Source organism: Paenibacillus allorhizosphaerae (assembly GCF_042659105.1).
GTDB lineage: Bacteria > Bacillota > Bacilli > Paenibacillales > NBRC-103111 > Paenibacillus_G > Paenibacillus_G allorhizosphaerae.
Map to the genome: position 1 here is coordinate 403,701 of NZ_JBHSRV010000004.1, position 115,343 is coordinate 519,043.

The 115,343-nt window shown below is 54.1% G+C and carries 103 protein-coding genes, 3 riboswitches and 1 other annotated feature (2 of these 107 cut by a window edge); of the genes, 25 read left to right on the top strand and 78 right to left on the bottom strand.

The window, feature by feature from the left end:
- The 18 genes from ACFQI7_RS18190 to ACFQI7_RS18275 all read right to left on the bottom strand — a co-directional run.
- Positions 1-439, bottom strand: partial view of an RluA family pseudouridine synthase gene (locus ACFQI7_RS18190; RefSeq protein WP_218098247.1) — the 5' end (the start) only. It extends 536 nt beyond the left edge of the window; only the first 439 of its 975 coding nucleotides appear in the window; it begins with the start codon at positions 437-439; the stop codon falls past the left edge of the window.
- Positions 436-1,005, bottom strand: coding sequence for a cob(I)yrinic acid a,c-diamide adenosyltransferase (locus ACFQI7_RS18195; protein ID WP_218098248.1), 570 nt, complete (start codon positions 1,003-1,005; stop codon positions 436-438). Before ACFQI7_RS18195 ends, ACFQI7_RS18190 begins: the two co-directional genes overlap by 4 nt.
- A 115-nt stretch (positions 1,006-1,120) precedes the next feature.
- A complete protein-coding gene (locus tag ACFQI7_RS18200) occupies positions 1,121-3,784 on the bottom strand; it encodes a cobyric acid synthase (protein ID WP_218098249.1) in 2,664 nt (887 codons plus the stop codon).
- A gap of 24 nt (positions 3,785-3,808) precedes the next feature.
- Complete coding sequence (gene cobS / locus ACFQI7_RS18205; protein WP_218098250.1) at positions 3,809-4,627, bottom strand: adenosylcobinamide-GDP ribazoletransferase; 819 nt, start codon at positions 4,625-4,627, stop codon at positions 3,809-3,811.
- Entirely contained in the window at positions 4,606-5,589 is a 984-nt protein-coding gene (gene cbiB, locus ACFQI7_RS18210) for an adenosylcobinamide-phosphate synthase CbiB (RefSeq protein ID WP_218098251.1), read from the bottom strand. The genes cobS and cbiB overlap by 22 nt, the downstream gene beginning before the upstream one ends.
- Positions 5,590-5,616: 27 nt before the next feature.
- Entirely contained in the window at positions 5,617-6,162 is a 546-nt protein-coding gene (gene cobU, locus ACFQI7_RS18215) for a bifunctional adenosylcobinamide kinase/adenosylcobinamide-phosphate guanylyltransferase (RefSeq protein ID WP_218098252.1), read from the bottom strand.
- Positions 6,163-6,273: 111 nt separating this feature from the next.
- The gene (gene cobT / locus ACFQI7_RS18220; protein WP_218098370.1) at positions 6,274-7,353 is read right to left on the bottom strand and encodes a nicotinate-nucleotide--dimethylbenzimidazole phosphoribosyltransferase; all 1,080 of its coding nucleotides are present in this window, start codon (positions 7,351-7,353) and stop codon (positions 6,274-6,276) included.
- Positions 7,353-8,141: an ABC transporter ATP-binding protein gene (locus ACFQI7_RS18225; protein ID WP_218098253.1), complete on the bottom strand. Its 789-nt coding sequence runs from the start codon at positions 8,139-8,141 to the stop codon at positions 7,353-7,355. Before ACFQI7_RS18225 ends, cobT begins: the two co-directional genes overlap by 1 nt.
- Before the next feature lie 44 nt (positions 8,142-8,185).
- Positions 8,186-9,229, bottom strand: coding sequence for a FecCD family ABC transporter permease (locus ACFQI7_RS18230; protein ID WP_218098254.1), 1,044 nt, complete (start codon positions 9,227-9,229; stop codon positions 8,186-8,188).
- A gap of 1 nt (position 9,230) precedes the next feature.
- Positions 9,231-10,250 (bottom strand): ABC transporter substrate-binding protein, encoded by a 1,020-nt coding sequence (locus ACFQI7_RS18235; RefSeq protein WP_230414793.1) that lies wholly within the window; start codon positions 10,248-10,250, stop codon positions 9,231-9,233.
- Positions 10,251-10,472: 222 nt separating this feature from the next.
- Positions 10,473-10,678, bottom strand: a riboswitch (cobalamin riboswitch).
- 44 nt (positions 10,679-10,722) lie between these two features.
- Entirely contained in the window at positions 10,723-11,244 is a 522-nt protein-coding gene (locus tag ACFQI7_RS18240) for a type 2 periplasmic-binding domain-containing protein (RefSeq protein WP_218098255.1), read from the bottom strand.
- 113 nt (positions 11,245-11,357) lie between these two features.
- Positions 11,358-11,627 carry an aspartyl-phosphate phosphatase Spo0E family protein gene (locus ACFQI7_RS18245; RefSeq protein WP_218098256.1) on the bottom strand — a complete coding sequence of 90 codons (270 nt, stop codon included), beginning with the start codon at positions 11,625-11,627 and terminating at the stop codon, positions 11,358-11,360.
- A 140-nt stretch (positions 11,628-11,767) separates the two neighbouring features.
- Positions 11,768-12,967 (bottom strand): aminotransferase class I/II-fold pyridoxal phosphate-dependent enzyme, encoded by a 1,200-nt coding sequence (locus ACFQI7_RS18250; protein WP_218098257.1) that lies wholly within the window; start codon positions 12,965-12,967, stop codon positions 11,768-11,770.
- Positions 12,968-12,983: 16 nt separating this feature from the next.
- Positions 12,984-13,475 carry an Lrp/AsnC family transcriptional regulator gene (locus ACFQI7_RS18255; protein ID WP_218098258.1) on the bottom strand — a complete coding sequence of 164 codons (492 nt, stop codon included), beginning with the start codon at positions 13,473-13,475 and terminating at the stop codon, positions 12,984-12,986.
- 153 nt (positions 13,476-13,628) lie between these two features.
- Positions 13,629-13,907 carry a hypothetical protein gene (locus ACFQI7_RS18260; RefSeq protein WP_218098259.1) on the bottom strand — a complete coding sequence of 93 codons (279 nt, stop codon included), beginning with the start codon at positions 13,905-13,907 and terminating at the stop codon, positions 13,629-13,631.
- Between the two features lie 166 nt (positions 13,908-14,073).
- Positions 14,074-15,000 (bottom strand): cysteine synthase A, encoded by a 927-nt coding sequence (cysK, locus tag ACFQI7_RS18265; RefSeq protein WP_218098260.1) that lies wholly within the window; start codon positions 14,998-15,000, stop codon positions 14,074-14,076.
- 57 nt (positions 15,001-15,057) lie between these two features.
- Positions 15,058-16,122 (bottom strand): flavin-containing monooxygenase, encoded by a 1,065-nt coding sequence (locus ACFQI7_RS18270; RefSeq protein ID WP_218098261.1) that lies wholly within the window; start codon positions 16,120-16,122, stop codon positions 15,058-15,060.
- A 19-nt stretch (positions 16,123-16,141) separates the two neighbouring features.
- On the bottom strand, positions 16,142-16,990 hold the full coding sequence (locus tag ACFQI7_RS18275) for a cation diffusion facilitator family transporter (protein WP_230414795.1): 849 nt from the start codon (positions 16,988-16,990) through the stop codon (positions 16,142-16,144).
- 39 nt (positions 16,991-17,029) lie between these two features.
- Here ACFQI7_RS18275 and ACFQI7_RS18280 point away from each other — a divergent pair, with 39 nt between their 5' ends.
- A complete protein-coding gene (locus ACFQI7_RS18280) occupies positions 17,030-17,413 on the top strand; it encodes a hypothetical protein (RefSeq protein WP_377517294.1) in 384 nt (127 codons plus the stop codon).
- Here the strand turns inward: ACFQI7_RS18280 and ACFQI7_RS18285 are convergent.
- From ACFQI7_RS18285 to ACFQI7_RS18320, 8 genes are all read right to left on the bottom strand, one after another.
- Positions 17,375-17,695 carry an ArsR/SmtB family transcription factor gene (locus ACFQI7_RS18285; protein WP_218098263.1) on the bottom strand — a complete coding sequence of 107 codons (321 nt, stop codon included), beginning with the start codon at positions 17,693-17,695 and terminating at the stop codon, positions 17,375-17,377. The two genes, ACFQI7_RS18280 and ACFQI7_RS18285, sit on opposite strands and share 39 nt — an antisense overlap.
- A 172-nt stretch (positions 17,696-17,867) precedes the next feature.
- Positions 17,868-18,287: an SRPBCC family protein gene (locus ACFQI7_RS18290; protein ID WP_218098264.1), complete on the bottom strand. Its 420-nt coding sequence runs from the start codon at positions 18,285-18,287 to the stop codon at positions 17,868-17,870.
- A gap of 97 nt (positions 18,288-18,384) precedes the next feature.
- Positions 18,385-19,227 carry a helix-turn-helix transcriptional regulator gene (locus ACFQI7_RS18295; protein ID WP_218098265.1) on the bottom strand — a complete coding sequence of 281 codons (843 nt, stop codon included), beginning with the start codon at positions 19,225-19,227 and terminating at the stop codon, positions 18,385-18,387.
- A 299-nt stretch (positions 19,228-19,526) separates the two neighbouring features.
- Complete coding sequence (locus ACFQI7_RS18300) at positions 19,527-20,846, bottom strand: MFS transporter (RefSeq protein WP_218098266.1); 1,320 nt, start codon at positions 20,844-20,846, stop codon at positions 19,527-19,529.
- A 163-nt stretch (positions 20,847-21,009) separates the two neighbouring features.
- Complete coding sequence (locus ACFQI7_RS18305; protein WP_218098267.1) at positions 21,010-21,486, bottom strand: hypothetical protein; 477 nt, start codon at positions 21,484-21,486, stop codon at positions 21,010-21,012.
- 188 nt (positions 21,487-21,674) lie between these two features.
- Complete coding sequence (locus tag ACFQI7_RS18310; protein WP_218098372.1) at positions 21,675-22,094, bottom strand: DUF350 domain-containing protein; 420 nt, start codon at positions 22,092-22,094, stop codon at positions 21,675-21,677.
- A gap of 114 nt (positions 22,095-22,208) precedes the next feature.
- Entirely contained in the window at positions 22,209-22,889 is a 681-nt protein-coding gene (locus ACFQI7_RS18315) for a PspA/IM30 family protein (RefSeq protein WP_218098268.1), read from the bottom strand.
- A gap of 254 nt (positions 22,890-23,143) precedes the next feature.
- Complete coding sequence (locus tag ACFQI7_RS18320) at positions 23,144-25,531, bottom strand: endonuclease MutS2 (protein WP_230414798.1); 2,388 nt, start codon at positions 25,529-25,531, stop codon at positions 23,144-23,146.
- 231 nt (positions 25,532-25,762) lie between these two features.
- On the opposite strand from ACFQI7_RS18320, the gene ACFQI7_RS18325 reads away from it, so the two are divergent.
- Both ACFQI7_RS18325 and ACFQI7_RS18330 read left to right on the top strand, forming a co-directional pair.
- Entirely contained in the window at positions 25,763-26,131 is a 369-nt protein-coding gene (locus tag ACFQI7_RS18325; RefSeq protein WP_218098270.1) for a phage holin family protein, read from the top strand.
- Positions 26,132-26,467: 336 nt separating this feature from the next.
- Positions 26,468-26,869 (top strand): cupredoxin domain-containing protein, encoded by a 402-nt coding sequence (locus tag ACFQI7_RS18330; protein WP_218098271.1) that lies wholly within the window; start codon positions 26,468-26,470, stop codon positions 26,867-26,869.
- 64 nt (positions 26,870-26,933) lie between these two features.
- Here ACFQI7_RS18330 and ACFQI7_RS18335 read toward each other — a convergent pair whose 3' ends face one another.
- Positions 26,934-27,092: a hypothetical protein gene (locus tag ACFQI7_RS18335; protein ID WP_218098272.1), complete on the bottom strand. Its 159-nt coding sequence runs from the start codon at positions 27,090-27,092 to the stop codon at positions 26,934-26,936.
- 77 nt (positions 27,093-27,169) lie between these two features.
- Positions 27,170-28,081 (bottom strand): type 2 periplasmic-binding domain-containing protein, encoded by a 912-nt coding sequence (locus ACFQI7_RS18340; protein ID WP_218098273.1) that lies wholly within the window; start codon positions 28,079-28,081, stop codon positions 27,170-27,172.
- Positions 28,082-28,280: 199 nt separating this feature from the next.
- On the opposite strand from ACFQI7_RS18340, the gene ACFQI7_RS18345 reads away from it, so the two are divergent.
- Both ACFQI7_RS18345 and ACFQI7_RS18350 read left to right on the top strand, forming a co-directional pair.
- Positions 28,281-28,787, top strand: coding sequence for a cupin domain-containing protein (locus tag ACFQI7_RS18345; protein ID WP_218098274.1), 507 nt, complete (start codon positions 28,281-28,283; stop codon positions 28,785-28,787).
- Complete coding sequence (locus ACFQI7_RS18350; RefSeq protein ID WP_218098275.1) at positions 28,762-29,094, top strand: helix-turn-helix domain-containing protein; 333 nt, start codon at positions 28,762-28,764, stop codon at positions 29,092-29,094. The genes ACFQI7_RS18345 and ACFQI7_RS18350 overlap by 26 nt, the downstream gene beginning before the upstream one ends.
- 215 nt (positions 29,095-29,309) lie before the next feature.
- On the opposite strand, the gene ACFQI7_RS18355 is transcribed toward ACFQI7_RS18350, so the two are convergent.
- The 4 genes from ACFQI7_RS18355 to pheS all read right to left on the bottom strand — a co-directional run bounded on the left by ACFQI7_RS18355 (position 29,310) and on the right by pheS (position 36,211).
- Positions 29,310-29,876: a CvpA family protein gene (locus tag ACFQI7_RS18355; RefSeq protein ID WP_218098276.1), complete on the bottom strand. Its 567-nt coding sequence runs from the start codon at positions 29,874-29,876 to the stop codon at positions 29,310-29,312.
- A 4-nt stretch (positions 29,877-29,880) separates the two neighbouring features.
- A complete protein-coding gene (locus ACFQI7_RS18360; protein ID WP_377517301.1) occupies positions 29,881-32,424 on the bottom strand; it encodes a hypothetical protein in 2,544 nt (847 codons plus the stop codon).
- A 113-nt stretch (positions 32,425-32,537) separates the two neighbouring features.
- Positions 32,538-34,979 carry a phenylalanine--tRNA ligase subunit beta gene (gene pheT / locus ACFQI7_RS18365; RefSeq protein ID WP_218098278.1) on the bottom strand — a complete coding sequence of 814 codons (2,442 nt, stop codon included), beginning with the start codon at positions 34,977-34,979 and terminating at the stop codon, positions 32,538-32,540.
- A gap of 197 nt (positions 34,980-35,176) precedes the next feature.
- Positions 35,177-36,211, bottom strand: coding sequence for a phenylalanine--tRNA ligase subunit alpha (gene pheS, locus ACFQI7_RS18370; protein WP_218098279.1), 1,035 nt, complete (start codon positions 36,209-36,211; stop codon positions 35,177-35,179).
- 160 nt (positions 36,212-36,371) lie between these two features.
- Positions 36,372-36,622: a binding site (T-box leader), on the bottom strand.
- 5 nt (positions 36,623-36,627) lie between these two features.
- Here pheS and ACFQI7_RS18375 point away from each other — a divergent pair.
- Together ACFQI7_RS18375 and ACFQI7_RS18380 are read left to right on the top strand one after the other, a co-directional pair.
- On the top strand, positions 36,628-36,951 hold the full coding sequence (locus ACFQI7_RS18375) for a histidine phosphatase family protein (RefSeq protein WP_218098280.1): 324 nt from the start codon (positions 36,628-36,630) through the stop codon (positions 36,949-36,951).
- Entirely contained in the window at positions 36,944-37,318 is a 375-nt protein-coding gene (locus ACFQI7_RS18380; protein ID WP_218098281.1) for a histidine phosphatase family protein, read from the top strand. Before ACFQI7_RS18375 ends, ACFQI7_RS18380 begins: the two co-directional genes overlap by 8 nt.
- Before the next feature lie 112 nt (positions 37,319-37,430).
- On the opposite strand, the gene ACFQI7_RS18385 is transcribed toward ACFQI7_RS18380, so the two are convergent.
- Both ACFQI7_RS18385 and ACFQI7_RS18390 read right to left on the bottom strand, forming a co-directional pair.
- Positions 37,431-40,595: an alpha-mannosidase gene (locus ACFQI7_RS18385; protein WP_218098282.1), complete on the bottom strand. Its 3,165-nt coding sequence runs from the start codon at positions 40,593-40,595 to the stop codon at positions 37,431-37,433.
- Between the two features lie 222 nt (positions 40,596-40,817).
- Entirely contained in the window at positions 40,818-41,843 is a 1,026-nt protein-coding gene (locus ACFQI7_RS18390; protein ID WP_218098283.1) for a LacI family DNA-binding transcriptional regulator, read from the bottom strand.
- A 184-nt stretch (positions 41,844-42,027) separates the two neighbouring features.
- On the opposite strand from ACFQI7_RS18390, the gene ACFQI7_RS18395 reads away from it, so the two are divergent.
- Together ACFQI7_RS18395 and ACFQI7_RS18400 are read left to right on the top strand one after the other, a co-directional pair.
- Positions 42,028-42,867 carry an AraC family transcriptional regulator gene (locus ACFQI7_RS18395; RefSeq protein WP_218098284.1) on the top strand — a complete coding sequence of 280 codons (840 nt, stop codon included), beginning with the start codon at positions 42,028-42,030 and terminating at the stop codon, positions 42,865-42,867.
- Positions 42,868-43,085: 218 nt separating this feature from the next.
- Positions 43,086-44,399, top strand: a complete 1,314-nt coding sequence (locus tag ACFQI7_RS18400) for an ABC transporter substrate-binding protein (RefSeq protein WP_218098285.1) — start codon at positions 43,086-43,088, stop codon at positions 44,397-44,399.
- Positions 44,400-44,726: 327 nt separating this feature from the next.
- Here ACFQI7_RS18400 and ACFQI7_RS18405 read toward each other — a convergent pair whose 3' ends face one another.
- The 5 genes from ACFQI7_RS18405 to ACFQI7_RS18425 all read right to left on the bottom strand — a co-directional run bounded on the left by ACFQI7_RS18405 (position 44,727) and on the right by ACFQI7_RS18425 (position 51,227).
- Positions 44,727-45,605: an ankyrin repeat domain-containing protein gene (locus ACFQI7_RS18405; RefSeq protein WP_218098286.1), complete on the bottom strand. Its 879-nt coding sequence runs from the start codon at positions 45,603-45,605 to the stop codon at positions 44,727-44,729.
- A gap of 106 nt (positions 45,606-45,711) precedes the next feature.
- Entirely contained in the window at positions 45,712-46,347 is a 636-nt protein-coding gene (locus ACFQI7_RS18410) for a DedA family protein (RefSeq protein ID WP_218098287.1), read from the bottom strand.
- 347 nt (positions 46,348-46,694) lie between these two features.
- Positions 46,695-47,576, bottom strand: a complete 882-nt coding sequence (locus ACFQI7_RS18415) for an amidohydrolase family protein (RefSeq protein WP_218098288.1) — start codon at positions 47,574-47,576, stop codon at positions 46,695-46,697.
- Positions 47,577-47,578: 2 nt separating this feature from the next.
- The gene (locus ACFQI7_RS18420; RefSeq protein WP_218098289.1) at positions 47,579-50,590 is read right to left on the bottom strand and encodes a GNAT family N-acetyltransferase; all 3,012 of its coding nucleotides are present in this window, start codon (positions 50,588-50,590) and stop codon (positions 47,579-47,581) included.
- A gap of 346 nt (positions 50,591-50,936) precedes the next feature.
- Positions 50,937-51,227 carry a hypothetical protein gene (locus ACFQI7_RS18425; protein ID WP_230414802.1) on the bottom strand — a complete coding sequence of 97 codons (291 nt, stop codon included), beginning with the start codon at positions 51,225-51,227 and terminating at the stop codon, positions 50,937-50,939.
- 212 nt (positions 51,228-51,439) lie between these two features.
- Between ACFQI7_RS18425 and ACFQI7_RS18430 the strand changes: the two genes are divergently transcribed.
- The 8 genes from ACFQI7_RS18430 (at position 51,440) to ACFQI7_RS18465 (ending at position 61,822) form a co-directional block, all read left to right on the top strand.
- Positions 51,440-52,306: a carbohydrate ABC transporter permease gene (locus tag ACFQI7_RS18430; protein ID WP_377517352.1), complete on the top strand. Its 867-nt coding sequence runs from the start codon at positions 51,440-51,442 to the stop codon at positions 52,304-52,306.
- Positions 52,307-52,337: 31 nt separating this feature from the next.
- On the top strand, positions 52,338-53,327 hold the full coding sequence (locus ACFQI7_RS18435; protein ID WP_230414806.1) for a carbohydrate ABC transporter permease: 990 nt from the start codon (positions 52,338-52,340) through the stop codon (positions 53,325-53,327).
- A 59-nt stretch (positions 53,328-53,386) separates the two neighbouring features.
- On the top strand, positions 53,387-54,523 hold the full coding sequence (locus ACFQI7_RS18440) for an efflux RND transporter periplasmic adaptor subunit (RefSeq protein WP_218098290.1): 1,137 nt from the start codon (positions 53,387-53,389) through the stop codon (positions 54,521-54,523).
- Between the two features lie 29 nt (positions 54,524-54,552).
- Positions 54,553-55,944 carry an ABC transporter permease gene (locus tag ACFQI7_RS18445; RefSeq protein WP_218098291.1) on the top strand — a complete coding sequence of 464 codons (1,392 nt, stop codon included), beginning with the start codon at positions 54,553-54,555 and terminating at the stop codon, positions 55,942-55,944.
- On the top strand, positions 55,925-57,349 hold the full coding sequence (locus ACFQI7_RS18450; RefSeq protein WP_218098292.1) for an ABC transporter substrate-binding protein: 1,425 nt from the start codon (positions 55,925-55,927) through the stop codon (positions 57,347-57,349). The genes ACFQI7_RS18445 and ACFQI7_RS18450 overlap by 20 nt, the downstream gene beginning before the upstream one ends.
- Before the next feature lie 110 nt (positions 57,350-57,459).
- A complete protein-coding gene (locus tag ACFQI7_RS18455; RefSeq protein ID WP_218098293.1) occupies positions 57,460-59,622 on the top strand; it encodes a hypothetical protein in 2,163 nt (720 codons plus the stop codon).
- 131 nt (positions 59,623-59,753) lie between these two features.
- Positions 59,754-60,458: a response regulator transcription factor gene (locus ACFQI7_RS18460; RefSeq protein ID WP_218098294.1), complete on the top strand. Its 705-nt coding sequence runs from the start codon at positions 59,754-59,756 to the stop codon at positions 60,456-60,458.
- Entirely contained in the window at positions 60,431-61,822 is a 1,392-nt protein-coding gene (locus ACFQI7_RS18465; protein ID WP_218098295.1) for a sensor histidine kinase, read from the top strand. The genes ACFQI7_RS18460 and ACFQI7_RS18465 overlap by 28 nt, the downstream gene beginning before the upstream one ends.
- Before the next feature lie 150 nt (positions 61,823-61,972).
- Here ACFQI7_RS18465 and ACFQI7_RS18470 read toward each other — a convergent pair whose 3' ends face one another.
- The 7 genes from ACFQI7_RS18470 to ACFQI7_RS18500 all read right to left on the bottom strand — a co-directional run bounded on the left by ACFQI7_RS18470 (position 61,973) and on the right by ACFQI7_RS18500 (position 71,111).
- A complete protein-coding gene (locus ACFQI7_RS18470; protein WP_377517309.1) occupies positions 61,973-62,299 on the bottom strand; it encodes a nucleoside triphosphate pyrophosphohydrolase in 327 nt (108 codons plus the stop codon).
- A 217-nt stretch (positions 62,300-62,516) separates the two neighbouring features.
- Positions 62,517-68,630, bottom strand: a complete 6,114-nt coding sequence (locus ACFQI7_RS18475) for an OmpL47-type beta-barrel domain-containing protein (protein WP_218098296.1) — start codon at positions 68,628-68,630, stop codon at positions 62,517-62,519.
- A 30-nt stretch (positions 68,631-68,660) separates the two neighbouring features.
- Positions 68,661-69,203 carry a phage tail protein gene (locus ACFQI7_RS18480; RefSeq protein WP_218098297.1) on the bottom strand — a complete coding sequence of 181 codons (543 nt, stop codon included), beginning with the start codon at positions 69,201-69,203 and terminating at the stop codon, positions 68,661-68,663.
- A 15-nt stretch (positions 69,204-69,218) separates the two neighbouring features.
- On the bottom strand, positions 69,219-69,731 hold the full coding sequence (locus ACFQI7_RS18485) for a phage tail protein (protein WP_218098298.1): 513 nt from the start codon (positions 69,729-69,731) through the stop codon (positions 69,219-69,221).
- 45 nt (positions 69,732-69,776) lie between these two features.
- Positions 69,777-70,295: a phage tail protein gene (locus ACFQI7_RS18490; protein WP_218098299.1), complete on the bottom strand. Its 519-nt coding sequence runs from the start codon at positions 70,293-70,295 to the stop codon at positions 69,777-69,779.
- A gap of 21 nt (positions 70,296-70,316) precedes the next feature.
- Positions 70,317-70,616, bottom strand: a complete 300-nt coding sequence (locus ACFQI7_RS18495) for a DUF6916 family protein (protein WP_218098300.1) — start codon at positions 70,614-70,616, stop codon at positions 70,317-70,319.
- Between the two features lie 24 nt (positions 70,617-70,640).
- Complete coding sequence (locus ACFQI7_RS18500; RefSeq protein ID WP_218098301.1) at positions 70,641-71,111, bottom strand: GNAT family N-acetyltransferase; 471 nt, start codon at positions 71,109-71,111, stop codon at positions 70,641-70,643.
- 158 nt (positions 71,112-71,269) lie between these two features.
- Here ACFQI7_RS18500 and ACFQI7_RS18505 point away from each other — a divergent pair, with 158 nt between their 5' ends.
- Positions 71,270-72,952 carry a PhoX family protein gene (locus ACFQI7_RS18505; protein WP_218098302.1) on the top strand — a complete coding sequence of 561 codons (1,683 nt, stop codon included), beginning with the start codon at positions 71,270-71,272 and terminating at the stop codon, positions 72,950-72,952.
- Between the two features lie 116 nt (positions 72,953-73,068).
- Here the strand turns inward: ACFQI7_RS18505 and ACFQI7_RS18510 are convergent, their stop codons facing one another.
- From ACFQI7_RS18510 to ACFQI7_RS18520, 3 genes are all read right to left on the bottom strand, one after another.
- Entirely contained in the window at positions 73,069-74,712 is a 1,644-nt protein-coding gene (locus tag ACFQI7_RS18510; RefSeq protein ID WP_218098303.1) for an RNA polymerase sigma factor, read from the bottom strand.
- 240 nt (positions 74,713-74,952) lie between these two features.
- Positions 74,953-75,327, bottom strand: a complete 375-nt coding sequence (locus tag ACFQI7_RS18515) for a VOC family protein (RefSeq protein WP_218098304.1) — start codon at positions 75,325-75,327, stop codon at positions 74,953-74,955.
- Positions 75,315-75,821, bottom strand: coding sequence for a DinB family protein (locus tag ACFQI7_RS18520; protein WP_218098305.1), 507 nt, complete (start codon positions 75,819-75,821; stop codon positions 75,315-75,317). Before ACFQI7_RS18520 ends, ACFQI7_RS18515 begins: the two co-directional genes overlap by 13 nt.
- A 163-nt stretch (positions 75,822-75,984) precedes the next feature.
- On the opposite strand from ACFQI7_RS18520, the gene ACFQI7_RS18525 reads away from it, so the two are divergent.
- Positions 75,985-77,244, top strand: coding sequence for an MFS transporter (locus tag ACFQI7_RS18525; RefSeq protein ID WP_230414809.1), 1,260 nt, complete (start codon positions 75,985-75,987; stop codon positions 77,242-77,244).
- A 104-nt stretch (positions 77,245-77,348) separates the two neighbouring features.
- On the opposite strand, the gene ACFQI7_RS18530 is transcribed toward ACFQI7_RS18525, so the two are convergent.
- Positions 77,349-78,140, bottom strand: coding sequence for an APH(3') family aminoglycoside O-phosphotransferase (locus tag ACFQI7_RS18530; protein ID WP_218098306.1), 792 nt, complete (start codon positions 78,138-78,140; stop codon positions 77,349-77,351).
- A 404-nt stretch (positions 78,141-78,544) separates the two neighbouring features.
- Between ACFQI7_RS18530 and ACFQI7_RS18535 the strand changes: the two genes are divergently transcribed.
- A complete protein-coding gene (locus tag ACFQI7_RS18535; RefSeq protein WP_230414825.1) occupies positions 78,545-78,724 on the top strand; it encodes a DUF1259 domain-containing protein in 180 nt (59 codons plus the stop codon).
- 64 nt (positions 78,725-78,788) lie between these two features.
- Here ACFQI7_RS18535 and ACFQI7_RS18540 read toward each other — a convergent pair whose 3' ends face one another.
- The 4 genes from ACFQI7_RS18540 to ACFQI7_RS18555 form a co-directional block, all read right to left on the bottom strand.
- Entirely contained in the window at positions 78,789-79,463 is a 675-nt protein-coding gene (locus ACFQI7_RS18540) for a class I SAM-dependent methyltransferase (RefSeq protein ID WP_218098307.1), read from the bottom strand.
- A 138-nt stretch (positions 79,464-79,601) separates the two neighbouring features.
- Positions 79,602-80,486 carry a hypothetical protein gene (locus ACFQI7_RS18545; RefSeq protein WP_218098308.1) on the bottom strand — a complete coding sequence of 295 codons (885 nt, stop codon included), beginning with the start codon at positions 80,484-80,486 and terminating at the stop codon, positions 79,602-79,604.
- A 24-nt stretch (positions 80,487-80,510) separates the two neighbouring features.
- The gene (locus ACFQI7_RS18550; RefSeq protein ID WP_218098309.1) at positions 80,511-81,473 is read right to left on the bottom strand and encodes a helix-turn-helix transcriptional regulator; all 963 of its coding nucleotides are present in this window, start codon (positions 81,471-81,473) and stop codon (positions 80,511-80,513) included.
- A 259-nt stretch (positions 81,474-81,732) separates the two neighbouring features.
- Entirely contained in the window at positions 81,733-82,365 is a 633-nt protein-coding gene (locus ACFQI7_RS18555) for a GyrI-like domain-containing protein (protein ID WP_218098310.1), read from the bottom strand.
- A gap of 380 nt (positions 82,366-82,745) precedes the next feature.
- Between ACFQI7_RS18555 and ACFQI7_RS18560 the strand changes: the two genes are divergently transcribed.
- Positions 82,746-83,387, top strand: a complete 642-nt coding sequence (locus ACFQI7_RS18560) for a ThuA domain-containing protein (RefSeq protein ID WP_218098311.1) — start codon at positions 82,746-82,748, stop codon at positions 83,385-83,387.
- Positions 83,388-83,451: 64 nt separating this feature from the next.
- On the opposite strand, the gene ACFQI7_RS18565 is transcribed toward ACFQI7_RS18560, so the two are convergent.
- The 16 genes from ACFQI7_RS18565 to cobJ form a co-directional block, all read right to left on the bottom strand.
- The gene (locus tag ACFQI7_RS18565) at positions 83,452-87,159 is read right to left on the bottom strand and encodes an RCC1 domain-containing protein (protein WP_218098312.1); all 3,708 of its coding nucleotides are present in this window, start codon (positions 87,157-87,159) and stop codon (positions 83,452-83,454) included.
- A gap of 198 nt (positions 87,160-87,357) precedes the next feature.
- Positions 87,358-87,972 carry an aminoglycoside phosphotransferase/kinase family protein gene (locus tag ACFQI7_RS18570; RefSeq protein WP_218098313.1) on the bottom strand — a complete coding sequence of 205 codons (615 nt, stop codon included), beginning with the start codon at positions 87,970-87,972 and terminating at the stop codon, positions 87,358-87,360.
- Between the two features lie 285 nt (positions 87,973-88,257).
- Positions 88,258-89,553 (bottom strand): aminotransferase class I/II-fold pyridoxal phosphate-dependent enzyme, encoded by a 1,296-nt coding sequence (locus ACFQI7_RS18575; RefSeq protein WP_218098314.1) that lies wholly within the window; start codon positions 89,551-89,553, stop codon positions 88,258-88,260.
- Positions 89,554-89,840: 287 nt separating this feature from the next.
- A complete protein-coding gene (locus tag ACFQI7_RS18580) occupies positions 89,841-90,305 on the bottom strand; it encodes a CBO0543 family protein (protein ID WP_218098315.1) in 465 nt (154 codons plus the stop codon).
- Positions 90,306-90,657: 352 nt separating this feature from the next.
- Complete coding sequence (gene nadE / locus ACFQI7_RS18585; protein WP_218098316.1) at positions 90,658-91,485, bottom strand: ammonia-dependent NAD(+) synthetase; 828 nt, start codon at positions 91,483-91,485, stop codon at positions 90,658-90,660.
- 85 nt (positions 91,486-91,570) lie between these two features.
- Positions 91,571-92,986 (bottom strand): cobyrinate a,c-diamide synthase, encoded by a 1,416-nt coding sequence (locus tag ACFQI7_RS18590; protein ID WP_218098317.1) that lies wholly within the window; start codon positions 92,984-92,986, stop codon positions 91,571-91,573.
- Between the two features lie 101 nt (positions 92,987-93,087).
- Entirely contained in the window at positions 93,088-93,645 is a 558-nt protein-coding gene (locus ACFQI7_RS18595) for a nitroreductase family protein (protein WP_218098318.1), read from the bottom strand.
- A 67-nt stretch (positions 93,646-93,712) separates the two neighbouring features.
- Positions 93,713-94,822, bottom strand: coding sequence for a cobalt-precorrin 5A hydrolase (locus tag ACFQI7_RS18600; RefSeq protein WP_218098319.1), 1,110 nt, complete (start codon positions 94,820-94,822; stop codon positions 93,713-93,715).
- Entirely contained in the window at positions 94,815-95,609 is a 795-nt protein-coding gene (gene cobM, locus ACFQI7_RS18605) for a precorrin-4 C(11)-methyltransferase (protein WP_218098320.1), read from the bottom strand. The genes ACFQI7_RS18600 and cobM overlap by 8 nt, the downstream gene beginning before the upstream one ends.
- A complete protein-coding gene (cobI, locus tag ACFQI7_RS18610) occupies positions 95,609-96,331 on the bottom strand; it encodes a precorrin-2 C(20)-methyltransferase (protein WP_218098321.1) in 723 nt (240 codons plus the stop codon). Before cobI ends, cobM begins: the two co-directional genes overlap by 1 nt.
- Before the next feature lies 1 nt (position 96,332).
- Entirely contained in the window at positions 96,333-97,583 is a 1,251-nt protein-coding gene (gene cbiE / locus ACFQI7_RS18615) for a precorrin-6y C5,15-methyltransferase (decarboxylating) subunit CbiE (RefSeq protein WP_218098322.1), read from the bottom strand.
- Positions 97,576-98,682 (bottom strand): cobalt-precorrin-5B (C(1))-methyltransferase, encoded by a 1,107-nt coding sequence (locus ACFQI7_RS18620; protein WP_230414811.1) that lies wholly within the window; start codon positions 98,680-98,682, stop codon positions 97,576-97,578. Before ACFQI7_RS18620 ends, cbiE begins: the two co-directional genes overlap by 8 nt.
- Positions 98,683-98,697: 15 nt before the next feature.
- On the bottom strand, positions 98,698-99,348 hold the full coding sequence (locus tag ACFQI7_RS18625; RefSeq protein WP_218098324.1) for a precorrin-8X methylmutase: 651 nt from the start codon (positions 99,346-99,348) through the stop codon (positions 98,698-98,700).
- Between the two features lie 49 nt (positions 99,349-99,397).
- Positions 99,398-100,165, bottom strand: a complete 768-nt coding sequence (gene cobK / locus ACFQI7_RS18630; RefSeq protein ID WP_218098325.1) for a precorrin-6A reductase — start codon at positions 100,163-100,165, stop codon at positions 99,398-99,400.
- Positions 100,162-101,226 (bottom strand): sirohydrochlorin chelatase, encoded by a 1,065-nt coding sequence (locus tag ACFQI7_RS18635; RefSeq protein WP_218098326.1) that lies wholly within the window; start codon positions 101,224-101,226, stop codon positions 100,162-100,164. The genes cobK and ACFQI7_RS18635 overlap by 4 nt, the downstream gene beginning before the upstream one ends.
- A gap of 18 nt (positions 101,227-101,244) precedes the next feature.
- On the bottom strand, positions 101,245-102,957 hold the full coding sequence (gene cobJ, locus ACFQI7_RS18640; RefSeq protein ID WP_218098327.1) for a precorrin-3B C(17)-methyltransferase: 1,713 nt from the start codon (positions 102,955-102,957) through the stop codon (positions 101,245-101,247).
- 256 nt (positions 102,958-103,213) lie between these two features.
- Positions 103,214-103,432: riboswitch (cobalamin riboswitch) on the bottom strand.
- Between the two features lie 129 nt (positions 103,433-103,561).
- Positions 103,562-103,750: riboswitch (cobalamin riboswitch) on the top strand.
- Between the two features lie 144 nt (positions 103,751-103,894).
- On the opposite strand from cobJ, the gene ACFQI7_RS18645 reads away from it, so the two are divergent.
- From ACFQI7_RS18645 to ACFQI7_RS18660, 4 genes are read left to right on the top strand one after another with little or no spacing between them, the layout of a single operon-like run.
- Positions 103,895-104,659 carry an energy-coupling factor ABC transporter permease gene (locus ACFQI7_RS18645; protein WP_218098328.1) on the top strand — a complete coding sequence of 255 codons (765 nt, stop codon included), beginning with the start codon at positions 103,895-103,897 and terminating at the stop codon, positions 104,657-104,659.
- Complete coding sequence (locus ACFQI7_RS18650) at positions 104,659-104,943, top strand: energy-coupling factor ABC transporter substrate-binding protein (protein ID WP_218098377.1); 285 nt, start codon at positions 104,659-104,661, stop codon at positions 104,941-104,943. Before ACFQI7_RS18645 ends, ACFQI7_RS18650 begins: the two co-directional genes overlap by 1 nt.
- Positions 104,940-105,743, top strand: coding sequence for a cobalt ECF transporter T component CbiQ (gene cbiQ / locus ACFQI7_RS18655; protein ID WP_218098329.1), 804 nt, complete (start codon positions 104,940-104,942; stop codon positions 105,741-105,743). The genes ACFQI7_RS18650 and cbiQ overlap by 4 nt, the downstream gene beginning before the upstream one ends.
- Positions 105,740-106,591 (top strand): energy-coupling factor ABC transporter ATP-binding protein, encoded by an 852-nt coding sequence (locus tag ACFQI7_RS18660; RefSeq protein WP_218098330.1) that lies wholly within the window; start codon positions 105,740-105,742, stop codon positions 106,589-106,591. The genes cbiQ and ACFQI7_RS18660 overlap by 4 nt, the downstream gene beginning before the upstream one ends.
- A gap of 86 nt (positions 106,592-106,677) precedes the next feature.
- On the opposite strand, the gene ACFQI7_RS18665 is transcribed toward ACFQI7_RS18660, so the two are convergent.
- The 8 genes from ACFQI7_RS18665 to ACFQI7_RS18700 form a co-directional block, all read right to left on the bottom strand.
- Positions 106,678-108,066, bottom strand: coding sequence for a family 43 glycosylhydrolase (locus ACFQI7_RS18665; RefSeq protein ID WP_218098331.1), 1,389 nt, complete (start codon positions 108,064-108,066; stop codon positions 106,678-106,680).
- 26 nt (positions 108,067-108,092) lie between these two features.
- Complete coding sequence (locus ACFQI7_RS18670) at positions 108,093-109,412, bottom strand: ABC transporter substrate-binding protein (protein WP_218098332.1); 1,320 nt, start codon at positions 109,410-109,412, stop codon at positions 108,093-108,095.
- A gap of 176 nt (positions 109,413-109,588) precedes the next feature.
- Entirely contained in the window at positions 109,589-110,440 is an 852-nt protein-coding gene (locus ACFQI7_RS18675; RefSeq protein ID WP_218098333.1) for a helix-turn-helix domain-containing protein, read from the bottom strand.
- Positions 110,441-110,578: 138 nt separating this feature from the next.
- On the bottom strand, positions 110,579-111,520 hold the full coding sequence (locus ACFQI7_RS18680; RefSeq protein ID WP_218098334.1) for a DUF4871 domain-containing protein: 942 nt from the start codon (positions 111,518-111,520) through the stop codon (positions 110,579-110,581).
- Positions 111,513-112,058, bottom strand: a complete 546-nt coding sequence (locus tag ACFQI7_RS18685) for a sigma-70 family RNA polymerase sigma factor (RefSeq protein WP_329958215.1) — start codon at positions 112,056-112,058, stop codon at positions 111,513-111,515. Before ACFQI7_RS18685 ends, ACFQI7_RS18680 begins: the two co-directional genes overlap by 8 nt.
- Positions 112,059-112,255: 197 nt before the next feature.
- Positions 112,256-114,163, bottom strand: a complete 1,908-nt coding sequence (locus tag ACFQI7_RS18690) for an FAD-dependent oxidoreductase (protein ID WP_218098335.1) — start codon at positions 114,161-114,163, stop codon at positions 112,256-112,258.
- On the bottom strand, positions 114,141-114,980 hold the full coding sequence (locus ACFQI7_RS18695; RefSeq protein ID WP_218098336.1) for a hypothetical protein: 840 nt from the start codon (positions 114,978-114,980) through the stop codon (positions 114,141-114,143). Before ACFQI7_RS18695 ends, ACFQI7_RS18690 begins: the two co-directional genes overlap by 23 nt.
- Before the next feature lie 51 nt (positions 114,981-115,031).
- Positions 115,032-115,343, bottom strand: the final stretch of a protein-coding gene (locus tag ACFQI7_RS18700; RefSeq protein ID WP_218098337.1) for a helix-turn-helix domain-containing protein. Its footprint extends 519 nt past the window's final position; 312 of the gene's 831 nt are visible here — the last part of the coding sequence; its start codon lies off the right edge, out of view; its stop codon occupies positions 115,032-115,034.

Here is a 115,343-nt window from a genome sequence, read left to right on the forward strand (position 1 = left end):
CCGCAATCGCTCCCGACGTTTCCTGATCGAGCCGGTGAACTGGACGAAAGCGGAACGACTCGCCTTTTTGCATCCAATAGTAAACGACTCCGTTGGCGAGCGTTTCCGTATAATGGCCGTGCGTCGGATGAACGATTCGTCCCGCTTCCTTATTCAGCACGAGCAGTTCTTCATCCTCATATAAAATGTCAAGATCCATCGGCTGCGGCAAGATATCGTCCGACGACTCCGCCTCCATCCGCACCGCAACCTGATCCCCAGCGCGCAGCTTGACATTGATATACTTACGCTCGCCGTTGACGGTGATCCCTTGCTCGGTTAATTTTAGACGGGACAGCAGCTTGCGGGAAATCATCAGCCTTTTTTGCAAAATCGTCCGCAGCAGAAAGCCGTCTTCCTCCGGTGGGACGATATATTCCAGCGGTTTGTAGTAGCTCATGACTTGCGTCTGAACACCTCGGCGCTGCGCGCGTACTCCACGTCAGGAAGCCCCGCTCGATGATTGGCTGTTCGGGCCACGGTAAAGAACAGATCGGACAGCCGGTTCAAATAACGGCGAACCTGTTCATTGATCGGCTGCGTGCGGGCCAAAGTCACGACCCTCCGCTCCGCTCTGCGGCATACGGTTCGGCATATATGTAGCGTGGAAGAAGCCAGATTCCCGCCAGGTAAAATAAATCGCTTAATGTCCGGCGTCTCGGCATCGTATTTGTCAATCCAAGTCTCGAGCCGGTCCACCATCTCCGCCGATACTTTATACGGCCTAAGCTCCTGCTTTAGCAGCGCCAAGTCCGACCCGCAGTCGAACAGTTCATGCTGAATTTCAAGCAAATCCGCCAGCAGATCGGCATCGCGCTCCGCGTCCAGAAATCCCATCGCCTGCCCTACATAGCAGTTCAGCTCGTCTACCGTCCCGTAGGCCTCGACCCGCACGTCGTCTTTATCGACGCGCCCGCCGATCACGCCGGTTTGGCCGGCGTCGCCTGTTCTCGTGTAAATTTTCATTCATGTCCCTCCCGATCTATAAATGAGCTATGATGTTGATCATCGTTATGGCGGCTTTCATGTCGGTTTGCCCGCATATATAATAAAACAGCTTCGTACCATGCCTATCGAACGGCTATGCCTCTATCATGGCATATAACCGCTGCAAATCCAAATGCGCTCTTACATGATCGGCAAGCCGGTCGAACGCGGCCTCCCGCCGTTCAAGGAACCGCAATTCCGCCGCCAGCGGGTCAAGTCCCTTGTCCAGCCGAATCCGGTTCAGCCATGACCGCCGGAAATCGTCGTTGTGCAAAATGCCGTGAAGATACGTGCCCCATATGCGGCCGTCATCGGTCGCCGCCCCTTCCGCCTGGCGACTGCCGTCTTCACGGACGATCTCAAACGGATGCCGCACCGGACGCATAAATTCGGTTTGGCCCATATGAATTTCGTAGCCTTGCACCGGCATCGTTTCGTCGCCATACAAGTTCGCCGTTCCTTCCGAACGTACGGTTTGCTTCTCGTGCGCGAATTCCGTCTGCGCCGGGAACAATCCGATCCCGCGCAGCTCCGGCTCATTCGACTCCACCAGTAGCGGATCGAGCAGCTTCTCCCCGAGCATTTGGTAGCCTGCGCAAATGCCCGCTACGAATCCCCCGTCGGCTGCGTACCGCGCCAGCATCCGGTCCAAACCGGCTTGACGAAGATAGAGCAGGTCGTCAACCGTATTTTTGCTGCCCGGTACGATGACCGCATCCGGAGAGCCGAATTCGTCTGCGCCGGTAACGAACCGCAGCCGCACGTCCGGTTCGAACGACAACGGGTCGATATCGGTGAAATTGGAAATGCGAGGCAAGCGGATCACGGCGATGTCGAGCATGTCCGGCTGCCATTCGTGCGAAGCGGACGTCTTCCCGCTCTCCGCCAGTCTGCGGTCGAGCGATGCGGAATCTTCGTCTTCGAGCCCGAGCTGCGGCAAATAAGGGATGACGCCAAGCACCGGTTTGCCCGTCCGCTGCTCGAGCCAGTCGATGCCCGGCTGCAGCAGCGTCACGTCTCCGCGAAACTTGTTAATCACAAACCCTTTGACCCGGGCCCGCTCCTCCGGCGTTAAAATGTCGAGCGTTCCGACAAGGGATGCGAACACGCCGCCCCGGTCAATGTCGGCGACGAGCAGCACAGGCGCGTCAGCCCAACCGGCCAGCCGCATGTTGACGATATCGCGGTCCTTCAAGTTCACTTCCGCGGGGCTGCCTGCGCCTTCGATCACTACAACATCGTAGTTCCGGCGCAGACGGGCAAGCGCATCTTTCACTACCGTCTCCGCTTCCGGCAAATACCGCTCCCGGTAAGCTCTGGCATCCAGGTCGCGGTAAGGTTTGCCGTGAACGACCACCTGCGATACCATATCCTTCTTCGGCTTGAGCAATATCGGATTCATGTCCGTCGTCGCGGCAATCCGGCACGCATCCGCCTGCATCCCCTGCGCTCGGCCGATCTCTTTGCCGTCCGGCGTCACATACGAGTTGAGCGACATATTTTGCGATTTGAACGGCGCAACCCGGTAGCCGTCCTGCAGCAAAATGCGGCATAGAGCGGCGGTAAGCAAGCTTTTTCCGACATCGGAGGCCGTTCCTTGCAGCATCAGCGTTGGTGCAAGCGTCCGCTTTTCGCCTAACGGCGAACCTTGTGCCTGCACCTTCACTCGCTCTCCCGCTCCGGTCAGCGCCGCGATCGAAGCCTCCAGACCTGCGACAAGCATCTCATTGTGCTCCCTCAGCTTGACCGCTATCCGGACATAGCTTTCGTCCAGCCCTTTGAATAGTGAGGCGTCGCGGATCAGGATGCCGCGCCGGCCCATCTCCGTTTGCAGCTCTTTGGCATTTAACCCGAAGGGCTTAAGTGAAAACAAAATAAAGTTCACTTCGCTGTCGTACACTTCAAGTCCGATCTCGCGCAGCCGGCCGATCAACCGGTCTTTTTCCTCCGACAGCCAGCGCAGCGTTTGCTCGGCGAACGCTGCTTCCTCGAGCACCGCCTCCCCGACCCACTGCGCCAAAGCATTGACGCTCCAGTGCACCTTAAACCGCTTCATGGCCCGAATCAGCTCGGGATGCGCGACCGCATAACCAAGACGGATGCCCGGAATGGAGAAAAATTTCGTCATCGACCGGATGACGATCAAGCTGCGGCTTCCCGCAGCGGCCGGAATCAGCGTAAGCGACTCCTCCCTGGTGGAGAAATCGAGAAACGCTTCGTCGACGATCGACGGAATATCGCCGGCGGCGAGACGCCGCACGACGGAATCCGGCAGCAATGTCCCGGTCGGATTATTCGGGTGGCCGAGAAATAACAGATCGCACCGGGCGGCTGCCGTCTCCAGCTCCGCTTCTTGGAGCACAAACCCGTTGTCCGGCAGCAGCGGAATATCCAGCACCCGTCCGCCGCTTTTCTCGACCGCTTCCTCGTACTCCAAAAAAGACGGTCGCACGAGCCCGGTCACTTTCGGCTGAAGCGCCCGAACGGCCAAATCGATCAGTTCTGCCGCGCCATTGCCGACAAGAATGCACTTCGGGTCAATCCCGTGCTTTCGAGCCAGCTTGCGGGTCAGCTCCCGTACCGCAGGATCGGGATACTGCGCCACCTCGCGCCACCGTTCGCGCATAATGCGACCGATCGCATCCGGCGGTCCGAGCGGATTCATATTCGAGCTGAAGTCGAGGAACTGCTCCTTCGGCAGGCCGAATGTCTCGGCAGCCGTCCATACATCTCCTCCATGTCCGTACCGTTCCAGCATTTCCTTTCCCCTCCCCCAAAACGTTCATCGCGATAACAACCAAAGAATCACTAGCAGCAGCAGCGTCTCGAGCAATTCATTCAAAGCCCCGTATGTATCTCCCGTAAGTCCGCCCAGCTTTCCGCTAATGTAACGGGCGATGAGCCAGCCCGCCACAAGCGCTACCATCCCGAAGATCGTAACCGTTGCGAGCCCGTATTCCGCCGCTGAAGATACAGATACCGTAAGCCACGACGCCGCAATGGCAACGACGGTTTGAAGCAGCAGCACCTTCCATCCGACGCCGCGAAACATGCCGCCCATGCCGCCGCCCTGCTCCGCTCTGGCGTAAGGCCAGCGAGATATGGCCGCGACCATGAACCAGCGGCTCCATATCGTAACAAGAGGAAGCAGCAGCAGCGCATCCGCGTCTAGCAGCTTTGTCATCAGCTCTAGCAGCAGCGACCACTTCAGCAGCAGCACAACGACGCATGCGATGACGCCCATCGCGCCGACACGGCTATCTTTCATGATTTCGAGCATCCGCTCCCGCGAGCGGTGGCTCAGGATGCCGTCGGCTGTATCCATTAGCCCGTCAAGATGCAGCGCTCCCGTCAGCGCAATCCAGACGCTCAGCAGCAGCGAAGCGGCAGGAAGCGCCGGAACGACCAGCATTAATAGCTTTCCGGCGCCGACAAGCAGCCACCCGAGGACGAGCCCGACAACCGGGTAGAACACGACGCTGCGACGAAACAGCGCATCGTCATAATGAAGCGCAATCGGCATCGGCAGCCGGGTCAAAAACTGGAAAGCGGCGATCAGCGCCGCTCCCCAAGCCTGTATTACAGCGACAGCAGCGCGCACAGCAGCAGTCCTCCCGCAACCGTGAAGCTGACCGTATACATCAGCCTCACGGTTCTCATAATATCTTCCCGCTCACGCTCGCGCAGCGGCCAGCCCATCCTTGCCCGTTCGCTGACGCGGCCGTGATACACATTCACGCCGCCGAGCTCGATGCCGAGCGCGCCGGCCACGGCGGACTCCGGAATGCCGCTGTTCGGGCTCGGGTGGAGCCCGGCGAAGCGCCGGATCGCGCCGAACGACCGGCTAGCGGACAGGGCCGGGGTAACCGAGGCGGCAAACACAAGCAAGAGGCCGGTTACTCTGGCTGGAATCCAGTTGAGCACATCGTCCCAACGGGCGGACGCCCAACCGAAGTCGATATATTTCTCATTCTTGTAGCCGACCATCGAATCGAGCGTGTTGGACGCGCGGTACAGCATGGCGAGCGGCGCGCCGCCGAGCAGCGCGTAACAAATCGGAGAGATGACGGCATCGACGATGTTTTCCGCCACCGTCTCCACGGCCGCCCGCGTAATCTCCGGCTCGTCCAGCTGCGTCGTGTCCCGCCCCACGATATAACCGACATATTTGCGGGCATCCATGAGCCGCTCTTCCCGCAGCGGCGTGTAGACCGCCACCGCCGCCTCGCGCAGCCCTTTCACGGCGATGGTCGTGGAAATAAACCATACGTTAGCGGCGTAACCGAAATACGGATGAACAGCAGAAGCAACCCCTACCGCAAACCAAATGACGCCGAATGCGGCGGTCACCGTGACTAGAGCGAGCAGCAGTCCCCGCCGGCGACGGCCAACTGCGGAATCCCGGTCCCGGTGCAGCAATCGCTTCTCCAATGCGCCGACCGCTCTGCCGATCCATATGACCGGATGCGTGTACCAACGCCAGTTCGGATCGCCGATCAGAAAGTCCAACACGATGGCTGCAAGCACCATCCATAGCGTCTCTTGTATCGAAAAGATTAACAAACCCGTTCCCCCGAACTTCGATCTACATTACAAGCGGAATGCCTGACTCTTCAGTTCCACCGGAATCCCAGCGGTGACAAGAAATACTTGATCCGCCGTCCGTGCCAGCTTCTGGTTCATGCGCCCGGACAAATCGCGAAAGATGCGTCCAAGCTTGTACTCCGGGACAAGGCCGTATCCGACTTCATTGGTCACGAGCACCACCGGACCCTCCATCGAACCGAACGCGTCAGCCAATTCATCGATCCGGTGCTCTATTAAACGTTCCGCATCTTGTTCGTGTTCGCAGCGCAGCAGCCAGTTCGACAGCCAGAGCGTCAAGCAATCGACCAGGACGACCGGTGCGTTCGCTGTGCGAAGCGTCTCCGCCAATGCATAAGGCTCCTCCGTCGTATCCCAGTGAAATCCCCGATTGCGCCGATTCTCGCGGTGCAGCTCGATGCGCGCTTCCATCTCCTCGTCAAACGCCTGCGCCGTAGCAATATATACGCCCCGGTCGCCAAGCCTTGCGGCATAAGCTTCCGCAAAGCCGCTTTTCCCGCTCCGGGCGCCGCCGGTTACGAGCACTTTCATGGAAATACCTCCCGTTTGGCCCAATCATGGTCCCAATTCGTTATGTGTACGATCGTCACGCTTCGACGCTATAACGCCAGCCAACGGCGGACGGGTCCGCTCAACCGCACTTTAGCCGTTTGTCGGCGCGCTGGCTCCGGATACGCCGGCATCGGCAAACGAAGCCATTTCCTTCATGATGCGAACGGCCGCCTCGATGAGCGGCAGCGTCAGCACGGCGCCGGTTCCTTCTCCAAGCCGCATATCCATGTGAAGCATCGGCGTCAGCCCAATTTCCTCAAGCAGCATCGCATGGCCTTGCTCCTGCGACAGATGCGAAGCGATCATGTACGAGGCGCTAAGCGGTGCCATTCGGCTTGCGACGAGAGCCGCCGCCGAAGAGATGAATCCGTCGACGACGACGGGAACCCGGTGGCGCGCCGCGCCGAGAATGACGCCGACAAGACCGGCGATTTCGAGGCCGCCGACTTTGGCGAGGACGTCCAGCGGATCAGCTTCGTCCGGCCGGTTAACCTCGATCGCACGGGCAATGACCGCTTGCTTGTGCAGCAGCCTCCGGTCGTCGATGCCCGTTCCGCGCCCTGCGGCGAGCGCCGCGTCCTTCCCGCCCAGAACGGCAAGTATCGCCGAACTCGGCGTCGTGTTGCCGATGCCCATCTCTCCGGTCGCGAGGAGGCCGTATCCCTGCCCGACAAGCTCCTCTACGAGCTGGACGCCGACCATAACGGCCTCTGCTGCTTCCTCCCGCGACATCGCCGGCCCCTTGGCCATATTGGCCGTTCCGAAGCGAACTTTGCGCGAATATAAGGCCGGATGCGACAGCTCGGCATTGACGCCAATGTCGACACAGATGACGTCCGTTTCCGTATGGCGCGACAGCACGTTGACGGCAGCGCCGCCGTTCAGGAAGTTCAAGACCATCTGCGGCGTAACTTCCGCAGGGAACGCGCTAACCCCTTCCTCGCACACGCCGTGATCGCCGGCCATCACAATAACGGCTTTGCGCCCGAGATCCGGCTTGATCTCCCGGCGAATGCCGGCAAGCTGCTTCGCCACTTCTTCCAGCCGTCCCAAGCTTCCCGGCGGCTTGGTCAATTGATCCAAATGAACGGATGCTTCCTCGACTTTCACCGAATCAATCGGCTCAATCGCTTGGACGTTATCCTTTAATGCCGTCTCCCACCTATGCATCAAACTTCCCCTCTCCCGAGCAAAATTTGCGGCGCGCCGCTGTCCGGATGCGCCATCACATAAGGACGCGTGCCGTACACGCGCTCCAGCAGCCCCGCTTCCATCACGTCTTCCGGTTTGCCGATTCCAACGATGTGCCCGCTGTGCAGCAGCATCAACCGGTCGCAATACTGCGCCGCCAAGTTCAAGTCATGCAGTACGGAGATGACGGTCAGCCCGCATTCCTGCTGCCACTTTCGAATCCGGTCCATCATGTCCACCTGGTACCCGATATCCAGAAACGTCGTCGGCTCATCGAGCAGCAGCAGCTTTGGCTCTTGCGCCATCGCCTTGCCAAGCGCTACCCGCTGCCGTTCCCCTCCGCTGAGCTCATCTACGGTCCGCCCTTCCAGCGGACGCAGCTTCAGCCAATCCAAAATATGCTCTACCAGCTGCGTGTCGGCCTCTCCCGATTCATTCCCGAGCCAGTTCTGGAACGGGTACCGTCCCATCTCGATCACCTCGCGGACCGTAAATCCGAGCGGCGGAAGCGCATCCTGGTGCAGCACAGCCAGCGACTTCGCGAGCGTTTTCCTGTGAATTCGCTGTACCGGCCGATCGTCCAGGCGGACTTGACCGGATGTCGGACGCTCCACCCCCGAGATCGTATGCAGCAATGTCGATTTGCCGCTGCCGTTCGGGCCGAGAATGCAGAACCATTCCCCCGGCTCTACACGAAAGCTGATATTGTCCAGCACTTGCCGGGAGCCGAACAATTTGTTCAGCTGCTCCACTTCGACTTTCACCAATCGCGCCCCCCTTTCACGTCGTTTCACCAATGCTCATGCCGTCATCAACCGGACGATGTCATCCCGCGCTTATTTCGGCGCAGCAAGTAGGCAAAAAACGGGGCGCCCATGAACGCCGTCACGATCCCGAGCGGAAGCTCCGTCGGGCTGAGCAGCGTGCGGGCAATCGTATCGGCCCACAGCACATAAATTGCGCCGCCGATCAACGAGAGCGGCAACAGCAGGCGATAATCCGGCCCGACCATCAGTCGGAGCAAATGCGGGATCAACAGACCGACGAAAGCAATCACGCCGGATACGGACACGGCGGCCGCCGTTATCAAGGTCGATACGAGCAGCACGATCAGCTTGGTCCGCTCGACGCCCACGCCAAGATGCGCCGCCTGCTTTTCCCCGAGCGCAAACAGGTTCATCGCCCGGCCGTACCCGAGCAAAATCGCGGCGCCGACCGCGAGGTAAGGCAGCAGCACAAGCGAATACGACCACCCGCGGAGCGCCAGGCTTCCCATCAGCCAAAAAATAATTTCGTTGATGACTTGCTTGGACATCGCCACCATCAGAGAGACGAGGGCGCCCAGAAAAGCCTGCATGACGACGCCGGACAAAATGACCGTCTCTATCCGCAGCTTGCCGTCGGTCCGCGCCAACAGAAGCACGGTTCCAAGCGAAAGCATGCCAGTAATAAAGGCAATGATCGGAACGGTCCATTGACCGAACAAAGCGTACTGCAGCCCAAACAAGATGAGAAAGGCGGCACCCACCGACGCTCCCGACGATACGCCGAGCGTATACGGATCTGCGAGCGGGTTGCGGAGCACGCCCTGAAAGGCCGCACCGGCAACCCCAAGCGCCGCACCTACCAGCATCCCGAGCGCAACGCGAGGCAGACGGACCCGCCAAATGATTTGCTCCGACGAAACATTCCAGTCGGCCGCGATCCAATCGCCGAGTCCGGGGACTGGATGCAGCATAATTTTCCAAACGTGAATCAATGGAATCGGCACCGCGCCGATGGACAAAGCCGCAGTTGCGGACAGCAAAAGCAGGGCGAATGATGCCCCGCCCCAAATCCACAGTTTCCGCTTCATGTTATTTCACCCGTTCCGGGTAAATTCCTTTGGCAAACTCTACGAGCGCCTCGGTAATCCTCGGGCCCGGCCGGCTCATCGTATCTTTGTCTACGCCTGCGAGCTTGTTCGTTTTTACCGCTTCGATCTTATGCCAGCCGCTGCGCTCGCGAATGATCTGATCGATCGTTTTTTTCGATTGGTCGTCGATCAAATTTTTCGGATACAAAATGACTTGCGGGTTCGCCGCAATAATTTTTTCTTCGCTGATCATCACGTAACCCTTCTCGCCAGATGCCACGTTCACACCGCCCGATACCGTGATCAGCTCGTCGATGAACTCGCCTTTTCCGACCGTCCATCCCGGAGAAAACTCGATAAATACTTTTTTCTTCTGCTCCGGCGTTAAGTCTTTGACGGCATCCGTCACCTTCTTGCGGTCCGCTTCCATCGAGGCGGCCAGCTTCTCGGCCTGTTCTTGGCGGTCAAAGATTTGACCCATCATACGAATATTGCTGATGACATCGTCGATCGTCTTCGGTTCCAACTTAAACAAGTTTACTTTCAGCCCGCGCAGTTTCTCCACGGCTGGCAATTGCATCGATACCCCGGTCACGACAAGATCGGCCCCGGAGGCGATCAGCGCCTCTTCGTTCGGCTTGACGATGCTCCCGAGCTTCGGCTTCGACTTCGCTTCCGCCGGATAATCGCAAAAATCGGATACGCCGACGACTTTATCGCCAAGGCCAAGCGCAAACAGCGTCTCCGTCTCCGCAGGAGAAACCGACGCGATGCGTTCGGGCGCCTTCGTAAATACGAATTCTTTCCCCGTCGCATCCTTGACCTTGAGCGGATACGCCGTCTTTTTGGCGGCATTCCCCGCCTGTGCATCGCCCCCGCTTGCTTTCGGAGGACTGACGAGTTCTCCTTGCCCTGGCAGCTTGTCCTTGCTTCCGCAGCCGACGATCGCCGCCGCAAGCGTGATCGATAGCGATACGACCGCAATCGACCGCTTCATCTTGCTCTTGCTATTTCCCCACATCCAACTCATCTCCCATAAGTACTCGAATGATAACGATCCGTACAGCTTCCGAGTCGAAGCCCTTTCGAAGTCAATCCTTCATTAAAAAAGCCCCCGGCTCCGCAAGTACGGCAGCAGGGGGCACTATAGTCACTTCGCTTGCGGCGACCGTTCACCGTAGATCATCGGTATGGCCGCAGCCGGCAGGCTGTGCATTCTGCTCCTTTTCCTCGAAAGGATACAACTTTATTTACCGTTCAGGCAGGTTTCCTGGCTCATGGATGACGGAATGTCCGCTGGGCTCCGCCTTCCCGTCCGTATGAACAGTGGCTTAGCGTGGAGCTTTGAATCCATTGACAGTGGCGGGACCGCGCCGGATTCGCACCGGCTTCCCTTTTAACCCGCAGCTTAACGTTTCAAGCCGGGGCACCCGAACAGCTCTATTCAATTTATCCGGGTCGTCCGCTTTCGCGTCCGTATCCCCCGGGCATGTTTATTTCTGCGCGATTTGCTTCATCACCTGTTTCGACTGTTCCATATTCGGCGCATTCGCAGGGATGAAGGCGTACAGGTCTTTGCCGTTAAAATTTAATTCCGTAAACCATTTCGTCTTGTCCATCGGAATGCCGTATAAATGCTTTTCCGACTTTCCGTTCTCCGTAATCTCCAGCACGCCATCGGGGAAATCTTCCGCTTTCGCCAGATCGTCCAGCGGAACATAGCCGCCTTGCTGTCCAAGCGCTTTGAACTGTTGCGTGGGAATAATGATAATGCCGTTCTCCGCTGCAGCGATCTCCACCATTAATTTCTCTGCCGAAAAGATCGGCGTCGTCAGCACTTTCACCGTCGGAGCCGTGCCGAGCTTGGATTGGAGCGACTGTCCCAGCTTATCCGCCACTTCATTAGGCACTCCGTTTGCGGACATTAAAAATATCGACACATCCGCCTTCGGCCCCCCGCCGCAGCCCGCCAGTACAAAAAGCAGCAGCAGAGCGATCAGCAATTTCCGTTTCATGAGGCCTCTCTGTCCCTTCTTCGCCGGCCGCTGTGACCCAGCTTTCTATTGCTTCATCTTACCATAAACAAGCTTCCGTTTTCAAAAAAGTTTATGACAAAAAAAGAAGCCGATTACGTTCGGCCTCTCTGGTTTTGATTCATGTATTCATTAATTTTTTTGTCAAGCTCCATGCTGATCTCGACGACCTGAGCAGATGTGAGGCTGTTGCCGCTTTGCACGAGTTTCTCCAGTTCGATACGCAGCCGGTAAATATCCTCTTCTAAAGATAATGCAGATGAGGCCTGTTTTTTTTCTCCAAAAAACCACTTAGCCTTTTGATCGTTCTCACGAATCCAGCCGAAATGCAAGTACCGGCGAAGTTGATATTCCGGAAAAGCCATTGTTCATCCCTCCCACTACATATCTTTAGTCCTATGTAAGAACAGTTCCATAAACTATAAATATATGAAACTTCTCTACTATAAAGATACCAGTTTTGGAATCGATTGAAAATGACTTATTTTGACGTTTGATGTCGAATTTACAGTTTTTGGATAAACTTTCCTATACGTTCGATCGCTTCCGTCAGCTGATTTACGGAATAGGCGTACGAACAACGCAAAAAGCCTTCGCCGCCCAGACCGAACACTTGACCCGGCACCGCTGCGACTTTAGCCTCAAACAGCAGCCGCTGCGCAAATTCTTCCGAACTAAGACCCGTCGACTGGATCGACGGGAACGCATAGAACGCACCCTGCGGCTCGTGGCACTCCAACCCGATCTGGCGGAATCCCTGCACGACCAAACGACGGCGCTGGTTATACGACTCGACCATCCGGTCTTTCTCTTCCATTCCGTTCTTGAGCGCCTCCAGCGCGGCGACCTGACCCATCGAAGGTGCGCACATCACCGTGTATTGATGAATTTTGAGCATAGCCGAGATTAGATCCCGGTGTCCGCAAGCGTAGCCCATACGCCAGCCGGTCATCGCGAACGCTTTGGAAAAGCCGCTCACCAGAATCGTTCTGTCACGCATGCCGGGCATCGCCGCGAAGCTGACATGCTTTTGTTCATACGTTAATTCGGCATAAATTTCATCGGAGATAACGATCAAATCGTTCTCTTCCACTACTTTGGCGATCGGCAGCCAGTCCTCGTAAGTCATGATGCCCCCGGTCGGATTGCTCGGGTAACAGAGGATAAGCAGCTTGGATCGCGGCGTAATGGCCGCCTTGAGCGACTCGGCCGTCAGCTTGAACTGGTCTTTGGCGAACGTTTCGATGCCGACGGGAATCCCGCCGCCGATCTTGGCGATCGGGTTGTAGGAAATGTAGCACGGCTCCGGAATCAAAATTTCGTCCCCTGGCGACACGAGCGCCCGCAGCGCCAAATCGATCGCCTCACTGCCTCCTACGGTGACGAGCACCTCATCGGATGGTTCATAAAGCAGTTGGAACGAATCGTACAAATATTCCGCAATCGCCTCCCGCAGCTCAGGCAATCCCGCATTCGGCGTATACTTCGTATTGCCGCGCTCCAGCGAATACACGCAAGCTTCGCGCACATGCCATGGCGTACTGAAATCCGGTTCACCGACGCCGAGGGAAATGATGTCTTTACTGCCGCTCACCAGATCAAAAAACTTCCGAATGCCCGAGGGCTCGATTTCGCGTACCAACGGCGCCAAATAACGGCTCATGGAAGTGTCTTTTTGCGCTTGATCCTGTTTATGCTCTATCATTGTTCCTCAGCGTCCTTTACGGTGAGATTAGCAGGCGGCGGTCATCCTCATGGTCTTCGAAGGTAATTCCGTCCTGCTTATATTTTTTCAAAATAAAATGCGTCTTCGTGGAGAGCACCCGATCGATCGGGGACAATTTGTTGGACACGAAGGACGCCACTTCTTTCAGCGTCTTTCCTTCAATCTCCACGAGCAGGTCGTACGCTCCCGACATCAAATAAACGGACTTCACTTCCGGATATAAATAAATACGCTCTGCGATCGCATCAAAGCCGCGTCCGCGCTCCGGCGTAATTTGCACCTCGATAAGGGCGGTCACTTTCTCGTTGTCGACCTTCGCCCAATTGACCACCGTGGCGTATTTAACGATGACGTGCGCTTCTTCCAGCTCCCGGATCGCCTCCGCCACTTCCGCCTCCGACGCACCAAGCATGGTCGCGATAAGGGCCGGAGAACGTCGCGCATCCTCTTTGAGAAGCTCGACGATTTTCATCTTAAATTGTTCCATGGTTTGGGTCCTCCTCCAAAGCTTATTTTTTCATATTACACCCAACGGGCTGTATTTGGCAAAGGGAATTGTCGACTGCTTACAGCAAGCAACCCCCATGCAGGCATGGAGGTTAGGCGATTCATCTATGTTCAGCAAAGATTTCCGCATCGTTCATTCAAACATCAGCAGCTTGCGCATATAATTTTCGATTTCCCGCTCCCGGTACGACGGCAACACCGTAAACTCGAATTGCGGCTCGCTGTTGATTCCTTCCACCAGCCGGCCGATCGCCACGAGACGATCATCTTCATCGTATGCGGCGATGACGCGGCGGCTTTGCGAGCACACTTCGTACACGAGCGGCCCCGCCGCGGCGGAATCGGCGATGGAATCCGCCAGTTGCCTGAATTGCGATTCTGCCGGAAGCTCATTATGCAGTGCGATTTTCATACCCGTTCTCCCTTCGAACAGAAATGATAAACATCATCCTGTAATTATTATACACATTTATGTATATTTATTCAATACTTATTTCGTTTATTCCGGGAATAAAAAAGGTGTTTGTCCCGTAGACAAACACCTCTCATTCATTCGTATGCAGTTCCATTGCATGATTTCAAAATATATCCATACTGAGGTACCGCTCGCCCGTATCCGGCGCGATGCACAGTACCCGCTTGCCCTTGCCGAGCTTGTGCGCCACTTGCAGTCCCGTCCACACCGAAGCTCCGGCCGAAGGGCCGACCAGCATCCCTTCCAGCCTGGCCAAGTCCCGCGTTGTCTTCAGAGCGTCTTCATCGGACACCTGGACGATTTCGTCGTAGACGCTCGTATTGAGAATGGCAGGCACGAAGCCGGGGCTTGTGCCGACCAGCTTATGCGGTCCCGGCTGCCCTCCCGATAGTACCGGCGAACCTTTCGGTTCCACGACATAAATCTCGATGCCCGGCAGCTTCTCCCGAAGCACCTCGCCGGTTCCCGTGATCGTTCCGCCTGTGCCGGAAGAAGCGACGAACGCATCGAGCTTGCCTTCCATCTGCTCGATAATTTCAACCGCCGTCGTCACCCGGTGAATATCGGGGTTAGCCTTATTCTCGAACTGCTGCGGAATGAAGCTGTTCGGCGTCCGATCGCGCAGCTCGATCGCCTTGCGGATCGCGCCCGGCATCCGTTCTGCGGCCGGTGTCAGCACGACCTCCGCACCGTATGCCTTCAGCAGGTTGATCCGTTCCTTGGTCATGTTATCCGGCATAACCAGTATCGCTTTGTACCCTTTGGCCGCGGCGTTCATCGCCAGACCGATCCCGGTGTTGCCGCTCGTCGGCTCGATAATCGTAGCTCCGGGCTTGATGATCCCGTCCTTCTCCGCCTGTGCGATCAAATTGAACGCCGCGCGGTCCTTCACGCTTCCGCTCGGATTAAAATATTCCAGCTTCACATAAAGCTCGGCGTCATCCGCTCCGACCAGTCTTCTGACCCGAACCGCCGGAGTGTCGCCGATCAACTCCGTAATGCTGTTTACCATTTTTCTGTTCCCGCTCATGCTGCCGCCGCTCCTTTCGGCATGACCTCCGCTTGGTCATACTGCTAATATTCCCCTTTATTTTATCGGATAAGTGAAGTTTGTCAAGCAATCGACCACATATCGGGCATCCGCCCCTACGCCGCCTAGCAAAGCCGAATTGCGGCTGCGAAGCCACGGAAGTCCCAAATAATATAGCCCGCCCACCGGGCTGATTCCCCGCTCGTGCAGCGGATTGCCCTCTTTATCCAGCGCCACCGGAACGTTCAACCACGCATAGTCCGGACGGAAGCCGGTTGCCCAAACAATATTACGTGCCTCCAGTTCCGTATGATCGGCAAATTGGATGGTTCCGCCGCGCTGTCCCGTCACTCTGGGCCGCAAACGGACGGTTCCGTTCCTGATGGCCCGCTTCAGCTCCGGTACAAATACCGGATCCGGCCGGCGGCGCACCGTGCGTCCGATCAGAGAATCGGCCGGGGCGTTCAAAACACCGCAACGGTCAAGCCACCAAAAGACGCTCCGGTTCATGATTTGGAGCGGAGCGAAGCGCAGCTTGCGGCTGACGGCCAGATGAACTTCCCGGCCGCTTTCGGCCAGCTCCAGTGCGATTTGCGCCCCGGAATTGCCGCCGCCCGCGACAAGGACAGCGCCTTCATGCAGTTGAGAAGGGTTCTTGTATTCGGAGGAATGAAGCTGCACAACGCCGGTCGATAGCTGCTCACTAACGGCAGGAATAAAGGGCTTGCGGAAAGGCCCGGTCGTTATCATGACCTGCCGAGCCTTATATTCTTCTTCGCCGGTTACGATGCTAAAGCCCGTCCCCTCGCTTGTAAGCCGCGTCACGCGCGCGTTAAGCTTTACCGGCAGTTCATGAATGTCGGCGTAATGCGCAAGGTAGTCCGCTACTTCGTCTTTCCCTGGAAAGCCGTCAGGAGCCCCCTTCATCGGAAGCCCCGGAAGCTGGCTGGACGCGCGCGGCGTAAACAGCTTCAACGAGTCGTAACGACTTCGCCACGTTTCTCCAACCGCACTGCCTTCATCGAGCAGTTGGAACGACAACCCTTTTTGCTTTAAAAAATAACCGGCGGCAAGTCCCGCTTGACCTGCCCCGATCACAATGACTTCGTAATTCTTAACCATGCGCTTCACACCTATTTGTTTATACTTTCATCGGTTTATGCATATCTCCGGACTTTTCAATTTGAATGGTCACATGCTGAATATGGAACTGCTTCTCCATCTTGGACACCGCCTGCCGCAAAATTCTCTGGCAATCCGCCTCGGATTCAACGAGCAGATGGCCGCTCAGCGAATCGAGTCCGGAGGATATCGTCCAAATGTGCAGATCATGCACGTCGATCACGCCGGGGATTCGCTCCAACGTCTCGCGCACCTTAATCGAATCGACATGCGGCGGCGCACCTTCCATCAAAATATTCACGCAATGCTTCACGACGCCGAAAGCCCCGCGCAAAATTAGCAGCGACACAAGCACGGAAATGATCGGGTCGGCCCAATACCAGGAAAACACGGTCATTAGAAATCCGGCCGCAATGGCTCCGACCGAGCCGAGCGCATCGCCGATCACATGCAAATACGCACTGCGCATGTTGACATTGTTTTTCACATCGCCCTGACGCATAAGTGACCATGCGCTGGCCAAATTCGCGAGCAAACCGACAAGCGCAATCAACATCATTGCTCCGCCCGCTACTTGCGGCGGGTTTTTCAGCCGCTCGTACGCTTCGTAAATAATGACGACGGCGATGAGCACCAGGGTCACTCCGTTAAATAAAGCGGCCAATATTTCAAAACGATAAAAGCCGTACGTCTTCGCGGCCGATGCCGGTTTGGACGCAAAACGAATAGCCATCAAGCTGAGCAGCAGCGCACCGGTGTCGCTGAGCATGTGCCCGGAATCGGACAATAGCGCCAGGCTGTTCGTGAAAAGCCCTCCGAAAAATTCAAGAAACATGATTCCAGCGGTAATGATCAGTGCGATCGTCAAACCCCGTTTATTTCCGTCACTCGGGCCATGATGATGTCCATGTCCGTGATGGTGCCCGTGACCATGGTGATGATAGTGATGATCGGAATGATTTGCATGATTCTGGTCCTCATCGTGGTCGTGGTTGTGGTCATGCTCACAGCCGTGTTCATGCTTATGATCATGGTCGTGATCACCGTTATGATTTTCCTTACCGGCATGATCATGCCCATGATCGCAGTTACGGTCGTGCTTATGATCGTCATGGCTATACTCTTGCTTGCCTTCAAGGTCATGAGCGCCGTTATGCTCGTGATTGTGATCTTGGTCGTGATTATGGCCTTGCTTATGATCGCTCTCCTTGCGATCACGTTCGTGTTCGTGCTTGCTCATTTCTCTCAGCTCCTAACGATGCTCAGCATGCTGGATGGCCTGCTTCAATAAAGAGATGACATGTTCATCATCGCATGAATAAAACAAACTGTTGCCTTCCCGGCGAAATTTCACAAGCCGCAGCGTACGCAAATAACTGAGCTGATGCGACACGGCCGATTGGGTCAATTGCAGCACTTCCGCAATATGATTAACGGAGCAGGCCTCCTGCGAGAGCAAATACAATATGCGAATGCGCGACGGATCGGACAACGCTTTAAACATAAGCGCAACTTCATCCACCGTGTTTTCTTTCAAAAAGTCATGACCCTGGCACTCAAGCTCCAACTCCATCCACTCCACTCTTTAAAGCTATATGAACATATACTCATATACAATGTATGCCAATCCGCTTCGATTGTCAATATTAATATCTTCCATCGATTGACTTTTCAGGAGCTTTTTTTGAAAGCCAAAAAACCGACCTCCCTTGCTTCAGGGAAACCGGTTCTTTGCAACAACGCGATCAAAGCCGCTTTTTGCCGGCGCCTTCCAGCACCGTTTTCAAATTCCGCAAGTCACTCTCCACCATCCCGGCATCCTTGGCAAACATGTCATCCGTCACGCCGGGCTGCTGGTACAAAGTAAATACGACTTCGCTTCCTCTGCCGTTCGGAATGACACGCAGCGGGATCATCATCTCCTGTCCCGACTCCAGCTTTACGGAGTGATCCAATACGCCGAACTCGTTTCTTTCTACAAAACGAACTTTCACGAGACCTTCCGGGGCTTCGACCAGCCAATCGTCCCCCGATTGCCGGATCGACTTGCAAAAACAAGGTGCCCATTCCGGAAAGTGTACGACGGCGAATATATACTCATATACTTCCTTCGGCGGACTTTCGACGGTAATACTCAATGTTTTGGACGGGTAGACGTAAGTCAACGTTCATCTCTCCTATTCGTATGCAGCGGCTTGCCCTCATCATACCCCGGACCGCGCACCTGCCGCTTGGAAAAAACGGACAAGTCGAGACTTGCCGTCACGTTGCCTCGTTGGAATGAGCCGTTTTAAAAATTTGCGAAGGCGGCAAACCGTAATAACGGTTAAAACTGTGAATTAAATGGGATTGATCATAGTAGCCGTGCTGCGCCGCGATTTCAGCAAAGCGCGACGGAGGAAAGTGAACTAGGTTTAGCAGCACGCTTTGAAATTTAATGATGTGCAGCAATTCCTTCGGACTGATCCCAAGGGCCTGTTGAAACGTTCTTCTCAGGTGCCGCTCACTGTAACTAAGCTTGTCGGCCAGCGCCCCAATGGAAAGATTCCCGCGTGATGCATACATATACTCCATTCCCGATTGCACTACCGAGTCCAAATTCTTCGCGGTATCGCTTGCCGCAAACCATGCCTTCAATTTCGATTCCACGATAGGAATGATGCTTGCAGCCGCGACTCCAGCTGATAATATATGTTCCGACCATAGTCGGCCCTCCATTCCCCACACATCTTCGAGTAACACCCGGTCTCCCACAAAAGAAGAAGCCGGCTGTTTCAAAACGCGATGCACCGTTTCCAAATAAAACCGGATGCCGAATAAAGAACGGTCTTCGGACAGACGCATCACTTCGTACCCGGGCATGAATCCGGTAATGAAAGCTGCGCTGGAAACGGAAGACGGCCGTAAATCAAAAATAATATCCAGGCAACCGTCGGGAATGACGCGATGTTCGACGCTCGTATCCGAAGCGCGGATGTCGACCGTCCAATAACAAGCGACGTATCGCATCAGACTGCTGCTTGGCAAGTATTCGTTATATTTATAATTAGAATCCATTATGTTTTGCTGGATGATTGGCGGTTGGAGAGGACGATAAAGCCGCATTTGTTTCCCCGCTCCTTTGCTGGCATTCATTTCGGGCGCTAGACGGTCACTTGCCCATTTCTTATGGTATCAAAAAGTTCCGCCAATGTCCTCTCACCCGAAGCACAAGCGCGATGCGGCAAATTCCCGAAGCATCGGAAGCCCTTCCCGTTTCCCCATAAAAAAGAAGCCCATTGGCGCAGCATTCGCTTCAACGCCCGCTTTTGACGGACGGCGTAGGAATGTGCAGGACTTCAGCGAAGCGAAACGATAATAGATCGTCTTACGGTGTGCCAGCCTTGGGATGCTTGCTCCGTAAGCTACACGGCATGAATTTTTCTCATCCAATACCATGCCGCGATCGGCGAGCTGCCGATCACTAGCATCAGCCAGTTTATCGCCATCGGCGCCTTCGTAAAAGACAGCACCGTGATGAATAACGCCGTGCCGAGCAGCCGTCCCGCATTGAGCGCAAGCTCCCTCATCACAATGTATTCTTCCCGCCGTTTGGCGCTCTCTTTGTCGCCTCCGATCAGGTCAAATACGGTGGAAGTCATCGGAATTCCATACAACGGGTAAAAGAGCGCGGCCCCGATCCCGAACAGGAGCAATGTCGCAAAATTCACTTTCCAAAAAAACGGCAGGATGATCAGCACCAGCATAACCGCTCCGACCAGCATGGCCGCCCTGCGGTATCGGGGCTTCAGAAGCCTCCCCGCCACCATAAAACTAATCAACGCGACTGCGGAAGTGATCAGGGCGAAATTGCCCAAGCTCATCTCGCTGCCGGTATGCACGTAGACGAGCAGTCCGATCATGAAGCCGAAGACGCCTTCGCGAAACCCTTGCGCCATAAGCGCAAGACCGACCGTGCGCCATGCGGTCTCTTTTTGCCGCAAGCATCTCCAGGTCAGCAGCCATTCGTACTCGCCCGCCGTTTTGCGTTTTTTCAGGAAGAAGCTAACCACGACTCCAATTACAAACACCACAAGGGAAATTGTGAAAATGAGCCGGTACCCGGTTGACGCCTGCATACGAACGATCAGGAAGCCGGAAATCCAAGGAGCGATCATGCCCGCACCCGATCCGAGCAGTCCCGCCCATCCGTTAAACCGATCCCTGCTGTCCGGATCCGTCACCTCGAAATAAACGACGTTGAAGGCCAGCCAGAACAGTCCCGCTGACATCCCCTGCACAACACCGAGCAGCACAAAATAATCGACCGCTCGGGCACCGAACCACAGCACCAGCAAATAAAACAGAGCGGAAATCGCCACGCCGAAGCGAAGGCAGTTCATCTTATTATGCTCCTTGACCCATTTGCCCGCGAGCCAAAACGTAACGGCCATCGTCAAATGATGCACCAGCGTAAACCAGCCGATCAGCGTCAAATCGCGGCTTGCTTTCCACAAATACACGTTGACGAACGTACCCGACAGCGCGTTTGCGGCTGCAAACAACCCGTTTACCGCCAAAAGCAGCTTGGACTGCCCGGAGAGCGGCCCGCTTTTTCCCGCGGCGGATCCCCCCTCGGAGGCACCCTGCCCTTTGCCTATTTGCTGCCAAGTATGTTCCTGTGCACCGGCTTCGCCGCGGCTGCGAATCGCGGGAAACGCGTGATGTTTCGAATCTGAATGCATGCTCTCACCTATATCAACGTAATGTCTTAGTTAACCTTCCCCATTCGGTGAAAAACATGACAAGCAACAGCATTCCTTTCCCGCGCAATAACCATGATCGCCCGAAACGCGCTCTTTCCCCGGCAAAAAAAAGAAACCGCCACAGCGGTTTCGTGCGACGATCTTAAGGTTTGACTTGCTTCAACAGTTCTACCATGGCGAGCCGGTCCGATTCCGATAGATGCCGCTCGACGAGAAAACAGGAAGGACAAACATATACCTGTGCCTTGAATGAAGCGGTGAGCAACGGCTGATTCACCGTCTCGTGCACGTGAGGTACGAACGAAGCATCGGCGTTCTGGGTGCCGGCAAGCAGCATAAAGCTGCGGCAGGACGGGCAGTCCGGCGCCTCTTCCTGATGATCCAGCACGTGCTGGACCGCTTCCTCGTACTCATCCATGAGTTCGAGCTCATCGTCGTCGTATTCTTCATCCTCGTCAAACGCAATCGATTGATCGGGTTCCGTTACCGTCAAATTGATGCTGCGGTAATCGCCCAGATCGTTGAAGCAATGCGGACATGCTTCCTCGGGCCCGATCTCCGGGTCCCATACAATTTCCGTTTGACACCAAGGGCATATTTGGTCTTCGTTTTTGGGCATACGTCATTTCCTCCCCGTAAGCAGCGGCTCGCCTATTGGTCCAGCCCCGTCTCACGCATATTTAATAAAATAGTAAACGCCTACGCCGATAAAAACAAGCGCAAGCGCTAACAAGGTGCCCCATAAATACTTCAAGGACGACCCTCCTCCAATCTATGAGAGACACGTGTATTCGCGGGGAGCGATGATCAGGTGACGCTGGCGCCCACAACGTAAGACAGCGAAATCGAGATCATCATGGAAATCAACCCGACGGCGCGATTATCGTTCTTGATCTGCTCGTCAATTTTGAAATACGGCGTTAAAAATTCGAATATAAAATAAGCGACAAGCAATAAAACAAAGCCGTACCCCGCCCAAATCAGCGCATGAAGGATGGAGTCGTTATTCAAAATGGAAAACCGGAACAAGTTGCATATTCCGAATATTTTGCCGCCCGTAGCCATCGCGACGGCAACGTTGCCGTTCTTGATTTCATCCCAATCCTTGTACTTCGTCACAAGCTCGAATACGGCCAGAAACACGATTAGCGCAAGAACGGCCACTGAAAAAAACGCTAACGTCTCCACAAAAGGATTCGCCATCAAACGGTCCACCTCTTTAGTCATCATTTGCTTTACTCGCCCCCTGCCTTTCGCCCGGAAGGTGCAGAAAGTGATTCGTTACCAGACATCCGAAGAGACTGAAGGCCGCGCCTTCAGTCTCCTTTTATCGCTTCCCGCTTATTCGGATTGCTTCTTCGCGGCAAGCTTCGCTCTCAACGCAGCCAGCTCATCGTCGACCCCGTCGCTCTTGTCAAGCGCGTTCAGCTCGTCATCCAGATCTTTCCCTTTGGAGCGCAGCTCGTTGCTTGCCTCCGCTTCGGCTTCCAGCTGAAGCACTTTCTCGCTCATGCGGTCGAACCCTTTGGCGGCATTGTCTGTGCCGAAGCCGGACATCGCCTGGTTGATTTGTTTTTGCGCCTTAGCCGCTTCCGCACGGGCAACAAGCAAGTCTTTTTTGTTTTTCAGCTTGCTGAATTCGTCTTTCATCTCGGACAGCTGATCGCGGAGACGATCGGCGTTCGTTTTGGCCGTGTCGTACTGCTTCTTCATCTCGTCGAACTTCAGCTGATGCTCTTTCTTGTCCTGCAGCGCGCGGCGAGCCAAGTCTTCATTGCGCGCTTCCAGCGCTTTGAGCGCCTGCTCTTCACGCTTCTGTACCATGTCGCCGGCTTCTTCATATTGCTGCTTGAATTTCTTCTCGATCGCGATTTGTTTGGCAACGGCAACCTCAGCTTCACGGATATCTTCTTCCATGTCGCGAAGGAATTGGTTCAGCATTTTCACCGGATCTTCGGCTTTGTCGAGCAAGTCGTTGATCGAAGCCATCGTCAAGTCACGCAGTCTTTTGAAAATCCCCATAAGTAAATCCTCCCGTATTGATTTATTCGTTCAGCTGCCAGCAGATTATAAAACATCGATGTTTATATTTTTATATACGGAGTTTCCCGTTCCCCGTTTCAAGAATGGGAAAAAAACTTCTACGTACGCATGCAAATAGGCATTTCATTCCCAGCTATTTTGAAAGAGCGGAAAGTTCTTCGCTCAACAGGGTTTCGGCTTTCTAAAAAATGTATTCGCGTTCCCTGGGGTGAATTCCTTTCTGAAGGGCGAGATTATTTTAATTCCGCCACCGTGACCCCTGCGCCGCCTTCGTTGTAATTGCCCATCCGGTAGCTTTTGACATGCTTATGCTTGCGGAGAAATTCCTGAATTCCCGTCCGTAATACGCCGGTTCCTTTGCCGTGAATAATATACACTTGCCCGAAATTGGAAAGATACGATTCGTCCAGAAACCGGTCGACCTCGATAATGGCCTCTTCGACGTTGGCCCCGCGCAAATCGAGCTCCATCTTCGCGTTCTCGTCCCGGGTGCGCTTCAGCGTCGAGGTCGCCTGCTGTGGCGGTTTTTTCTGTGAGGCAGACGCCTGCTTCACCAGCTCGACGTCCGACCGGTTCACTTTCATCTTCAAAATGCCGAGCTGCACCGAAACTTCCTGGTCGCCGACCAGTTCCACCACGTGGCCGCGCTGCCCGACGCTCGTGACCAGCACCTCGTCGCCCGGCTCCACGCGGTCGGCTTTCTTCTTGGGCGTAAGCGGCTTGTGCTTCGCCTTCAGTTCCGGCACGGCGTCGTTCAGCTTGCGTTTGAGCTCGCCCAGCTTATGATCCTTAACGCCCCCGGCTTCTTCCCGCTGCAGGCGGCGCAGCTCCGCGATCACTTCATCGGCTTCGCGGCGCGCCTTCGCCACCGCATCGCTCGCCTCGCGCTCCGCCTTCTCGAACAGCTTATCCCGCTGTTCGTCGAAGCTGCGGCGCTCGCGTGCGAGCTGCTCGCGCAGCGTCTCCACCTCGCGGCGCAGCTGCTCCGCGCTTACGCGCTCCGCCTCGGCCTGCAGCCGGTTCTCCTCCAGCGTCGCAATCATCGATTCGACGCGTTGATCTTCTTCGCCGACCTGGCCGCGCGCATGCTCGATAATCGGCTTCGCCAAACCGAGCCGTTCGGCGATCGCGAACGCATTGCTTCGACCCGGGACGCCGACGAGCAGGCGGTACGTCGGACGGAGCGTCTGCACGTCGAATTCCATGCTGGCGTTAATGACGCCTTGGCGATCGAACGCGTATGCTTTCAGCTCGCTGTAATGGGTCGTCGCAATGACGCGACAGCCCATGCGGTGAATATGCTCCAATATCGAAATGGCGAGCGCCGAACCTTCCGCAGGATCCGTTCCGGCACCAAGTTCGTCGAGCAGCACGAGGCTTTTCGGCGTCATTTCTTTTAATATGCGAATAATGTTCGTCATATGGCTGGAAAACGTACTAAGATTTTGCTCAATGCTTTGTTCGTCGCCGATATCAGCATAAATCGCATCGAACACGCAAAGCTGGCTGCCCTCTTCCGCGGGGACGAACAATCCCGACATGGCCATCAACGACAATAATCCGACTGTCTTCAGCGATACCGTCTTCCCGCCGGTGTTCGGTCCGGTTACGATAATCGTCGAATATTTATTGCCCAGCTCCACATCGATCGGCACGATATGTTCGGGCGAAATGAGCGGATGTCTTCCTCGTTTCAGCTTGATGAAGCCGCGGTCGTTAAGCAGCGGCAGCGTCGCTTTCATTTCCCTCGCGAGACCCGCTTTGGCGAATATAAAGTCAAGCTCGGCGAGCGCCTCCACGTTCACGAGCAGCGGATCGGCGGCTTCGGCTACGAGGGCGGACAAAGCACGCAATATTTTTTCGACCTCGGCTTCTTCCTTCAGCTTCAATTCCCTTACGCGGTTGTTCAGCTGAACGACAGCTTCCGGTTCAATAAACAGCGTTGCGCCGGAGGCGGACTGGTCGTGAATCATGCCGCCGAAATGGCCGCGGTACTCCTGCTTCACCGGTATGACATAACGGTCTCCTCGAATGGTGACCAGATTCTCTTGCAGCATCTTTTGGATGGAAGGTGTACGCACCATCTGCTCCAGGCGTTCCCGGGCTCTCGATTCGCTAGTCCGCAGCTCGCTCCGGATTCGCGAAAGATCCGTACTTGCCGAATCAAGGACGGCGGCATTGTCGTCGATGCACCCGCGAATCCGGTCCTCCAGCGGTTTATGATCGGTAATGCGCTCCGTCAGCAGGAGAAGTATCGGAATCGGATGATCGTCGCTCACATCCGCCAAAAATTTTTCTAGACGCCGGCCGCCCTGGCTCGTAAGGGCCACATCCAGTAATTCTCCGGGGTTCAGCATGCCGCCAATCCGGGCCCGGTGAATCGCCGGACGAATATCGCGGATGCCACCGAAGGGAGCCCCTCCCTTGAGCCGGTCTACATTAACCGCTTCCTCCGTTGCTTGCAGGCGCTGCTTGACCGTTTGGAATTCGCCGCTCGGTTCAAGCTCCTCCACCCGCTGCTTGCCGGCTGTTGTGGCCGCATGTCCGGCGCATTTATGGATAATGGCGTGAAAATCAAGCGTCGTTAATATTTTATGGTTATAGCTATTCGTTCGGTTCAAAAGTGACCTTCCTCTCTTTCGTGCGCCAAAGACCTCATATGATTTTATATTATAACCAACCCGCAAAGCTAAAGCTATCGGGGAACCCCTGACTTTTCCATTCATAAAGCACGTATGCGCAGGCTACCCTAAATGGTGCACCGTAGTAACAGCTTATGTCGCCAACGCGATGTACGCTGCCGATGTTGACTCGATCGAACGCCACACTTTAACGAAGGAGGAATCAGACTGATGCATTTGCTTGGACATCTCGTCAGATTTATCGTATCTGCTTTGATGCTGATCATTGTATCTTGGATCGTTCCGGGTTTCAGTGTCGGAGGCTTCTGGAGCGCTTTCTTCCTAGCCTTGGTGATCGCCGTTGCCGCATGGGTTATTGAAGGAGTGTTCGGCAAAAGAATTACGCCGTTTGGCCGGGGAATCGTCGGTTTCCTGGTCAGCGCACTGGTCATTTGGCTGGCGCAATTTATTGTAAGCGGTGTGTCGACAAGCATCATCGGTGCAATCTTGGCCGCATTGGTCATCGGGATCATCGACCTGTTCATTCCTGTGAAGACGCCGTTCGAAGGCGGGATCTCCGGGCGTGAACGCGCCAAGTAAGAAAATCAGCTGCGGCATCGTCGCGGCTGATTTTTTTATGCAACTTTATATTATATGGTTAATGCAATCAGCGCGGCTTCTCAAGGGAAAAGTTCGTTTTTACATAAACAATACCGGGTTGATGGTCTTATAAAAATGCGTCGTGGTCGGTTGTTTAAAACAATCGCAATCGCTAAAAACACCGCTGTCTGTGAATATACTCACAATCGGTTCATTCGTTCACCGGAGGTTCAAGATGTTGTCACCGGTTCGTCACTGCAATTTTTTTTATTTTTGCTAATATAAGGAATGTAAGCACAATTAAAATAATGGAATGGTTGAGAGGGGAAATTTCTCATGAAAAAAACGATCGTATTGGCCGTAGCCATCGCGTTGGTATTCGCATTATCCGCTTGCGGAACGAAGGAACAAGCGGCACCTGCCTCCACGCCGCCGGCAGGGGACAGCACCGCGGCCGCAGGCGGCGGCGCAGCGACCGACTTGAAGCTTGTGGCGAAAAACTTTGAATTCGATCAAAAAGAATACAAAGTGAAAAAAGGGCAAACCGTCAACGTTTCGCTTGAAAATAAAGAAGGCATCCACGGCGTCGAAATCAAAGGCTTGAAAGTAAAATTGGACAATAATGCGAAAACGGCTTCGTTCAAAGCCGATAAAGAAGGATCGTACGATATTATTTGCACCGTTCCTTGCGGCGCAGGTCATGTCAACATGAAAGCAAAGCTGGTTGTGGAAGCATAATTTAATATAATACAAAGAACCCAAATAAAGGCGAAGCCCCTTCCGTGAATGGAGGGGCTTCGCCTTATTTTTTGGCTGCTTTCTCCGCCTCGATCAGTTTGTCCGCTTCTTCCTGTGCGCTGCGGATTACCGTATTGATATCGGTGCTGTTCGCCCGTATTTTTTTCTCCGCATTATCTATCGCTTTCACTACGATATCGTCGTATCGCGTCGGCTGTGCCATCGTTCCGTATCGGCTCTTGAAGACGGCTTGCGTATTTTTGCCTTGCAGCGATTTGAAATTTTCGCCGAATTGTTTCTTTAGATATCGTCCTTCAGCGCGGAAATAAATCCGCCCTTCGCCAGTTTGTTCTGCACTTCCCGGCTGGTCGATAAATAGGAGACGATCTTGAAGGCATCGTCTTTATTCTTGGCCGTCGAAGAAACCGCGAGCACATGAGCCATGGTCACGATATTTTTGGACGGGGCGTTCTTCGGAACCGGGTACGACACCATATCCCAGTCCAACTTCACGCCTTGTTTCATCAACTCTTCGATCTCCTCAAGTCGGCCGCCGGAGGAAGTGTACATGGCGACGGTCTGGTCTTTCTCGAATCCGGCCACGCCTCTTTTCCCTGCTTTGTTGTCGGGAATGTCTTGAATCGAACGGTACAGGTCGAACACGTACTTCCACTTTTCGCTCGTCAGATCGGCTTTCTCCGTTTTCGGATCGACGAAAGGAACCAGCAGGTTTTGTGCCGTTAAACGCATGGAATTCGGATCAATCGCGACGATATCCGGGTTGCCAACTGCGCGTCGATAAAATTTGATGAGGTTTAGCGTCGGGGTAAATATAATGTCCGGGAATTCGCCCGCAGTCATTAACTGGTTGATCGATGCCTTGCTCTCGCGGATCAGCTCCAGCGTCACATTAGGATATTTGCTCTTGACCGGTTTGGCAAACAGTTCTTCGAATTCGCTGTCGGTAATGCCCGCGCTCGACTGGAAAACTTGCAGGGTCACCGGTTTGCCTTCGTTTACCTGCTCGTCCACGGTCTTTTTGGCCGTACCGTTATCATTGGCCGCTTTCTCGTTATTGCCCACAGCGGATCGATTCCCCCGCCGTTTCCCGTACCGCTGCAAGCCGTGACCAGCGATAAAATGCAAGCTATCCCCAGCGACATAAAAGCTCTCATCCGAAACCCCTTCATACCCTTCCTCCTCCTGAATCATCGTATTTTGCGCCTTGAGGGCATCGCCGACCGATCCGCACAGCTCCGAGCTTCCCCCTCAACATGGGCCCAGCCCGGTTTCTTCTTTTTTTTTATTTACGGAACGACTACAATTTTAATTGTAGGAAATATATAGGCGGATTTTTATTGCCGATCCGGGTCAATTTATACGCTTTTTTGCGAAGTATTCGGAGGGAGGATTGTCCGGCATCTTCACGCTGTCCAAGCCCGAAAATTTTTGCAATAAAAGGCACTACCACAAGCAAGTGGAAATGCTGTACATACTGGAAGGGCAGCTTGAAGTTTACGTGGAACAAGACATGTTCACCCTCCGCGACGGGGATATCGTTCTGATCGGCTCCAGCGAGCTGCATCGCGACCGGGCGTTTTCCGTCAAATACATCGTTTTTCAATTCGACTGCCAGCAATACCTTGACCCGACGACGCTCCCCTATTTGAAATTTTTCATGAACGCCAACACGCAGCAAGCTGAACTATATTCTCTCGGACCACGCCGATGCCAAACATACGATCCAAAACGTTATTCAAACGATATATCAGGAAGCGAAAGCAAAGAAACCGGGGTACGAACTGGCGATCAGCATGTTGATCCGGCAAATTTTGCTGACCTTTATGCGTTACGACAGCAGACAGGTGCTGCCCGTACACGAACGCAAGTATATGCATCTGTTACGACCCGTGCTTGATTACATTGAAACGAATATCGCGGCCAAGCCGGATCTGGGGATCGCCAGTAAAATGGTGAATATGAGCTACTACCATTTCACGAAATGCTTTAAAGAGATGATGGGAATGACGTTCGTGGATTACGCAAACTTCAACAAAATTAAAATGGCGGAACGGCTTCTGCTGACGGAGGATTTAAGCATTGAACAAGTCGGGGAGCAAATCGGGATGAACAATATGGGGCATTTTTACAAAACCTTTAAAAGATACAACAGCTGTTCGCCAAAGCAATTCCGGAGCAAAATGAAAATATGGACCAGATCGTAGATGTCCGGTGCGATCGATTCGATAGGATCGCCTAAAACGCCCTATCGGATATGCGAAGGTCGCTTCGCGATCGGAATGAGCATCCCAGAACTCCGTCGCTCTTGGCACGCTCGTGTTGCTTAATTAACGAAAAAGCACCCCCTTCCGACGGAAGACGGGGTGCTTTTTGCATGGTATGGCCAAGTCATATTCAATCGATACGGGCTCGCATTGCGCTATGTTTTAATACCGTCGTTTGTGCTTTTACGGTTGTTCCATAGCTCCTGCAGCTTCTCGGTAATGACGGGCGTATGCTCCAAGATGTAAGGCGCCAGCTGCGACTGCTTCAACAGCTTTTGCGCCGTGTCGTTCGGCACTACCGTCATGACATGGACGGCTACAACAGCGATCAGCAGCGCTTCGACCAGGCCGAGCGCGGCGCCGCTCCACTGGTTGATTTGCTTTAGCCCGGGAGCGGAAGCAAGCAGGTTGAGCAGCCGTCCGGCAATGCTGAAGGCGAGCTTGACGCCGAACAACAGCACGGCGAAAGCCAGCGCATTGTAGATGTATGTATCCAGTTTCAAATCTTTGGCCAAATATTCGTATTGCTGGTACGTTTCATACCCTGACAAGCCTAGGGTGTCTCTCAGAAAAGGGGCAACGTCGTCGTAAAACGCGAAAGCTACAATATAAGCGATGAACAGGCCGACAAACGACACGATTTGCGCCACCAAGCCGCGGGCAAAGCCCAAAACCGTTCCGGCAGCGATCACTACCAGAACGGCCCAGTCCAATCCGTTCATGCCTTTATTCCTTCTCTACGAGTTCGATCCACTCGTTGTATTCCACTTGCAGCTTCTCATATTCGGACTGGAGCGATTGCAGCTCATGGAACACTTGCTCCGCCTTCTCCTGCTGTACGCTGTAATCCGCCTGCAGCGCCTCATGCCGCTTCTTCTGCTCTTTCAATTCTTCCTGCTGCTCGTTAAACAATTCGTTCTGCACTTCAAGCTCCTCGCGAAGCTGCGCCAGTTCCTTCTGCAAATGATCCGTTCCGGCCGCCTGCTTGAGAAGCTCCGCTATGCGGGCTTCCTGTGTCGCTAGCCGCTGCTCGAGCTGCTGCCGCTCGCTGACGGCGGCATCCTGCCGCTGCTCGAGCGCGGCGCATTGTTCCTGCAGCGCGCGGCCGAGCTCCTCCGCCGCTTCCCGTTCGCTGCGCAGCCTTGCAAGCTCCGCTTCGCGCTCAGCCAGCAATCGCTCGATCTCAGTGCTTCGGGCCTGCTGCTGGTCTGCGGCCTGCAGCGCCCGGACTTCCTGCAGGCTGAGACGCTCCGCAAGTTTCTCGTGCTTCTCTTCCAGCTCGCTGTATATCGCGAGCTGCAGTTCAAGCTCTTCCTGCTGCTCATGCAGCTTCAGGCGCAGCTCGTCCGCATGCGCGGCCTGTTCTTCGCTTCGCTTCTGCCACTGGCTGCTGCTCTCCTGCAGCTGCAAGTTGTACGACTGCTGCTGTGCAAGCTGCTGCTCCAGGCTTCGGCCGCGTTCTTCCCGCTCCGCGAGCTCCTGCTGCCGTTCCGCCAGCTCCCGCAACCGCTCCGCTTCGCTTGCCTCGAGCCTGCGCTCGAGCTCTGCCAGGCGCTCCGCCTGTGCCGCCGCCTGGGCGCTGGCGCGCTCCTTCGCTTCCGCAAGCTGCCGCTGCAGCTCCCCTGTGCGTATGGCAAGCTCGCGTTCCAGCACAGCTTGTCGATCTCCGCTGCTCGCCTGCAGCTGCGCATGCTCCGATTCGAGCTCGCTGTACAGCTCCTGCTGCAGCCCAAGCTCTTCTTGCTGCTCGCTATACCGGCGCTGCAGCGCATCAAATTCTTCTTGCAGCCCGTCCCCGCGCAGCAGCAGCTCACGGGACTGTTCCAGCTGTTCGCCGAGCTGCTGCTGCAGGCGGCGGCGCTGCTCTTGGTGCTCCGCGTGCTCGGCCGCGGCGGCAGCTTCCTGCTGCGCGAGGGCTTCGCGCAGCTCGGTTTCTCGCGCCGCGTGCTCGGCCGCGGCGGCAGCTTCCTGCTGCGCGAGAGCTTCGCGCAGCTCGGTTTCTCGCGCCGCGAGCTCGGCCGCGGCGGCTTCTTGCTGCTGCGCGAGGGCTTCGCGCAGCTTGGTTTGTTGCGCCGCGAGCTCAGCCGCGGCGGCTTCTTGCTGCTGCGCGAGGGCTTCGCGCAGCTTGGTTTGTTGCGCCGCGAGCTCAGCCGCGGCGGCTTCTTGCTGCTGCGCGAGGGCTTCGCGCAGCTTGGTTTCCTGCGCCGCGAGCTCGGCGACGCGCGCCGTCTCGGCTTGCAGCGCCGCCGTCATTCGGGCGCGCTCGTCTTCGAGCTGCCGCTGCAGCTCGCTTTCCCGGCTGCCGCTTGTTTCCTGCAGCTCCTGGTAGAGCGCTTCCTGCAGCTCTGCCTCTTGCCGCAAGCCGGACAATTGCTCCTGCAGTTGATCGACCTGCTCGCCGAGTTCGCCGTACAAATGTTCCCGTTCGGTTAACTGTTTGGCTAATTGCTCCCTTTCGCTCAGCGCTTCCAGCAGCCTACGATCCAAATCGGTTGTCCGCTTTTCCTGCGCGGCGAACCGTTCCTTGAGCTGTCGCTCCGTTTCCGCCAGCTTGGCCAGTTGCGCGTCTCGATCCTCCAAGCGTGCCCGCATGTTCTCACGATCCAGCGTCTGTTCCGCTGCGCGATGTTCGAGCGTTCGCTTGGCCTTCTCCAATTCGGCAATGCGCTGCTTGCGCTGTGCCGATTCCTGCTCGTTGGCGGCACAGGTCGCCTCAAGCTCCTGAGCGCGAGCCTCCGTTTCAAACAGCTTCCGCTCAAGCTCGCCCGTCAAACCCTGCAATCCGGTCAGACGTTCGCGATCCGACGCGTGCTCCGCCTCGAGTACTTCCCGGCGCTTGTCGAGCTCGCTGAACTGCGATGTTATCCGATCAAGTTCTTCTGCAGTGGCCTCGCGCTCCGCCTTCAGCGTATCCCGTTCGACCGTCAAAGCTTTCACTTGCTCTTGCCCGTCGCTAAGTTCCTGCTGCAACCGCGCATGCTTTTCGCTCAGAACGGACAAGTCCTCCTTCGCCTTCTCCAGTTGACGCTGCCTGGCAAGCGATTCCTCCAGCTCCTGCTGCATTCGGCTCCATTCGTCCGCCATATTGACTGCGGCGAGCACGGCAATTTTGGACAAGTCCAAACGGGGGCTGTTCTGCGCAATTCTATGCATTTGGTCGTTTACAATGGCGACCACTCGTTTTATATAAGAAGGGCTGGATTTGGAAACCAGCTTATACTGGGTGCCATAGATGTCGACGGTCATCTTGACTTTCTCTTCACCGCTCACAGACGTTGCTCCCCTTTCCACGACAAAAAAAATTCTCCGTATCCAAAATTATTCGATACGGAGAATCGTTTTTCCTGCTCGTAAAGCTAATGTTTTGTCGAAGCTTTTCCAGTTTATTTCCTCAGTTCAGCCCCAAACGTCGTTTCAAGATCTGCCACGACGCGAGCATGAAGCTCGCTGACTTCCTCGTCCGTTAACGTACGTTCCGGCGTCCGGTATACAAGCGAGATCGCAACGCTTTTCTTATCTGCCCCAAGACGCTCGCCTGTATAAATATCGAACACCTGAATAGACTCGAGCAGCGGCCCTGCGGTTTCCTTGGCTTTGGCCGTCAAATCGCCGACAGCCACGTCGATGCCGGCTACGAGTGCCATATCGCGGCTGATCGCCGGGTAGCGCGGCAGCGGCTGGTAAGTAAACGACTCCTTCGCCAGCGCCGAGAGCGCGTCAAATTCGACTTCAAGCACATACGTATCGGAAAGGTCTTTCTTCTGCTGCAGCTCCGGATGAAGCTGCCCGATCGTTCCGATCACCTTGCGCGCGCCGTTCTGCTCCACTTCGATGTCCGCTGTGCGGCCCGGGTGGAATCCGTCCGGCTGGGATTTCACATACCGGAGACTCTCGATGCCGAGATAGCTGACCAACCCTTCGAACACGCCTTTCAAATCATAAAAATCGACATTGCCCGGCTTGCCCGACCAGTGCAGCTCGCTGCGTTTGCCCGTCATGAGCATCCCAAGCAGCAATTTCTCCTGCGGCAAACCGCTCAGCGTCTCTTCCCCGGTGATAAATACGCGGCCCAATTCAAACAAAGCGACATCATCCGTATTCCGGTTGCGGTTATACGATGCCGCCTCGATCAAATGCGGGATCAAGCTTGTACGCAGCGTGCTGCGATCCTCGCTCATCGGCATGGCGAGCGCAACCGGCTTCGCATCGCGGTAAGCACCGGCATAGTCGCGAATTTGCTCCGGATGGGTAAACGAATACGTGATCGCTTCGTGCAACCCGCTGTTCGTAAGCAAAGTGCGGGCGATGCGGCGTATTTGCTGCTCCTTCGTGAGCGCCCCCGGCGTCGTGACAACATTCATCAGCGTCGTCGGAATGTTGTCATAGCCGTTCAACCGGGCAACTTCCTCGATCAGATCGACAGCGCGGGTTATATCTCCGCGTCGGCTTGGCACGTGCACAAGCAGTGCGTCCTGCCCCAAAGTCTCAAGCGGGAAATTCAATCGCTCGAATATCGCCGTCACCTGGTCCGCCGTCAAGCTTGTTCCCAAATAACGGTTAATGCGGTCGACCGTTATTTCGATCTTCACCGGCTTATGCTCCGCTGCCACCGCCTCAACAATGCCGGACGCCACTTTGCCGCCGGCCAGCTCCGCCATCAAAGCGGCAGCACGGTCCAGCGCCGGAATCACCGCCTCCGGGTTCACTTCCTTCTCGAACCGAAGCGACGCTTCGGAGCGAAGTCCGAGTTGGCGGGACGTTTTGCGGACCGTTCCGCCGTCAAACTTGGCGGACTCCAGCAAAATCCGCGTCGTACCGTCCGTCACCTCCGAGTTCAAACCGCCCATAACGCCGGCAAGCGCTACAGGTTTGACGCCATCGGTAATGAGCAGCATATGAGGCTCGAGCGTGCGTTCCGTTCCGTCGAGCGTCACGAGTTTCTCGCCTTCGCGGGCAAGCCGGACGTCGATATGCCCGTTTGTCAACTGGTCAGCGTCAAACGCATGAAGCGGCTGGCCGTACTCGAGCATCACATAGTTGGTGATGTCAACGATATTGTTGATCGGCCGTACGCCTGCCGCCATAAGGCGGTTTTGCATCCAAAGCGGAGACGGCCCGATGCTTACGCCTTCGATCAGACGGGCCGCATAGTGGGAGCACTGCTCCTTTGCACTGATTTCGACGGAAATGCGGTCCGCTGCTTTTACCGTATCGTTCTCGCCTTGTTCGCGCTCCGGCTGCTTCACGCCGCGCCCTAGAATCGCGCCGATTTCGTACGCTGCGCCCAGCATGCTCAAGCTGTCCGAACGGTTCGGTGTCAGGTCGAGTTCCATGACCTCGTCATTGATGGCGAGCACATCCAGAATGCTGTCGCCGACTGTCGTGTTTTCCGGCAAGACGAGAATGCCTTCCTGTATTTCCTTCGGCAGCAGTTTGTCGTTCAAGCCGAGTTCCTTCGCCGAGCAGATCATGCCTTGCGATTCAACGCCGCGCAGCTTCGCCCGCTTGATCACGAGACCGTCCGGCAGCTTTGCGCCAACGAGCGCCACAGGCACCTTTTGACCAGCCGCCACATTTTTCGCTCCGCAGACGATTTGCAGATCTTCGCCTTGACCCGCGTCGACAATACAAACACTGAGTTTGTCGGCATCCGGATGCTTCTCGCGCGATTTGACGAAACCGACGACCACCTTCTCTACGCCTTTGTTGCGGTTTTCCACGAAATCGACTTCAATGCCGCTGCGAGTGAGCTTCTCCGCCAACTCCGACGCCGTAAACCCGCTCACGTCCACATACTGCGACAACCATTGATAAGATACTTTCATCGCTATTTCACGCTCCTCTCTTTTAACGATAAAGAAAGCTTACACCCACGGCCTAGCCGGACACTTTTCTTTATCACAAGAAACCTTCATTTAATCACAGTCGATCTTCCTTCAAGCGGAGCCGAACGCTTCCTTTATCACAAGAAAACTTGCCTTTGAATCGCGGTCGCTCATCTTGAATGACTTCGATGTTTTCTTTACAAATGAACAAACTGCTTCAAGAACCGCAGATCGTTCGTATAGAAATGACGAATGTCTTCAATGTCGTATTTCAGCATCGCAACCCGCTCCACGCCAAGGCCGAATGCAAATCCGCTGTATTCTTCCGGATCGTAACCGGCCATCTCCAGCACACGTGGATGCACCATGCCCGAACCCAATATTTCAAGCCACCCTGTATGCTTGCACACCCGGCAGCCATGACCGCTGCACATTGCACAGGTTACATCGACCTCCGCGCTTGGTTCGGTGAACGGGAAGAAGCTCGGACGCATCCGAATTTGCGTCTGCTTACCGAACAGCTCCTGCACGAACTGCAGCAGCGTCCCTTTCAGGTCGCTCATGCGAATGCCGCGGTCGATGACAAGCCCTTCAATCTGCGTGAACATGTGGGAATGCGTCGCATCGTCGTCATCGCGGCGGTATACGCGGCCCGGGCAAATGATTTTGACCGGCACATGTCCTTTCATTTTTTCCATCGTGCGCACTTGCACCGGGGAGGTGTGCGTCCGCATCAAAATCTCGTCCGTAATGTAGAACGAGTCCTGCATGTCGCGCGCCGGATGGTTTTTCGGCAAGTTGAGCGCTTCGAAGTTGTAGTAATCCTGCTCAACCTCCGGACCCTCGGCGACCGTGTAGCCCATCCCGATGAAAATATCTTCAATCTCCTGGATCACCTTGCTGATCGGATGAATCGCACCGCGGCCAACCGGGCGACCGGGCAGCGTTACGTCAATCGTCTCCGCTGCGAGCCGAGCGTTCGTCTCCGCTTTCGTATACTCAGCCTGCTTCGCTTCGAGCACTTCCTCGATCGCGGCGCGCACGTCGTTGGCCACCTGACCGATCACCGGACGCTCTTCCGCGCTTAATGCGCCCATGCCGCGCAAAATTTCGGTCAGCGGCCCCTTTTTACCCAAATACTTGATTCTGAATTCGTTTAGCTGCTGCTGATTCTCTACTTGCCCGAGCTCCTGCAGCGCCTCTTCTTTTAAAGCAAGCAACCGTTCCTTCATGGTCTCATGCACCCTCCTTAAATTCGTTATGCCGTTTGGTTCGCCGAACACAAAAAAGGCCCCTTCATCCCATCTGCTGTCAACTGACTCTGCTTCGCATGAGTAACAGTTGCAACGTAGTTGACAACTGACTCTGTTTCACATGAGTAGCAGTTGCAACGTAAGGGACGAAAAAGCCGTGGTACCACCCTTGTTAGAAGACGGACGGAATGTCCGCTTCTCACTTCATTCCAACATAACGGTTCGTAAACGACCGGTTCCTCCTACTTGCCGCGCAGCTATCGGCTACCGGTTTCAAAGGACTGCTCGGGAGCGAACTTCGGCAGCCTGATTCTACGGGGACGCTCTCAATCTTCGGCGTTCCCTCCCTGTGAAGAAGCACTGCTTACTTTTCTCCGTCAAAGCATTTTGGCTTTATGGATTTAACAAGTATTATATGCAAACGCAAGGGCAGATGCAAGGGCGGTTTATCGGGTTTTCCGCCTAAAGCATTGTGGACGCTTGCCGGAATCAATATTTTACCGCTTACGCCATTAGGCGTAAGTCAAGCCGGACGGCTCGGCGAAGCACTGCGGGACGTGCACTTCGACGTCATCTACACAAGCTCCAGCGGAAGCGCTCGACAGACGGCGGAACTGGTGCGCGGGCTTCAATCGGCCGACATTATCGCTTGTGATGAGCTACAGGAAATCGATATGGGCCAGGGAAGGCTGTATTCAGGAGGAAATAAAGGTGAGTGAGCCCGGGCGATTTGAACGATTTTGGAATGAACCCGACTTGTTCGACGGCGGCACCGGGGAGAGCTTCCATGATGTCAAGCGGCGAGCGCTTGCTTGTTTGAACGATGTTGTTGACACCTCTCAAGGGAAGATGATATTGGTTGCTACACATAGCGCCACCTTAAAGCTGCTGATGGCTCACTTTGAAGGCCGGCCCTTGCGGGATATTTGGAATCCTCCGTTTTTGCGGCCGCCAGCTTATGCAAAGTCGTGCTTCGAGACGGACGGCCCGACATTATTTTGTATGGGGATATTCGTCATTATGGGTGACTCTACAGTAAATAGATTCATGAGAGTAGAGATGACAAAAACCCGCCCTATAGTATAGACGTAGGCCGGGTTTGTCATAAATTACAACTCTATAAGTACAGCTTCAATGATAAACTTGGATTCACCATTTAACTTGATCAGAGCCTTGCTTGGAAAAACGGTTTGATCGATCATTTCCCCATATACACTAAGAACGTCTTAATCTCATAGGGTTTGATGAAAAATATGACATCATCGCCATCATTCGCTTCTCCAATCGGCCGCTCCATCAGGTCTGTCTCCTGCCAACCCGCGATGACGGCATCGCTCGTGAGCCGAACTTCCCCGCGGTTGCCTGCGAACTCGTGCAGGCGGACGATGATGGCATCATGGTCCTCCGCTTTTTTGACAGCATCGATCATCACGTGGCCTGCCGCGGTTTCCGACAGACGAAGCAGCGACATGGACGGCTGCTGTGGGGCGCCTGCTGCGGCGGTCAGTGGATTATTCAGCGACCAAGCGGCCTGCACCGTCCCGGCTTCGTGCCAATCGCCGGCATGCGGATACAGCGCATACGTAAATTCGTGCAGCCCTTGATCCGCACGCGGATCGGGTACCATGGCTGATTTGATCAATGACAGGCGCATGACGTTTCCTTTCACATCGTAACCGTATTTGCAGTCGTTGAGCAGGCTGACGCCATAGTTTCGCTCCGACAAATCCGCCCACTGGTGGCCAACCGTTTCGAATCTTGCATAGTCCCAGCTCGTGTTCCAGTGGGTCGGACGCTTGACGTTGCCGAACTGGATGTCGTATGTCGCTTCCGTGGCGCGAATGTCTACAGGGAATGCGACTTTCAGCAGCTTCCGCTGCTCACGCCAGTCGACGCGCGTATCAAAATCGATGCGCCGGTTGCCCGAGTAAACGATCATCCGCTGCACGACCGCAGAGCTGCCGTACTTCCACTCAAACCGCACGACGGCGCGGAGCGGCCCGTTTTCTTCGATGACAAGCTGCTGCAGGTCGGTGATTGAGCGCATTTTTTCCGTGTAAAAAATATCGATGTCCCATGCCTCATGGCGTCCTTTCGGCTTATCCTCGAACACCTGCAATTCGTTACCGCATGCGCCGGCCGATAAAACCTCTCGCGCATGCTCCTTATCGTAAATCCGGGTCAAGCGGCCGGAAGTCTCCCACTCGATGGCATAAAATGGAGTTTCCATGCCGTGATTCGACGTTTGAAATGGAGCGGATACAGGCTGCTCGGTACGGCCCGATGCTGCTTCCGGAAGAAATCGAATGGATGTATATCCCATCGGGGACACCCGATTCATGCGAACCAGCCAATCGTGCTCCAAACGCTGCGCCGCAAGCGGCTGCCCGTCGGCATCGAGCCATATCCCGTCTTTCTCCAACTCGCCGGAGACGGAAACGGCAACCAGATCGTCGCGCTCCCAGGAGGCACTGTTGAAGACCGTCATCGCCGTTGCCTCTTTATCCATTAAGGCTTCTTCCGCACGTTCCCGAGCCGCATAGGCAATGCCAAACGCTTCCGCATACTCTTGACGGCTGTCCTCGTACACTTCGCTGATCGAAGAGCCGGGGATAATGTCATGGAACTGGTTGCGCAATATGATTTTCCAACCTTCGTACAGCTCTTTTTGCGGGTAAGCTTCCCAACAAGAGCGAAGTACGCTACTCAAGACGCCGAGCCACTCGGTTTCACGGTACAGCAGCTCCAGCTTCCGATTAGCCCGTTTGTTATAGGCCTGGCTCGTGTACGTTCCCCGATGAAGCTCCAGGTACAGCTCCCCGTCCCATGTATGCACATAGCGGTCCGTCGAAGCGATCTGCTCCTGCAGCCGGTCAAAGTATTCGTCCGCCCGCCCCGTCGTGACATTCGGCAAGCCCGGCAGCCGGTCAAGACGTCGGCGCATTTCCAGCATCGGACGGTTGACGCCGCCCCCTCCGTCTCCATAACCATATGACAGCAGCAGCTCGCGATTCAGCTCTTTGTCGCGGTAAGCATCCCATATCCCCTGCACGGATTTCGGGGTAATGCTGCCGTTGTATGTATAATAAAACGCGCCCTCGCTGCTCCCGTTATCCGGAGTCGTGATGAAATGCGTCAGCACTTCGGTCCCGTCGATTCCCTTCCAATGGAATGTATCATGCGGCATGCGATTGTATTGGTTCCAGCTGATTTTCGTCGTCATGAACATGTCGATACCGGATTTTTTCAAAATTTGCGGCAGCGCCCAGCTGTAACCGAATACGTCCGGCAGCCACAAATACCGGCACTCTACCCCAAACTGCTCGCGGAAAAAGCGGGTGCCGTACAAAAGCTGCCGCACGAGCGATTCGCCCGACGTTAGGTTGCAGTCGGCTTCAAGCCACATGGCGCCCCCCGCTTCCCAGCGGCCTTCCTTCACGCGCGCTTGAATTTGCTCATAGATCGCCGGATAATCCGATTGCAAATAATCGTACAGCTGAGGCTGCGTTTGCAAAAATACGTAGTCCGGGTAAAGCTCCATCAGTCGCAGCACCGTGGAAAACGAACGAGCCGCTTTCTCCCGCGTATGCTTTAACCTCCACAGCCAGGCGACGTCGATATGCGTGTGGCCGATGCACTGCACGGTGACCGGATGATGCTTCGGCATGGCATCAAGCTGCTCTTGCAGCACGTTTTGGGCGGCGTATAACGATTCGTAAAAAGCGCCCGAGCCCGGTACGGACCAGTCGATTCGCAGAAACGCCCGGTCGAGCGCAGACAGCAGCTCATGATGCTCCGGGCGGTTCTCGCCCAGCAATTGAACGGTTTGCAGCACTGCGAGACTCGTATAATACAAGTCGTCGACCGCTTCATCCAGCCAGCCGACCTTGGCCATGCGGATTTCGTTCTCGATCGGCGCCGCCTTGCCGTAGCCGTTCAGTCCCGACCATAAACGCACATGAAATTGCAGCTTTCGACCGGCAGCGTCAGGCGGCAGAAATACCTCCTCGTGATTGCTGTCGACCCCTTGGTACGGCTCGCTGTTCAAAAACAGCAGCGCTTCGAATCCGCTGTTACCTCCGCCGCCGGTACGTCCGAAATCGAACCGGCCGACGATTTTCTTACCCTGCCAAGCGGCAGGAACTTCGAATTCATACGCGAGCCAAACGTACAGATCCCGGCCTTTATATCGGTCTCCGAGCACGACGGGATCCCACTTCCCGTTCTCCGGCGGCGGATATGACCCTATCTCTCCCGCCAGGTCCTCCTGCTTGCGCAGACCGGATACGGAACGCTCCTCCCGATAGCGGAATCCCGCCAATTCATTGATCCGGGCGGCAAGCTTTTCTTTGGTCCAAAACATAAGTTTTATCCTCCCCTGATATAACACGTGTTATAAATGCTTAAATTTTTATTATTCAAGTGCGTCGAGGCAAACCGCCCCGCTCTCTTTTTCAATCCGAATCAGGCAGTTACCTCCACATTCCCGCCGGAATCGGCGGTTCGGCAATATGTATCGGTCTAGCTTCTATGCACTTTTGTGAGGAGAACGTTTAAAATGGCCTTCCGCGATGGCATAATGCGCTTACATGCTTTCTCTTCGCATCAGCTTCGCCGGCAGCCATATACGCTCGGTATCAACTAGGTTTCTTGTCCCTTCGATATATTCGATGATCCGCCGACCGGCTGCTTCCCCCATCTCCGCGTAAGGAACTTCAACGGCGCTCAAGGAAGGAACCAACCCTTCGTTCAACTGCTCCGTATTATCCGCAGCCATTACATATACATCCTTGCCGATGTACAGCTTCAGCTCATAAGCCGCGCGATACACCGCCACCGAAGCTCGGGACCAGTTCGTAATCATGCTCACCGGATGCGCTTCATGCCGCAAAAGGTCGAGCCACCATGCCCGGTCTTGAGGCCATTCCTTCCACTGTCTTCGTATGAGGCGGGGTTCAAGTCCCCTTGCCTCCATCCATTCGTTATAGGCTTGCACACGATGACGGTCTCCCCAATTGGGCGCATACTCCGCCCGGTTATATATTTCAACATACGCCGGCGGAAGGCCGGTACGGGCCCAGGCGTAGTCGAGCGCCATGCGAATGCTTTCGGCATAATCCATCTGAACCGACGCAATCTCGACGCTTTCCGGGTACCCTTCGACGGAAACATACGGAATGCCGAGCCGCAGCACTTCCCGCTTCCATTCCTCATCGCCATATCCTGTCGTATCCTTCGTTACGATCCCGTCGATCCGGCGCTGCTGAAACAGTTCAAATAGGCGGTCCCGGCTACCTACACCGGCCCCGGCGCTGCATAGCAGCACGTAAAACCCGCGTTCGCCGCATACCTTTTGCAGACCCTGCAGCATTTGCGCGAAGAACCGGTTTTGCAAATTGCCGTAAGCGGCGATGCATTGGCTGCGCCCGGTCCGCATCCCTTTCGCATGGACGTCGACGGCGTAGCCCAGCTCCTCGATCGCTTTCAGCACCGCCCGCCGTTTCTCTTCACTTACCCCAATCCCCGGGGTGTGATTCAAAACGGCAGACACGACGCTGCGGGAAACTCCCGCCTTTTTGGCAACATCAAAACTGGTTACACGCTTCATCATAACACCTCTAGCACAACCATAACACGTGTTATAAAACAGGTCAATCTGATTATTGGATCTTTTTCTCATCCACGAACACGTCGGCAATGTTACACGGCATTAAAATGCTTCTGACAAGCTTTGACAATCAAGTTTGCAACAAGTAAGTTAAAGGTAGGACAGCGCTTACACCGGGAGGTGCGACGTGAGTAGAAATCAATTGTTAAACACTCATCTTTCCAATTTACGAGTGAACTTGTTATATTCCAAGCTTTCCCATTGCACGACCGATTGGAAACGGTTTAATACAATCCCAACTTTCAATAAAATTTATTATATTTGCGACGGAGAAGGCTGGATCAAAATCGGCAATCAAGAATTTATGCCCAAGCCGGGCGATCTGTTGTTCATTCCCGCCGGAACGCTGCAATCTTTTTCCGTGACCGAAGGGCGCCCATATACGAAGTATTGGTGCCACTTCAACTCCAATGTCGCATTTATGCCGTTGTTTCGATGGTTCGGCCTCCCGCATCTCATTACCGTGCGCAGCTCCGACGAATTGCAGCGTCAGTTTCAACTGTTGATCGACAATCTTATGAAAACGGGCGGCACGACTTCGCTAAAAATTCAATCGGCGCTGCTATCCGTCATTGCGCTCTTTATCGAGCGGGCAATGCTGGAGTGCCCTGCACTTTCGCAATCGGACAGTATTGACAAATTAATGGATACGATCCGCTTCATCGACGCCAACTTGTCCAAAGAAATTACGCTGGAGGAGCTTTCGCAAATCGCGCATTTTCATCCCAATTATTTGATCCGCGTGTTCAAGAGACATCTGGGCATGCCCCCTCATCGCTATATTCATGAACGGAGAATCAAGAAAGCGGAGCAACTGCTTGCTTCAACCGAAATGACCGTAAACGAAGTGGCGCAAACGCTCGGGTTTAACGATGTTTCCTATTTTTCCGCTTCTTTCAAAAAAACTTCGGGTGTTTCCCCTTCCGAATACCGCAATTTATTGTTCAAATACCAGATGAGCCTTTGATGCAATTTTTTGTCTTCTTCAACAAGAGCTTCCAACGGGAGCTCTTGTTTTGTTTTTTTATGACAGCGCAATACAAAGTTAATTTTATTAAACATTAAGGATATTTCAACCATATTCATTGTTGTTCCCGAAAGTTACTATAGGATTCAAACGATGGTCGAAAGAGTGAAATGTTTCATTCTCATCCATCTTATAAAAATAGGAAAGCGGGGCAACAAATGAATCGAATAAAAGGACAAATGATACTATCTACGGTGATGATAGCCGCCTTACTGGCCGGGTGCAGTACCGGGAAAACGCCCCAATCTTCGGAGGCTGCCGCTCCCCCAAAAGTAAGCAGCGATCCGGTGACGCTAACTTTGTTTCAGCAATTTAGCGAGCCCGATATCGTCATGAACAAACATATTATGGAAGCGGTTAAAAAGAAGTTTCCTCATGTAACGCTGGAAATTATCAAGAGCGGAAAAGGCACTACAGCGGAGGAGCTGCTTTCGGCTGGACAATTCCCCGACATCATTTACTCCAGCAATCCGTCGATCAGCAATGTTTACGTAAAACTGGGCCTCGTATACGAATTGACGGCGCTTATTAAAAAATACAACGTCGACCTGGGCAAATTCAATCCGCTTCTGCTCGATGCGATCAAATTGCAGGCCCCGAACGGCGAGCTTTATGCGCTGCCGCATTATGACAACAGCATGTATTTGACGTATTACAACAAGGACATTTTCGACAAATTCGGGGTTCCTTATCCGAAAGACGGCATGGTCTGGGAAGAATACCTTGATTTGCAGCGCAAGCTGACCCGCGTCGCGGACGGCGTTCAGTACCAGGGAATGGACCCGCAAACGTTCCGGTACGGGCATCCGGGCTATAGTAATTTCGCTGCCGGCACGAACGATAAGCCCGACCTGCTGAACGATAAATGGGTGGAGCATTTCAGGCTCGCGGCCTCGTTCTACAAAGTGCCGGGCGCGGAATGGAAACAAGGCAAGAAAAGCTGGACCGACCAGTTTTTTAAAGACCGGACGACGGCGATTTTTGCTTACCGCGATTACATAAGCAACTTCCAGGACCTGGAGAAGAACGGCACCCCGATGAATTGGGACATCGTCTCTTATCCGAGCTTTAAAGACAGCCCGGGGATCGGCATCGGTACGGATTCGCATAATCTAAGCATTTCCGCGACGAGCAAGCATAAGGAAGAAGCATTTCAGGTGATCGCTTTTCTCGTATCCAAAGAAGCGCAATCCGAACTTGTAAAGGACGGCAAACTGTCGCCGCTGACGGATCAAGATTTGAAAGACAATTTCGGCAAAAATTTGGACATTTTGAAAGGCAAAAACGTGCAGGCGATTTTCAAAACGAAGCCGACCGCACCGGAAAAAGTTAACCCCTTTTCGACCCTCGTTTCCAATGAGGTGAACACGATGTTCAAAGAGTTCGAAAAAGGCAACGACGACGTCGTCACTTTGCTGAGACAGGCCAATGAAGCGGCGGCAAAATCGATCGAGGCGGAGAAAAAGAAGTAGGAAGCGCATTTTGCAAATCCGGCTATTGAACGAGCTATGAATCAACGGAATTACCGAGCTCTTCGTTCGAGCGTGCTGAAGCCTCGAAGACCTTTGACTGCAGGCGATGTCGGAACTTCTTGGCCGGTACATTAGCATGTTATCACGCTGAACTGCTTCGGCCTTCCGTAAGCCGTTACTTTTGGATTACACCTGCTGAAAGAGTGATTTTGCGGCCCGGATTCGCAGCGTTTGCCAGACAAACGCTGCGAATCCGGGCCGCGCCATTACCGGCCGCTAGGAGCGCTTGCCGTTCCGCGCAAGCGCTCCTAAGCGGCCGGGTACCCTTTACCGCTGTGCCCCTAAGTTTTTCAAAAGCCGGACGATGTCCGGCTTTTTTCGGTGTTCCGCCATTTCCAGCGGCGTGGCCTTGTCTTTCGGAGCGGCCGCATGCAGATCGGCGCCGCGGCGCACAAGGAATTCTACCATCTCCGCGGAATCCCCGCCGGCAACCCAGTGCAGCGGCGTGCCCCGAAAGTGGAAGCCGGACGGCATCGCATTGATATCGGCTCCGCGATCGAGCAAATAGGCGGCGCTTTCGATTCGGTTATTGATGACGGCGTAGATGAGCGCCTGCTCCATCCGCTCATCGCCGGTCGTATCCGGCCGGATCGCGTTCTTCACCGGGGCCGTATGCGCACCGGCGCTTGGGAGCAAACAGCCGTCTGTGCCGAAGAAACGCGGAAGCATGCCGGTAAGACCCAGACCGGCTGCGAATTCCAACGTGACGGTGGCGCCGCGCCGCACCAGCATCTCAGCCGCTTCGCGGCACCCGTAGAAAAGGGCTTGCGCCAACGGGCGCAAATCGCCGTTCAGCCCGTCCACCGCTGCGCCGCAATCGATCAGCAGCTCGGCCATCGCAACGTCGTTCGCGCTTACCGCCCACTGCAGGGAGGTCTCCCCCCGGTCAGGATCGATGGCAAGGGCGTTGACATCCGCTCCCGCAGCGATGAGCGCACGTCCTGTCTCAAACTCGCGCGGAAAATGCCCGGGCCAATCGCACAGATGGTTTAACAGCGTTCGGCCCTTCTGCGAACGGGCATAAGCCAGCTCCGGGTGTTCACGCAGCAGCTGTATAAGCGACTCCACACCGCCTGTCTTTACGGCCTGGACCGCCGAAGTGAACACTTCAGCGAGCTCGCCTACTCCTAGTCCATCTTCAACCATGTGATCCATCTCCCTCAGGCACCCTCTCGAAATCTCATAGTTCACATCCTCAAAATCCTCTTATTTCCATCATACCATTTCATAAACGTATATTCATTGTACGAAACTATTTCCGATCCAATGCTTTACTGCCTCTGGACAAAAATCTTCTCGCAAGCGCCGCTTTATTTTGCCTAACGATTAATCCGATGACCAGTACGACCGCTATGACGGCTACAGCGATGCCGGAATACCGGGAAATGAGATGGAGCAGCTGTTCGATGTTGCGCCCGAACACTTTTCCGACCGAGACATATACCAAAACCCATACAAATCCGCCGATATAGTTATAGAAGAAAAACGTGCGCTGCTTCACCTTCAAAATACCGGACACATAACCGGTAAAATGCCGCAAGCCGGGGATAAAATAACTGACAAGAATCAGCTTGTCTCCGTATTTGTCAAACCATCCGGATACTTTGGCTCTTCGTTCCCGATTCATAAAAAAATACTTGCCGTATTGATCAAAAAACGGCGTTCCGAGTTTGTACCCCAAATAATACGTAAACGTCGTCCCGACAATGGCTCCCACATAAGAACAGAGAATAACCAAAAAGATATTGAAGCTCCCGTAATTCACCATGTGGCCCGATATGGCCATGGCCAGCTCCCCTGGAAACGGCAAAGCCAAAGATTCCGCAAACAAGCCGATAAATAAAACGAAATATCCGTATTGTTCAAAAAGCGCGCTCATCGATTCCATTGAAAGTTCCTCCAGGCCGATAAATTCGTATTTACCTTGCCTAGTTTAGCTAAAATTAGCAAAATCCAGAACTGTCTGCGGTTTAGTTTTGGCACTGGACCAAGGTCTTGGGTGAGCTATTACTTGGGGCTAATTCCGGTTAACGAAAAATCAAACCTAGCGCGTTGAACGAACGCAACGGGAACCAGGCGTACGAAAAAAACCGACTGCTCGTATGCAGCCGGTTATTGCGTGAAAGCGTATGGTTGAATCGACACGGAGCGGACCACCGGTTTCAGCCACTGTCATAGTGACGGGGTCAGCCTCCGCCTACGCGGGCTCCCTTGAAAACAGAGCAATGCCGCTCTTCAGCCTTGCAACTGGGCAAGCCTTGGCCCGATCCTTGGAAAAACTTGCAGCGCATTGCGGTAAAACACCTCTTCGTGGTGCTTCTCGGGAATAAGACGCTTCACGAAATCGATATACACGTCGATCGGAGCGAGCGGCCAGTCGGTGCCGAACAGCATTTTCTCGTAATTGTCAGCATAGACGAGCGCTCTTCGAAAATGATCCATAAACAGCGGTTCGTTGATGAACCGGTCGAATTTGAGACGGTTTCCTACGACGAGGCCGGACAAATCGGCATACACATTCGGGTTTTTGGCGACGACTTCGGCCGCATCCATCACCCAGGGATCTCCAAGATGACAGATCATGAAGCGAACGTCTCTTTGCTGAAAGGCCAGCTCATCCACCGTAAGCGGGTGCGAATATTTCAACAGACCGTTCATGGAATACGTATCGCCGGTATGGATGACGACCGGAACATCGAACCGCTTCGCCAATTCGTAGACCGGACCGTACACTTTATCGGTTACGAAGTAATGGTAATATCCTGCGTACAGCTTGATACCCGCAACATCGGACGAAGCGAGGCGCTGCTCGATCTTGTCCAGCTCCTTCGCTCCTTCCGGCGAAGCGAGCCGTACCGGATTAATCCCGACGCACTCCATGAGATAGGGAGGCATCGATTCGACCAGGTCGAGCCCCATCGGATTTGCCGCCTGGGAATCGGGAAACGTGCCGCGCGTCTGTTCCTGCACGCCCATCCCGATCCCCAGGATGACGTCATTCCGATCGAATTCACGTTTCAGTCCGCTCGCAGAGTAATCCACTCCGGAGAGGTCCCGCGCCGTAGAATGAAAGCTCTCGATGTCGGATAAATGGATATGAATGTCGATGATCGGCATGACTACCCCCTATTATTGTCGTCAAAACGAATTTCCGCCAATCCCCGCAGTTCCTGATATGTAAGCGGCACTTCGGCAAAAGCAAAAAACACAGGTGCCGTCCATGCGGATGCTCCGGATAGCAGCGGGCGGTTTTGCGAAGCGCTGTAGTCAACAAGCTGGTTGTTCGTATACGCATGGGCGTTCGAACCCGGATACCGATTGAGAGCATGAACGATCGTCCGACGGTGATCGGAGCCGTAGCGGATCAATCCTTCCGAAGGCAGATCGCTGCCGACTTTGCCGGAGCGGTTCGTCAAGCGCGTTGTACAACAAAGCACCGGCGCTCCCGGAAGAAGCAGCGCGAACAGGCTGAGCTCGATCCCGCGGTTTTTCTCGTGTTTCTCAATATGCGTATGCAAAGCGACGCCACTCCACATGTTGCCCATGCTATCGGTCAAGGAGACGAATTCAGCGCTCCGCCGCTCTTCCTGCTGGCTTAGCGGGGACATCCCTTGCACAGAGGCGGAAATACCGCCATGCCACGGGTTCCACCACGAACGCGGGCCCGCTTCGGGGAAGGAGCTGTCGAGCCACTGTTCCCCGTTGTACACGAGGGAATGCAGCGCTGTGCCAAAATCCGGCGACGCCTCAAAAGCGAGCGGGCCGTTCGAGCAGCAATACGTTTCTCCTGCGGCACCGCGGCGAATCTGCCGTTGAACGTGCCCTTCCGTAACGGGGATAAGAGCCATGCTTCGCTCGAAGCGCAGCTCGTCGGCTTCAAACCGCATTCGAACCGGCTCGATGACCCCGGTTGGCCGATGCGGAAGTGCAAATTCCGCCGAATGAACGGCGTCCTCCTGCCGGAATGTTTCCTTGATCGTCTCGGACCCTTCGCTGCAGAACGACAACGTTATGCTCCCGCCAAGCGGCTGATTCCGATGCTGGCGGACTACGAGCTTCGCGTCTAGACCGATGAAGGGATTCCCCCCGTTCACGCTCAATTCAAAATGATCTTTCAGCAGCGGACGAACCGGGTCTCTTCGCTTCTGCGCATAGGAGCGGAAGTCCCACCAATCCGTATACGTACCAATGGCTAGAAAGGTTGATGGGGTCCGAAACGTTTGCCCCGCAGCCAGCCGGCCAAGCTCATGTTCTATGCCGAACTGCCATTCCAGCCGTACAAGCTTCACGGAAGGGTCCCAGCAAAATCCGCAGGACAGCTTCTCGCCGCGGCTGAACAGCCAATTCTCGGAAATTCGCTCAACTTCCCAATCATCGAAGTTGGAGGCATACCGATCCTCCAAATCATAGTAATGCCCGTCATAAGGGAGCACCAGCCGGTTCGAACGGTGGTGGAAAGGCTCAATGAAATGCAGCTCGTCTTGAACCGCTTCCTCCGACCCATTCCGTATTTCAAAATACCGCTCTGCGATCCCATTGGCACTGAGCCGCGCGATGGACGTAAAAGCGACAGCCGGATAATCATCCGAACGGTACTCCGCCTCGAGCACCATTACGTCTCCGTCCTGATACATGTTTACCGACTCCGCCTTCTTTTTGGAAAATTCCGCGGAATACGGCTTTCCGATTCTCGGATACGTCCACCACGTCTGGTTGCTCCCTTGAAAATGGGACGGCCACAAATCGTTGTTTGTCTTGTTCAGCGAAATCGTGTGAGGCCCGTTCACGACAACCCAATGATCGACTGCATCTCCGCCAAAACGCCCGGTATTTCCTTTAAAAATACCGTGAAGCTTACGTATGAACGTGACGGCCGTTCCGTCTCCGTTATCCGGAATGGCTGTCATCTCTACGTCTTCCGAATAAAGCCCGAAATGCCGCAGCGTATACATTATAGGAACGGTTGCCTTCTCTTTGGCGGGAATGCGGACGGATACCCGGGCGTTGCCGAATTCGATAAATTCGGAGGACGGAAGCACGAATTCGAACAAGGCCAGCTCTTTGAAATTATTTTCGAACGTAAGCAGCGCTTCTCCCGGAACCCCGACATACTGCTCTTGCCCTTTTACCTCCAGTTTCACCTTGGCCGGAAACTTGGGCGCGATCCCAGTGCGGAACTCGGCCTTTTTGCCGTTAATCGTCCAAATGGATGCAACCGCAGGATGGGTTTTCCAATCGCTTTGTTCCTCCAGTACCTGATCGAGCTGAAATTCGCCCATCACCACCGTGGTGTCCTGTACCGTCACCGATTGTTCCAATGCAAAACGAATGTTTTTGTCATCCTGTCCCCGGATCGTGCACGCAAGCGGCGCGCCGGATTTATTGCGGATCACGTAACGGACCGGATAACTGCTGCCGAACACCAGATCATGGTCATCGATTTCAGTATGGATCGAATAATCGTTCGTCTCGATCAGCCGTATGCCTCTGCCCGTCTTTTCAAACTCCACACGCAGCGAAGTTCCGTCCTTGTGCCATGCGTATTCGAAATAATCGAATCCGTTCTCCGAATGGCCGTCGGGCTGGATTTCCAGCGAACGAAGACTGTCTGCATACCAGTCGATTCTTTTCAGATAAGGCAGCAAGGCTTCCGTCTGCAGCACGGTCGGGATGAAGTTCATCAGGTGAACGGAATTGTCTTTCTTTTCCCAGAAAAAACCGCATTTTTTATACATCGGAACCGCTTTCGTATTACCGGCCCAAGTGAACAGATCAAGCCTCGGCCATCCCATATCTACCGTCGTCTCGACCGCTTTGAGAATAAGCGCCTTTCCGACCTTACGGCCGTGGTAGTCCGGCCTGACATTGAGCAGCGGTACGTACAGCGCTCCTTCGTCCTGCTTGTAATGGGAAAAGCTGCAGAAGCCGACAACTTCATCGTCGTGTATCGCGAGGAATACTTTCAGGTTGCCTGCATTCTCCAGCTCCCTGTCGACGCTCTCGGCACTGCGGACGCGATTGCCCCCGCCCCAGCTCTCCTGGCTCACATTCCACATGTCGGCAACAGCTTGGGCGTAGCACGGCTCGTACTCCACGATTTGCACAGGGTCTAGCACATGTACGGACTTCATGATCCACCTCTCAGCAATCATTTTTATTTCCAATAAAGGAATGAACTTCCTTTTATTGTAGGTTTGGTCCATGATCCGGTAAAGTGAATTTTTAATTTATAACGAAGTGGCACCCACTATTCCAGTGCAAATGCCGCGGACAGGGCCGGGCAAGGATGATAATGAATGGTAAAAGCACTATTTTAACGGATACACCATCCTTAGATCTTTCTCCGCTTTTAGCGCATTGTAAAAGCAATGGTTGTGATCGGCGCCCGCGATACAAAGTATCTTTTTCCCGTTGTACTTCATAATCGCATTCTTAATCCGCTGTATCATAATCTGATGGCGGCAAATCCACCGGAAGTTATGCACCTCGGGGTTGATTCAGCTCAGCCCAGTCCACCGGAACAAACGGAATGCCGTGTTCCTCGCAAAGCGGAAAGATCAGTTCCCAGTATTCGCTTGCCGGCATGCCCCAATATTGTTTATACGTCTTGTCTGCCATATACCGTTCCCAGCTTTCGGGAAGAACTTCACCGCAAATCACATCCGGATGAAATTCGAGTATCAGCTCCTTTATGAAGTCAAGCGTCAAGCCATACTTTACACGTAGGTCGTTATCATGCGTTACCCCTAATATACCGAGCGTTGTCATATGGTGCTCCTCTTTAAATTTCGATATGATTTTAGCTTCATCACATTATGGCAAGTCACCCCACGCCTCCCTTAAGACGGACAGGCACCGAAGCTCTGGCCGTTCCAATTTCCGCTTCGAAATCGCAGTATCACCTGCCTCCTCTTTTCTAAGCAATTTCTAATTTACTTTTGCGAGAATGGGTTCAGAGGAGAGGAGGTGACCGATTTGTGTTGAGACGCTTGCGAAACAATGATGGGTTGACGGCGCTGTTGTTTCTGCTGCCGAGTCTGACCGGATTTTCCGTATTTCTCCTTATTCCCTTCGTCATGGGGTTTTATTATTCGCTGATGGACAGCCCTGTGGACGGCTCGTTTGCGGGACTTGCGAATTATCGTGAGCTGCTCGGAAATCCCGTGTTCCGGCGTGCGGCTGTGAATACGTTCCTGTTCACGGCTCTCTGCGTGCCGCTTAACATGGTGCTGTCGCTTGGGCTGGCCATGCTGCTCAACCGCAAGCTGCCGTTTCGCCAGTCGTTTCGGATTTCGTTTCTGGGTCCGCTCGTCGTGCCGGTCGCCTCGGTGGTGCTGGTCTGGAAAGCGCTGTTCGATCTGCATGGGTCGCTAAACGGATGGCTGGCTTCTTGGGGGATCGCCTCGAAAGATTGGATGGAAAGCGGCGCGGCGTTGTTCGTGGTCATCGTCGTCTATTTATGGAAAAATATCGGCTACAACATGCTGCTGTTTCTTGCCGGGCTGCAAAATATTCCTGCAGACTATTACGAGGCCGCGTCGATCGACGGCGCCGGCAAATTCAGGCAGTGGCGGTCGATAACGCTCGTCTATTTGACCCCAACCGCATTCTTCGTGTTCATCATGTCGATCATCAACTCGTTCAAGGTGTTCCGCGAGACGTACCTGATCGCCGGCGATTACCCCGATCCGAGCATATACATGCTGCAGCACTACATGAACAACATGTTCAAATCGCTCGACTATCAAAAATTGACTTCAGCCGCTTTCCTGATGGCGCTCGCCATCGTACTGCTCGTTTGGATCATGTTCCTGGCGGAAAGGCGCATCAGCAAGACGCTCGGGTAACTGCGGGTCCGTGTTTGAAAGGAGATTTACGATGGAAACAAGCAAACCGCAATTCAAGCCCTTCATCCGAAGTCCCGTAAGCCGAAAAGGCGGAGGTTTCGGCACAACGCCGGCTGCTCGCCCGATGGTGCGCATATCCCGTTTCGGCCGAAAAGTCGGACAAATGGCACTCGTCATCGTTCTCACGGCTTTGACGCTCGCTTTTCTTTTTCCGATGGCACTGACGTTCGCCAATTCGTTTATGACGGAATACGAGATTACGAATCATTATGCCGCTCTGGCCGGAGACACATCGAACCAAGCGAATGGCGCAAACGGCAGCGCGTTCGTCAGCATGAAATGGATTCCGGAACGGGTGACGCTGTCGCAATATTATACCGTGCTGATCGGCCGGCCGCATTATCTATTCATGTTCTGGAACTCGGTAAAAATGACGGTACCCATCATCGCAGGCCAAATTGTCGTCGCATCGCTCGCTGCGTACGCGTTCGCCCATCTACGCTTTAAATTCCGCGAGCCGCTGTTCTTCATGTACATCGTCACGATGCTGATGCCGTTTCAGGTGACGCTTGTGCCGAATTTTATCGTGGCGGACCGGCTGGGCTTGCTGGGATCGCATTGGTCCATCATTTTTCCGGGCATATTCAGTGCGTTCGGCGTTTTCCTGCTGCGACAGTTCATGACGTATGTCCCTGGCAGCTATATCGAGGCGGCGCGGGTGGACGGAGCGAGCCATCTGTACATATTCACCAGAATTATGATGCCCATGTGCAGTACGGGGGTGGCCTCCCTCTCGATTCTCGTGTTCATCGATAGCTGGAACATGGTGGAGCAGCCGCTTATCTTTTTGAAGGATGCGCTGCAGCAGCCGCTGTCCGTCTATTTGTCGGTCATCGGCGAAGGGGAGCGCGGCATCGCTTTTGCCGCTTCCGCGATTTATATGCTGCCGCTTCTGCTGATCGCCCTTTATGCGGAACGGTATTTGGTCGAAGGCATTCAGCTTTCCGGCATCAAAGGGTAATGGCAGCGGTCGCTTACGATGTGGCTTTCCTGTCGGAAAGCCTGTAGGAGGAACAATCAATGAACACAACGATGGCCGTCGCGGATGAAGAACGCGCCAAGAAGCAAGGAATCCGGCGGGCAATCCTCGGTTTCGTCCTCGTCATGATCGCGTTAACGTTTTTTTCGAATACGCTGCTGAGCCTATCGCTCGCAGAGGTTACAGTCGAGCAAGCCGCAGCCGGCATATTGTCGCACGAGGTTTCCGGCTCGGGCACGGTGGAGGCTGCGCAAACAGCCGATTTGTACGTCGAGACGAACTGGGCCGTACAGGAGGTGAGAGTCGAAGTCGGAGACAAAATCAAGGCCGGCCAGGAACTGGCGGTGCTTAAAACGAGAGAAGCCGAGGATTCGCTGAAAGACAACGAAGCGAGATACGAGCAAAAGCAATTGAGCCTGCAGAAGCTGCAGGACAGCTATGCGGAAGCGATCCGCAGTGCGGACGACAAGCAACTGCGCAACATCGCCCGCGATATCGAAACGACGAAGCTGGATATGCAAATTCTCGAGCGGCAAAACGCCAATTCGCGGCGCCAGCTCGCGGAATTTTCAAGGATTACGGCTCCGGTTGCCGGGATCGTCACCGAAGTGAATGCGATCAAGGGAGCTCCGGTCCAAAGCGGAAAAGCGGCCGTGCGTATCGCCGACTTGTCGAAAGGACTAAAGCTGAAAGCGACGATCGCGAGCGTCAAAGCGCAGTACGTGAACACCGGCGACGAGACCGAATTGATCTTCTCCGCACTGAACAACGCGAGAATCATAGCGACGGTCATCGATATCCGGGATGCGGTCAGCTCTTCCGGCGCCTCCGCGTCGTCCGGGCAAGAACGAAAGGAGCTGACCTTCTTGCTGCATGACGAACGCCTGAAAGGCGGGGAAACCGGCGAGTTCAACATCGTCAAAAAAACGTCCACGTTTCGTGCGCTGCTGCCGAGCGATGCGATCCGGGAAGATGACCAAGGCAAATATATCCTGATCGTCAAGGAAAAAAAAGGACCGCTCGGCAGCGAATACGCTGCGCAGCGAGCTTCCGTTCAAACCGGAGACGCTGATGACAGCAAGACATCCATCGACAACGGCGTTACGCCGCTCGATAAAGTGATCGTCTCCAGCAGCAAGCCGGTTGCCGATGGAGAACGGGTGCTTCTAACCGACTGAACATAAAGATTCCTAAGGAGATATGCGCTATGCTGCGTTCCCGATTAGCCGATTGGATGGTGTTTGTCGGCGTGCTGCTGACGTTGGCAAGCGTAGGACTGTTATCGTCCGTGCTTGCCGACTGGGAGCATGCAAACGGCTCCCGCCGGATGCAGAAGCTGACGGTGAACGTCGACCGGTCCGCCGCTTCCTCCGGCTCCGCCGGTCTCGAGCTGAAAGAAGCCGAGCAGCTGGCGAATAAGTGGAGTCCGCTGCCGATCGCTTTGTCGGCGAAAGGACAAACCGGTGCGGTGTTCGGCAACGTCACGTTGAACAGCGACGTGTTCGGCGTGAACGCAAACTACCGCGATTTTGCCGAATTGAAAATGAAAACCGGCACGTCCATCTTGCAAACCTCCGTCGCCGAACACAGCCGCGTCGCGGTCATCAGCGCACAGGTGGCCGATAAGCTGTTCCGTTCCGCTCAGGTTGTCGGCAAAACGATCGAGCTGTACGGCGTCCCCTTTACCATCATCGGCGTGTATGACAATAACGTCTCCCTGCTGCGGCACATGTCCGATGACGGCGTCCCGGACGTGCTGATTCCGGTTACCGCCATGTTCGACGTGAACCGCGATGCGCGAATCGATACGGTGCAGCTGGCAGCGAAGCCGGACGCAGCCATTCGCGGGGAAGCTCAAGCAAAAGATGCGCTCAGGGCCATCGGCGCAAATCCGTCGCTGTACCGAATTGAAAACGACTTACTGGCGCATGTACGGATCACGCAATGGCGGGCGCTGCTGCTGTTCGCCTGTGGGGCTATCGCCCTCCTCCTGCTCTTGCGGCTGATATTCCGGCAATGCGTGGCGGTCTATGCGTCGCTGCGCCGCAAGCTGTCGACGCACGACTGGCCCGATGCGATTCGGGACGAACGACGCCTGCTGCTGAAATGCAGCTTCGCCGTCCTTGCGATGGCCGCCTGTGCCGCGGGTTTGTGGGAGTTGATCCGGTTCCGCCCTTACATTCCGCTGGATTGGATACCGGAGCAAATCATCGATGTATCGTTTTATATGGAAAAGCTGCGGAGCTTATGGCAGCAGCAGGCGGCGCAATCGGGATATGTCCCCTCGCCGCATGAGCTGCTGGCCGGCGCCGCAGGACAGCTTGCAGGAGGGCTGTTTTTCACAGGCGCAGTACTCGGCTTGCCTTTGTTCCTGCTCGGCGTCCGTTTATGGGCGATGGGTAGGATGTCCGTCTCCGTACAGCTGCAGCGGCTGTTTCTCTATATGCCGGTTACCGCCGCCGCCCGCTGGGCGGGCACGGATTATCGGATCGACCCGCTGGAATATGCGGTGTTCTGCGTTTTATTTATCGTCGCGATTTTCCATTCTGACAAAAAACTTAAAGGAGTGAAATATTCACATGCTGAATATCACAGTTAAACCATCGGTCACTACATGCGCTCTCGTTTCCATGCTTGCCCTTACCGCGTGCTCGGGAAATCAGGCCGCTCCCCCTTCCGCTAATAACGGAGACGGCAGCACGCCGTCCGATACGGGAACGAAAACCGTCACGTTGTCCGTCATGACGTCGGATCGTTTTCTTGAACTGGCCAAACAGCAATTCGAGCAAGCGCATCCCAACATTAAAATCGATATCAAAGAATATGTGGCGGCCCCGCCGGCTCCGGCAGCAGGCAAAGGACAAAATATGGTTATCATGGGCAAACCCGATCCGAAAAATATCGAGAAATTCGTCAGCTCGGTAGGCGCGGAGCTCATGAGCGGCAAGGCATCGGATCTGATCGTCATGAGCGGACTGCCGTACAAGAAGTATGCCGACAAGAAGCTTTTGGAAAACATCAGCGACCTGATGAGCAAAGACGCCGCATTCCAAAAAGACAATTACTATTCGAGCGTATTTGATGCGATGAAGTACAATGGCGCTTTGTATACCGTCCCGGTCAAGGTCGGATTAAACATGTGGCTCGGCAACCAGGCCGTGCTAAGCGGCGAAAAAATCGACGACAACAAATGGACGTGGGCCGATTTCAAAAAAATAGCGGGCAATTGGCTGACGGACAAAAACAATGACGGAAAGCCCGATACGTATCCGCTCGGTAAAATTGAACCCGATCAGTTGATCACGACCATGCTCGGCAGCAGCTTCACCAAGTTCGTCGATACGGGCGGAAAGAAGGCAAAGTTTGATACGCCGGAATTCGTCAACCTGCTGAAGCTGGCAAAATCGATGTACGACGATAAAATCATTCCGACCGACAATGTCGACAACGTCGTCATCCAGCCGAAATCGAACATTTTGATGTATATGGATATGTACTCACTGCCGAAGATGTCGTTTGATGGCAAAGCGGGCTATTATAATTTGCCGTCCGAAAACGAATCGAAAGGGACTGCCTTCACGACCCCCATGCCCATCGCCATCAACAGCAAATCGGCGAACAAGAAGGAAGCGTGGGAGTTCATCAAGTTTCTGTTGTCCGATGAAATACAGGCGGCTAAAGAATTGAACGGCTTTGCCGTCAACAAGAACGGAGCGAAGGCGCAGCTGAATAGCTTAAAAACGTTAGGTACGGGCGAAGGCGGAGCCGGAAAAGGAATGCGCCTCAATCTGAACGGCAAAGAAATCGCGCTGCAAGCCGCCACCGATCAGGAAATCGCCGCCATGGAGAAAGTGCTGAACAACATCAAGGTATACGCCGAAAACGATTCGAAAATTACGACGATCGTCTCGGAGGAAACCGCTCCGTTCTTCCAAGGTCAAAAATCGGCGGAAGAAGTCGCCAAAGTCATTCAAAACAAAGTCAGCACCTACTTGCAAGAATAAAATCGCAAGCACTCGCACAACCCGGCCCGTCTACAACAAGGGGTTATGGATCCGCTCCCGTTAACGAGTCAAGCTGCCTTGCGATTTGCGGATAAGGAGGATCATCCATCATGAATATTCGTCGACATATCGTCACATGCTTCATTTTGCTACTGCTCATGTATAGCACGGCTCATCCGGGTTCGGTTCAGGCCGACTCCGGGGATGCCCCGTCTCCGGCGGAGGATACAACCGAAGCGCAGGTCATCCGCCCCATCGTACTGGGGAAAGCCGATATCGGAGAAGCAAGCTCCATGGAATTGAAAGATGTCATGCTGCTTCCCGGCGACAATGACGGCACGGTTTCTTTTACTTTGGCCGTCAACAACGGCGGGCCGGGCGACCTCGATTTTATGAATTATTGGATCCGCCTGCAGTCCGCTGCAGGCAACCCGTTCACCGTCAACCTGCTGCCGCAGGTTAAAGATAAAAACCGGATTCCGGCTTATACGAGTCAGGAGTTTCATTTCTATGCGAAAGTAAACCGTACGACCAAGCTCCAGGACCTTGTATTCACCTTGATTCAGTTGGACTTTTCCGTAGCCGGCTTCGAAAAAGTAATCGGCCGGATTACAGCTCCCGATAGCTACAGCTTTGTGACGCCAGCCGGGAAGGAAGGCAGCCTCGACATCGGAGACATTCCGTTTATCGGCAAAATCGCCCGCGCCGCCGTCAGCCGTAACGACGATTATTACTTGCCGTCGCTATATTTCGAAATGACGGATGTCGGCACGAAAGGCACGAAACTGCCGGACCTCGCCTACTTTATTCGCACGAAGCAGGGTCAGACGTATCCGCTGCAATCGACCGTCTTTACGAAGGATGCCGACATTCAGCCTCTAGACAAAAAAGAAGGGTTGCTTACCGGGTCCATTCCGCGAGAAGCCGGAGCGGACGGCTGGCAGCTTGTGATCGCGCAGCCTGCCGGCGGGAACGGCATCGGCGAAAGCGTGATGCTGCCCGTCGCATTTTTCGAAGTGCCGGCAGCAGTTGCGGCGGACGTCTCGATCGGCAACGATTACGACTTCGCGAGCAAATCGGGGACGTATACGGCCCGGTTGACATCGCTGCAGCGTTTGCCATGGGACGATCAAGATATTTTGGCGGCGACGATGACGTTGACCAACAACGGAAGCGAGCCGCTTCCAGTCCCGAACCTGCAAGGCTATTTCAAACTGGACGATACCGTTACGATCGAAGCGCAATTCATTCGCAATGACCGGGTGATCAGCCTGCTGCCCGGAAAAGAAATCAGCGTTCAGATCGCCGGCAAAATCCCTTACACCGGCGAATTCCAGTCCATACAGCTTTATTTGCAAGAAAAAGAAGCGGATAACAAAGTCAAAGATTTGCTTACGTTCCATCATAACCGCGAGCTGATGAATATGACGGTGATCCCGGCAAACGGAACGAGAACGCTGACCGATATCGGCTACAGCGCCGCGTATACGATACGCGCCGTTCACACGTTCCAAGGCAATAACACCGATCTATTCGCGGTTCAGATGGATGTCGAAAATTTGGAAAAGCGATCCGCCGATCTTCGAAGGCAGGTTGCGCAATTTCAGGCTGCAGACGGAACCGTATTCCCCGCAAGCATAACGGAAGTCGGCAAGATCAATCCCCGAGGAAAGGCGCTGCAATCGGTCTGGACCACCCTTCCCAAAGACTTTGACACGGAGGGGATACAGCTGATCATCGGCGATGAAGTGTCCGTCCTCCCCCCTTCAGGCTCGGGCTCGAATGAGGGGGCCAGGTTGGAAGGCTATGTCAATGCCGTGTCTTTCCAGCTGCCTGCGGAGCGAAAAGAACCGAAAGCCGGTTTCGCCGACCTGGAAATATATCCTTACTCGATCACATTAAGCCATATCGGAACGCAAATGGATTTTACCACCGGCAAGGTGCAGCTCAGCTTCGATTACGAATTGAATAAAAACGCTCTTGTCGAGGCGGACATGAAGGACCACAAGCTGATTGTCGAGCTCAAGGACGAGCTTTTCGAGAGCGGGAAAGAAATTGTCATCAGCGAAACTTACGATTTGAATGGAACGGACGCTTCCAAGTCGCTGCAGCTTGGATCGCACGATGCGGCTATCTCGTACACGAACAAAGACAAGATTTATAACATCAAGGATATGAAATCGTACCAATTGAACGTCTACCACCAGTTTCAGAACGGACAAAAGAAATTGCTCGCTACCAAAGAACTGGAATGGTTCATTTACGCCGACTGATTCCTGCTGAAAACGATTGGAAAAGAAATAATAAAATGGGTATGATCCGTTTTTTTTAATCTATCTTTCATCTTTTCCCATTATACTGAAACCACGTATCCGGTCGGGCGACGCAAACAGGGGGAAGACCAATGAAAATACTCGTTGTCGAAGACGACGTCCATTTGCTCAAAACGATTCAAACCTTGCTGGAGGAAGAAGGTTATCAGGTCGACCCGACGAGCTGCGGCGAGGAAGGCTGCTATTTGGCGGAACAAGGCATTTACGATCTGCTCGTGCTTGATCTGATGCTGCCTGGAATGGACGGCTTCCACATTGTACGCAACGTTCGCGCCAAACAAGTCCTTACGCCGATCTTGTTTCTCACGGCGCGAGACAGCGCCCAGGATATCGTGAAAGGCCTGGATTCGGGAGCCGACGATTACATGACCAAGCCGTTCGAGGTGCCGGAGCTGCTGGCCCGGGTACGCGCCCTGCTGCGAAGACGCGGACCGGTCGACAACGAGGGCGGGCTTTCCTATCAAAGACTTGTCTTGATTACAAGAACGAAAGAAGCGTTCATCGGCGGAGACAAGGTCGAGCTAACCCAAAAGGAATTCGAGCTGCTCGAGTATTTCCTGCGCAATCGGGAGCAAATATTGACCCGGGAGCAAATATGTACTCGGGTATGGGGGCTCGATTCCGATGTCGGTTCGAATGTAGTCGAGGTGTATATTTATTATTTGCGGAAAAAGCTAAAGGCGTTCGATTACGATCATATCATTCAAACGGTTCGAAACGTCGGTTACATGTTAAAGGAGAATACGGCATGTTCAGGAAAATCCGTACCCGGCTGACGGTACTCAATGCGGCCGTTTTCTTCATCATCCTCGCCTGCCTCGGCTTGATCGTATATACCGATCTGCGCCACCAGCTGTATGTCAAAGTGGATGAGTCGCTGCGGGCAAGATTGCAGGGCGTTCAAGTGTTTTACGCTTCCTTCGATTCCGATGCCCAGGGTGACCGCGAAGCAACCAATCTCCCCGGAGGCGCAGGCAAAAGAACGATGATCCAAATTCAAGGCATTGACCCGCGGGTGTTCCTGGTGCTATGGGACGAAAACGGCACGCCTGTTCCGGTTTTGGCCGGAACCCATTATGACGAAGCGGTAGATGTTTTCAAACCGTACCGGTCGATCCGCACGCCGGAAACGGTCAAAGTCGGTGATCATTATTATCGTATGATCGGGGCCGATTATGATTCGTCTTCGAGCATGAGTCTGAAAATACTGTCGGACCTGTCCCGCGTGAAGGATTTAAACCCGGGCTTCCAGTCGCCGGCAGCGAGCCCTGTCACGTCGCGAATTGTTTCCGTTCAAGCGATCGGTATCGTCGATTCCGAGCAGAACATATTGAAGAAATTGCTCGAGCTGATGTTGTTCGGCATTGTGGGAGGCGGCGTGGTGACGGTATTGGCAGGGATGTATTTGGCGAATCAAGCCTTGCTGCCGATTCGGCGCTCGTGGGATAAGCAGCAGCAATTCGTGGCCGATGCGTCGCATGAGCTGCGGATGCCGCTGTCGATCATTCGGGCGAATGCGGAGCTTGTCTTCCGCCATCCGAACCGTTCTATCCTGGACATGAGCGAGCCGCTGTCCATGGTGCTTTCCGAATCGATAAGGATGGGCAAGCTGACCGACCAGCTGCTGACGCTGGCCCGTGCCGATTCCAATCAAGAAGAACTCATTCTCAAGCCGCTGTGGATTGATGAAATCATTCATGAAGTAACGCAAAAATTCGAACCGCTCGCCGAGCTGAAACAGCAGCGATTGGAGATGCAACTCGAAAGCGGACTGGAAATGTGGGGAGACCGAGAACGGCTGCATCAACTGTTCGTCATTTTGCTCGACAACAGCATGAAGTTTACCCCGGAGAACGGCGTGATCCGGATCATCGCCCACAAACATAGTCAGCATGTTGAGATTGCGGTGGAAGATACCGGAATCGGAATTGAAGCGGTAGATTTATCGCGCGTCTTTGACCGTTTCTACCGGGGGGACAAATCGCGAAGCCGCCATACGGGAGGAACCGGTCTGGGCCTTGCGATAGCCAATTGGATCGTTACCAGGCACGGCGGGGACATCACCGCGGCTAGCGTTCCCGGACAAGGAACGACGATCACGCTTCGTCTTCCTGCGCCGCAAAGGAAAGCATATCATTGACCCTATGTGATCCAGCGGCCTTGTTAGAGAGGCATACACCCGACATGACACAGGAAGAAGGCACCATTAGCCGTCGATTGATGGGCTTAGTGGTGTCTTCTTTTTTTAATCATGGAGCTCGTATTACGGAAGTCTGCTTGCGCCGTAGGCTTACGTTTCCTCCACATGTATTAAATACAACTTCTGCTCGAATCCGCCTCGTTCTGCTTTTTTCTTCAGCCTGATTTTTTCAAACTCCTCGACCGATACGCCTCTACTGTGCAGTACCGCATAGACGAGTTCAACCAAATCGGCCAGCTCTTCTACCTGGTCCACCGCCTCCGCCGAGGTATATTCATCCAGCTCTTCCTGAAGCTTTTTATCGAGCATTTCGATATATTCCCGTTCGTTGAGCGTGCGCACGACGGCCCGCTTCCCTTTCGCTTCGATGATCTCCGGTATGCGGTCTCTAATCAGTTTGTTATAGTTCGTAATCATATATTTAAGAGGCTCCTTTACCTTTATTCAAAAATTATGCCGTTGTCTCTCATTTTATCGAACGTATGTTTCCTTGTAAAGAACAGAGAATCTGCTTACAGCAACTCACCAGTAGCCAGTGTCAAACGCAAAAAAACGCTTCTTCAAGCACCGTGTTTTTGGCACTGAAGAAGCGTTTTTCGTTGACTTGCCGGAGAGAATTGCACCTCTCCCAAATTTACGGGCTGATCAGATTGGATTGAATGAGCAGACGGTGCAGGATGACCGCCGTTTCCGCCCGAGTCATGTTGCTTTTTGGCAGGAGACCTTCCTGGCTTCCTTGCACTAGGCCGCTTTGCACGGCTTCCGCCGCTTCCCGAAGCGCCCATTCGTTAATCTCGCCGCTATCGTTAAAGCCGGATAGGATGGACTGTGGATCAGCTGTCGTCAGTTCGACCGGCTTGCCTGCGAGCTTCATCGCTCTAGCGATCATGACGAGCGCTTCTTCTCTGGTGATCGATTTGTCCGGCCGGAACGTTCCGTCCTCGTAACCGTCGATCAAACCGTAAGCTTTCGCTTGAGCTACCGCCCCTTCAAACCAGTCCGTCGGCAAAACATCCTTATAACGCGATTCCGTCTTGGCATATTCCGATAACCCTAGTGCACGGATGATCATGGCCGTAAATTGCGCCCGCGTAACCGGAGCATCGGGATCGAACCGCTTGTCGCTCAATCCGTTAACAATCATGCGGGATGCCATGTCGTTTACTTCGCGCTGTGCCCAATGTCCGGCTAGGTCTGCGAATGTCTTCATATTGGAAATCGCCGCATACGTGCTGTTCGTCAAGCTGTTGATGCGCAAGTACCCCATATCGTTGCGCGTAATGACGTTCGTGGGCACATGATGCACCGTTCCGTCCGCCATGGCCACAACAGCCGTTGTGATCCGGCTTGCATCCACCTCGGGCGGAATCGGAATTTCCCTGCTGACCATGCGCTGAAATTGATGAATTTCTATCGTTCTGCCATGATATACCGCTTCTACCGTAAAATCGATCGGCGGCATCACGACGGTATACTGTCCTTCACGCGCCCTGTTTTGTATTCGTTCCACCAGCTCCGCAGGCGCTTCGGCGATAACGATTCGTAGAACGATATCCGACAAGTTCGCCTGGCTGCCAAATTGCGCCACCAGCGTCTCCATTCGGATACCCGCCAGCGGTAAATAATAATTACCAAGGCCGGACTGCACCTGCAATACCGCTTGCCGATCCGCAAGCATATCCAGAATGCCGCCGTTCAGCACCGCTTCGATCCGATCCGCGCTGCCTTCCACACGTACCGTCACAACCGGAGGCTCCTCCGTCGATTGCTTTAGTTTTTCTTCGATTCGCTCCGTATCGAGCGTCACGGTAATGACCGTTTTCCCGTCTACCAGCTCGGTTACGACCGTTCCCAAATCATCCACCGACTTACCGGTCGAGCTGCCGCCTGCCGGCGGTGCGACCGGGGACGTCCCTCCGTCTGAAGCAGGCGGACTGGAGGAGTCGGAATCGGTCGGGCTTTCCGGCAGTAGTTCGCGATATATGGTCACTGTATACGCTTGAACCGTTTTACCGTCTGCCGCGGTCACAACAATAGCAATCGAATTTACTCCCGGCTGAAGCGTCAGAAGCGGGCTCGCGCTTCCGCTTGCCGCCTTCATCCCGTTGACTGTCAACACCGCACGCGAGTCGTATGCCACCGCCGTTACCGTAGTGGCATTCACCTCGTTAGGGACGGACACGTTATAGTTGTACACGCCCGAGTTAAAGGCAGGAATCAGCGAACCCGCCGATACGTAAAGCGATACGAGATCCGCCCGGTTTGAAGGTCCCGGTGTGCCCTTCGGTGCAATCGTCACATGGACCTTTCCGTAAGCAACCGCCGACCGGTTGTCATACACGGCATAAGTGACCGTATCCGCCCCTACCGTACTTGGCAGCGGGGTATACTTAAATTGACCCGTTTGCTCATCCATGATATCCAATGTGCCACGCGTACCTTGCTCCTTGACCTTGAACGTGACTCTATCTCCTTCCGGATCAGATCCAGCGAGTATGCCGTAACCCACGGAATCAGCCTCGACGTATAATTGCACCTCGCCCGCAATCGGCGGCTGATTGCCTGTCCCTGAGCGGATGATCGTAGTTACCGTGATAGTACGAACGGCCGCAATACCCAGTGCGTCCTTAACATAGACGGTGTAAATGCCGTTTTCACTCACGGTGAACTCATGCACCCCCGCCGCCAGTTTGTTGCCCGCACTATCAAAATAACCGGCATCTCTTGTTCCCGGTGCCCATTTGATCAACGATACGGTATTGCCAATTCCGTATGTGGAGACGGTCACGGTGATCTTCGCCTGCTCGTTCGCCGGTCCAACCGGTACGGCTGCAAGTTCTATGGAAGGCGCCGTAGGATTAATATTGACAATGTTAATCGTCTGCACCGCTTCATTGCCTACCGCATCTTTCGCATATACCGTATATGCGCCATTGTTTGTGGCCGTAAACGAAGCGATCCCTCCGGTGCTGTTCAAGCCGATTCCGCTTCCTGCAAAATAACTTGTATCCCAGCTGCCTTCCGCCCATTTGAGATGTGTCAGTGCGTTGCCTTTATCGGCTCCATATACCGTGGCGGTAACGGATACCGTTACTGGTCCGTTGGTCGGGCCCGATGGCGAAGCCACTAGTTGAAGCTCGGGCAGATCGCGAATGATTTGCGATACGCTAATCTCTTGCAACGCTTCATTACCTGCCGCATCTTTCGCATATACCGTATACGCGCCATTGTTCATGGCCGTAAACGAACCAATCCCCCCGGTACTGTTCAAGCCGATTCCGCTTCCCGCAAAATAAATTACATCCCGGCTGCCTTCCGCCCACTTAAGCTGCGTCAGCGCATTGCCTTTATCGGCTCCATATACCATCGCCGTAACGGATACCGTTACTGAACCGTTGGTCGGGGCCGATGGCGAAGCCACTAGTTGAAGTGAAGGCAGATCGCGAATGATTTGCGATACGGCAACCTCTTGCACCGTTTCATTGCCTGCTGCGTCTTTCGCATATAACGAATACACGTCATTTTTCGTGACCGTAAATTGTTGGTTCCCGGCAGGCAACTCTATGCCCTCGCCGCCGTCGAAATATTCGGCCGATTGTGTTCCCTGTGCATAACGTAAGACCGGAACCGTATTGCCGACGTCCTTGCCATAGGCGGATGCGGTAACCGTAACGGTCACATCTGCTTTGGTTACTCTGCTCGGCAACTGAGTGGCGACAATCGCCGGTGCCGTACGGCTTATGTTCACGGTTACTTGCTTCAGCGTCTTTTTGCCCGCTTGATTCATGGTTTCAAACTGAATCACATTTTGACCTTCTTCAGCTATAACGATGGGTGCCGTGTAATCATCCCAAGAGCGTCCGCCATCAAGCGAATACTTCGTAGAACGAACGCTTACGCCGGCGGAATCTGTTGTCGCTTCAACTTTAACGTTTTTCGTCGTCCAAGTTCCGCTCACGTATGGCACTCCGTCCGCAGTCATCGCGACGGTCAAATCCGGTTGAGTCTGATCAATATTAATCCATACATTCCGTTCGGTCACATTTCCCGCAATGTCAACCGCCCTGCCGGATACATGATACACCCCGTCCGTTACGGTAACAGGAGACATATAATCCGTCCATGTGGTTCCGCCGTTGAGCGAATACTGTTTCACCGTTAAGCCGCTTCCGCCAATATCCGCAGCTTCAAGCTTAAAGGCAACAGGCTCGCTTGCCCAAGTATTATCGATGTAGGGTGTTCCGTCCTCCATCTTCATCTCGATAGAGAGACTTGGACCAATGGTGTCCACCATGATGGACCAGCCGTCAGCGACGCTGTTTCCGGCATGATCGCTCGTTCGCGCGCGAACCGCGTATACCCCGTCGGTGACAGTCACCGGAACCGTATAATCCGTCCACGTCGCTTCGTTATCGAGCGAGTACTGCGTAACAGCTAGCTGGCTGTCTCCCGAATCGCTCGGATTCAGCGTAAGCGTCACATATTCCGTTGACCAGGTCCCACCCGGGTAATTCGCTCCACTCGCCGTTTCTACCGTTGCGCCGAGTAACGGTGCGGAGGAATCGACTTTAATCGTGAAGAGATGTGCATCTTCGAAACCTACGTTGTCTACACCTTTTAACCAAACTTCGTGTATGCCGTCATCCGCGAAGTTCAACGGGGCGGAGAAATTCAACCACGTCGTTCCTCCGTTCAACGAATATAGCTTCTGATTCAGGCCACTGCCATCGCTATCCTCGAACGACGCATCGAGTGTAACGGCTTTATTGCTCCACTCGCTGCTACTGTAACTCGAACCGTCCTCCTTTTTCAGAACAGCTGCAACTTTTGGGGCGGTTTGGTCGATTTTGACCGCTCCGTTCCTGGAAACCGTATTCCCCGCCTGATCGGACGCTTTGACTCGAACGTCGTACACTCCTTCAGTAACGGTCACCGGCACCGTATAATCCGTCCATGCCGTCCCGCCATCCAGGGAGTATTGCGTAAGAGCCAACCCGCTGCCACCGTCGGAAGAAGTTACCGTTAACGTTACCGGTTGTTTCGTCCAAGTACCTGGCGTGTAAGTCTGGTTGTCCTCGGTCTTCCAATCGGCCGTCAAGGTGGGGGCGGTTTTATCCAGCTTTACCGTGTATGACTTCTCCTCGATGTTTCCCGCTTGGTCGACAACCTGAACTTGCATGGTATATGTACCGTCGGCGGCAAGAGTAACGGGAACCGAATAATCATTCCATGTGGTCCCGCCGTTTAACGAATATTTCGTCGACTTCACACCGCTGAGATTATCCGTTGCCGAGATTGTTATTTTAACGTCTTTCGTCGCCCATGTTCCTTCCACGTAGCTTGCATTGTCCGAAGTGATGTCCGCACTTAGCGTCGGTTTCGTTTTATCCAGCTGTACGTTTTTCGTTTGCAGCACCGCATTGCCAGCATTGTCCGCCTGTTTGAACATGATCTTGTGTGTTCCCTCAGCCGTATAACTGACCGGTCCCGGATTCCAGGTTGCCCCGTCGTCCGTGGAAACGTCTACGCCTGCAACGGTAACGTCCTTTGCCGTCCACACGCCGCCCTTGTATTCCACGTTATCCGAAGTCTTCATCGGAGCAACCGGACTAAAGGGTTCAACCGGAAAAGCTACGGTTCCAAACTCAGGAGACGATGCGCCCCTATTACCGGAAAACGTCGTGTTGGTCAATGCCGGATTGCCATTCTGTATGAATAATCCGCCGCCCGCTCCGTTTTGCGATGTATTGGTCTGGAACGTAACATTCGTTAATTCCGTCGTTTTTTGAAAAAAACTGAGAAATAAGCCTCCGCCATCGCTGTTTGCGGTATTGCCCTTGAATGTCGTTCCCAAAATGTTAGCCGGGGCGTTCAAGTACAAGCCGCCTCCAATGCCGTCGTCGGACACGCCTTGAGCCGCGTTGGAGTCGAACAGGCTGTCCCGGATCATTATCGTACCTGCTGAGGGCGTTGCAGACAATATCGCCATCCCGCCTCCCAACTGCTTGGAAGCCGTATTGGAAATAAACTTCGCTTGATCGGCCTGAATATCCAAATCGCCTTCCGCATATACGCCGCCACCACGTTCCACGGCGGTGTTTGCATTAAAAGTCGCATTGGCCAATACCAGCTTCGACGTCGCTGGCCCGGATACGAATAATCCCCCGCCATATCCCGGATTCGCGGAAGTCGTCGTGATGTTGTTCCGAATCACGGCATTGGTGAATGCCAGCGTATTGCCCACTCCCAGCTTCGCGGCTACTCCTCCGCCCCCGTAACCGGAAGAATCAGGCGCAGCCTTGCCGCCTTGCAGCGTCAGCGCCTCGAACGCAACGTTCACGCCCGGCTGTATTTCAAACAGCCTGTGACTGCCATCCCCTTCGACGATCGTTGTCGAAGCGTCCCCCGAGGCGACTCCATCTGCGCCGGTTAGCGTAACATGGCTTGAAATGAGAAGTTGCCCCGATGTCAGCTTATACGTCCCCGGCTTGATTCGAACCGTATTCGTGCCTCCGGCGGCGTTGCTTAGCTGTATTGCGGTTCGCAGCGTGCACTGTCCTTGCTGGGAGCAGTTCCCTGCGGCATCTCCCGTGTTATCTACCGTATAAGAAGCAGCCGAGGCTTCGCCTCCGATCCAGATCGCTGCAAACAGCAGCGCCGTCAGCAATCCTCCGGCCTTTCCGTACATTCGCAACGGCGGGTATCTGTTTTTCGGCAGCCTTCCCTCATCACGCTTAGCTTCTACCAATCCAATCCCACCTTTCTCCCCGTACCTTATTCACGACCTGGGAGGGAATACCCCTTGCAGGGCGATGATGAAGTTAAGCCCGAGATACGGCTGCATGTTATTGTGCGGCTGACTGCCCCCGGCGGGAATCATCGCGTTCGGATGCATCGATACCCAATCCGACGGGCCCGGAGTATCGTAAGCATTCCCTGTTCCCATCCCCGGTGTATCCGCCCATAACGTATTCCCTGCGTTCCCGGGCGATTCCTGATTGCCGACCGCAATTGCACCGTTTACCTGATGGGTATGCCCGGGAATCTCGCTTTGCAGCAAAGTGACCGTGGGGGTCCCTGACGATTGTCCAAGTACATATTGAGATAACCCCGGCCCCTGCCCTTGGCCTAGAGGGACACTGCCTTGTAAATCGGGCAGAGCGAAGTTTGATACCCCGTTGCCTCCATAGTTCGTTCCCAAAAGGGAAAATAGCGCCGTATTTTGTGACAGAGGAAGGAGCTGCCCGTTGCAAAAAGCCCATCCCTTTGGCGCAAAGTTCCCCGCAAAGATTCGTATTTCCCCTACAAAAGGATCTGCCATTTCATACCTCCCGGGCTAATTTTGAGATGGGAAAATTCCAATAAGAGCAATGCAAAAATTGATCGTTAAATATGGCTGCCGATTCTCATGGGGCTGGCTGGCTCCCGTATTGGTAACGGCATTCACTTGCAGCGCGCCGTCCCCCGGCGACAGCGCACTTTGGGTATTGTAAGAACTGGCAGCGGTCGTCGCCCAAGTTTGGCCCGACACCGACTTGGAAGACGCAATCCCTCTACTGGCCTTCACCGCGTGCGTATGAGCAGGCATCTCACTATGAATCAGAGTATGCGCTTCCTCGCCTGCCCTCTGTCCCAATACGATGCCCTGTCCAAAATGGACGGGCACCCTTCCGCGCAAATCGGGGAGGGCGAAGTTCACCTGCCCATCGCCGCCGTAAGTCGTGCCCAGCAAGGAAAAAAGCGCCTGATTTTGATTGATCGGCATCAGCTGGCCGTTACAATGCGCCCAGCCTTTCGGGGGGAAAGAAAAAGAAAACATCCGTATTTCAGCCAAAAAAGGTTCGGCCATCGCCTATGTACCTCCTATTCCGATGCGACTCGTTGTAAGGCAACCTTACGTTTGGGAAGGGTATATTCCGAAGAGACTTATGATGAAATTAATCGTCAGGTAGGGCATCATGTTATCGTGCGGTTGACTTCCTCCGCTAGGGGAGACAATGTTCGGGTGCATGGATTGCGTCTGCCCGGAGGAATCGTTGAACTGGCGAAGCGTCGATTTGGCCCAAACCGCGTTCTGCGGGCTATTCGTGTTGCCGCGTTTTGTTTGTCCAAGCATCTGATGATTGTGAGCGGGGATTTGATTCGTCGTCAACGTTACCGCCTCGCTCCCTCCGGTTTGACCCAGGGCATACGGGCTTAACCCAGGACCTTGTCCCATGTGAATCGGGATGCGGCCGCGCAAATCCGGCAGCGCGAACGTTTGCTGGCCGTCGCCGCCGTACGTGATGCCGATCAAATTAAACAATGTATCGTTTTGTGAGATGCTTAGCATGCTGCCGTCGCAAAACGCCCAGCCGGCCGGGGCAAAGTTCCCGGCGAAGATACGGATTTCACCAATATAAGGCTGCGCCATTCCGGTCCCTCCCCTCGTCGTTTATCGATTGGCTGTGAAAAGATTGAATACGATCTCGTACCGAAAGCCGTCCGCCTCCCGGCCGACCGGCACCATGAACAATTCAAGCTCCCCGAGCTGCTCATGCACCATCCGATACGTCTGCTGCGGAAGGAAAAATTCAAGCGGCCCTCGAAGCAGCAGTGAAAATTGCACCATATTCGGCGAGGACGCTTGTTCCGATACGTCGACCAGTTGCAGCATAACTTCCTGCTGGCTAAGCGGGATTCGAAACGGCGTGCCCACCGCCTCGCGAAATGCGGAAAAAGAATAAGAACTCATTAAAGGTTTGTGCCTCCCCGAAGATTAATGTATGGTGGGATGCCACTGCATAGCATCGTACATATCGGTGGATTGCGTAGTTCGGAACCCCAGCCGTTCATATAAATGTTTGGCCGGATTCCTATGTACCACCTTCAGTTGAATCGGCTTTCCGCAATCCGACGCTGCTTGCTGCAGCGACCTTAGCAGTTCCGTACCGATCCCGCGGTTCCGAAATGCGGAGAGAAGCGAAATATCGACCAGCGCGATTGCTTGCGGCAGCTGTGCGGTGACCATCCTGCCGATTCGCTGGCCCGCACTCCAGATCGTCCGGTGTTCGGCTCCCGGATACTGCATCCGGTAGGAACGGTTTTGCATCTCAAACTGCATGACAAGAAAAGCCCGGACCTGCTCTTCATCCCAGCCGAAGCTTTGAACTTCTATCTTGCGGACATCGGCGTACAATTCGTACAAAAACGATTCGTCGGCAGGAACTTCGGCCGTCCAATCCAGCACTTACCCCACCCCAAGACCCAGATTGATTGTAACTATATGCACATATACTTTTCTATTATATTCCTGTACAGTAAATACATCATAGTGAATAAACTACTAGTTGCGATAATATATTTCGGAAATACATAGGACTTTAATCCCGTTTCAGGAGGCATACGATGAACGATAAAAAACAAATGTCACGCCGCTCGTTTTTGGCATATGTCGGTTCGGGGACCGCTGCCCTTCTCGCGGCTTCATCGGGTTTAAGCATATTCGGAAGCAAGGCTTCCGCCGAGGAAAGAGCGGAAGCAATTTTTACTTATCCATCGGATGCCATTGCAGCCTCCAAAGGTCTCATCGGGCCATCCAACCAGGACGAGCTCCTGCTCCCTCCAGGTTTTACATACGATATGCTCGCAGCTTACGGAGACCCAATCAATGCCAAAGGCGACACCTTCGGTTTCAATAATAGCGGTATAAGTTACCACCCGGCCGAAGGCTCATCCGCAAACGGCTTGCTCTGGGTAAACCATGAGTCGGCCGACGCTTTCTGGGTGCTCGGAGCCAAACAAAACGGCCACTACAGCTCTGCGCAAATCGAAAAGCTACTTTACGCTCAAGGGGGATCCGTGCTGGGCGTTTCCAGAGACGCTGCGGGCGGCTGGAAAATGGACGCGGCATCGCCTTACGCCCGCCGGATAACCGGACTTAACGCCTTCGAACTTGTTGGTCCGGCGCGCGGCGCCAAGGCGGTTCACGGCGCAAGCCGGATACAGGGCACATTCGGCAACGGATTCGGAGGAAAAACGCTCTGGGGTACGCAGCTATCCGCGGAAAATCACGCCGTTGATACGGCCAGAGAAGCCGGGCTGCCGCAAACCCACTACGGCTGGATCATTGAAGCCGACCCGGCAGACGCCGGTTTCCAACTGCGCAAACATACGGCGCTAGGACGTTTCCAGCATGGAACGATCGACATGAGCCTTGCCAAGGATAACCGCGTCGTTGTCTACATGGGGGATAGCGCGGCCTATGCATGCATTTATAAATATATAAGCAAAGGTTCGTTCGATCCTAGGAAAGGAAAAGCCAACTCCAACCTGCTGACCGACGGCATCCTGTATGCAGCGGATCTAATTCGGGGCCGCTGGATTGAAATAACCGTCCAGGCGGTGCGCGATGCGTTGAACGATCTGCGCTTCAGTCTGCCTTCAGCACTCGAATATACACGTGAAGAATTGCTTGGGCTGTTCCGGGAAGAGGCCGACGTGTACGTGTACACTAGCGAAGCGGCGCTTATTCTCGGCGCGACGCCGACCGATCGGCCGAAAACCGTGCAAACCAGTCCGCAGGAGGGATTGCTGTTCGTGACCCACACGAACAATACGGCTCACGGCAACCTGCACGGCCAGATCAGCCGGTTGATGGAGAAGAACGGCGACTACGGTGCGCTGGAGTTCAGCTTCGAGACCGTTGCAACGGGGGGGCTGCAGAGCGGATTCAGCTCGCCAAGCAGCCTGATTGCCGATCATTTCGGCAACCTGTGGATCTCAACCGATATGGGTTCCAGTCAATTGAATCAAGGGGCTTATGCCGAGTTCAAAAACAATGGCCTATTTGCCGTCGTCTCTCCGTTATCCACGGACCGAAACATCATGCAATTCGCTTCGGCTCCTTCCGAGGCCGCATTAACCGGTCCATGCTTCACTCCGGATGAGCGGACGATGTTTTTGGCCGTGCAGTATCCGGGAGCAAATGCAAGCGAAACTTCCCATCCGGCCAGCACATGGCCCGCCGGATCCGGCAGCAAGCTACCGCGGCCTGCCGTCGTGGCCATCAGCGGATTTTTTTCTTATTAATCGGGTTTCAGCAGACCGAACGAACCTGTCGGCGTTACGTCTTACCTTGATTGGACTTTGCCCCAAAAATATAGAGGAGCCCGCAAAAGCGTGCTCCTCTACTTATAACCCTCTCTTTAATCTTCACCGCTCATCCACATGATGGTGGTCAGCCTTTCCTTTTCTTCCTCCGAAGGCAGAGACAGCAATTGGTTATGTACCAGGTGTTCCATAACGGCGAACACAATCGTCGCACCGTCACTCACCGCTTTGGTCACGATATCTTTGTGCGAGATATGCACCGGCGCCAGCGATTTCCATATCGCTACGAAATCGTCATGCACCTGTTCCAATGCGGCTTTTGCATCGATTTCCTGAAGTAGACTCTCCAGTATTCGAATGAAAGCCTTATATTGGTCCGGCTTGAAGAAAGGGACCAGGCAATCGAGCCTTCCATCCTTGTAAGAGACGAAGCCTTTCCTGACCATGCGAGTGATTCGTTCTTTATCATATTCTGTATGAGATGCACCGGATTCGATTAACCGAATGACATGGTGCATGTCCACGATGTCGGACGAATTGAAGTCCCGCCATTTCATACCGGACCAGCAAGACTCCATCTGCATGCCGAAGTACTTTCCTGTGCTTCGGCTTTTGATGCCGTTCGACGCATATTGGCGGACTCGGTCGTAGTCGGGGATCGATGCTTTGTACTCCGGCTCTTCGTAGCGGATTCTGGCTTGAACCGTATACTTGCCTCCGTCTTTTCTTTCCTCCGGCCCGTACCGGGCGTAGTACTCCCTGGCCTTGACCCGGTTATACTGATAGTTAACGGCATAAGGAATCAACGTCCATAACAGGAATGCATCGCTGCAGTTGCAGCCATGAAACCCGATAGTTTTCAAGTCATTCAGCTTTGCAGTGACGGCCTCGTGCATCTTATCCGCCAATTCTGCCGCTTTTGCTTTTAGATAAGTCGCTTGCGCTATATTGCTTTTCATGTCCCCGATGATAAAATCGGTTTGATATTTGTCCTTGCCGACTTTTCGAAACAGTCCGGAGTATTCGAATTTGTGAATGAAATCCTCGACATAGGCGCAGGACACGCCCAGAGACCTGGCGATTTCCTCGATCGTTGCAGGCTGTTCGTAAGCAGCGATTGCGATATTGTGCGCGAGCAGCGCTTCGAAATATTTGTTAGGTTCCCCTTTCGGCCCGGGGCTGCCGCTATGACCTACCGTCAACCGGACGGGTTTCAGACTTAACGTGCTCGTTCCATGCTCCAAATTCATGGCCTCCTTCACTTTATTGCGCGCTTCATAGAGATGCCATTTGACCGTTCCTAACGGGATATGCAGCAGTTCGGAAATGGTTTTCACGTTCTTGTTCTCGTAATAATACATCACACTGATCGTCCGATGAAGCCGATTAAGGAAAGCCATCTCCCGCTTCGTTCGCTCCAAGCTTTCGTTCAGTACATGCGCCTCTTCCAGGCGGATTGAAGCGTCCTCCATCTGAAGGCTGTCAATATCGGACGTCTGCCAATACCGCTTTTCTTTAGACAAGTAGTTCGACCAAGTATAACAGCAGATGGTGTGCACCCACGCATCCATGTTTTCAATCTCGCGTCCCGACTGAAGAGACTTTAGAAGGGCCAGCAAAATGTCCTGGGACAAATCTTCGGCATGATGATGATTACCGGTCTTCCGAATCGCAAAACCGAATATCTTCTTAGCGTACTGCTCCATATGGAAATCGGTAAAATGCAGTATATGAGTCATTCATGGGGCCCCTTTTGAAGCGATCTATAAGTAAAGTAGGAAATGTCAGCCATCGGTTGGAGAAGAAAATAACTTTTTTTATGTTTCTTATCCCGTTAACGAAAAAAACCAAAAAAGGCTGCACACCGCAGCCCGGATTGTAAAAGTGCTCAACTGCAGATTTGCTCCGTTCATTCCTGATGCTAAATACAACCATGCCGAGTTCGGACAGACTCATACCTTTTAGAGACAGGAAACCGCTTAATGATCCGTGGCTAAGCTCCAGATTTCAATAAAATTTCCATCCGGATCGTAAAACGAAAAAGATTTCCCTTGATAATGGAACAGCTTCCCGACTTGTACGCCTTTATCCTTAAACTGCTGGTAAAGCGACTCGGCATCGGGCACGATAAAACCGTAAGCCGACTGGAGCGCCCCGTTCGGGTAAGTCATATGCGAATGGATGCCGTCGTTGTTTTGCTGAAAAAGAATTCGAACTCCCGTTTCGGTTGTCAGCTCCAGGTATAAAGGATCTTCCGCCGTTATTGTGAAACCGAGATGCTCCGCATACCAATCGGCTGACCGTCTGAGATCGCTTACAGGAATCGTTAGATAAGCGCTGATTAGTTGTGCCATTGCAGGTCCCCTACCCTCATCTTGGCTATGTATACGATTTGCCCCGTATGGAAGGGCAAGTGATTCACCATCTGCATCATAACATCCAGAACGGTGGATTGATTGCTCAAAGCGCTGTACGTAAGCGGCTCCATGCTGGCATAGGGCTGATCGAGCAGCGTATCGGGCTTTGATTTCATACGTTCCAGTACGTGTATAATGATATCGAACGATTTGCCGATGAGATCGAGCGCTTGTTCCTTGGTCATGACAAGCCCTTTCTCGAATTCTTTCTCCCGATTCCTCGTATCCGGCACGTCAAAAAATATAATTTCCACCCGTTGATGCACCGTTCCCCAAATATGAGCAACCAAATTGGCGATGCTGTTGCTGGCGGCGGTAGGTCTCCATAAAATGTCTTCCTCGGACAGTTGTTCAATGGCCTGAAGCGTCCATTTCTTCTCCGCTCTGAATTTCCATAAGAAGCTTTCAATGAGTTTACCGGAAAGTTCCACTACGTACTCACCTCGAATTTCCATTTTTACCAATATACCAAACACTTGTTCGTTTGTAAAGTGGAATGTCTTGCCCGATTTCCACCAAAAAAGTTTGCCATCGAAATGGAATTTTGTGCTATACTTTCCAAAACCATATGAAGGAACGGGAGGATGATTTCGGGTGCAAACGAAAACGAATACGGCTGCGAACCATGCACCACTCGCGCAAAACGGCACGATGTTCACCATCTTGATCGCTGTCAGTATGGTTCATTTGTTAAATGATACGATTCAGGCGGTCGTCCCCGCGATATTCCCCATCGTCAAAGATTCGCTATCTCTAACGTATACGCAATTGGGACTGATTGCCTTTGCGCTAAATTTGACCGCATCGATACTGCAGCCGGCCATAGGGATGTACAGCGACAAAAAACCGCAGCCTTATTTGCTCCCGCTCGGCGTAGTCGCCACCCTGCTCGGGGTTCTCGGACTGGCGCTCGCTACCGGCTTCTGGTCGATGCTTGGCTCGGTCGTGCTTGTCGGCATCGGCTCGTCGGTATTTCATCCCGAAACCGCAAAGGTCGCCTACTTGGCGGCGGGCGCAAGAAGGGGATTGGCCCAGGGGATATTTCAAGTAGGGGGAAATGCAGGGCAGGCGCTTGCGCCGATCATGACCGCGCTCATCTTCGTGCCGCTGGGGCAAGCCGGCATTTTATGGTTCACAATACTGGCGGCGATCGCCATCGCCATACAGATGTATACCGCACGCTGGTACAGCGGCAGGCTGCGTTCGGGTACGGTCAAAAAACGAAGCAGTCAGGCGGCAGGCGTACCGGTCGCGGGCCGCAGGAAAATTGCTGCGGCGATTTCCATCCTCGTGCTGCTTCTCACCTCCAAGATGGCATACTTGGCCGGAATGACGAGCTTTTACTCGTTTTATATTATCGATCGATTTCAGCTATCCGTTCAGGAGGCGCAGTGGTGCGTCTTTGCATTTCTGGCGGCTGGCGCCACCGGCACATTCTTCGGCGGTCCGCTCGCCGATATGTGGGGACGAAGAAACGTCATCTGGTTCTCGATTATCGGCGCGCTGCCGTTCGCTTTTTTGCTGCCGTATATGAATTTCACGACGAGCGTCGTATTTTGCGTCATTATCGGATTTACGATTATGTCGAGCGGCTCGGTCAACATCGTCTACGCGCAGGAGCTGCTGCCCGGCAACATCGGAACCGTATCCGGTCTTTTCTTCGGCCTCGCCTTCGGGGCGGGAGGCCTCGGTGCGGCCGCACTCGGTGCGCTTGCGGACACGACAAGCATCGCGTACGTTATTAAGCTGTGCGCCTTTTTGCCGCTGATCGGGCTGCTCACCATCTTCCTGCCGTCCGACCGGAAACTGAGGCAGTGGGCCGAAGAAGCAGAGCAAAATCAGATTGCCCGATAACTCTCCATTGGATAATGCAATGATGACTGCCTCTCAGCAGCGTGAGCTTTGACGGCGGATCCATAAAATCGGAAGGGAGTCCCGTTCATTGAAAACGGACTCCCTTAGTCATAATCGAAGGCTTCGAGCAAATCGTAATATTCGATTTTGGCCTGGTCTACTGTCGATAACCCGTACTCATCGAAAAAAACGTTCGTCCACGGTTGGCCATAATTACGAATAATGCTGTAATACGCGGCGGACAAGTCTCTATATTTATCCGATATTCCTGCGTCGGCCAAATCTACAAACCCGCTTACGGCATTTTGGTGAATCATTACGTTCGGTGCGGAATAATCGCCGTGTGTAAAAACAAGCTCCTCGCAAGAGGGGGTGTTGGTCATTAGAGCCTGATACAAATGATCAAAGTTATCGCTAAATTCTTTTTCCAACTTTTCTTTGTTAATGGTACCCCTATCTACCTTTTGTTTGATTCGTTCCAATCGTTTCGCCAACGTGCAGTCGAAAGGACAATCCTGCACACCAATGCGATGAACTTCCTTTAACCCTTCGGCAAGATTTCTTACGACTTGTTCCGGATTTTCCTTATGCAAGGCGCTCGATCCATCGATTCCGATCATTTCCGACATCAATAACAGTTCAAACCGTTCGGTTTTTGCATAGTAGATCACTTCCGGAACGTTCAGTTTGCCTTTGAGCCACTTTAATTTTTTAAGATATTGCTCAAGCGGCTCCCGATGAGGAACCGGCAAAATTTTCAGATACGCCCCTTCTCCCGTAGCTTGTTCCAACCGATAGGTTGCTGCGCCGGAATACGGTGCATCGATTTTTTCCCATGAGTCGGCAATGACTAGCGAAGACAGCTCCGACGGGATGATGTAAGATTCGATCTGCATAGCCCACCTCTAGCGTATGTCATTCATTTCCAATAATCCATTATCTCTATTATACGGGTAATCCGCGTATCTTTCCTGGTACAAAATGAGTTAACTTAACAAACGTCCATAGAGTTATATGGTCGAAATAGGAATGGTTTAGAAGAGACTCGTCTATAGCAATGTGCATTCTCTTGACTAAATTATACTATTCATAGAGAAGGACGTGAGAACCATGGCCCTTTCGGGAGCACTTTGCGATCGTTTGGCGAAAATTTTGGGCGGAAAAGGGGAGCATGAGAAAAACCAATGCTCCATCACAGTCAAAAGATCATTGAACGCAAGGATTTTGGGAAGAGGAGCATGAAATTGTAATACAGTCACGGCACAATGGCGTTTCGCTAAATACCGTTGAAATCACTTTACTGCAGAGAGAAGTTCAGTCGTTTGTCAGAAGCGCACAGAGACAAGGTTTCAAAGTAACGGCCGTTCACAACCACTGGCTGTTCGATAAGCCGCGGCTTATGTATGTTCATATTGAATCTGTCGAAAATTCGATCAATTTCGCCAGAAAGCTGGCTTCGATTCTTAAACACTTGAAATAAATCAAATCATAGAAAAGCCCGGCGAAAAGGGCTTTCTTGTTTTATCGGTAAGCGGGACAGCCGATTATTGCTTGATCATGCCGAACGCCCAGAAGGAAGATAAGGAAGCTTGATGAATCCAGTGGTTTTGAAGCAGTGCAATCGCCCGTTCATCCGGACCGTTGGCCTCGCGGCTATATGCGCCACGCATGTCCTTGCAGGCAAATCCGTGCTCTTCCATCAATTTATGAAGCTCCCAAGGCATCATTAAGTTGTGCACGACGGGTTCCCCATACAATCTTCGATATGCCGCCCAGCGAGGTGCTGCCGATGGTCCGGGCGTAACCGCGACAGCCAATCCCCCGGGCTTTAGTACCCGAGCCATTTCTTTCACGATCTTATGCGGCTGTTCCGACCATTCCAAGGAGGTGCATGCAAATATCGCATCAAATTCCCCATCGTCAAAAGGAAGCGGATCACTGTCGCTCACGTGCGCCTCAACTTCCCTTTTTAACGCGGCTTCTATCATCTTAGGAGACTGATCCACTCCGACGGCTTTATAACCGCACTCCATCATCAATCTGGTGCTTTCGCCGGGACCGCAACCCAAGTCGAGCACTTTCAAGCCTGGAGCTGCCGTGAATTCGAAAAAAAACTGGAGCATTTCCGCCCGTGGTCCTTGCTTCCACAACTCGTTATTTTCGTCCCATTTCTGAGCTTGCGCATCTGCAAGACGAATGCTGGTTTCTGTCCAGTTCAATACGATCATCACCTCTGCATGAATTCGAATGAAACCTTACATATTATACCATGCCTGGAATGGAGCCTGCGAATTTACCGCCAAAAAGCAGACACATCGCATAAAAAGCGACGGCCTGCTTCGCATGTTGGTGCTATACTACAAAATATTGTACGATCTTAGCGTCCTGAGTCTTTCGACCGTTATATAAGCGCGCCACTCCTGTTCTCCCGCCGGGCTGACGGCAAGCCAGTTCATCGGCCACCCGCCGTCTTCCTGCTGCTGATCGGCCAGCGCTTGCAAATGATTGTTCAGTTCCTCGTCCGTAACAAACATGCGGGCGTAGCTCTCCCGATCGGGGGCCCAGTCCAGCACTTTATGGACATACCCTTCCGCGTGGGGATTTTTCTCGATTGCTCGGGAACTGCGGAGCCATTTATCGATGACGGACCAATAGGAGGCAGCACGCTCGCGCTCGGGCGTATGCTGCAAAAACGTGATCCACTGCACGCCGTCGTGATAGCCGGACGGGTGTTCCCGCTCCATGAGCCGCCAAATGGTTTCGACACTTTTGATGAAATACGGTTCATGCACAATTTCCGGCAATACGTTCTGTTTGTAGAGCAATCCGATGATGGTTCCAGTCGGATTGATCGACGGCCGATCATCTTCTTTCGTCTTCCACCAAGGCGCATGCGGGAAGTCGTTCACGCTGCGAAATGCCAGCGGCAAGCCTCCTTCCCTGAGCGTATTCTCCCGCAAAAATCGGTTGATTCCTTCGAGGATGCGCGGATCGAAGTAATCGATTTGATCCATGATCGCAAGCGCCATCTCCGTTGGCACAGGCTGACTGAAGGGGCAACGGATGTCCGGCTCCAGCGCGTTTCCAAAACCACCATCCGGATTCTGGTACGCTCGCAGCGCCTCGATGACCCCCTCTTGTGACCCTCCCTCAAAATGATATTCAAACCGTTTCCGGTCAAGCAGACGCGCATTGCCGTAAATAAATGGTTTTGCTCGCTCCAAGCGATCGCGATTCCCCATATGTTTCTTCTTCCCTTCTTTTGTTTATGTGCCATCTCCCACTTCCGTTTTATAGCGGGTGCACACCTCGCTTGCCAACCGATGGATAGCGGACCGCAGCGATGGAGGTGAGATGACCGAAGCGTCCAGACCAAGCATGAAGAAGAAGCGGACAGCCCATTCGATTTCCGACGGCGGGCACATGAAGTCGATTTCCCATTCTTCATCGGATCGTTGTTTGACCAACTCTCCGATATGCTCGTCCTGTTCAACCCGAAGTGCTCCCCGGTATGACAGTTTGGCCACGATTCGGGTACTGGTCTGCGGCTTGTCCTTTTTTGGCGAGACATGCGTTCCGGATTTTGAGCGGTTCTCTTCGGATTCGGGCTTGTCGATCGTTTCGATTTGTTCAAACCGGTCGACACGGAACGTTCTCTTTTCTTCGTGTGCAACCGAATAGGCCTCGCAATACCAAAAACCGTATGCCGTATAGACCCGCTCGGGTTTTAGCTGCAGCGAGCGGCGATGGTTTTCGGACCGATATAGCACTCGCAACCAGCGGGAATTCGCAGTATATTCCATCAATGCAGGCAGCAGCGGCGACTTGATCTTACGCTCGGGAACATTCACCTCGACATGACGGAGCACCGGATCGATTTGCCGTAAGGTCTGTTCGGGCAATACGGCCGTAATTTTGTCCATGACCGTCCATCTCGCCTGATTGAACGGCGTATCCGCCATTTTTGTCATCGCCCGCAGCGCAAACAATACGGTGAGCGCCTCCTGTGAATCCAACTGCAGCGGAGGCAGCCGGAAGCCGTCCATCAGACGAAAGCCGCCTGCCGGGCCGGTAACGGAATAGAGCGGAATCCCCATCTCGGAAAGAGATTGCATGTCCCGCAAAATCGTCCTTTTGGATACTTCAAACTTCGCTGCCAGCGACTGGGCCGTCTCCGACCGCTGCTGCAGGGCGATCACAATCGCGATGAGCCGGTCATTTCTCTTCAACGTTCTGCTCCTCCATCCATCGAAATCAGTATACCAATCCATTGGTGACATCTTGCGTGTCATCAATCATTGGACCCCATTTCATTTATTTTCAAACCTGCTCCCGAACCATTGCGATCATCACTTCTGCGCACGCGCGCTTAGAAGCAGAGGGCTACCGCCTGGTAGCCCTCGTCATTTTGAAACAACTGCGTATCCCTAATACAGGTTTCTTTCGTTTTCCCTGAATGTTTAATGTGCCAACGCTGTCGCTTTTTTTTCAAATGGCTTGCTCAATCTCGACTCTCACAATCGTCTTCCACGTATCCGGCGGATGACAATCCATGGCAGGCGTGAGATAAATTTCTCTTCGATCCCCTTTTACCACATACCCGTTCTCATGAACGTATGTACATATTTCTTGCATCGTTTGCTGCGTATGACGGTAATGCCCGACATGCAGTTTATGCGCAAACGGCCCCGATGGCGCTCGAACCAGTTTCGTCGATGGGATGTGCTGTCCGGGCAAGTTCTTTTCCACGTGAGCCCTCGCTTGCTCGAACATTTCGAATGTAATAAAATCCGGCACTTGCATCATTTTGGTAACGGACCACTTGCCAGCTTCCAGTTCTTCATGCCATACGACTTCATGCGGCATTAGCTTAAACTTGTATCCCAAAGATTTCTTTGTTATTCGCTTCAACTGGTTCACAACTTTCCACGCAATCCATTGTTCATCCAATGGCTGCGGATGTCCGGCCCAATTCATACGAAACGATGTATTCATTTGTTGCGAAACGTATACTAGCGGAGGCATTTGTTCGATCGTTACTGGCCCTTGCTTTGCTCCATACACTTGAGGATATAATTTACGGTGATCGTGGGTTACCTCTTTGGTTCGGGGAAGATTCAAGCCTTTCTCCTCCTGCCTTTATTGTTCTTTTATCCAAAAACAATTATATAACCCATTGGTATATATTGTAAACGCGCTTAACATCGGCATTCTTCAAGTACCGGATCGAATCGATAACCATTTGCAGGTATGACATGGGCCTCAGCGTAATCGTTCATTTTTCCACCCAAATCGCCTTACATAATCTTTAGTCCGGAGGGACCTTGCATTCACGATACTTCAACTCCGAGGCTTGCAAAATTTTAACGAATTTTGCGTCCATTGGAAATTTACTGCGTCAACACTGATGTAACCGAAGCGATAGGAGAATGCAAATAAAAAGAAGTATAATTTACTTAGCAATGAAAACGGACAAGGACGGAAAAGGAGCGAAACGGAATATGGGCGATAAAACGAACGTACTGCTGATTGGCGAAAACGAGGGCGCTCCATGGCATCCGCTGGAACCTGCAAGGCAACAACTGGAGGAAATTTTATCAAGCGGGTTTCAAATAACAGTCACAGAACAATACGATGATTTATCGAAGCTTGACGTAAAAAAGTTCGCTGCACTTATCTCATATACGGATTGCTGGAAACGCGACCTGGCACCGGCACAAATCGCGGGACTGCTGCGATTCGTAGCGGAAGGGGGCGGACTGCTCGCCATCCATAACGGCATTTCGCTTCAACGCGGCAATGAACTGGCGCAACTGATCGGCGCCAAATTTACCGGGCATCCGCCGTATCAACCGCTGAGCTATTTCGGAGCGGCGGGTGGACATCCGCTGCTGACCGGCGTTGCCGATTTTACCGTTAACGAGGAGCCGTATATGTTCGAATTCGATCCTTTCACACCCAGAAACGTGTTCCTCGAATTCGAATATCAAGGAACGCGTTACCCCGCGGCATGGGAACATGCTTACGGCCTTGGGCGAGTCGTCTATTTGCAGCCGGGGCATCGGGACGACTCATTCAAACCGGAAGCGTACAGGCAATTGATACGCAATAGTGCGCGTTGGACAGCCGGACTAGAGGTGTAAAAACAGCCGGGTCACGTCTTAAGCATAAAGAAAGTCCGGCACGCGAGTTGCCGGACTTTCGCAATTATGATTTCATCTGTAATTCAAGCAGGCGAAGCAACACCGTTACCGCTTCGGCGCGTGTCGTCGAATTGAGCGGATGCAGACTGGCCGTATCATCGCCCACAAGTACAGCCGCGTTCAAGGCGGCGCTAAACGCATCGCGCGCCCATTCCGGTACGGACGTTCCGTCGGAAAATGCGCCGATCGGGTTACCTCCGGACGACGGAACGGTCCACCCGGCATAAGCGGCCGCCCGCATTAACATAACCGCCATTTCCGAGCGGGTAATCATACTGTCCGGTCGGAACGTACCGTCCTCGTAACCGGACACAATGCCGGCGGCCATCGCCTGATCGATCGCCCCGTTCGCCCATTCGGGCCATGTTTCACCCGACACAGGCTGTCGATTGGCCTGACTTTCGGGCAATCCGAGCAAGCGGCTCAGCATCACGACGAACTCTGCTCGCGTGACGTGCTCCTCCGGCCGGAACGTTCCGTCCGGATAACCCGAGATCATTCCCGCCTGTGCCGCCCGGCGAATATCGAAGTACGCCCAATGCCCTGCCACATCGGAAAAAGAAATCGTTTCGGACGGCGCAGGCGTTCCGGATTCGCCTCCACCCGGAAGATTCGTTCCCGGATTCGTCGTTCCGGGGTCTGGATTTGATCCGGAATCCGGGTTTGTTCCGGAGCCCGAGTCTGTTCCAGTGGCCGGCGGTGCGCCGGAATCCGTTCCTGAGCCCGGGTCTGTTTCTGGGTCGGGATCCGTTCCAGGATCGGTTCCTCCGCCGTTGCCTGCTAACTTCACCTTCACAGCCACGTTCGCCTGGAACCCGCCGTAGGTGGCCGTTAGCACCGTCTCGCCCGCTGCGCGGCCCGTTACCGTTCCGTTTCCTGCCACTTGCGCCACGCCGCTGTCTCGCACCGTGAACTGACTGAATGCGGTAACGTCCCTCTCGCTCCCGTTCGTATAATGCGCTTTAACCGTTGGGCTTACGGTTTCCCCAACCTCCAACTCATAGCTGTTCGCAACAAACTCAATGCCGTCCACTACCGGCTCCGGATCAGGCTTCGCTTTTACCTTCACCGCCGCATTTGCGTGGAATCCGCCATACGTGGCCGTCAACACCGTGGAGCCCGCTGCGACGCCCGTTACCATTCCGTCACCGCCCACTTGCGCCACGCCGCTGTCTCGCACCGTGAACTGGCTGAATGCGGTGACGTCCCTCTCGCTTCCATTCGCGTAATGCGCCGTGACAGTAGGGTTCACCGTTTCCCCGACTTCCAGCTCATAGCTGCCCGCTGCAAACCCAATGCCATCCACTATCGGCTCCGGATCAGGTTTCGCTTTAACCTTCACCGCGACATTCGCCTGGAACCCGCCATACGTGGCTGTTAGCACGGTAGAGCCTGCCGCAACCGCCGTTAACGAACCATTCGCACTAACGTTAGCTATGCCGTTATCCTGTATAACAAACCTGCTCATCGCCGTTATATCGGTTTGACTGCCGTCGTTATACAACGCATGAACCTTCGTTTGCGATGTTTCTCCGACTTCGAGCTCGTAGTCGCTCGTATCGAAAGCGACGCTGGTGATCGTTTTAGTGAAATGAACGGTAACCGGCGCGGATACTGTGACTCCGTTTCGCTTCGCGGTTACGGTGGCTGCGCCCGGGGCATCGGATACTAGGTTACTTCGATAGACCCCGTAAGTCGTCTCCGTCACTGAATTCGTGAAGCGCCCCAAATCGGTCTCAAACGTAACAGCCCCGCCGCTTTGCGTAAGCGCATTTCCGTTAGCGTCCTTCAATAACAAAACAATTTCCGTCGAGCTTGCGCCGTCAGCAGGAAGCCGATCCGGATTCGCCGTCAGGGCCGAGTGTGCGCTGCTGGGATCGCCGGCCGCAAAACGAACGGTCGTTATTAAGAACGGTTGGCCGTCGATCGAGAACGTCACAGTCGATGTACCCGTAACGGTCGAAGAAAGGCTGGCTTGGTAGTAAGCGGCACCGGTAACCGTTCGCGCCTGAATATTTCCCAGAGTCGTCGAGAAGCCGATTCTGCCGGCGGGCATCGTCAATAAATGATTCATTTGATCGCGAACGTATACCGTCAACGTCACGCTACCCATCCCGGCTGTCGCTATACTTGCGCTCGAATGAATCGAAGACTGATTCATGTCGGGAACGCCGTATGTCTGGAGTTTCAGCTTGGCAGGTACGTCAAGCCCGTTCACTTTCGCTTTCACTTCTGTTTCACCAAGCTGGTTCGGCGTAAACGAGGCGGTGAACTGTCCGTCTCCGGCGTAGTTGACCGGACCGAGCGTCCCGCTGCTTGCCTCCATCGTGACTCTATCGGTGCCGAATTTCACCGCCCCTCCCCAGTAATCGGCCAATTGCAGCATAACATTCGCCGATTCGCCTAGCGTGACCGGAACCGACGGATTGTTCGTCCAGTACGTTTTGGAAAGTACTGCCAGTGTCGTTTGGAACAGCCTGGACAGCGCCCCCTCCGTTCGGTTTCCGCCTAGCTGTTGTCTGTCGTTTCTGCCGACGCCCCAGACCGTCCCATCTTCTTTCATTATGGTCGTGTGCTCATTGCCGCCGCCGGCGCTCCGCACCCCCATTACCTGTGAGCCATCCTCCGTCTCCGTCATCTTTAGCGGATAAACGGAGTAAGCTAATGCGGGGTCTTTACCCAACTGACCATTGCTATTACTTCCCCAGGCCCATAAAGTTTTGTCCTGACGGATGGCTAGCGAGTGCATTCTCCCAGCCCCGACCGATCTCACCCCGTTCAATGGAACGTTCGGGGCGAGCATGACCTGACGCGCGCTTACGCCAAGACTTTGGTCACCGCTCCCCAGCTGCCCAAAACTGTTGGAGCCCCAGCTCCAGACAGTATCATCGTTCAAAATCGCCAAACCATGAAAACTTCCGGCAGCGATTTGCGTGACGCCAGACAGCGGCTGGCCATCGCTTTTCTTCACATTCACGGGCGTTAATCTGGGCTGATTCGTATTTACGCCGTCACCCGTCTGCCGATTGCCGTTATAACCCCATGCATACACTTTCCCATCCGCTGTCAAGGCCAAGGAATACAGCGTGCCTGCCGATACTTGAACGACATCCGTCAATGACATGACCCGGACCGGAACGGACTGCGGTGCACCCATCGATCCCGTACCCAGCCCGCCCGTCAAATTGTCCCCCCAAGCCCAGACGTTGCCGTCCTTGTCCAACGCAAGCGAATGCGTATCTCCTGCCGATATTTGAACGATATCCCTCAAGCCTTGAACTTGCCCGGCCACTGCGCTGACATATCCGTCGGTCGGCCTTCCCAATTCGCTGCTGGCGTCCATCCCCCACGACCAGACCGTCCCGTCTTTTTTTAGCGCCAGTGAGAATTGCGCGCCGGCGACTACCTCAGCGACATTAGATAATCTTTTCAAGCCGCCGTTTTGTTCGTAAACGGGCATCGCTACCGAATATGTATTTCCGGCCGTGGAATTGCCGATTTGCCCCGTCCTGTTTTCTCCCCACGCAAGCACGGAACCGTCCTCCAAAACGACAAGAACATGGTCTCCTCCCGTAGCCGCAACGACCGAAACGGCTTTCAGTGAGTACGGTCCAGCCGCGTCGGTATTCGCATAAGGCGCCGTAAGGCCAAGCTGACTCACAACCATAACGATGGCCAGCAGCCATCCGATTTTCCGAAATGATTTTGACAACACAACAGCCCTCCCCTTCAGCAGTTCATATTTTTTTTATTATAAGTTGGGACGTTTTTTCCGTAACCTAACGAAAGTTAACAGCAGGTAATGTTAACTCCATGAAAAGTTATCAAGGTGTAATAAAAAACCAGCCGTTCCACGTAAAAAGTGGTAGACTGGTTTGTTCTTGAAACTGCGGGGTTTTGCCAGATCACATCAAATATAGTCATCGATAATCGGCTTGAAGGCGTTGTAGTCTTGAAAAAATGGCGTAATATTGCCTTTCGATAATATAGCGGAAACCGATAATCGAAAGATAATGGCTCTTATGATCATTTCTTTGTAAAATTCGTCACCGGGAAGCAAACGGAGCTCAGAAAGGGTGCTGCCCTGCCATGCGATACAGTCACACACCAAGATAGCCTCGGCATATTCCACAGGGGCGATCGTCGGTGAAAAATCGATGATCAAGGGCGGCAGCGTTTCATCAAAAAGAATATTTCCTGCCAAATCGCCATGGATCAGCTGCATCTTATAATGTCCGTCGCGGTTTACCTTGCGAAGCAAACCGGTTAATACGTCATGCGCCTCTTTAGGCATATCATGCGGCAATCCGTCTTCTTGCCATGCGATCCGATGAGACTTGGACCAGGGGTGATCGGCTAGAGGGAAGTCCTTAGCGGATATGTGAGAAAGGTCGCGGTGAAACGATCGTGAAACCCGAAGCTTCTCTTCTACGCGTCCTTTTGCTTCATGCCCTTGTTCAAACCGGGTGCAAATCCATCCTTCGCTTACAAAAGTCCCGTTCACGCTTCTTATAGGCTTGGACAATCTGTATTCTCGAGGAGACAGTTTCTCTATAATTCGAAGCATCCATTCGTAATGCCGCTCGTCCTCTACAGGCTTTAATACAGCATGTTGAACGCGGATCGATGTATTTTGTCCGCCGCTCAATCGGGTGATAGCGTCACCGCTAAGATGAAATGAGTGTAATACCTTAGCGAATTGATCCATTTGTTCACCTACATTTCTTGGATCAACAATTTACGATGCCGGCTCTGGGGCCTCCCCCTCCGCACCGAGCAGTCAATGTACGGCTGCATCAATTATAGTAAGCTATCGTTGAACTTGCAACTTCTTAATGCTTACCAATTGTATGCATAAGCACAAAATATCGATGGCCGCCTCCAGTTCTTCGAGCGACGGGAACGTCGGAGCGATTCGAATATTGCGATTTCTCGGGTCTTTCCCGTAAGGAAAAGTTGCCCCGGCCTTGGTCAAGGTGACCCCCGCTTCCGCCGCCATCTGAACGACTTCCGCCGCGCAATCGTCCAGCGTATTCAAGCTGATGAAATAACCCCCGTTCGGTTTATTCCACCATGCGATATTTTTCCCACCCAGTGCCGTTTCTAGCTTATGCAGCACCATATCGAATTTGGGTTTAATGATGTCCGCATGCTTTTTCATATGAGCATGGATATGATCGATATTTTGCAGAAAACGAACATGCCGCAGCTGGTTTATTTTATCGGGGCCGATCGTCTGTGCGGAGATTTGCTTTCGGATATGGCTCACATTAGCCTCGCTCGACGCTAGCGCAGCAACGCCGGAACCGGGAAACGTTATTTTGGAGGTGGAGCAGAACATATAAACGCGGTTCGGATGCCCCGCCGTTTTGCATGCGGCCAATATATTTTTGAGCGGGTCAGGCTCGTTCGTCAAATGATGGACAGTGTAGGCGTCATCCCAAAATATCGTAAAATCGGATGCTTCCGTATGCATGCGCGCAAGTCTGTCGACCGTTTCATCGGAATACGTGATGCCGTCAGGATTGCTGTATTTGGGCACGCACCAGATACCTTTGATCGAGTCGTCTTCTCTCGCAAGCTTCTCCACCATATCCATATCCGGTCCGTGCTGCAGCATATCTACCGTGATCATTTCGATCTGCAACTGTTCACAAATGGAAAAATGCCTGTCATATCCCGGGCTCGGGCATAAAAATTTGACTTTCGGCAGTTTCCCCCAGGGCACCTCGCTGCCGTAAACGCCATGAAGCATCGCTCGGGATAGCGCATCAAACATCATATTGAGGCTGGCATTGCCGCCGATCATAACCTCATTCTCGCTCACGTTCATCATTTGAGAGAACAGCCGCTTAGCTTCGGGGATTCCGTCGATGCCTCCATAATTCAGGCAATCCGAGCCGTCCTCGGCCTTTAACAGATCGTTCGAAGACAATATGTCGAGCATTTCTTTGGAAAGTGCGAGCTGTTCGGGACAAGGCTTGCCTCTGGACATATCCAGTTTCATGTTCCGCCGCTTGTACTCGCCGTATGTTTCCTTCAGCGAAGCGTAAAGACGGTTTAATTCTGTCGCGCCCAGATTCGTGAAACCCGCAGATTGTTCCATGTTTCCCCAGCCCCCGCAAAAAAAGATTTTCCAAATTATACTACAGTTTTATGCGAAACGCATCCACTAACGATGAAAGGACGCCAAAACGAGTTTGAATAAACGACTGATTTAGACACACACTACTCGTATCCCAATAAAAGGAGATTCGCTTGAGAAAAATAGTATTGTGTTTGTTCTTGACGCCGCACCATCCGCGCTTCCATCGCCTGGAATGAAGGTGCCGCTTTTTCTTGAAAAGAGCCTCCGGATTGGAGGCTCTTTCATTATGCTCACAGTTTTCGTTCCTAAGCGGGAACTTTTTTACCGATCTTAATTACGATGAACCGGGCTAGCGAAGAAGCAACATTGTAAAATAGAAAAGAGTAAATCAATTTCCAAGAGTTTAACTCATAATATCCGATCCATATAAAGATAGGCTCGGCGATGAAAGCTACTAGAGCCGCTATGATCAGATTGGAAATTACATGGGATTTCCAGTTTGAGGAATACCGTTGATACACAATCATCAAGACGATCGGCACTAAAATGGAGTCTGCCGTAAGCAGCGGTGGGATGGTAGGAAGCAATTTGATCGGGTATCCCCACCAAGAGAGGTTCGTACCAAAATCGTCTAAAATGATGGCCATGATGTTAATCATGCAGCCGTAAAAAGCGATTTCATATGCTCTTTTCTTATCCAGCACTTTCCACCAAATGATGAGGGGAATCGTTGTTAAACCGGCAAGGAGAAACCATTCCCATGTAAACAAAGAGTCGGCTTTCCATTGCTTGAAATCCAGGTGATGCAATTGCTCCCTTGCCTTTTGCACTTCTTCAAAGGCTTTCGTAATATGACTTCTAATAAACGCTCTCCCCTTTTAAACCGATCTTGTGCCCTACCATCGCTTCGCTTAGCGCTACCGTTAAGCAGGTATCCTTAACAATATTGTTTACTCGTTTACAACGGATTAATCATATTTTGGAAAATGTGATGATTTAAATAAAATTACTTTTAGCATGGTTTATGGAGAACAACGAGAAAAAGAAACAGGCTGCCGTGCAGTACTCTGCCGGCAACCTGCCTATGAGGTAATTGAATGATCTAGGTTCAAAAGCGGAAAATTATTTCCACCATGTATCGAATGGTGACACCGGCAGTTCCCTTTTATGCTCTGTTTGCCTATACCGCTTCTCGATTTTTTCCGCTATTTCGTTCGAAACGGGTTTGCCCTCCAAATAATCGTCCAGCGCGTCATAGGCGATGCCAAGCTCCGTTTCGTCCGCTTGTCCCGGACGATGATCCAGAAGGTCCGCGGTAGGCGTTTTCGTATACAATCTTTCGGGCGCATTCATCGTTTGCAGCAATAGCGCTCCTTGCCGCTTGGTTAGTCCCGTTAAAGGAGTAAGATCTGCGGCGCCGTCTCCGAATTTCGTGAAAAACCCCGTTACCGCCTCCGCCGCATGATCCGTGCCTAGAACAAGCGCCTGCTCGAAAGCTCCGAGCAAGTATTGCGCCACCATTCGTATGCGCGCTTTGACGTTGCCTTTATCATAGTCCCGGATCGGTGTACCTGTCGCCTTTTCAAACTCGGGAACAAAAGCGTCCGTCATGGACTGGATGTTAAACGTGAACACTTGGTCCGGCTGAATGAAAAGGAGTGCCAATTGTGCGTCAGCCTCATCCTTCTGCGTGCCGTAAGGCAGCCGAACGGCGATAAACCGGTATTCATCATCGGCTGTCTGCTGCCGCAGCTCCGCTGCTGCGAGTTGAGCCAATTTGCCCGTCAATGTGGAATCTTGACCGCCGGATATGCCTAAAACCAATTTTTTGTTGCCTGTTGCCCGCATGTAATCCTTCAAAAATTGCACCCGTCTCTTGATTTCATCATGTGGTTCAATCTCGGACTTTACATATAATTTAGCTATGATTTCTTCCTGCAGCCTTCTCATCGCAACAACCCATCCTTTCTATTCCAGCGTGGATTTACCACATTTTATCACAAGAAAGGAATAATGGAAGGCCATGTTGTTTTTATCAGTGCTTCGCGGCACTGTTTTTCCGTTTCCGGTACGCGGCACATGCGTCGAGCCATCTTCGTGCCATTTCCGGCCGGGAGGCAAAGTGTAAATGGGTATACCCCGCCACCAGCTGATGCAACAAACATCCCTCCGGCTTCGTCCCCCGCAGTCCCTTACTTATATAAGCGGCAGGCCGTTCCGCACCTTGCTGAAACGTCGAATAGTGAAACTCGTGCCCACGAGCCGATTCGCCGGGTCCAAGCAGGAAATTGCCTTCCATGCCGGTCACTTCGCGATAACCGAGCGCCGCCAGTTTGGGCTGCATCGTTACGTTGCCCGGTATAACCCCTACCATCGGAAAGCTTCTTCCCCGCGTGTCTTCGATCGCTTCGGTCAAATACATAAAGCCACCGCACTCGGCCAGTGTAGGGAGACCGTCCTGGACCGCTTGGCGAATCGACTGCTTCACGTGCTCCTGCCTGCCTAACGTTTCGGCAAATTCCTCCGGGAATCCTCCGCCGATATAAAGCCCGTCGACCGCTTCCGGCAGAGGCTCTCCGGCCAACGGGGAGAAATAACGGATCCTGGCGCCGTATAGCTCCAGCAGCTCGATATTTTCCGGATAATAAAAATGAAACGCCGCATCCCGGGCTACGGCAATCGTAACTTCCTGAGAATCGGACTGTACTGGCGGGGCAAACAACAAGGGCTGCTCGTATTCCACTTGTTCCGTCTCGCTTGCAAGCTCAAGCAGCCGGTCCAAATCCGTGGCCTGTTCGATACGGCTTGCGAGCCGTTCGAACAAGCCCCCAAGTTCGCCGCGTTCAATCGAAGGGACGAGCCCCAAATGCCGCTCCGGCACCGTCAGCTCGTCGTCTCTGGTCAAATAGCCGATGACCGGAATGCCGCACGCCTGCTCGATCGCTTCCTTTACGATCCGGTAATGGCCCTCGCTCCCTACCTTGTTGGCGAATATCGCGGCGATCCAAACGCGCGGGTCGAGCAGTTGAAAGCCTTTGACTACCGCCGCTGCGCTGCGGGCCATGCTTTGACAGTTCACCACAAGCAGCACGGGACTCCGCAGCAGCAAGCTGATTTCCGCCGTGCTTCCGGCGTTCGACAGGGGGTCTTTTCCATCGTAAAAGCCCATGACGCCCTCGATCACCGCTACATCCGCATCCGCCGAAGCACGGCAATATATTTCCTGCACCGCCTCATGCGGGAGCATCCATCCGTCCAAATTTCGCGACGCTCTGCCGGTCACCGCCCGATGGTACGTCGGATCGATATAGTCGGGACCGCATTTGAACCCTTGAACGACCAGTCCTCTCCGCTGCAATGCAGCCATAATACCCAGTGTCACGGTCGTTTTGCCTGCACCGCTGCCTGTCCCTGCAATAACGATGCTTCGGCCGGCCGAAATGAACTTCATGCTGCTGCACGCATCCCTTCTATTATATATGTCTCTGAATAGCACTCAGGGTACCGAACGCGCCTCATGAACGTTAACTGCTTTTCGAGGGGAGTCTGCGTTTAAAGCCAAGTCGTTTTGTCGGAGGACGGGGACCGTTTGGTAGCCGGCGTTTCCTCAGAAGGATAACCGGCGAAAACGGAACCGATGATTTTCCGGTTGTCCGGCGCGCCGATGAAACGGTGCAGCCTTTCATCCCGAACGAGACCGATGCCGCGGGTTCTCCACACAAGGCCGAGTCCAAGTTCTTGCGCCGCGAGCCACATCGAGTGAATCGCGCAAGCTGCAGCGTATTCGTTATCTTCGGAAGAGGCGTCGTCTCCCGGGATGAGATCGGCCGTTACGACGATAATGAGCGGCGTATTGTCCAGAACAAGCAGCGATTCCTTGACCAAATGCGGCTTTGCAGGAAACCGCTCCTCCAGAAACTGCCTGGCGATTTCCTCGTAACGATGTTTCGCTTCTCCACGGATGACGTAAAAATGCCACGGCTCGCGCAGCCGGTCGTTAGGCGCCCAGGATGCCGCTTCGAGCAAAGTGGAAATTTTGTCGTCTTCCACTTCGCGCGGTTCGTAGCTGCGAACGGCGCGGCGCTGTTGTAACGATTGGATGATGCCCATATTTCTGTTCTCCTTGTACATGTTCGTTATTCCCTGCCGTTGGTGACGGACCAGTGGCCGTCCAAGCTTATCCAGTAACTTCCATTTGAACATAATGAGGCACGCGGGCAATCGATAACGTCACGTTCCCGTTCTTCTTCTTCTCCAGCAGCCACCCGTCCGCCCCGCTGGACAATTTCGCCGCAGGCTCGCTTACGCCGTAGGCGCCAGTATATTGAAACACCTTCTCCGAAGGATTCGGCAGGGGAACCGTGTTCAGCTGCTCCGGCGTGTAGATGTCCAGGCGCCACTTATATTTGCGACACAGGTCAAGCAGCCCCTGCTCGTCTTTTTTCAAATCGATGGTCGCAATATTGCGGACGCTTTTCATCGATAATCGCAATTCGGCCAGCGTCTCCGCAATGACTTGCTCGATTTCCTCTGCGGCCGTTCCCCGGTTACAGCCGATCCCGAGCACGAGCGTCTTGGGCCGGTACAACACGCCATTGCGCATCAGCACCTGCTCCTCCTCCGGCGTGAGTAGCCGGTCCGTTACCACAAGGGCAGCGTCAAAACCGGCCTCCGCGGCTTCCTTGCCGTTGGCGTATATTTTGATATGTTCGGGCAGCGGCTTATCATACGTCCACCAGTTCGTTTCGCCCGCTTCCTGTACAACGGCTATACGTTCCTCATTGACGACAGATGCGCTGACCGGCGTCGCTTTGTCGAAGCTTTCGATTTCCCAGCCGAAGCTGCGGCCGAACAGGTCGACCGGGATCGTCTTCTGCACGTCCGAAGCCGTCGTTATGACCGGACGGGCACCGATAACCGCCGCCACCTCACGGGTCAACTCGTTCGCTCCGCCCAGATGGCCGGACAAGACGCTGATCGCATGCTCGCCGCGGTCGTCGACGACGACGACGGCCGGGTCCGTCTTCTTGTCCTCCAGAATCGGAGCGATCATGCGGACGACCGCCCCGAGCGAAATAAATAAAATAATACCGCTGTACCGCTTGAATAAATCCGGCAAAATGAGCTTAACCGAGCCCTCGAACAGCTCGTATCCCCGATCCGCCTCATCACCCCGCGCAAATTTGTTCATATAATATAAATCCGCGCCCGGAAATCGGTCGACCAACTGCCTTGCCATTTCGACGCCATGCTTCGTGATGGCGACGGCAGCGAACGGCTTACTCATGCGCCGGCACCCCTTTCCGGTAGCCGTGCGTAAACGTCTTGTCGTACAGCTTGGAGCGGTGCTCATCGCGTTCGACAATCGTCGGGTCCAGCGCCCATCCGGCCAAAATCATCGCATGCATGCGAATGCCCGCCTCGCGAAGATCTTGATCCAGACGCTCCAGCGTCGTCCGGACGATCTTCTGGTCTGGCCATGTCGCTCTCTGCACGACGGCGACCGGCGTCGCTTCCGACCATCCAGCTTCCAGAAACTCCCGGACGACCTTCTTGGCGAGCGTCGCGCTAAGGAACAGCGCCACGGTGCAGTGGTGCGACGCCAAATCGCGCAGCTTCTCCCGCTCCGGCACCGGCGTGCGGCCCTCGGCCCGCGTCAAAATGACGGTTTGCGTCAAGTCGGGCACGGTCAATTCCGCACCCACCGCCGCAGCCGCGGCAAATACCGAGCTGACGCCGGGCACGATTTCATAGTCAATCTCCCGCTGCCGGAGCAGTACCATCTGCTCGAGGATCGCTCCGTAAACGGACGGATCGCCCGTATGCACACGAGCAACCGTTTTGCCTTCGCGAACCGCGAACGCCATCTTCTCCACCATCTGCTCGAGGTCCATGCCGGAGCTTTGCAGCACTTCGGCATGGCTCCCCGCATGCGCGATCAGGTCTTCGCTGACAAGCGAATCGGTATACAGCACGACGTCGGCGTTTTGCAATATATTCAGCCCTTTTACGGTAATCAAGTCGGGATCGCCCGGCCCGGCGCCGACAATATATACTTTTGGTTGCAGCCGCATTATTTTCGCACCACCATTAACGTCAAATATTCAAGCTCCCGCCCTTTCAGCTCCCGGACGTCTCTCCATATCAATTCATACGGCGACGTCACTTTCGTCACGACCGAAGCTTTGTCCGTCAGTCCCAGCTCCTCCAGCAGCTCGATCATCAGATCAAGCACCTTCGCCACTTTAATGAAGACGATCGCGTCATGCGATTGCAGCGCTTGTCTCATCGCTTCCTTGTCTCCGTTCGCCGGAACGATCGCCACCTGCTCGTCTCCGTCCGCAAGCGGCAGGTCAAGGCGCGCCGCGGCGCCCAGTACCGAGGATATGCCCGGCACCGAACGAACCGGAGCTTCCGGGTGCTTCTCCTGCATCAAACGCGCCATATGGATAAAGGTGCTGTATAGGTTCGGGTCGCCTTCCGTCACGAACGCGATGTCTTTCCCCGCCATAAGCTGCTGCCAGCATAGCTCTACCGTCTTGTTCCATTCGCGGTCAAGCGTCGCCTGATCTCTTGTCATCGGGAAGACGAGACCGAGCATTTCTTTCTCCGCTACATCGACGTACAGCTCGACGATTTCGAGCGCGTACGATTTGGCTCCCATTCTTTTTTTCGGATAGGCGATGACCGGGCATTCCTGCAGCATCCGGTAAGCTTTCACCGTGATCAGCTCCGGATCGCCAGGACCGACGCCTACGCCGTAGAGCGTCCCAAGTTTTACCGCTGTCGCTGTCATGTTATTCTCTCTCCTGTTCCGGTTCCGGCGATGACGGCCGGAATCCGGTGATGACGTAAATCGGATTCAGTCCTTCGAAGCGGGTCATATCCAGGATCGGCTTGCTGCGTCCAATCTGTACCAGCGCAATCCGCGTATCGAAGCCTTCCTCGCGCAGCGCTTTTTGCGTATCCGCCAGCGTCTCGATCGTCGCCGCGTTGACGACGATGCGCCCGTCTTCCTGCAGCCGGTTGCAGCATACGCGAATCAGCTCGCGCAGCTCGCCTCCGCTGCCGCCGATGAATACCGCATCCGGATCGGGAATCGCATCAAGCCCTTCCGGCGCCTTCGCATGGATGGCGGTAAAGTCCGCGCGAAATTTGCGGCGGTTTTGCTCGATGTTGCCCATGTCGGCTTCATTTTTCTCAAGCGCAAACACTTGCCCGTAAGGCGCCAGTCTGGCGCACTCCACCGCTACCGAGCCTGATCCGGCGCCGATATCCCACACGACGCTGTCCGGCTTCAGCTTCAGCTCGGACAAGCTGAGCACGCGCACTTCTTTTTTCGTAATCAGCCCCTTGTCCGGTTTTCGCTGCGCGAAGGTCTCGTCCTCGAATCCGAATCCGCTGCGGGCGGCAGGTGCCTCAGGCTTGCGCCGCAATATCACGATATTCAGCGGGGAAAAGCCCCCCTCCGCCATGTCGCTCAGCGTCCAATGCCCGAATCGTTCGTTGTCCCCGCCGAGATTTTCCGCAACGAACGCTTCATACTCGTCCATGCCGAAATCGAGCAAATAACGGGCCAGAGCGGATGGACTGTTCTCTTCATCGGTTAATATCGCGATTTTCTCTTTCCCGTCGATCCGCTGCGCCAAGCCCCGCATCGGCCTGCCGTGCACGCTCTCCAGCACGGCATCGTGCCAGCTGTCCCCGAGCCTCGCGAACGCCAGCTGCAGCGAGCTGAGATGCGGATGAATCGTAACCGCCTCCGCTCCCGCTTTTTTGGCAATAAAGCCGGCAATGCCGAAAAACAGCGGATCGCCGGACGCCAGAACGACGATCCGGCGAGTTTCGCGCAGCCGCACAAGCTCTTCGACCGTTCGCGCGAGTCCGCCCTTCAGCACGACCCGCTCCGCCGCAGCCTCCGGAAACATCGCCAAATGACGCTCGCCTCCGATCAACATGTCCGCTTCTTCTATTAAACGCACGCTCCGGTCGTTCAACCCCCGGGGGCCGTCGTCGCCTATGCCGATAATATGAATCCGCTTATCCACTGATTTCCGCCCTCCCCAATACATCGCCTTTCATGGTGACCAGCACCGTCTCCACTTTGATCCCGCCTCCGATATGCGCCAGCGCATGCCGGCAGGCGTATTCGCTTAAGATTTCAAAAAACTGCATCACGCCGGCCTCCGCCGCAAGATCCGCGGCGTGCGCCGCCGTGTTCGCCTCGGCCACCGCAGCCTGCAGCTCCGGCGATGCCCCTGCTTCGCCGGCCGCCCGCGCCAAGAAGAAAAAATCGACGGGCGCGCTCTTGGAATGAACCATCATGACGCCTTGGGCCACCTTGGAAAACTTTCCCATCATGCCGACCAGACTAACGGTATCCATTCCTAGACGTTTGGCATGCTGCAGCGAAAAACCGACGAAGTCTCCCATCTGGATAAACGCCTCTTCGGGCAGCTCGGGGTACATGCGCATCGCGTATTTCTCGCTGCTGCCTCCGGTCGTCAGCACAATGTGCTTGCAGCCCGACGCCCTAGCGACTTGAATCGCTTGCACGACGCTGGCTTTATAGGCCGCCGTGGAGAAAGGAACGACAATGCCCCGCGTGCCGAGAATCGAGATGCCGCCGATAATGCCGAGCCGCGCGTTCAATGTCTTCTTCGCCATTTCCTCTCCGTCCGGAACGGAAATGACGACCTTGACGCCGCGCTCGATCTCAAACTCGGCCATCACTTCTTCCACCGCGCGCGTTATCATCTTCCGCGGGACCGGGTTGATCGCCGCTTCCCCGACAGGAACCGGCAGTCCGGGCTTCGTCACGCGGCCGACCCCGACGCCGCCGTCCAGCTCAATCCCGCTGCCGTCCGTCCAGCAAACCGTCGCGACGATCTTCGCCTTGTGCGTCGCATCCGGATCGTCTCCCGCATTCTTGATCGTCGCGCACTGCGCCATATCCCGCGTAAACTCGCATTCCAACAGCTCGAACGAATGCGCAAAGCCAGCCGGCAGCCATACTTCCGCTTCGCTTACGGACTGCTGCGTGATCAGCATCGTGAGCGCCCCTTTAGTCACTGCGGTAGCGCATGCGCCGGTCGTAAACCCGTGCTTCAGCGGTTTTTCCTCTTGACCTTCCACTTTGTCACTCACCGGCATTCCTCCGGCTCATCCCTGTTTGTCGGCCATGAGCGACAGCGCATTGACGGCCGCAACGACGATCGTGCTGCCGCCTTTGCGTCCGATGTTCGTAATAAACGGCACATCCAGCTTCAGCAGTTGGTCCTTCGATTCGGCCGCCGACACGAAACCGACCGGCATCCCGATAATGAGACTCGGCTTCGCCCGTCCTTCCTTCACCAACCGAATCAGCTCGAGCAGCGCCGTAGGCGCATTGCCGATGGCGTAGATGCCGCCTTCCGTTTCCTCGATCGCCTTGCGCATCGATACGATGGCGCGTGTCGTATTCAGCCGTTTGGCTTCCTCCATGACATCGGGATCGGAAATATACACATGCACGTCCCCGCCGTATTTGCGAATCCGCTCCTTGCTGATGCCGACCTGCACCATCTGCACGTCCGCGACGATGTTTTCGCCTCTTCGGATCGCCTCGGTTCCTGCCTGAATCGCTTTCGGATGAAACACCAGGCTGCGCCCGAGTTCAAAATCGGCCGATGCGTGAATGACCCGCTGCACTACGGGATACTGTTCTTCGCTAAAAGAATGCGCGCCGAGCTCTTCCGTAATGATCTGAAAGCTTTTATTTTCAATTTCTTGCGGCTGAATGGTCAGCGGTTTGAACTCCGTTTTAAAATCCATGGGCGTATCCCCCTTAAGCTCAAGTACTAGGTTTGCGAGTTTTACAAAGCTATGCGAAGATGCGCATGACCTCGGCAAGCACGCCTTCGTATTCGGTAAAGACAGTGCCGAACTCGATTTCGGGACGCGAGATCAAGATGACATCGATCCCCATCTGCAGCGCCGTTTCCACCTTTTCGTCGACCGCTCCCGTCGTTCCGCTCTCCTTGGATACCATCACCGTCGTCCGGTATTGGCGGTAAAGCGCCTCGTTCACTTCTCTAGTAAAAGGCCCCTGCATCGCGACGATGTTTTTTTGCTCGACGCCGAGCTCCTCGCATTTTTCCATATTGTCGCGCCGGGGAAGCATCCGGGCCACGAGCCGGATCTCCGGATCGCCGATCAGATGCCGGGCGAAAATATGCAGCGTCTTGCTGCCGGTCGTCAGCATGACAGAGCCTTTGCGCCGCTTCGCCGCAAGCGCCGCTTCCTCATAGCCGGCCACCACCGTCAAGTTTGGGTGATCGCCGTATACGAGCGAAGCGCGCTCGAACCGGATGTACGGCAGGCCGAGTTCCCGGGCAGCCTGCATCGCATTGCGGTGCGCTTCTTCGGCGAACGGATGGCTCGCGTCGACAACCGCGCGAAAGCCGCCTTCCTGCAGCAGCGCCGCCATCTCGCCCGAGGCCAAGCGGCCGGTCCGAACGCGAAGTCCCGCCTCTTGCAAGCTTTTGGCGGCGCTGTCGGTCACGACCGAGCACAGCAGCTCCCGGCCGCTTTCCGAGAGACGGACGGCCAGTTCCCTTGCATCGCTTGTGCCGCATAGCATGAAGATCATCGGGAAACCTTCCCCCTTTGATCATGAAGATGGCCGTCGCGCTCGTGATGGTGCTTGTCTCCGTGTTCGTGATCTTCGTGTCCATGGTGATGGTCATATGCGTGATCGTCATTGTGGTCATGCCCATGATGATCGTGTTCATGATCGCGAAAGTGATGTCCATGATTATGATGATCGCCGTCATCGTCGTGGTGATGGCTGTGTCCGTGATCGTGATCATCATGATCATGGTGATGGTGATGCTCCAGATGTGCAGCCGCTTCAAGCCTGTACTTGCAGTTGTCGCAGTTCATAAACGCCCGGCCGCCCGACGCTTCGGATACCCGGTCAAGCAGCAGCTCAACGAGCTGCGGGTGGAAGCCGAAATAACCGGCCAGCACGACCTGAAGCTCCGGGTATTGTGCTGCAAACGCCGCCGTCAGCTCTTCAATTCGTTTGATGAGTACCCCGGTGAACAGAAAATAGGGGAGCACGTAGATCTTTTTCGCTCCGAGCCTCCGGCAGCGGTCCAACCCGTCCTCGAAGGACGGCTCGGTCACGCCGATGAAGCAGCTTTCCGCCCATTTTACCGGCACCTGCTCCCAGAGCAACCGGGTCATTTTGCAGAAATCGCTGTTGGCATCGCTGTCGCTGCTTCCTCGGCCGAGAATCAACACCGCCGTTTCCGGATCTCTGCCGCCGTCCCCGTTCCATCCGGAAAAACCGGCTTCGGCAAGACGCGTTTTCAAAATATCGACGACTTTTTGATGGACGCCGATCGGACGGCCGTACACGAACTCGACCTCAGGGTATTTCGTCTTTGCATCATCAATGGCAGCCGGGATATGAATTTTGGCATGTCCCGCCGCAAACAAAATGATCGGTACGAGTACGACCCTCGATGCTCCTTGGCCTACGCAGCGGTCGATGCCCTGCATGATATTCGGCGCAGCGAACTCCAAAAAGCAGGTTTCAATGACGTACTCCGGCGCCATCCGGCGAACCGTCCCGGCAAATTGCAGCAGTTCTTCATTCCCCTCGGGATCGCGGCTCCCGTGGCCGACTAACAATATCGCTTCCATTTCTCAATCTCCCCCGTATCAATCGCCGCATACGGCGTTTACTTCCACTTGCGGCGCGTGCTCCCGGTGCTGGAAGCCTCCAACCACGCCTACGCGCTTGAAAAATTTATGGAACCGTTCGTTCGGATGCCCTTGCTCCGCGTACTGCTTATAAATTCGCTCCACCGCGGGTACGATGTCTTCCGCCGAGATCCCCTCTGCAACGAGCTGCGCCGGGTGCGCGTTGCGCCCGATCTTTTTGCCGCCGAGAAATAAATCGTACGCGCCGCTCCGGTGCACGATCCCGATATCTTCCAGCACCGCACCGTAGCACGCCATCCCGCAGCCGTTCACGCCGATCATCAATTCCTTCGGCGCCTTCATCCCGCCCACGAGCACATTCAGCCGCTCGGCAACGGGAATCGCGCTGTCCTTCTCTAGATTGCAAAAGTCGCACGCTTTGATTTGCGCGACATCGCCGATCGGGAACACGAGCAGCTTTTCCTGCTTCAGGCGGTTAACCAGCTCGGATGGATCTTCCGTTTGCACGCGCATGATGATCTGGTGGTTGGGGGTATATTCAAGTTCCCCCGTCTCCCCGGCCATTTCGGCCAAAACGGCCATCTGCCTTGCGCTGAACTTTTTGTTCGCGATGCCCGGCGAAACGCCCGCTTCGAAGATGGCAACTGGCTTTGTTTTTCTCACGCCAATGCCGCGATCAGCTTCAGCCACACCGCCGTCCGATACAACGCCCGCCGCCTTCAAAGCGCTGAGCGCCTGCATCGCAAGCGCTGCCGGATGATTCCGTACCTTATCGGCAGATGGCTCGGCAGGGACTGCTCCACGCGGCCGCCCCGCCGCCGTTTCAGCCTCCGCAAGCTCCTCTTCCTCGCTCTCCCAGTCTTCCGTCCCTTCGGACGCATGCAGCGACCAAGGCTCGGCTTCCGGACGAAGCCGTTCATGCGGCTTCAGCGGCTGTTCCAGCGAATCGAGCGTATATTTGCGCTGATATCCGCGCGGCGTAATGATTTTGCCGTGATATACGAACGTCGCCGAATTGCCGATGATCACCGTCGTCAACATCCCGATGTCATGCTCCAGCATCTTGCCCAGCGTCGTTACAATCACCTGCTCGCGGTCGCGGTACGCGCTTTTGACGAGGCCCACCGGCGTATCCGGCGCCCGGTATTTCAGCAATATCCGCTGCGTCTCTACAATTTGCCGCGTCCGTCTCCCGCTGCGCGGATTGTACAGGGCAATGACAAAGTCTGCGGAAGCGGCCGCTTCCACCCGGCGGGCGATCATCTCCCACGGGGTCAAATGATCGCTCAAGCTGATCGTGCACGCATCGTGCATCACCGGCGCGCCGAGCAGCGAGGCGCACGAATTGATCGCCGAAACACCCGGGATCACTTCCACTTCGACGCCGGTTGACGGATTCCACTCCTGGCCGATCAACACCTCGTATACTAAACCGGCCATGCCGTACACACCCGCGTCGCCGCTTGAAATAACGGCTACTTTGCGGCCTCTCTCCGCTTGCCTTACCGCTTCCTGCGCACGGCTCACTTCCTCCGTCATGCCGGTCCGCACAATCTCCTGATCCGTCAACAGCCCGCGGATGAGATCGACGTAAGTGTTGTATCCGATCACCACTTCGCTTTCTTCGATTGCGGCTCTTGCCCGTTCGGTAATATGCTCGAAGGCGCCAGGGCCGAATCCGATAATGAGCAGCTTCCCTTTGTCTCCCATACCCTTCACCTCTATCCGTTTCATTGGCAACCAGGATCGTCGGCGCCGCCGTCTTTGTTTCGCGAACGAACAGCGGCGATTTTCAAATTTTGCCGAAACCGGCTGTAAAACAACAAAAAAAGCATTTCCGACAACATGTGTCAGAAATGCTCCGCCTGCTAAACAACAAAAATGCGCTTGGAAACCGAGCGGCGATCAAACCGTCAGCATCCCAAACGAGGGGCACGTTTTCCAACACCACCCTAACTCCCGTAGGTAACAGTGTCTCAAATAGGCAGGTCTCCTGACTTCGAGCATCCGTTTTTGCGTCTTCCCAGATTTCTCCAGTGACTCGTTGCAAAAACGTTACCGATTTTCCAAAAAAAATCGATACTCTTCACAGTGGCGGGTCCGTGCCGGCTTAAACCGGTCTTCCCTTTTAAGCCGAATTACATCCCAATGGTTGCAAAGCGGCACCTAAATGATCGTTTATTCAGTTTTCTACATGTAACTATAGCACTCCATCTGGGTGTTGTCTATTGAAAACCATTTTGGTAGAATAACGTCGACGCCATGATCCGATAGACTCCGATCCGTATAGGTGGCGCGGCATAATTCATAATTTCATAGATTCATTAAATGAGGTGCCCTTGTGAAGACAAGGGGTAACAGGGAATCGGGTGCAAATCCCGAGCGGTCCCGCCACTGTAACCGGGGAGTTTCTCCCAAGACGTCACTCGATCAGCCGATCGGGGAAGACGGGAGAAAGCGCTGATCCGGGAGCCAGGAGACCTACCTCATTTACGCACCAACACAACCTTCGCGGAAAGGAAAGGTGTACGAACAGTGAAGCGACGCTTGCCTTTATTTTTGTCGTCCGACGATACGTACCCATAACCAATCCAGACGGATTGGTTTTTTTGTATTACCGTCAATCAAATAAGGAGGGTTAAGGGACATGAAAGAAAAAAAATGGGGCCGCTCGCTGCTCCTCATTCTAGGATTTACACTGTACTTTATCGCCAACGAACCGCAATCGGCCTATGCGATGCACATTATGGAAGGGTTTCTTCCCGTAGGATGGGCCATCTTTTGGTGGGCCGTTTTTGTGCCTTTTTTCATCCTCGGGCTCCGTGCTCTGTCCAAAATTACGAAAGAAACGCCCGAACTGAAGCTTATGCTCGGGCTCGCCGGCGCCTTTACTTTCGTCCTGTCGGCGCTCAAAATTCCTTCCGTCACCGGAAGCAGCTCGCATCCGACGGGAACGGGACTCGGAGCCGTCATGTTCGGCCCGCTGCCCATGAGCGTGCTCGGGTCGATTGTGTTATTGTTCCAAGCCGTACTGCTCGCCCATGGCGGCCTGACGACGCTCGGCGCCAACGCGTTCTCCATGGCGGTAGCCGGGCCGATCGTCGGGTATGCTGTCTATAGAACGTTGATGAAATCGACAGGAAAGCAAAAGCTGGCGATTTTTACGGCGGCGGCGCTGGCGGATTTGTCCACGTATGTGGTCACTTCGGCTCAGCTTGCTTTGGCGTTTCCGGCTGAAAGCGGCGGGATCTTCGCCTCGTTTTCCAAATTTGCAAGCATTTTCGCTTTCACGCAAATTCCTTTGGCGATCAGCGAAGGACTGCTTACCGTATTGATCTGGAACTGGCTGCAATCGTACAGCTCGCATGAACTGTCGCTGCTGCAGCGAAAAATGAAAGGGGTTCGGGAATGATGACAAACCGTACGAAGAACATCCTAATGCTCGCAGCCGTCATCGTACTGGCTGTGTTTCCCCTGCTCTTTGTGAGCGGCGAATTTGGGGGCGCAGACGATGCCGCAGAGCAATTGATTACGACACTGCATCCTTCCTATACGCCGTGGTTCTCTTCGCTATATGAGCCGCCAGCCGAAACGGAAAGCATGCTGTTTGCTCTGCAGGCGGCCTTGGGGGCCGGTTTCATCGGTTATACGGCCGGACTGCTGCGGGGCAAATCTTCCAAATCAAAAACGCCATGATCCGGCTCATTGACACGCTTTCATACAACAACAAGCTGCGCGCCGTCTCCCCGTTGTGGAAAAGCGGATTTGCAGCCGTCTTATTTACGCTGTCTTATGCTGCACATCCCATAGTGCAGATGCTGCTTATCGGCTGGCTGTTCGTTTGGACGGTGGGCTATGCGCGGATTCCGGTCAAATACGTCGCCCTATTGTACGGAGGCCCTTGCCTGTTCTACGCAGCCAGCTTGCCGTCGCTGCTGATCGAGCTTCGATCCGCCGACAACATATCCGGTATGCCGCCAACGTTCGTTTTGTTTTCATTCGCGCATTGGACGGCGTATATTCCCGAGGCACGGCTGTACATGACGGATGATTTGTTCTTGCGCATTGTTGCTTGCGTCTCGTGCTTAACGTTTGTCATCGTCACGACCCCTGTCTCCGATCTGTTTCAGGTACTGAAAAAATTGCGTGTTCCGGGCCTCGTGCTTGAAATCATGCTGATCATGCACCGTTTTTTATTTTTGCTTAACGATACTGCCCACGATTTGTATACGGCGCAGCAAGCCCGCGGAGGCCAGACCGGATTGAGAAGCCGACTGCACGATACGGCGATGCTCGCGGTCAGGCTGTTCGGCAAAACGATGCAGCGCTACAAAGCGCTATCGTACGGGCTTGTGGCACGCGGATTTACGGATGAAATCCGGATGGCTCCTTACGAAGCTTCTGCCGTCCCTTTCCGTTACCGCCGGGAAAGCGCAGCCGGCATCCTGTTGTTGTTCGCGCTCGAATGCTGGCTTCGATGGAGGGACATCCGATGAATCCGATAAATTCTGCGTATTCTATAATGGAGGCGAAAGGGGTTAGCTTCGGTTATCCCGGAACCGACAAGAAAGCCTTGCGCGAACTCAACCTCTGCCTGCCAAAGGGCAAGAAAACGGCCATCTGCGGCCATAACGGCTCCGGCAAATCGACCTTTTTTCTTCACGCCATCGGCATACACCGTCCCTCATCCGGACAAATGCTGTGGAGAGGCTCGGCATTGTCTTATCGGCCGAATGATTTGAAAACGCTGCGGCAGCAGATCGGACTTGTATTTCAAGATCCGGAGCAGCAGCTCATTTTGAACACGCCGTATGAAGACGTAACGTTCGGTTTGCGCAATGCCGGAATGTCCGAGCCGAACATTCGCCTTCGTGCCGGTAACACGCTGGATGCGATGGGACTGGCTTCCGTCGCGGATACCCCGATTCATCATCTAAGCCTTGGATTAAAAAAACGCGTCGCCTTGGCCGGCGTCCTTGCGCTTGAGCCCGAGCTGCTGCTGCTGGACGAGCCGACCGCTTACTTGGACCGGGCGTCCGAACGGCAATTGGTCGACGAGCTGAACCGGATTCACGCGAGCGGCGTCACCGTCGCGATGGCTACTCATGATATGAACCTTGCCTATGCGTGGGCCGATTGGATTCTTGTCATGGAACAAGGACAATGCGTCATGCAGGGCACGCCGCAGCAGGTGTTCGAGGATCGGGACGCCATTGTCTCGCTTGGGCTGGAGCTGCCCATGCTGCTGGAACTATGGTATGCGCTTCCCGAATTTCTGCGAGAGGGAACTCCTCCGCGCAGCGTGGAACACTTTAAACAGTTGGTCAAAAAACCGATACGCTGATCCAGCAAAAAAACAAGACCGATATGACCCGAAGTAGGGGGCCGGTCTTGTTTTTTTCGGGATGTCAACGGCTAACGCGTCGTTTGTCACGCCCCATAATGCTCGGTCACAAGAAACCGCTGCGCCTGACGGGTGCGCAGATCCGGCTGCAAAGCACAAACGTGAAGCAATCCGTCGAATTGCTTGTTCAAGGTCAGCACTTCGCCGGTAACCCGATTTTGGATAAAATACCAGCCCGGCTTTTCATCCTCCATGAGCTTCCACTGCTGGATCGGACGATCCGATCTGTCCGTAAGTGAAACGAGTGCACCCGTCTCATCATTACTCCGTACCGTCGGCTCCAAATATTGCATGGAGTCGCTATTTCTGATTCGGACATAACCGTCTGCGACCGATTCGAGCATCCATTGCTGTGTAATGGAAGCATACGAGAGCCTTTTAGCGATCACATGGGGCTCTCCTTCCCCCTGCGCAGTCAAATAACGGTGGGAACCGCTGCGGATTCGCCATATGCCGCTTCTCTCCCTTTCGGTCCGGGTCCTCCCGGAATCCGCGTCAATCACAACCGAATCCGCCCAATTCAACGCGAGCGACTCGCCGTCGGGAAACTCAAGCGGCAAAATCGCATAGGAAGAGCTGTGATAATCGACCGGATCCCATCGGTCGCCGATATACAGGTAACTTGTCGTTTCGGTACCCTGCACCTGCAAAATACAGGTCGGCTGCGTATCGTACGTCGTCGGCCCTCCGAAATCGACAAGCTCCGACCACCGGCCCGTAATCGTGCGCGCGCAAGCATACTTCCCCTGGTTCGGCTCCCAGCCCGTGCATCCCGAGGTAAGCATATAGTAAACGCCGTCCCGCTTCACCAGTGCCGGGGCTTCCCGGTACTGGCCGGGCCACAGCGTTTTGACATGTTCGTCAATCGCAAGATAATTACGGCTTAGCCTGTAAATATGCAGGTCGGCATTATCCCGAGCCGCCGAAATAAAATACGCCGTTCCGTCGTCGTCGGCGAACAAAGTGCAGTCCCTCGACATGTGGCCGACCGGATCGAAGCTTCCGTGGTATACATACGCCCCGTCAACGGTATCGCAGGTTGCGATGGCGCAGCGTGCGGCGGAATAATCTTTGCCGTTCTCCCAATGCATCCACATGACGTACTTGCCCGTCTGCTTATTGTAAATGACCTTCGGACGCTCGATGTTGGCGCCTCTGCCGGTCTCCGAATCGGTGATAAGCTCGGGAGCCGTACGCGTCTCGATCGGCCGAAACGGAGCATCCAGCGTCAGGACGTCTCCCCGAAACTCCCAATCGCTTAAATTAGCCGAACGGTAGCAGGATACCCGCTTGCTCCCTTCCCTGTTTTCACCGAACCAGTAAAAGTAACCATTTGTCCGCAGCATACCGCCACCGTGCGCATGGATCGGTTTGCCGGAAGTGTCGTGCCATAAAGAACCGTTCATGAAAGCCATACTGAATTCCTCCGATATTTGTTTATTTATTTCTTGCCAGCGCCGGCATCCACCTGCTTGATGTGATTTTGGATCGCCTCTTCCGCCGAGCGCAGCGCCGTATTCACATCCTGCTCGCCGCTCAAAAACTTGGCGACCTGCTCGTTCATGATTTTACCGGCGTCCGGATATTTGCTCGTTGCGGTATAGGCAGGAATGTAGCGGCCCTTGAATATCGCATCCAGGTGCTTCCCTTGCAGCGCCGGCATATCCGCACCCAGCTCGCGTTTAATCGCGCTATCTTTCAAAACCGATAATTTACCGGACGCCCGGGTCAGCTTCTTTTGAATTTCGTCCGAAGTTAACGTTTCGATGACCTTGAACGCTTCATCCTTATGCTTACTCTGCTTCGAGACGAAAATGACGTGCTCATCGACCATGCCGGCCTGATTCGGTTTGTCCGGATAGCTCGGGTACTGCGCAATATCCCAATTTAGACCTTTGGCCGCATCCGATTGCAGCAGATTAAAGTTGTTGCCGGTAGCGAACATGGCCAAATTGCGGTCCTTGATAAACTGGTTGCGCTGATGGACGTTCGGAACGGGCTCGTTGGATGGGATCGACTCGATGCTTTTCGCAAGCGTCAGCACTTGTTTCCACTGCTCGTTATTCAAGTTCGGCTTGCCGTCTTTCACGACCGGCAGCGCAAGCTGCAGTGCAAGTTTTCCGTAGCCGTCGGCCTCCAGTCCCCGGTAGCGGATGCCCTGATCCTCCCGGCTCACCCGTTTGGCCAGCTGAATCGTCTCCTCCCAGGTCATCCCGTCCTTCGGGTAGTCCACCCCGAATTTATCGAAAATATCTTTATTGTAATAAATGACGTTGAAATTCGAATCGTAGGGCAGAGCGACCAGACCGGCTTTATCGTAGCCCCGAATCGTATCCAGCGCAGTCGTTTCGAAACGGTTCAAGTCCAAATTATGCTTTTTAATGAGAGGCGTCTGATCCTCTACCAAATCCAGCTCCTGGTAGTCCGGGATGAGATTCACCCATGTTGCGATGATATCGGGAACCGTGCCGGCCGCAACCATTTCCTTGATATTTTCTCCCTTGAGCATTTCGACTTGAATGTGCGGGTATTTCTTTTGCAAAGGCTCGACAATGAGCGCTTTAAAATCGGCTTCGTTGATTTCGGACCATTTTTGTGCAAGCAGCAGCTTTACCGGCTCTTCCAGCTTTGAATTCACGGCAGGCTGATTTTGCCCGGAGCCGCTGTCATTCGTCCGGTTGGCGCCGCCGTTTGCGCATCCCGTTGCGAAACCCAAACTGAATATAGCTGCCGTCAATGCAGCAGTTAGACGTGTTTTCATTTGGCAGTCCCCCCTGCGATAATCAGGTTCATACGCTTTTTGTAAGCGTTTACTATTTCATTAAATCTATCGTATCATGTGCTTTTAGCGGGCCACAATTTATAAACGAATGCAAAAATTATCATTTTGCACACAAAAAAGGAGGCGCCTGAACGGCCCTCCGCTTTCGTAATAGGTTATATCGTTATGCCCGACCGGTATTGCGACGGCGTGATCCCGACATGCGTACGAAAAAACTTGCAAAAATACGCTGCCGACGAAAACGTCAATTCACCGGCGATCTCCTCGATCGACAAGGTTGTCTCCTGCAACAGCTTTTTGGCCTTTTCAATCCTTACCTTCGTCAAATAATGCTTCGGCGATACCCCGTATACTTCCTTGAAGCAGCCGGTAATATAGTTCCGGTGCACATTCAAACGCTCCGATAATCCGGAAATTTGCATGCTTTCCGAGCCTCCGTACGTTTCCAGCAAGTACGCCGTCTCCGTAGCGATCTGACGCTTGGAAAGCGAAGCGCCCCTGCCTGCCTCAACGTCCGTGCTGATGATCTTCTCCAGAATGAATGCGAGGAATTGAAGCATATTCGACTGCAGCATCATTTTCTGGGCGAAGGACATCTCTTTTCCCGATTGAAACAGTTCGATCAAACGGTCCATCCATTTTCGGATCTCGAGTTTAACGTCCGGCGGCTGTTCACTGCTCACAATCGGCTTGTGAAGCCGGCGAAACAGGGAATGAACCTCCCGGGGCTCGACGTCAAAATGGAAATTGAAATACCGGCTCTCCTCGTGAGCTTGCGGATAATGCAGCGTTCCCGAATTGATGAGTATAAAATCGCCTGCCGCAAGGCGGTACTCCACCCCGCTCACCCATTCGCTCATCGATCCCGATTCGCAATACAAGACCTCAAACAGTGGGTGCTTGTGGTTCGGATACACCCAGCCCTTTTCGGCATTGCGATACAGCACGCTCCAAATATGAAACGACGTAAAAAATCCCGGAAAGAAAAAATGGTCCCTAGGCGGCATCGTATCGTCCTCCTCACGGAAGCTTAAGCAAACCATCCTTTATTTATTCGTCATCCGTGTTCGGTTCCCTGCGTAAAACAACCGACGGACCTTGTTGTGCTTGCCTGTTAAAAATAGGAAGGCAGCAACCGGATACGACTACTTTACCTCCACGGTCACACCGCCGAAGTATCGCTCCCCCAAAAATACGGCGAGCCGCCAGTATCCTTTCTCAGGCAGCGTCATAGACGTTGGAATGCTGCCGTCCGCACCGTTCAATGCGGATACGGCGATTCCGTCCGCTTGAAACACGTCGATCCATTGATGGCTTCCTTTATGCAGCCCGATGATGCGAAGAGCGCCCTGCAGCTCCTCTTTCTTCCCCCAAAAGTGCCACATGTACTTATTCGGACGGCCTTTCATAAATCCCGGATCGATAAACCCAAGCTTTCCTTGCTCCCCGCGCATCGAATAGCTGCCGGATCGGAACAGCGGACTGGCCTCCCAGGATACGTCGGGCACATCGAAAACGACGTCGCCGATCTTCCGGTTGTCCAGATACACATCGAACCGCCAATGGCCGCCCACGGGAAGATGGAATGGCGAGCTGAAACGCGTAAAGTCGTCATAAGCCGCCGCTTTGTCCGCTAGCAACGTCTCCGGCAGCTCTGTTACGGTCAAGCCCGTTTCCTTATGATGCGCTTCAATCCGGATGGCGCTGTTCTTGACGCTTTCGAACGGCAAATACAGGTTCCATCCGCAGCCGTAAGGGCTTCCTGCCGCATAATCTCCACCCGGAAACACTTCGATCAACTTCTTGCCTTCACTCCAGACCGCATTATGGCCCTTCCACTCCGCGTCCTGCACCCATTGCCGAAACTGCGTACCCATCTCTTCCTTCGACCAGAAGCCAACGGCGAACACAGCAGCAGCCACCAGGAGCAATCCGAGCTTTACCGTCAACTTGCGGCCTCTACCCTTCAGTCGGTTGTTCGCCGCCCGCTCCTTCACCCGTTCCGCCAGCCTGACCTCGAATCCGCCACGCAGCCGAGGCGGCTCCTTGAGCGCCTTGTACCACGCCGGTCTGCTGTCTTCATGCATCGTGATCCTCTCCTTTCCGCAGCTTCTCCACTTTTGCCCTGGCGCGGTGCAGGCGCGACTTGACCGTTCCGCGGGATATGCCGAGCAGTTCGGCCATTTCCTGCTCCGAACAATCGTAGTGTGCATCCAAAATCAAAATCTCGCGGTATTTGGCGGGAAGCGACAGCACCATGTCCCAGATGCGTTCCGTCTGCAGCCGTTCCATCGCTGCTTGTTCCGCGGACCGTTCGTTCTCATTGGACCAAATCCGATCGACCAGCGTCACTTTCCGAAAAAAAGCGGTGCGCATATAGTTCAGCGAAGCGTGCCTGGCAATGCCGAGCAGCCATGTGCGGACGGAGGACTCTCCCCGGAACGAAGCCAGCTTGCGGTAAGCCTTCAAAAAAACGTCCTGGCTTATATCGTCCGCCGCATCCGTCCTTTTGGTCAAAAAGTACGCATAACGCCAAACGTCCTGGCCATATACCCGCATCATATCGTCAAGCACGGTCGCCGCATCATCACTGCGGGTCAAATGCTTCAAGTAATCCAGCTCCACAATCGCCTCACCTCTCTACTACATTAGAACCCGGTAGCCATCGGAAGGTTCCGTTTTTGACAAGAAAATGTTTGGGGCCGCTCGAAGCACCATGTCAGGCGAAAACAAAAAGAAACCTCCAACTCCACTCATAAAGTGGTTTCGGAGGTTTGGATTCGTTCCTGGTTCCATCGGATGCTGCCATTGGTGCCGTTTATTTATGACCCGCTCATTTCTTGGCTTGGCGATCGCTTCAAATAAGACGTCATGCCCCATTGCTGCAGCTTGGAAGCAGCGTACCTGCGAATCGTATCGGTCATCGCATACTGCTGATCCTTGCTTGGCTTCAACGTAATCGACAAAGAGAAATCTTCATGTCCCGCTATGTCCGAAACCGCTTCCGCGATCATCTTCCTTCGGTCCTCATGCCGGTCTCCGATGCGAAACAGCGCCGCTAGCGAGAACGTGAAATATTGAAAATAATATTCCTCATCGCTGTTGATAAACTCCGCATCTGTAGAGACGTTGGTGAACGAGGCACGGTCCCTCATCAGCGCGATGAGTTCGGGCACGATGTCCGTATCGGCCAGCTTGCCGAGTAAATAGATTGCGGCATAGCCCCGCACCTGATTGTACTTCCGGCTCGTTTGCGGTACGTAGCTGTCCCGCTCCCTGGCCATTTGCCGCAGCAAAGGCAGTGCGGCGCGATCCCCCAGCAGCGCGAGTGCAATGGCGCTGTTTCTGCGCAGATGATCATGGCCCGGATCGTTCAGCCATCGTGTCAAATCCGCGTGGATCCGATCTCCCAGCCGTTTGGCCGACCAGATCGCGATGCCCGGTTTGTCGCTTTCGAGCCCTATGCGGATCAACTCGCTATCCGTCAGCCAATGATGCGACGTATCGCCGCTCGGCACGACGCCGACGGGAGCACGGATACCGACATCGTTGCGTTCATCCAAGCAACCGGTTGCCCGAAGCAGTGAAGCCAGCTCCGGATAAGGCACGTTACGCAGCGGAACGCCGCGTTCGATCGATAAAGATGCGGCGATCCCTGCCGCCTCCCCGCATTTTTGCATATCGCGCTTCATCCGTACGCAGGTGGCCATATCATGATCGAGCGCAATGCAGCGGCCGGCGACAAGCAGGCCTTCGAACCCTTTGGGAATCATCGCTCCAAGCGGGATCGGGACGGAAAAGTTAATTCCCCACAAACTGGCCGCCACGATCCAATCCTGGTACGTTTCGCTTTCCAGCGCCACGTCTTTACTGTGGTTGTCGAGATTCGAATAAGCGTAAAATACGGGCTCCGCAGTCATTCCGTCTGCGAAAAAGTCGGCCAACCGCGCGTTGTATTCCCCATCGATGAAGCGGCCCTCTCGTATGCCCAGAAGCGGCGCTACGTAAATCAGCCGATCACCGGCCTCGTACCGTTCCTTCAAATGCGTCGAGCGGAGTGCCGAGTCGATTATCGCTGCGGATACGCTCTCTCCGTCCGTCGGGTCGACGTAGCCGGAGTCGATATAAAACTGATGCACGCCGGTATCGGTTGTCCGTTTGATCACATTGGAGAACGGCTGCCCCTTGCCGTCGGACGCTCTTCCGAATCGGAATGCGGCACCCGCCATCGTGCTCACTTCAGCGTCTCCGGTGCAGTCGATCACGACCGAAGCGCCCGCTTCCTCCATACCGTTCGCTCCGAACCAGCGCACGCCGGTCACTTTGTTTCCTTCCAGGAACACGCCGACCACGGTTGATTCATAGCGAATGGTGACTCCCGCTTCCACGGCATGGCGTTCCAGCACGTATTTTTTCAACTCGCCGTTGACTCCGCCGGTCCGCGTATAGCCTTTTTGCCCCAAGGCCGCCACTTCCTCGTCGAGCGTCTCGTACGCGCCTCCTTTGGATCCGAAGTAATAGCCTTGCACCGTACCTGCCGTACCGGTGCCGCCCATGCAGTTCAATCGCTCCAGACCGAGCACTTTGTGTCCGCGCTGCGCCGCCGATATGGCTGCAAGGGCGCCTGCCGTGCCGAGCCCGACGACGATGATATCGTACATTACCGCAAACGGCATATCCGGCTGTTCCCGCTGCACGACGTTTTGATCAAGCCGATAAGATTGTTTCATGCAGATGACATCCTTTCGAGTATCCGGCGTCGAAAGCTTGCAGCCCGTTGGCCCAGTTCGAAGAAGGGAACCACGACCAGTCCGGCCCAACGCTTCGCTCGCGGCCGGCGGTGCGAATCGCAAACGCATCCGCCACGGCGGCGAGCGTCCACGGCGCGAACGCTTCGTATCGCTGCTCCCAATACCGGTGCAGCTCCGTTCTTGCCTCCGTCCAGCCGTCCGACGGATGAAGCGATAGCTCCAGGATCAGCTCGCCCGGCATGAGTCCCTTGACGAAGCGAACGCGCTTCTCATCGCCGGGAGGGAGCGAAGGAACGGGAGCGGGCGTTTGGCTGTGCAGCATGGCATGAATGCTTTTGGATTCAATCGAAACGGGATGCGATGAATCCGATAAGCAGGTCGATGTCGTATCGATGAGATGGTCGACGGTGACCTGCTGCAGCCCGGAAGCGTTGAACAGCGTGACGTCGTACCCCTTCTTGCTTACCTTCACGTCTACGATTTCGGTCATCATCGTCGCCTGAAGCCCGAGCTTGCGAATCCGGTGGAACAAGACCGGAGCCATGGCGGGAAGATGGACGCCGCCGTTCTCCGAAAGCAAATTGCGGCTCGCAAGCTCCGTGCGCAGATCTTTGGCGGCGGTCGAGTGCAGCGGATTTGCCGCCCAAGACTCGCCGCTATGATACGCCGCGATAAATTCATGCCCGACCAGCGCCGAGCGTTCCGCGACCAGCGCGCGATCCTTCAAAGCGGCTGCGATGCCCAGCCCGGCAAAGGTCGCTCCGTATACAAGGACGGGGTAATGCGATTGAAGCATGGCAACTCCTTCTTTCCGCTATTTTTTTGTCGCGATTCATGACTTTACATTTTACATGTTCCGGTATTCTCTCGGCGGGACGCCGATTTCATGGGAGAACACCTTGGCGAAGTAGAGAGGGTCCCGAAACCCGACTTCCCGGGCCACGTCGGCGATCGTCAAATGCTTTTGCCGGAGCAGCAGCTTCGCTTTGTCCAAGCGGATTTTCGTAATATATTGCACGGGAGAATAGCCGGTGTGCTTCTTGAACATGACGGAAAAATAGCTGGTCGACAAAGAAGCTTTTCGCGCCAACGTTTCGCGTTCCAGCGGCTCATGATAATGGTTGCGAATGTAGTCTTTGCATTTCAGGATCGATTGCGC

Bases quoted from the DNA above. Each gene is read 5' to 3' on its own strand.
- ACFQI7_RS18195 (WP_218098248.1), bottom strand. From the start codon at position 1,005: ATGAAAATTTACACGAGAACAGGCGACGCCGGCCAAACCGGCGTGATC.
- ACFQI7_RS18200 (WP_218098249.1), bottom strand. From the start codon at position 3,784: ATGCTGGAACGGTACGGACATGGAGGAGATGTATGGACGGCTGCCGAG.
- cobU (WP_218098252.1), bottom strand. From the start codon at position 6,162: ATGAAAGTGCTCGTAACCGGCGGCGCCCGGAGCGGGAAAAGCGGCTTT.
- cobT (WP_218098370.1), bottom strand. From the start codon at position 7,353: ATGCATAGGTGGGAGACGGCATTAAAGGATAACGTCCAAGCGATTGAG.
- ACFQI7_RS18230 (WP_218098254.1), bottom strand. From the start codon at position 9,229: ATGAAGCGGAAACTGTGGATTTGGGGCGGGGCATCATTCGCCCTGCTT.
- ACFQI7_RS18235 (WP_230414793.1), bottom strand. From the start codon at position 10,250: ATGTGGGGAAATAGCAAGAGCAAGATGAAGCGGTCGATTGCGGTCGTA.
- ACFQI7_RS18240 (WP_218098255.1), bottom strand. From the start codon at position 11,244: ATGAAACGGAAATTGCTGATCGCTCTGCTGCTGCTTTTTGTACTGGCG.
- ACFQI7_RS18245 (WP_218098256.1), bottom strand. From the start codon at position 11,627: ATGGCTTTTCCGGAATATCAACTTCGCCGGTACTTGCATTTCGGCTGG.
- ACFQI7_RS18250 (WP_218098257.1), bottom strand. From the start codon at position 12,967: ATGATAGAGCATAAACAGGATCAAGCGCAAAAAGACACTTCCATGAGC.
- ACFQI7_RS18255 (WP_218098258.1), bottom strand. From the start codon at position 13,475: ATGGAACAATTTAAGATGAAAATCGTCGAGCTTCTCAAAGAGGATGCG.
- ACFQI7_RS18260 (WP_218098259.1), bottom strand. From the start codon at position 13,907: ATGAAAATCGCACTGCATAATGAGCTTCCGGCAGAATCGCAATTCAGG.
- cysK (WP_218098260.1), bottom strand. From the start codon at position 15,000: ATGAGCGGGAACAGAAAAATGGTAAACAGCATTACGGAGTTGATCGGC.
- ACFQI7_RS18270 (WP_218098261.1), bottom strand. From the start codon at position 16,122: ATGGTTAAGAATTACGAAGTCATTGTGATCGGGGCAGGTCAAGCGGGA.
- ACFQI7_RS18280 (WP_377517294.1), top strand. From the start codon at position 17,030: ATGTCCGTGATGGTGCCCGTGACCATGGTGATGATAGTGATGATCGGA.
- ACFQI7_RS18285 (WP_218098263.1), bottom strand. From the start codon at position 17,695: ATGGAGTTGGAGCTTGAGTGCCAGGGTCATGACTTTTTGAAAGAAAAC.
- ACFQI7_RS18295 (WP_218098265.1), bottom strand. From the start codon at position 19,227: ATGCGGCTTTATCGTCCTCTCCAACCGCCAATCATCCAGCAAAACATA.
- ACFQI7_RS18300 (WP_218098266.1), bottom strand. From the start codon at position 20,846: ATGCATTCAGATTCGAAACATCACGCGTTTCCCGCGATTCGCAGCCGC.
- ACFQI7_RS18305 (WP_218098267.1), bottom strand. From the start codon at position 21,486: ATGCCCAAAAACGAAGACCAAATATGCCCTTGGTGTCAAACGGAAATT.
- ACFQI7_RS18310 (WP_218098372.1), bottom strand. From the start codon at position 22,094: ATGACTAAAGAGGTGGACCGTTTGATGGCGAATCCTTTTGTGGAGACG.
- ACFQI7_RS18315 (WP_218098268.1), bottom strand. From the start codon at position 22,889: ATGGGGATTTTCAAAAGACTGCGTGACTTGACGATGGCTTCGATCAAC.
- ACFQI7_RS18325 (WP_218098270.1), top strand. From the start codon at position 25,763: ATGCATTTGCTTGGACATCTCGTCAGATTTATCGTATCTGCTTTGATG.
- ACFQI7_RS18330 (WP_218098271.1), top strand. From the start codon at position 26,468: ATGAAAAAAACGATCGTATTGGCCGTAGCCATCGCGTTGGTATTCGCA.
- ACFQI7_RS18335 (WP_218098272.1), bottom strand. From the start codon at position 27,092: ATGGCACAGCCGACGCGATACGACGATATCGTAGTGAAAGCGATAGAT.
- ACFQI7_RS18340 (WP_218098273.1), bottom strand. From the start codon at position 28,081: ATGATTCAGGAGGAGGAAGGGTATGAAGGGGTTTCGGATGAGAGCTTT.
- ACFQI7_RS18350 (WP_218098275.1), top strand. From the start codon at position 28,762: ATGCATCTGTTACGACCCGTGCTTGATTACATTGAAACGAATATCGCG.
- ACFQI7_RS18355 (WP_218098276.1), bottom strand. From the start codon at position 29,876: ATGAACGGATTGGACTGGGCCGTTCTGGTAGTGATCGCTGCCGGAACG.
- pheT (WP_218098278.1), bottom strand. From the start codon at position 34,979: ATGAAAGTATCTTATCAATGGTTGTCGCAGTATGTGGACGTGAGCGGG.
- pheS (WP_218098279.1), bottom strand. From the start codon at position 36,211: ATGAAGGAACGGTTGCTTGCTTTAAAAGAAGAGGCGCTGCAGGAGCTC.
- ACFQI7_RS18375 (WP_218098280.1), top strand. From the start codon at position 36,628: ATGGATTTAACAAGTATTATATGCAAACGCAAGGGCAGATGCAAGGGC.
- ACFQI7_RS18385 (WP_218098282.1), bottom strand. From the start codon at position 40,595: ATGTTTTGGACCAAAGAAAAGCTTGCCGCCCGGATCAATGAATTGGCG.
- ACFQI7_RS18390 (WP_218098283.1), bottom strand. From the start codon at position 41,843: ATGATGAAGCGTGTAACCAGTTTTGATGTTGCCAAAAAGGCGGGAGTT.
- ACFQI7_RS18400 (WP_218098285.1), top strand. From the start codon at position 43,086: ATGAATCGAATAAAAGGACAAATGATACTATCTACGGTGATGATAGCC.
- ACFQI7_RS18405 (WP_218098286.1), bottom strand. From the start codon at position 45,605: ATGGTTGAAGATGGACTAGGAGTAGGCGAGCTCGCTGAAGTGTTCACT.
- ACFQI7_RS18410 (WP_218098287.1), bottom strand. From the start codon at position 46,347: ATGGAATCGATGAGCGCGCTTTTTGAACAATACGGATATTTCGTTTTA.
- ACFQI7_RS18415 (WP_218098288.1), bottom strand. From the start codon at position 47,576: ATGCCGATCATCGACATTCATATCCATTTATCCGACATCGAGAGCTTT.
- ACFQI7_RS18420 (WP_218098289.1), bottom strand. From the start codon at position 50,590: ATGAAGTCCGTACATGTGCTAGACCCTGTGCAAATCGTGGAGTACGAG.
- ACFQI7_RS18425 (WP_230414802.1), bottom strand. From the start codon at position 51,227: ATGACAACGCTCGGTATATTAGGGGTAACGCATGATAACGACCTACGT.
- ACFQI7_RS18435 (WP_230414806.1), top strand. From the start codon at position 52,338: ATGGAAACAAGCAAACCGCAATTCAAGCCCTTCATCCGAAGTCCCGTA.
- ACFQI7_RS18440 (WP_218098290.1), top strand. From the start codon at position 53,387: ATGAACACAACGATGGCCGTCGCGGATGAAGAACGCGCCAAGAAGCAA.
- ACFQI7_RS18445 (WP_218098291.1), top strand. From the start codon at position 54,553: ATGCTGCGTTCCCGATTAGCCGATTGGATGGTGTTTGTCGGCGTGCTG.
- ACFQI7_RS18450 (WP_218098292.1), top strand. From the start codon at position 55,925: ATGCTGAATATCACAGTTAAACCATCGGTCACTACATGCGCTCTCGTT.
- ACFQI7_RS18455 (WP_218098293.1), top strand. From the start codon at position 57,460: ATGAATATTCGTCGACATATCGTCACATGCTTCATTTTGCTACTGCTC.
- ACFQI7_RS18460 (WP_218098294.1), top strand. From the start codon at position 59,754: ATGAAAATACTCGTTGTCGAAGACGACGTCCATTTGCTCAAAACGATT.
- ACFQI7_RS18465 (WP_218098295.1), top strand. From the start codon at position 60,431: ATGTTCAGGAAAATCCGTACCCGGCTGACGGTACTCAATGCGGCCGTT.
- ACFQI7_RS18470 (WP_377517309.1), bottom strand. From the start codon at position 62,299: ATGATTACGAACTATAACAAACTGATTAGAGACCGCATACCGGAGATC.
- ACFQI7_RS18480 (WP_218098297.1), bottom strand. From the start codon at position 69,203: ATGGCAGATCCTTTTGTAGGGGAAATACGAATCTTTGCGGGGAACTTT.
- ACFQI7_RS18485 (WP_218098298.1), bottom strand. From the start codon at position 69,731: ATGGCCGAACCTTTTTTGGCTGAAATACGGATGTTTTCTTTTTCTTTC.
- ACFQI7_RS18490 (WP_218098299.1), bottom strand. From the start codon at position 70,295: ATGGCGCAGCCTTATATTGGTGAAATCCGTATCTTCGCCGGGAACTTT.
- ACFQI7_RS18495 (WP_218098300.1), bottom strand. From the start codon at position 70,616: ATGAGTTCTTATTCTTTTTCCGCATTTCGCGAGGCGGTGGGCACGCCG.
- ACFQI7_RS18505 (WP_218098302.1), top strand. From the start codon at position 71,270: ATGAACGATAAAAAACAAATGTCACGCCGCTCGTTTTTGGCATATGTC.
- ACFQI7_RS18510 (WP_218098303.1), bottom strand. From the start codon at position 74,712: ATGACTCATATACTGCATTTTACCGATTTCCATATGGAGCAGTACGCT.
- ACFQI7_RS18515 (WP_218098304.1), bottom strand. From the start codon at position 75,327: ATGGCACAACTAATCAGCGCTTATCTAACGATTCCTGTAAGCGATCTC.
- ACFQI7_RS18530 (WP_218098306.1), bottom strand. From the start codon at position 78,140: ATGCAGATCGAATCTTACATCATCCCGTCGGAGCTGTCTTCGCTAGTC.
- ACFQI7_RS18545 (WP_218098308.1), bottom strand. From the start codon at position 80,486: ATGGGGAATCGCGATCGCTTGGAGCGAGCAAAACCATTTATTTACGGC.
- ACFQI7_RS18560 (WP_218098311.1), top strand. From the start codon at position 82,746: ATGGGCGATAAAACGAACGTACTGCTGATTGGCGAAAACGAGGGCGCT.
- ACFQI7_RS18575 (WP_218098314.1), bottom strand. From the start codon at position 89,553: ATGGAACAATCTGCGGGTTTCACGAATCTGGGCGCGACAGAATTAAAC.
- nadE (WP_218098316.1), bottom strand. From the start codon at position 91,485: ATGAGAAGGCTGCAGGAAGAAATCATAGCTAAATTATATGTAAAGTCC.
- ACFQI7_RS18590 (WP_218098317.1), bottom strand. From the start codon at position 92,986: ATGAAGTTCATTTCGGCCGGCCGAAGCATCGTTATTGCAGGGACAGGC.
- ACFQI7_RS18595 (WP_218098318.1), bottom strand. From the start codon at position 93,645: ATGGGCATCATCCAATCGTTACAACAGCGCCGCGCCGTTCGCAGCTAC.
- ACFQI7_RS18600 (WP_218098319.1), bottom strand. From the start codon at position 94,822: ATGAGTAAGCCGTTCGCTGCCGTCGCCATCACGAAGCATGGCGTCGAA.
- cobM (WP_218098320.1), bottom strand. From the start codon at position 95,609: ATGCGGCTGCAACCAAAAGTATATATTGTCGGCGCCGGGCCGGGCGAT.
- cobI (WP_218098321.1), bottom strand. From the start codon at position 96,331: ATGACAGCGACAGCGGTAAAACTTGGGACGCTCTACGGCGTAGGCGTC.
- ACFQI7_RS18625 (WP_218098324.1), bottom strand. From the start codon at position 99,348: ATGGATTTTAAAACGGAGTTCAAACCGCTGACCATTCAGCCGCAAGAA.
- cobK (WP_218098325.1), bottom strand. From the start codon at position 100,165: ATGATCTTCATGCTATGCGGCACAAGCGATGCAAGGGAACTGGCCGTC.
- ACFQI7_RS18635 (WP_218098326.1), bottom strand. From the start codon at position 101,226: ATGGAAGCGATATTGTTAGTCGGCCACGGGAGCCGCGATCCCGAGGGG.
- cobJ (WP_218098327.1), bottom strand. From the start codon at position 102,957: ATGGGAGACAAAGGGAAGCTGCTCATTATCGGATTCGGCCCTGGCGCC.
- ACFQI7_RS18645 (WP_218098328.1), top strand. From the start codon at position 103,895: ATGAAAGAAAAAAAATGGGGCCGCTCGCTGCTCCTCATTCTAGGATTT.
- ACFQI7_RS18650 (WP_218098377.1), top strand. From the start codon at position 104,659: ATGACAAACCGTACGAAGAACATCCTAATGCTCGCAGCCGTCATCGTA.
- cbiQ (WP_218098329.1), top strand. From the start codon at position 104,940: ATGATCCGGCTCATTGACACGCTTTCATACAACAACAAGCTGCGCGCC.
- ACFQI7_RS18660 (WP_218098330.1), top strand. From the start codon at position 105,740: ATGAATCCGATAAATTCTGCGTATTCTATAATGGAGGCGAAAGGGGTT.
- ACFQI7_RS18665 (WP_218098331.1), bottom strand. From the start codon at position 108,066: ATGGCTTTCATGAACGGTTCTTTATGGCACGACACTTCCGGCAAACCG.
- ACFQI7_RS18670 (WP_218098332.1), bottom strand. From the start codon at position 109,412: ATGAAAACACGTCTAACTGCTGCATTGACGGCAGCTATATTCAGTTTG.
- ACFQI7_RS18675 (WP_218098333.1), bottom strand. From the start codon at position 110,440: ATGCCGCCTAGGGACCATTTTTTCTTTCCGGGATTTTTTACGTCGTTT.
- ACFQI7_RS18680 (WP_218098334.1), bottom strand. From the start codon at position 111,520: ATGCATGAAGACAGCAGACCGGCGTGGTACAAGGCGCTCAAGGAGCCG.
- ACFQI7_RS18690 (WP_218098335.1), bottom strand. From the start codon at position 114,163: ATGAAACAATCTTATCGGCTTGATCAAAACGTCGTGCAGCGGGAACAG.
- ACFQI7_RS18695 (WP_218098336.1), bottom strand. From the start codon at position 114,980: ATGCTTCAATCGCATTACCCCGTCCTTGTATACGGAGCGACCTTTGCC.